We start from the raw sequence: 115,343 nt of genomic DNA, 5'->3' as shown, positions 1-115,343 counted from the left end.
GTATAGCAGTGTTCATGGAAGGTACAGGTTCCCTGGGCATTCAGCACGGTTTTTCCGGGCCAGTTGCCCGTATGCTGCTTCATTCCGGTCAGTGCGTTGAAAATTGTGCTTTTCCCTACATTTGGATTTCCTGCTAAAGCGATGATTTCAGGAGATTTATCTGCCATGGGAAGCCTCCTTTTTCAAAAGGATATGTCTGGCATCTTCCTCACGCAGAGCTATGACTGCCTCACGTATCCGGTATGCGGTAGGGTCGCCGAGGGGGCTGCGTTGGAGACAGGCTACTGTTGTCCCCGGAATGAATCCCATATCCTGAAGGCGTCTGCGCATTTCTCCCTGGGCCGTCAACTGAGCGATTATGGCAGAAAACCCGGGTTCCAGCCGGGGAAGCGAGAATGTATCCGTCATATGTTTCCTCCTTGTTTTGCCGGAGGACTCCAGACGGACTGCTGCTGGAGCAGGACGCAAAGCTGAAGCGGCAAAGGCCTCCGACGTATCATTCCAATTTAATATATGCAGAAGAAAAAAATGCGTGCTTCCTGCCGGGAAGGGGTTGGCAATTTACGAAATATAAGATAAAGTAATAGAGAGGATGCTTTTAGAAGAGAGGGAAAAGGTGTTGAAAACAGGAATCAAAGGTTTCCGGGAACTGATGGTAACCGGAGAAAATACGGCCTCGGCCCTTGGAAGCGGCCGGCTTTGTGTGCTTGCGACTCCGGCGCTTGCCGGACTGGTGGAGCGCACATGCTGGGAGAGTGTGGAACCGCTGCTCGAAGAGGGAGAGACTACTGTGGGGACAGCTTTGGCAATAAAACATCTTGCGCCTACCCCGGTGGGAATGAAGGTGTGGTGCGAAAGCCGGCTGGTACAGGCGGACGGAAGGCGCATGGTTTTTCAGGCGGAGGTTTTTGATGAAAGCGGAAAGATAGGCGAAGGCGAGCATGAAAGATTTCTCGTCCGGGCGGAACGTTTTCAGCAAAAAGCAGATGCCAAAGGAAACCTGCAACAGGGAAAGGAGCAAGAAATTAATGGGTAAGGAAAAGAAGAGAAAAAACATTGTGCTGCTGATGACGGATCAGCTGAGAGGGGATTGCATGGGCTGTGCGGGCCATCCGGATGTGAAAACGCCTTATCTGGACACGCTGGCTTCCAAAGGGATCCGTTTTCCCAATGCGTATTCCGCGTGTCCTTCCTGTGTGCCGGCCAGAGCCGCGCTGCATACGGGGCTGACTCAGGAATCCCACAGACGGGTGGGGTATTCGGACGGTATTCCGTGGAATTACCCGTCAACTATGGCGGGAGAACTGACAAAAGCAGGATATTATACCCAGTGTGTCGGGAAAATGCATGTGGATCCCCTGCGTAATTATCTGGGCTTCTGTAATGTGGAGCTGCATGACGGTTATCTTCATTATTATCGGGATCCTGATATCCCATACAGAGAGAATCAGAAACAGGCGGATGATTATTTTCATTGGCTGAAGCAGGAAAAAGGAATTGACTGTGATGTGACGGATACCGGGCTGGAGTGTAATTCATGGGTGGCAAGACCATGGATTTATGAGGAAAAATACCATCCCACCAACTGGGTGACGGATCGTTCCATTGATTTCCTGCGCAGAAGGGATCCGGACATGCCCTTTTTCCTTTTTGCCTCCTATCTTCGTCCGCATCCGCCGTTTGATGCGCCTCAGTGCTATTTTGACATGTACAGCGGAAAAGAACTGACGCCTCCCGCGATCGGTGACTGGTGCGATGACGAAGCGCTGCGGGAAAGAGGAAGGATTTTTGATTCGGATACCGGCCCGCTGGATCCGGAGCTTGTCCGGCAGATGCAGATCGGGTACTATGCCTGCGTGACTCATCTGGATCATCAGATCGGGCGTCTGCTGCAGGCGCTGATCGAAAATAAGCTGTATGAGGATACGATTATCCTCTTTGTATCCGATCATGGAGAGCTTCTGGGAGATCATCATCTGTTCAGGAAAAGCCGTGCATACCAGGGAAGCAGCAGGATTCCGTTCATCATTTCCGGCGGAGGAGCTGCTCAGGTAAGAGCAGGAAGAGTCAGCCGGGAACTGGTGGAACTCCGGGATGTCATGCCTACGGTTCTGGAAGCGGCGGGAGTCGCTGTCCCGGACAGCGTGGAAGGTATAAGCCTGTGGGATATGGTACAGACTGAAAACGGCTTTGTGGACAGGGAATATCTGCACGGAGAACATGCGCTGGGAGCGGCATCCAGCCATTGGATCGTCACCCGGCTGGAGAAATACATCTGGTATTCCCAGACAGGGGAAGAACAGTATTTCCGTATTGGTACGGATGAAAATGAGCTTCATAACCTGGTTCATGATGAACTTTATCAGGACAGGGTGGGTAAACTGCGCGAACTGCTGATCCATGAGCTGGAAGGAAGAGAAGAAGGCTTTGTGAAGGACGGCAGGCTTGTAACGGGCTGTGAACCCATTGTATGGCTGACGAAGGACGGAAGGTGACAGCTCAGACCTGTATGAGAACTGATACGAGGAAATTCCCGTTTCCCGAAAGTACAATGAATTGACAACCCTTTGAGAAAATGATACATTAAATTTCAGTGTATCAGCATTAAAATAAGAAAAATCTGAGAGGTACAAGAAAATTATGCATTGGTCTGACAGAATTGCGCAGGAAATTATCAGGCGCCGTCCTGATAAAGAGGAATATGTATGTGCAGCCGGCATCAGCCCTTCCGGCTCCATCCATATAGGAAATTTCAGAGATATCGCAACCAGCTATTTTGTGGTAAAGGCGTTGAGACGCCAGGGAAAGAAAGCCAGGCTTTTGTTTTCCTGGGATGAATTTGACAGACTCCGTAAAATCCCGGTGAATGTAGCCAAGCTTCCCCGTCCTGAAGGTGAGAAGTCCTGGGAAGAATATATCGGGTACCCTTATGTGGACGTGCCCAATCCCTTTGATGACGGCTGTCCCAATTATGCAAAGCATTTCGAAGTGGAATTTGAAGAAGCCATGGAGCGCTTCGGCATCCACATGGATTACCGTTATCAGGCGCAGATGAACCGTTCCGGGAAATATGCGGAATATGTGATTCAGGCGCTGAAGAAGCGGGGAGAAATTTTTGATATCCTGGACAGCTTCCGTACGCAGGCAGCCCAGGAAGGTGAGAAAGAGGCTTATTATCCGGTGAGCATTTACTGCCCTCACTGTAAAAGGGATACCACAAAGATCCTTTCCCTTTCCGAGGACTGCACCGTTGCGGAATATGAGTGCTCCTGCGGACATAAGGGAACCTTTGATTTTACCAAAGATTTTAACTGCAAGCTTGCCTGGAAAATCGACTGGCCCATGCGCTGGATGTATGAGGGCGTGGATTTTGAGCCGGGCGGAAAGGATCATGCAAGCCCGGGCGGCAGCTATGATACCAGCCGTGTGATTTCCCAGAAGATTTTCGGATATGAAGCCCCTCTTTTCCAGGGATATGAGTTCATCGGCATCAAGGGTGCCACCGGCAAGATGTCCGGCTCTTCAGGACTGAACCTGACACCGGATACTCTGCTGAAGCTTTATCAGCCGGAAATGATCCTGTGGCTGTACGCCAAGTCCGAGCCTACCAAGGCTTTTGATTTCTGTTTTGATGACGGAATCCTGCGCCAGTATTTTGAATTTGACAAGCAGTACAATGAATTTATGGACGGAAAGGCTGATGAATTCCTTACGAACGTAATGGCGAACTGCCTGCGGGAGGATGAGGAAGGAACGTCCGCTTATAAGAAGATAGAAACCGTACCTATGAGCCTTCTTGTGCAGCTGGGATCAGTTGTTGATTTTAATGTCCCCATGCTGGAGACGGTATTCGAAAAAATCGGGCAGCCGTTCACCTACGATCAGTTCAAGGACAGGCTGGAACGTGCGAAATACTGGCTGGAGCAGTGCTCACCAGAAAACGTGAACCGTCTGAGACCGTACAGGAACTGGGAGGTTTATGAAGCCCTTTCCGAAGAGGAAAAGAAGGAGATCGCTCTTCTTCATGATTATATCAAAAAGGGCGGTTATAGCCTGGATGAGCTCAACCAGGAACTGTATGCGATACCCAAGCAGGTGATGGGAGATTTGGAGGATGCGAAGGAACTGAAGAAGATTCAGGGCCAGTTCTTCAAGAATGTATACCGTCTCCTCATTGATAAGGAAAAGGGCCCCCGTCTGTATCTGTTCCTTTATGCAATCGAGCCTGATAAATATGTGAACCTGCTTGATTTCTCAACTCCTATGACTGAGGAAGAAAAGCAGCCTCAGGTGAAGGAAGAGACGGCGGAAGAAGAGTCCTCAAAGAAGCAGGTGGTTTTGGGAGATCCGGATCCGGTAGAACCTGTCCGCGATGAAATCACCATTGATGATTTCACTAAGATAGACATGCGCGTATGTAAGATCCTGAAGTGTGCAGAGATCAGAAAATCTCACAGCTGCTACAAGCTCACCCTGTTTGACGGGCTGAAGGAGCGTGTGATTGTATCCAGCATTAAGAGCTATTACACACCGGACGAAATGGTGGGAAAGAAGATTATTGTCATTGCCAATCTGAAACCGGCCAGGTTTGCCGGAGTGACCAGCGATGGTATGCTTTTGGCGGCTACTAATAATGCCTGCGGCTGCCAGGTAATCTTTGTGGATGATATGGTACCGGAAGGAACAAGAATCTGCTGATGCGGGAAGAAATAGTGGAAAGCTCCGGAAATATTGATTTCCGGGGCTTTCCGTCTTTATGGACGTTAATGGCAGAACAGAAAATGGAGGAACGTATATGAGATATCCGTTTTTTTTACAGGAACAGGGAACCATAGGCTTTGTCGCGCCGTCTTTTAGCTGTGCCGAACCGCCTTATAAAACGGCCTTTCTGCATGCTCAGGAAAAACTGGCAGAGTCAGGATATAAGCTGGAGCTGGGGCCGAACTGCTACGCCCGGGAGGGAATAGGAATCAGCAATACTCCTGAAAAGTGCGGGGAGGAACTGAATGACTTCCTGTGTTCGGATAAAAGTGATGTCCTGATTTCCTGCGGCGGAGGGGAACTGATGTGTGAAGTCCTGGATTATGTGGATTTTGACAGGATCAGGAAGGCAGAGCCTAAATGGTATATGGGATATTCCGATAATACCAACCTGGTTTTTCTTCTTACCACACTCTGTGATACGGCGGCAGTTTACGGACCCTGCGCCGGTTCCTTCGGTATGGAACCCTGGCATGAGTCCATTCAGGACGCTCTGGATCTGCTCCGGGGAAAGAAGCTTGTCATGAAGGGGTATGATACATGGGAGAAGGAGCCTTTAAAATCCGAAGAGAATCCGCTGGTTCCGTATCATCTGACGGAAAGACGTATCCTGCGCTGCTTCCCGGAAGGAGACAGCACTTTTTCAGGAAGACTGATAGGCGGATGTATGGACTGCCTTGTAAATCTTCTGGGAACCTGTTATGACAGGGTAGGGGACTTTACACGGAGATATGAAGAGGATGGCTTTATCTGGTTCCTGGAGGCCTGTGACCTGAATGTGTTTTCCATCCGCAGGGCAATTTGGCAGATGCAGCATGCGGGCTGGTTTTCCCATGTGAAGGGCTTTCTTATCGGCCGCCCTCTGGTATTCGGGCAGGAAATGATGGGACTGGATCAGTACCATGCGGTTTATGATTTGCTGAAGGAATACCAGGTCCCGGTTATCATGGATGTGGATTTGGGGCATCTGCCGCCGATGATGCCGCTGATTAACGGAAGTTTTGCGTCCGTAACCGTAAGGGGAAATGAACTGGAAGTGAAGATGGAATTGAAATAGGGAGCGGCGCCGGGGGTACGGCGGCGAGCCCTACGCCCAAAAACACCTTTGCAGAAGAATTCCGTGCAGCCCCCATAACCAAAGAACTCCCAAACACACATGAGGGCCGCATAACACTTAACCTAAAGAAACACTCCTGGAACGTACTCCGCTTCAAAGTAAACTAAACAAGAAAAAGCTGAGGCCCTTTCAACAAAAAGACCTCAGCTTTTTAACCTTTTTCGCCCAACACCTAAAATACAAAACACCTTACTACTTCATTAAAGGCGTTCCAAACCGAATCCTGCGATAAAATTTCTGAATAATAACCACAGGAAGACTGACAACCAAATACAAAGTAGAAAGAATTCCTGCAAGCCCTCCGATTACCATAATAATAAGCATTCCAATATTCATAATATCCATCCCTCTTTTAATTTAACATTTATTTTCAGACTCATTTTAGCAGTGAGCCATCAACCTGAAAAGGTTTTACAAAGATGCTTAACACAATCCTAGCATTGTATTAACATTTTCTTAGCAGGCATGTCGATAGTGTCCGGGGGCTTTCCGGGTCATCCGGTGGGTATCCCTCTCCTGGTCTTGCTTTGTGTGTACGTCGGCTATGCAAGGATTCCTGTAAGGGCCGTATAAATACGCCGGTCCTTAGGTTGCGTACTTTGCAACCTTAGTACTGCTGCGTAGTTATCCGAGCGAAAGCGTGCCCGCACAGGAACCTTGCGTAGCCGACGTACACACAAAGCAAGACCAGGAGAGGGATACCCACCGGATGACCCGGAAAGCCCCCGGACACTATCGACATGCCGTGGCCCGCTGTAAAGAAGCAGCGGGCCCGTGACTTTCCCGAAAAGCTGTGATATACTTATTAATAAAATAAATACCGTGAGTGAGAACGGAGGAAGTATGGAACGAGAAGAGGAAGAAAAGAAACATTTTGCAGTCCTTATCGACGCGGATAACATCAGTGAAAAATACGCGTCCAGTATATTTAATGAAATAGCGGATTATGGATATGCATCATATCGCCGTATTTACGGAAACTGGGCAAAGGGGAACGGCTGGAAGGAGGATACCCTCCTGGAGAACTCGATTAACCCAATCCAGCAGTTTAATTATACGATAGGAAAAAATGCTACGGATATGGCCATGGTCATTGATGCCATGGATATCCTTTATTCCGGTAAGGTAGACGGCTTTTGTCTGGTTACCAGTGACAGTGATTTTACCAAGCTGGCCATGCGCCTGAGAGAAGAGCAGAAATATGTGATCGGTATGGGGGAATCCAAGACCCCTCTGGCGCTGACCAAGGCCTGCAACAAGTTTATCCATCTGGATTTGATATCCGGAGAGGTGGAAGATAAGAGTACGGAGAGCGTAAAGGTAACAGGGACAGGCAGAAGACAGAAAACATCGACTGTAGAGGAAAAGCAGGACAGCACTGTTACACCTATCAGTGAAATAGAGGAATCGATTATTACTTTTGTACAAAACAATGAAAATAAAGGTAAGCCTACCTACCTGGGCGAGGTGGGGAGCAGACTTTGTGATAAGTTCATAGAATTCGATGCCAGGAATTATGGTTATACCAAGCTGGTAACCTTACTTAAGGACAAATGTCCCAAACTTGTTATCAAACAGGAGGGAACCTCCTACCAGATCGAATTAAAGGAGCAGACTGAGCCTGAAAATCTGGAAAAGGAAATCATCGCTTTCTTAAAACGGAACGGAGGAAAAGTGGACAATCTTTCCCTGGTTCTGGAGCAGCTTAAGAAAAAGCATCCTAATTTTAATCTCAACGATTATGGTTACAGCAGAATATCCAGTTTCCTGCGCAGCTTTGATAAAATTACGGTACATGGCAATGCGCTGATGCTGAAGGAAACGGTTCATAAAAAATGAAGCAAAGAAATTAATCTGCCGGATGTTATTTCAAAATTGAAGAAATCAATGTTCTATATAAAATCTGAATATACATTGAGTATATGTAAGATAAAAACAGGAAAAGAGTCGGGAAATATGAAATCCCAGGCTCTTTTCCTGTTTTTTTTAAGATGAATTTACTATTAGAAAAGATAGGTCAATACAGCATAGTTTCGTGTCAACTGGAAGGAGGTTTTTTCCCTGGATTAGTAGTAAAATATAATTATTCTTAAGAAAAAACCTGCAGGGTAACAAGGATAATATCAAAAGAGGAGGAATGGGGTATGAAGAAGATTTTTGCCATTTTAATGTCTATGATGCTGATTTTTACTTTTATCGGCTGTTCTGGAACAGAACAGAAGGAAGAAGGACAACAGGATATGAAAGTGACGGACTCTGTACAGGCAGAAAGTGAAGAAAAGAAAGATACTGTAGTCGAGAAAGAAGAACCAGTGACATTGAGTCTTACTTTTCATTATGAAGAATCTTATGTACAGCCTATTATTGAAGAATTTGAAAAGCTTCATCCCAATGTGACTGTAGAGTTCCAGTTGAATAAGGATGGAGACGAAGCCTTATTGACCAAAATTGTGGGAGGTGGTTCCACTGATGTAACTTTGATACCCAGCATTATGGCAGCGGAAGATATGCCGCAGTATTTTGTTGAATTAGGAGATCCGGAGGAATTGAGAAATAAATATTTTTATGGAGATTACATGCAGGTGGGTGGAAAAGTTTATGGATGCCCTATCGGAGTTGTTTATGAAGGGCTTATGTACAATCAGAATCTTCTGGATACCTATTATGAAGGTAAAGTACCAATGACATTAGACGAGCTGATGGAATGTTGCGGAATTATGCATGACAATGGAATTACAGGCTTCTGTACCAATGCAGGATCCACATGGCCGTGCAGATACTGGGATAATCTGGCGATTACCATGTCAGAAAATCCAGATTATGCTAATGAGATTGTTTCAGAAAAAGAACCATGGAAAGAGGGCACTTATTTAAGACAAACGGGAGAAATGTTAGCAGATATGTCCGAAAAGGGATGGTTGGAAAAAGATGTGGTAACCTCAAATCTTTTTGATTCCTCATTGGTGGATATGGCACAGGGAAATATTGCCTTTATGCTGACAGGATCTTGGGCGCTTCCGATGTTGAGGGATGCCGCAGTGGAATTGGGATATCCGAAGGAATCTATGGGATTTGCTCCATTCCCTTACAAAAATAATGTGAGTGCAGATAACCCGCTTTATATGAGGATTTCACAGGACCTGTTCATGGCAGTTAACAAAAACAGCCAAAACGTAGAATTGGCTAAAGAATTGTGTGCCTTTTTCTGTGAAAGGATTTCACTGGCAGTTGGTATGAATGAAATAATGATAGACGGTGGAAAAACCCAGGAAGAATTGAAAAATTTGGGTGATATGGATTATGTGAAGTTCTATACTTCTCCTGCTAAGGATACCAGGATTCAGGAAATGGGTGCAGCAGCAGGGCTGGACGTATATCAATATGATGGTTTTCTTCTGGATTATGTTATCCTGCCGCCAATGAACGGAAAAAAGGCAGAATTTGATAAGCTTAACGAGCTTTGGAAAAAGAATTTTGAATAATCTTCCGGTGTGACAAGCGCAGAAAAGGAATACGGAGAGGGGAAGAAGAGGATGGCAGCAAGTTACAGAGAGAAAAAGAAAGTACAGAATTTCCGTCGTAAGCGTAGGAGACAGGAATGTATTACCCTGATAATTTTTTTAAGCATACCTCTTCTTTTCCTGTTTTACTTCAGTGTATATCCAGTACTGTCTATGTTATATTACAGTTTTACAGACTGGAGGGGGACGTCAGGCAGTCAGCATTTTGTGGGCTGGGGAAATTATGTTCATGTTTTTACGAATGAGACTTACAGAAATGTATTCAAAACTGCGGGATATTATCTGGCTGCAGGAGTTCTGCAGCAGATAATATCTCTGGCACTTGCAGTACTTTTAAGCAAACCAATGAAAGGAAACAGTATCTTTAAAGGAATCATTTTCTTCCCATTTATTATGAACGGTGTCGCAGTAGCATTGACTTATCGTATTTTTTATCAACCGGATGGAGCATTCGACGTTCTGCTTAATGCATTAGGATCAGGAGGGCTGGTACGGATCTGGCTTAGTAATCCCGGAACCGTTAACTGGGCTCTGGGATATGTTTTTCTTTGGAAGAATGTGGGATACAGCTTTCTGATTTATCTGGGTACAATGCAGTCAATATCCAAGGAATATTATGATGCTGCCGCTATTGACGGAGCAGGAACCTGGCGTCAGTTTACAGCGATTACTTTTCCTAATATGAAAATGATTATTGGTCTGATGGCCACTTTTTCCATTGTAAACTCTATAGCAGTGTTTGATATTCCATATATCCTTACATCTGGTAAGAATGGAACAAATACTTTCTCAACCACAATGCTGGAAACTGCTTTTACATATAATAAATTTGGAGAAGCATGTGCTATGGCTATAGTGATGCTTCTGATAGCTGGTTTGGTAATGATTCTCCGTAATTGTGCTTTTAGGGAGGAAAAAGATGTTTACTGATGGCAAAAGAAAAAAAATAATATTTTCAATATTGAGGTATATACTGTTGCTTCTGATAGTATTCAGTATCTTATATCCAATATTAGGAGTATTTTTTGGCTCATTTAAAACAAAGATTGAATTTCTTAGTACAAACGGTATTACACCACCGAAGAATTGGACAAATATTGAAAATTATAAAGTGGCATTTTCTCAGGGACAAATTCTTACTGGCTTTAAAAACACTGTAGTAATAATTGTATTCGCCTGTGTTACATCTACACTATTTAATACTATGGTAGCATATTGTTTCTCAAGGTTTGAATTTAAAGGAAAAGCGATATTGGATAAGATCTATCTGCTGGCTTCATTTGTCCCCGGAACAATAGTTCATTTGATAATTTTTAAGGATTTTGTGAGAATTGGCCTTACAGATCATCTCAGCAGTATTGTAATACTTTATTCAGGGGTAGATATTGTAAGTTTGTATTTATATAAACAGTATTTGAGCCAGATACCTTTTTCTATTGATGAATCAGCTATGATGGAAGGAAGCTCTTTTATTGGTATATATTTTAAAATTTTACTTCCCATGCTGAAACCCGCGGTGGTGACCGCTTGTATTATCAAAACTACATATATCTATAATGATTTTTATACATCATATCTATATTTAAGTTCAACCCAAAAAGGAGTTATGTCAACAGTATTATATAGGTTTATCGGACCATACAGTGCACAGTGGAGTGTGATTGCGGCTGGAATTATCCTGGTAACGATGCCTGTATTTCTAACATTTATTTTTGCTCAGAAGTATATTTATAAAGGCTTTTCTGATGGCGCAGTAAAAGAATAATAGAACAAAAACAGGAAAGAGATTGGTCGGAAAATGGGAAAAAAGATAAATATCAAAGATTTGGGTGCGAGGGAAAATACACTCTGTACAAAAGAAATCCAAAAAGCTGTTGATCTTATAGATGAGGCTGGTGGAGGAACCGTAATCATTCCGTCAGGAGTATATTTATCCGGAACAATACATTTGAAAAATACTTCTCTATATTTGGAAAGAGGAGCTGTTCTGAAGGGATCTTCAAATATAAATGATTATTATGAAAATGGATTCCTTCACAATGAAATGAAAAAAACAATATCCCTGCTGTATGCTGAAAATCAGGAAAATATCAATATATATGGAGAAGGAAGTATCGATCTGAGTTCAGATGCTTTTTTTGATATGGCTAAAAGGGAAGTCCCTGATTACGGCAGGGAGTTCAGTGAAGAACAAATAGAGGAATGTACGGCTACATACCAATACAGAGTAACACAACCTTTGTTTTTTAATAAATGCCATCATCTGTGTCTTAAAGAAATTAAAATTCTGAATTCTCCCAGTTGGACTGTGTCTTTTAATGACTGTACAGATATTCGTGTGGAAGCTTTATACATAAATAACGATTTACGGATACCAAATGATGACGGACTTCATTTTTGTGGCTGCAAAGAAGTATTTATTCATGGCTGCAATATTTCCTGTGGTGATGATTGTATTGCGTTGACTTCCGTATTGGACTGGGAAAAACCCTGCGAAAATTTTGTAATATCTGACTGTATTCTACGTTCCTGTTCCAAAACAATTGTATTAGGATATATGCACGGAATAATCCGTAATGTGACAATCAGTAACTGTATTGTGAAGGATAGCAACAGGGGGTTCTGCATTATGTGCAGTAGCAGGACAGGGCTGGTGGAACATGTCCTGGTTGAAAATATGCGGCTTGAAACCAGGGTACGGGCAGGAAATTGGTGGGGGAATGGTGAACCTATTTGCATTTTTGCATTATATCATAATAATGATTCCTACTGCAATCCGGTTCCTGACAGAGATTTGTCTGTGAATATACGTGATATACAACTAAAGAATATCAGCTGTCTGGCAGAAAATGCAGTTGCGATAGTCGGAGAAGCAGGAAATGTAAAAGATATATCTATTGATGGTATTTATTATGAAAAAAGGAGGAGTAAGAACGTTTATCTAAAAGGTGAGAAAAAAATAGACGTGAGCCCGAGTGAAGCACAGATATGCCTCCCGGAGGGGGAAGAGCAATACTGGCTGCTTCTTCAGGAGTGTGAGAATATTAAGGTGAGTAATATACGAATAAAAAGTTTCGAAGGAAAGGAATTGAAAAGTGCGGTAATCAGGTGCAAACATGCGGAATTGTTTCCAAATTAATGCTGATTCCATAGAGTGAATATTTCTGTTAAAGTAAAAGATGTAAGAATGCTGCTTTACACGAGAAATGGTTAAAGGAGAGACTATGGAAATAATACAGTGGACATTGCCGGAATGCGAACAAGAGAGTGGTGCGGGGGATGCCTTTAACGCAAATGTAAGAGAAACCTCTCCTTTACATACACATGATTTTTATGAGATATTTTATGTGAATAAAGGGAAAGCTATTCATTGTGTCAATGGTGAGCGTATTGTGGTTTCCAGTGGTGCTTTTGTTTTCATTCGTCCATGGGATGTTCATAGTTATGATTCTTTAAATTATTCGGAATTCCAAATGACAAGCATAGGCTTCACCTGTGATGAAGCAGCAGAGGGATTTCGATGGAGTCAGTTTCCTCTATCAATGGTAAATGTTCCAAAACTTCCTCCGCATGTAATGCTGAATGGAGCTGAAAAAACGGAATTTGAGAATAAGCTTAAAGGAATTGAGAGTCATCCTCGTGGAATGGAACGGAAACGGTACTTCCATTCTGTTTTCCCGTTTTTTATTTATATACTCTGTAACAAAATCAGACAGACGGAAACAAAACAGCTTCAGGTTATGCCTCCATGGCTTTCTGAGTTAATAGAACAGATGAGTCAGACAGAAAATTTTGTGCAGGGTTTGCCCAGACTATTGGAGTGTTCCAGCTATTCCCATGAGTATATTATTCGTATATTTCGGAAATATCTGCATATGACACCAACAGAATTCATCAATTTGAGAAGGATTAATTATGCTATGGGACTGGTGGTTCAGAAAAAATATCATATAACTGATATCTGCTATATGTCGGGGTTTAATAATCTGAGCCATTTTTATGCTATATTTAAGAAACAGACTGGCTATACACCTAATGAATATTTAAAGGTATATGGGGATAATCTTGAGGAGGAAAGGTGAACTTTGGATAAGGAAATACTGCTGCAAAAGTGTCTGGAAAGGGCTGTAGAGGAAGAAGAAATTGCCGGTGGTTGTATTTTAGTAAACAGAGAAGGACAGGAGATATGTTATCTGGAAAGTGGATGGGCTAATAGAGAAGAAAGGCGCCCAATAAGCCGTAATACAATTTATCATCTTTTTTCAATGAGCAAGCCGATTACTGCTGCAGCTGTCATGATACTTTTGGAAGAGGGAGTCATTGATTTATATGAGCCGGTTTCCCGCTATGTTCCAAGCTTCGGCAGACAATCAGTTATGGAAGGGGACGAAATAGTACCAGTACAAAAACAGATGATTATAAAAGATCTTCTTTCTATGACATCAGGATTAACATATCCGGGCCAATTAAACCGTGCAGAGCTTGAGACAGGAAATGTTTATGCAAAACTTGAGGAAGAGATGAAATCCGGTGGAGTATTCACCACTAAGCGTTTTGCGGATGAAATAGGTGGCTGTGTTCTTGCTTTTCAGCCGGGAGAATCCTGGCAGTATGGAGTGTCTGCAGATATTCTGGGGGCAGTGGTAGAGGCCGCTTCCGGAATACGTTTTGGAGAATTTCTGGAAAAAAGATTATTTGGCCCATTAGGAATGGAAGATACGGGATTTTTCCTTCCGTATGAAAAAAGAGAGCGGCTTGCGACCGTATATGAATCGGTACAGGAACAGAAGCTGAAACCTTATGAGCAGGATCATTTAGGAATAAGGATATCGGCTTGTCCTAATCCATTTGAATCTGGCGGAGCGGGATTGCTATCTACCGCGGATGACTATTTCCGTTTTGCGGATATGCTATTGAATGGAGGAAAAAATGGGGATATTAGGATTTTGGAAGAAGAAACTGTTCGTTTTTTTACCGGATGCGGTCTCGATAGTAAAAGGCAGGAAAGCTTCAGCCAATGGTTTGGACTGGACGGACATACCTATGGAAATTTGATGCGTATACTGACGGACAGAAAGCTGGCAGGGATTCTGGGAAGTGCAGGAGAATATGGATGGGATGGCTGGCTTGGAACATATTTTGTTAATGATCCTGTCAGAAAGATTACTTTGATTTTTATGACACAGAAAAAGGATTTTGGCACCAGTAATTTAACTAGAAAAATAAAAAATATAGTATTCAGCTGAAGAATGAAAGTACATACTAAGTGGCCGAAGCAGTTCTGCTCCGGCTCTTTTCTTTTGCTATCTTGACACCGCAGTACACAGTCTGTAAAATGAATCTGTACGTTTGTAAAAAAAGAAATTCAATACTCCTGCGGGGGGCTGCGGCAGAATTGATACGTGAACAGTCGTCAGGGACAAGCTGATCCCGCCTGATCTATCTGGAGACGTTATGTTCGCGAGAATAAAGAGTAAACAGGAATGAATAATAATTGTGACATCATCACCAGAATCAACCAAAAGTATTCCGGGATGAGCAAAGGGCATAAAAAGATTGCTTCCTATATAATGGAGCATTATGACCAGGCGGCGTTTATGACGGCGGCAAGGCTGGGGGATGAGCTGCAGGTCAGTGAATCCACGGTGGTACGCTTTGCGGCAGGAATTGGCTATGAGGGATATCCAAGCATGCAGGCGGCGCTTGCCTCCTGGGTGAAGAGTAAGCTGAACACGGTCGGACAGGTAGGAGCCAGGTATGGCCGAAGCACTCAGTCGGAGGTGCTCAGCAGTGTGCTGCAGAGCGATATGGAGAATATCCGCTGTACCATGGAAGAATTGGACACCGCCGCTTTTCAGACCGCAGTTGATATTATACTTGAAGCCAGGAACATATATATAGTGGGAATACGAAGCTGTGCTCCGCTGGCGGAATTTTTAAGCTTTTACCTGAATATGATCCGGGGGAATATCGTGCAGCTGAAAACCACAAGCCTGAGTGAGGTTTTTGAGCAGATGCTGCGTATTGGGAAAGAAGATGCTATTATAGGAATCAGTTTTCCGCGCTATTCCATGCGCACGCTGAAGGCGATGGAATTTGCCAATGACAGAAATGCAAGAGTCATCACAATAACGGACAGTGTTCATTCCCCTATGAATCTTTATTCTTCCTGTAATCTTCTGGCCAGGAGCAACATGGTTTCCATTGTGGATTCCCTGGCGGCCCCGCTGAGCCTGATTAATGCCCTTGTGGTGGCGCTGTGCCTGAAAAGGCCGGATACGGTAAAGGAAAGCCTGGAATCATTGGAAGGTGCGTGGAATAATTATCAGGTTTATGTCAATGATGAAATTAATTTTATAGATGAAGATACCATTCTTACCATGCCTTCCATAGAAGGCAGCCGCCGTAAGCCGGATGCGTCCCTGACGGAGAAACAGAAGGGTTGAAGGAAATACTGATTCACCCTCCGGTAATAAATATATGATAAAAAAGCATGCGGCGGATGCCGCAGATGGGAGCAAATCATGAGCAGGGTTTTGGTAGTGGGCGGAGGAGCCGCGGGGATGATGGCGGCGCTGGCAGCAGCCGGAAAAGGCCACAGGGTCACCCTCTTTGAAAAAAATGAAAAGCTGGGTAAGAAAATTTATATTACAGGCAAGGGACGGTGCAATGTTACCAATGCCTGTGAACCACAGGAATTGTTTGACAATGTGGTCAGCAATTCCAAGTTTTTGTACAGCGCTTTCTATGGTTTTGATAATAATGCCGTGCAGCAGTTTTTTGAAACCCATGGCTGTCCCCTGAAAACGGAGAGAGGAAACCGCGTGTTTCCGGTATCGGATCATTCCTCTGATGTAATCCGGGCCCTGTCAGGAGCGCTGGAAAAAGCGGGCGTAGAGATACGTCTTTATACGCCGGTAAAAAAACTTCTCACAGAAAAAGCAGGAGAAGAAGGTTCCTTAAGGATAAAGGGAGTTAAGCTTTTGTCCGGAGAAGAGGTAAAAGGGGATGCGGTGGTTCTTGCCTGCGGCGGGCTGTCCTATCAGGCTACCGGCTCCACCGGAGACGGGTACCGCATGGTACAGGAGACCGGTCATACACTCGTATCCTGTAAACCATCCCTCGTCCCTTTTCACATAAAAGAAGAATGGTGCAGGCAGCTGCAGGGGCTTGCTTTGAAAAATGTAAACGCCTCTTTATATATAGAAGGAAAAGAAATTTATGAAGGCTTCGGGGAAATGCTTTTTACCCATTTTGGTGTGAGCGGCCCGCTGATTTTAAGTGCCAGCAGCTATTATCAGACGGCGGCGGAAAAGCTGAGAAGGAAGAAAGAAAAGCAGGCCGGAAAAACGGGGAAAACGGCGGAAAACATGGGGAGAGAAGCGCCTGCGCTCCTGAAGCTGGATTTAAAGCCTGCGCTTTCCGCAGAACAGCTGGATAAACGGATTCTCCGGGATTTTGAAGATAATAAGAATAAACAGTTTAAAAATGCAGTGGACGGTCTTTTCCCGGCCCGGCTTGTTCCGGTGATGATTCAGCTTTCAGGTATCAACCCGGAAAAGAAGGTTCATGAAATAACGAGAGAAGAAAGAAAATTTTTCATAGAATGCATCAAGGGACTTACCCTGACGGTGACGGGTACAAGGGGCTTTGAAGAAGCGATCATAACCCGGGGCGGCATTAAAGTGAAGGAAGTGAATCCTTCCACCATGGAATCAAAACTGGTGTCCGGCCTGTACCTGGCAGGGGAAATGCTGGATCTGGATGCGCTGACAGGAGGTTTTAACCTGCAGATTGCCTGGTCGACCGGGCATCTGGCGGGAGCGAGTATCCCCTGATAAATTGAAAGGAGCATCTGCCGTACTTAGGCAGAGTGCAGGAACAGGAGCGGAAATGAGTTATAATATTGCTATTGACGGACCGGCAGGAGCCGGAAAAAGTACGATTGCCAAACAGCTTGCGAAGAAGCTGGGATATGTTTATGTGGATACCGGAGCCATGTACCGGGCGATTGCTCTGTACCTGCTCCGTGAAAAGGTGAAGCCTGATGATACGGAGGCTGTCAGCAATACCTGTACAGGAGCGGAAGTCACCCTTATTTATCAGAACGGGGAACAGGCCGTACTTTTGAACGGGGAAAATGTGAACGGCTTTATCCGGACGGAGGAAGTGGGAAACATGGCTTCCAGGGCTTCTGCCGTTCCGGCGGTACGGGAAAGGCTGCTGCAGCTTCAGCGGGATCTGGCCTCCAGTGAAAATGTGATTATGGATGGCAGGGACATCGGTACCTGCGTGCTTCCCAATGCCGACGTGAAGATTTTTCTTACGGCGAACAGTGCAGTGAGGGCGAAGCGCAGATATGAGGAGCTTCTGGCTAAGGGAACGCCGGAAGCCTTTGAAAAAATTGAAAAGGATATTATCGAACGGGATGCCAGGGACAGAAACCGGGAAATTGCTCCCCTGCGCCAGGCTGAGGATGCATATCTGGTGGATACCTCCGATATGGATATCCCTCAGGTAGTGGATACCATTCTGGAAATCTGCCGGCAGAAAGGATGCAGATAATATGGAAGTGATTCTTGCGGAAAGCGCCGGCTTCTGCTTCGGCGTGAAGCGGGCTGTTGATAAGGTCTATGAACAGATTGCGTCGGGTAAGAAGATTTATACCTATGGTCCGATTATACACAATGAATTTGTCGTGCAGGATTTGGAAAAAAAGGGAGTGCAGGTGATTGAATCCGAGGAGGAGCTGGAGAAGCTCACAGAGGGTACTGTGGTTATCCGTTCTCATGGCGTTCCCAAATCTATCTGTGAAAAAATTGAAAAACAGGGACTGGAGTGTGTGGACGCCACCTGCCCTTTCGTGAAAAGAATTCATAAAATTGTAGAAAAAGAAAGTGCGGCCGGCTGTCGGATCGTGATTATCGGAAACGCGGGACACCCGGAAGTAGAGGGAATCCAGGGCTGGTCACTGACGCCTGCGGCTGTTGTGGAGTCGGAAAAAGAAGCCCGGGAATTCGTGGCGGAACCGGGAAAAAAGCTATGTATTGTGTCACAGACGACATTTAACTACAATAAATTTCAAGAATTAGTTGAAATTTTTCTAAAAAAAGGTTATGATATTAGTGTTGTGAATACTATCTGTAACGCAACTGAGGAGAGACAAACTGAGGCAAAGGATATTGCAGCGAAGGTCGATGCAATGATTGTTATCGGTGGGAAGCACAGTTCCAATACAAGAAAACTGTATGAAATATGCTGCAGGGAATGTGCTCACACCTGTTTGATACAGACACTGGATGACTTGCATTTAGAACTACCCAAAGCTGTCCGCCTGGTGGGTATTACAGCCGGAGCGTCTACCCCGAATAAATTAATCGAGGAGGTTCAAAATTATGTCAGAATTAACTTTTGAACAAATGTTGGAGGAATCATTAAAAACTATACACGCGGGAGAGGTAGTCGAAGGTACAGTTATCGATGTTAAGCCTGAAGAAGTGATCCTTAACATCGGATACAAGTCGGATGGTGTTCTTACAAGGAACGAATACACCAACGATCCCAGCGTGGACATGACAGCAGTCGTAAAGCCTGGTGACAAGATGGAAGTAAAGGTGCTGAAGGTTAATGACGGTGAAGGACAGGTTATCCTTTCCTACAAGCGTCTTGCTGCCGACAGAGGAAACAAGAGAATCGAAGAAGCTTATAATAACCACGAAGTGCTTACCGCAAAGGTTACCCAGGTACTGGACGGCGGTTTAAGCGTAGTAGTGGAGGAAGTTAGAATTTTCATCCCTGCAAGCCTTGTATCCGATACTTATGAAAAGGATCTGAATAAATATGCAGGACAGGATATTGAATTCGTAATCAGCGAGTACAATCCTAAGAGAAGAAGATATATCGGCGACCGCAAGCAGCTTATCGTTGCTAAGAAAGCTGAAATGCAGAAGGAACTTTTGGAAAGAATCCATGAAGGCGATGTTGTTGAAGGAACCGTTAAGAATGTAACGGATTTCGGCGCTTTTATCGATTTGGGCGGTGCAGACGGACTGCTTCATATTTCAGAGATGTCCTGGGGAAGAGTGGAGCATCCTAAGAAAGTATTCAAAGTTGGGGATCAGGTTACTGTTCAGATTAAAGAAATCAACGGCAACAAGATTGCACTCAGCATGAAATTTGATGATGCGAATCCCTGGAAGAATGCTGCTGAGAAATATGCGGTAGGAAATGTGGTAACCGGTAAAGTGGCAAGAATGACTGACTTCGGTGCTTTTGTAGAACTGGAGCCCGGAATCGATGCTCTTCTTCATGTATCCCAGATCGCAAAAGAACATGTGGACAAGCCTTCCGATGTTCTTAAGACAGGGGAAGAAATCAATGCCAAGGTTGTTGATTTCAATGAAGAAGACAAGAAAATCAGCCTGAGCATCAAAGCAATGCTTGCTCCCGAACCCAAGGAAGTAAAGGAAGAGGAGTTTGTACAGAAAGAATCTGATGAAGATGTGGTTTCTGTAGATATTGATGCCGTTATTGCTAAGCAGAACGCAGAAGAAGATTCTGCTGAATAATTAAGAAGTTTTGTGGGCGGCATAATTTGCTGTTTATGGGATGCGGTATATTCCGCATCCCTTTTTTCAGGCATCCTTTTGGGGATGAGGATAATATTTACCATTTGCGGTATTATAGAAAGAAAAGTCCGAAGCCGGCAGAGGGGGACGGCTGCGCGACAGAGACTGGTGTTCCATCCGGCAGCAATAGTGAGCGGATGGAACACAGGCTTCTTGACTAACAATTTCGGAGGAAGACGATGAAAAAGAAGGTTCTGTATGTTGCAGCAGTACTGGCAGCTTTGATTTTTATCTGGCTGGGAAAGGAAGACAGCAAGCCGCTCGTGCTCAAGGGCACGGATTTGAATCAGACGGCGGGAATCAGTGATTATACGGGTTTGATTGCCATAGATGAATCGGCGGCGTATTACGGCATGTTTGCCTATACGGATGATTATGTATTGAATAAGGGGACTTATACCATACGTCCTGAATATTCCAATACATCATCTGATAATATTATTGAAGTGTGGGACAACGGAACGAAGGTGGCCCAGTGGAGTCTGGAAAGTACGGATGGAGTGAAGACTGCCAAAGATTATACCTTTACTCTGGATAAGGATTCACAGCAGCTTCATATCCGCATTTACTATCAGGGAGTGGGAAGCCTGATACTGAACACCATGTCCCTGATTCCCCAGGGAGCTTTTTACCGGGATGCCCCGTACCTTATGGTTCTGGTAATCCTTTTGGTTGTGTCCGGGATATTCCTTGCGTCCTACGAAAAAAAGCATCCTTCCAGCCGGGAAAGAAAGGTTACCTTCCTGATTCTGGCAGGTCTTTGCCTGTATTCGTCCATGCCGCTGTTTATCCAGGCCTTTGCCCAGGCGGACGATGTATGCTATCATCTGCTTCGCATCGAAGGGCTGAAGGACGGTATGCTGGACGGGCAGTTCCCGGTGGTTATTTTCCCGGAAGCGCTGGCAGGGAACGGTTATCTGAACAGCATGTATCCGTATCTCTTCCTGTATATCCCGGCTTTCCTGCGGCTGCTGGGGGTATCTCTTGCCCTGTCCTATAAGACTCTTATTTTCCTGGCCAATATCGCTACGGTCGCGGTTATTTATAAGGTGCTGAAGTCCATGACTCCTTCCCGCTATGCATGCATTCTGGGAACGGCTTTGTATATTCTGCTGCCTTACCGTTTTACCAACATTTATGCGAGGGGCGCTTTGGGTGAAACATTGGCGCTGACCTTCCTGCCGCTCATAATCGGGGGCTTTTACCATGTGCTTATGGCGGATAAGAAAAAATGGCCCTGGCTTGTCATAGGCTTTACCGGGGTAATAGAGAGCCATGTGCTCAGTACGGCAACCATGGCTGTCATATTCAGTCTGTGCTGTCTTTTGTTTATCCGCGATCTCCTTCAGGATAAGAGATGGCTGGAGATGGTGAAGGCAGCGGCTCTGACCGTACTTTTGAACCTGTGGTTCCTGGTTCCCTTCCTCTATTTCTTCCTGAAGGAAAACCTGTATCAGAAAGCCCTGGACTGGAGCGGCTTTTCGGAATACTCCATCAACGCTTCCTTCCTGGCGGATACCTTCCATACCAACGATTACCGTTTCTTGTCTCTGGGACTTCCGGTTCTGGGCTGCGCCGGGATATGTGTCCTGAAGCTGGTATGTGAAAAGTCGGAAGAGAAGAATGGAAAAAGAGATAAATTCCTCACGTATCTTTTTGGAGGAGCCTGTGTGCTGACCTTTTTGGTGACAGGGTATTTTGGCAGCAAGACGCTGAAGGAGTTAATACCTGCCATTGAGCCGGTTCTGCGTACCATACAGTTTCCATGGAGACTGCTGGCGCCTGCCGGAATCCTGTTTATTTTTGCGGGGGTTATATGGCTGTCGGAATCCGAGGTATTAAAACCGTATCGGAATCTGGTATTTGCGTTCCTGGTGGGGGTAAATCTGCTGACCTGCCTGAATCAGCCTTATAATCAGAATAATTTTGCCTATAAGGATTATGATGATACCACAACCGTAGGGCATCAGGATAAAATAATCGGCATACCGAAATCCGACGCGACGGTTATTTATCCGTATGAATGGCGGATTGACGCGCTGATGGATGATAAGCTGACTTCCGATCTGCAGCTTTCCGATGCTGAAAAGGTCACAGTGGAAAATTATGAAAAGAAGGGAACGCACGGAACCCTTACCTACCGGACATCCGGGGAAGGGCAGTATGTGGACTTCCCTCTCCAGAAATATCTGGGTTATGCGGCGGAAGATGAAAACGGTGAAAAATTGGAAATATCCTACGGAAATAATTATCGTATACGCGTGATGCTTACCGGCGACGGGGAAAGCCATACCGTCAGTGTGAGATACCGTCAGCCAGTGATATTCCGCTTATCCCAGGCAGTATCCCTGCTTACTTTGCTGTTCTGTATCGCTCTTGCGGTAAGGAAAAAAGAACGCCTGGCCAGACGCTTCAGACGTGTCTGAAATGTTATCAGTGACCTGAAAAAACGGAATGCGTTAACGCATTCCGTTCAGAATATGATGAGCATATAAAGACAGCCTGCCGCTGTCATTGAGGAAAGCTTCTTCCAGAAGGAAAAAGCTTTCCTTTTCTTTTACCTCCCTGCGGAAAGCGGGAGTAAAAAGGTCGTCCTGGGAAGGAAGAAGATGCTGGGGAAGGAAATCCCCTTCCTTTTTCGTATAACAGGTGGCCGGTGTGGCGGGCACACGATGGGCCTTGTCCACGTAGACCGCAACGGATTTATGGATGGCCTTGTCTTCCTCCGGGAGATAAGCATAATTTTTATAATCCGGATAAAAGAACTTTAATTCTCCGGAATATACCGGAATTTTCAGGACGCCGGAGTCCTCCTTCGCGGAAAAAAAGCAGCCTCCTGCATGGAGTGCGAGCGGAACGGGAAGAAAAACCGGAAGCTGAAGATAAAGGAGCAGCTCCTTCTGCCGGTTTCCCTCATAATCCGTACCGATATCCAATTCCGCCCTGGCATTTTCCGGATGCATGGCAAATAAAGCGGGATAAGAGAGGATGGATACGACAGAGAGCATTCCTCTGAGATCATCCGCATTATGCAGCAGCAGAACCTCCAGCAGACGGTGATCCCGTTCCTGGCGGTAGACCTTATAAAGCTCAATGAGCTGGCCTCCGTTAAAGGGATCCTCGCGGTTGAGCCCCAGGAATTCTTCCAGGGTTTTCTGCTTGCAGTTGGAGAGCTTAAGCAGATTTTTAAAAGGTGAAATCTGCCGGTAGATATCCGTCTGTTCCATTTCTGCAAAGGATGCGGTTAAACCGTACTTTTTGCATTTGGCCTGAAGAAAAGGAATATCAAAGGTCGTCCCGTTAAAATGTACCAGTTTTTTATAGGGAACCGAAAATTGCAGGAAAGCGTCCAGAATGGCTTCCTCCTCAGCCGTATTTTCTGCAAACCATTGGTGCAGAGTCCACTTTTTGTCCTCAATTACAGCGGCTCCGATCAGATAAACGGAAGCGTTTTTGGGGGAAAGTCCTGTGGTTTCGATATCAAAAAACAGGATATTTCCATCTTTTCCCAGAAATTGCCGTATGGCATTTTCGTTTGTTGTATGTAGGGTCTGAATTCGTGTTTTCATACAATTAATATAGCATATTTTTTGATTTTTATGTAGTAATTTGATGAAAATTAAGGTATGATTATGTTATGCCTTGTTCCCGGGTTGACGGCGGAAATAACGCTATTTGGTTAACGGGCGGGAAAAACATATTACAGAAAAGAGGGATAGCTAAATGGCTAAGGCGAAGTTAACGTTTATGGGCGGCATCCATCCTTACGACGGTAAGGATCTTTCCAAGGATAAACCCATGAAAGCTGTTTTGCCAAAGGGGGATCTGGTGTTTCCGTTGTCCCAGCATATCGGTGCGCCTGCCAGGCCTGTTGTGGCAAAAGGAGACCGTGTTCTGGCCGGACAGAAAATCGGAGAAGCGGCCGGCTTTGTATCTGCGGCGGTTTTCAGCACCGTATCAGGTACGGTGAAGTCAATTGAACCCCGGCGTGTTGTTACCGGAGATAATGTGATGAGTATTGTGGTGGAAAACGATCGGCTGTACGAGGAAGTGGATTACGCTCCGGTCAGACCATTGGAAGAACTGACAAAGGAAGAGATTATCAATCTGGTGAAGGAAGCAGGCGTGGTAGGAATGGGCGGAGCAGGATTCCCCACACATGTAAAGCTTTCACCCAAGGAACCGGACAAAATAGAATACGTGATCGCCAACTGTGCCGAGTGTGAGCCTTATCTTACCTCGGATTACAGGCGTATGCTGGAGGAACCCGATAAGCTTATCGGAGGCCTTCAGGTAATTCTGAGCCTGTTCCCAAATGCAAAAGGAATTCTGGCGGTAGAGGACAATAAGCCGGACTGCATTAAGCTGTTGGAGGAAATGACTTCCGAAGAGCCGAGGATTACGGTTAAGAAGCTGAAAACCAAATATCCGCAGGGGTCTGAGCGTCAGCTTATTTTTGCGGTGACGGGACGCGCCATCAATTCTTCCATGCTGCCTGCGGATGTAGGCTGTATCGTGGACAACGTGGATACCGTAGTGGCTGTAAACCGCGCGGTGCGGGAAGGAAAGCCGCTTATGAACCGTATCGTTACGGTGACAGGGGATGCTATTGCCAATCCCCAGAATTTCATTGTGCGGATCGGAACCAATTATCATGAATTGATAGAAGAAGCGGGCGGTTTCTGCAAAGAGCCGGTTAAGATTGTATCGGGCGGCCCTATGATGGGATTCGGAATTTTTGATCTGGATGTGCCCACCACGAAAACGGCATCCGCGCTTCTCTGTCTGTCTAAGGATGAGGTGGGGGAGCCCTCCGCCTGCATCAACTGCGGCAGATGTGTGGAAGCCTGCCCCTCCAGGCTGGTTCCCACCCTGCTTTCCACCTATTCGGAGCACTACGATATGGAGGCCTTTGAAAAATATGACGGCATGGAATGCTGCGAGTGCGGATGCTGCAGTTATGTCTGCCCCGCAAAGAGACAGCTTACCCAGGCCATTAAGTCCATGCGTAAGATGGTCCTTGCGGAACGGAAAAAAGCAAGCGCCGCAAATCAGAAATAGGAGGAAAGAGCAATGAGCGACTTGATGAAGGTATCATCTAATCCGCATATCAGATCCAAGGATTCCACAAGCAGGATCATGCTGGCAGTTATCATTGCCCTGCTGCCCACCACAATCTTTGGCATCTATAATTTCGGAATCAGGGCACTGCTGATTGTTGCCATAACAATCGCATCCACAGTGCTTACAGAATTTGTATTTGAAAAAATAACCAAAAGGAAAAACACCATAGGAGACCTTTCCGCAGTGGTGACAGGCCTGCTGCTGGCGCTGAATCTGCCGGTAAGCGTGCCCTGGTGGATCGGGGCCGTCGGCGGCATATTCGCCATACTGGTTGTGAAGATGCTTTTCGGAGGACTGGGCCAGAACTTTATGAACCCCGCCCTGGGAGCCAGATGCTTCCTGCTGATCTCCTTTGCCCCCATCATGACTAACTTTACCTGTGACGCCTATACCGGCGCCACGCCTTTAGCCGCGGTAAAAGCAGGAGAGAACGTGAATGTGCTGGATATGGTAATAGGAAGAACGTCGGGTACTATCGGCGAGACTTCCATGCTGTGCATCGTTCTGGGTGCCTGTCTGTTAATCTGGCTGGAAATCATTGATCTGCGTATCCCTGCCACATACATCATATCCTTTGTGGTATTCATGGTTCTGTTCGGGGGTCATGGACTGGATCGGTACTATATTTCTTCCCAGCTTGCAGGGGGCGGCCTTATGCTGGGAGCCTTTTTCATGGCTACGGATTATGTGACCAGGCCGGTCACCAAAAAAGGGCAGTACATATATGGAATCTTCTTAGGTCTTCTGACCGGTATATTCAGGGTATGCAGTGCCAGCGCGGAAGGTGTATCCTATGCCATTATCCTGGGAAATCTTCTGGTTCCCCTTATTGAGAGGTTTACTCTTCCCAAAGCTTTTGGTAAAGGAGGAGAGAGGGCATGAAAAATATGTTGAAGGATGCAGGAATCTTATTCCTGATTACGTTGATTTCAGGCCTTCTTCTTGGCCTTGTTTATCAGGTGACAAAGGATCCTATAGCGATACAGGAGGAAAATGCCAGGCAGGCGGCCCGCAGTGAGGTATTTCAGGATGCGGATCATTTTGAGGACAGCGAAGGGTTTACGGAAGAAGCGGCCCAGGCAGTCCTGAATGACGGCGGCTTTGCCCAGCAGAGTATTAATGAATATGCCGCAGCCATGGATAAGGACGGCAGTATTCTGGGCTACGTGATTACGGTAACGACCCATGAGGGCTATGGCGGGGATATTAAATTCACTATCGGTGTGCGGGAGGACGGTACCCTGAACGGTATGTCCATTCTCTCTATTTCCGAGACTCCGGGGCTGGGAATGAAGGCGGAAGAAGTGCTGAAACCGCAGTTTGAAGGAAAAAAAGCCGACAGTTATGCCTATACCAAGGACGGAGCTTCTGCCGCTGATGAAATCGATGCTATTACCAGCGCCACCATTACAACCAATGCGGTCACTAACGGCGTAAATGCCGGACTGTATTATTTTCAGACAGAACTGAAAGGAGGCAGCGGCAATGAATAAACCAACCGAACGTCTCTATAACGGAATTATAAAAGAGAACCCCACCTTTGTGCTGACATTGGGTATGTGTCCCACACTGGCGGTTACCACATCAGCCATTAACGGTCTGGGTATGGGCCTTTCCACCATGGTGGTTCTGGCCCTGAGCAACCTGATGATATCAATGCTGCGCAAAATCATACCGGATAAGGTAAGAATACCTGCATTCATCGTTGTTGTAGCAAGCTTTGTGACAATCGTACAGCTTTTATTAAAGGCTTATGTGCCGTTTTTGGACAGCGCCCTCGGTATTTACATACCTCTGATCGTGGTAAACTGTATTATTTTAGGCCGTGCGGAAAGCTACGCATCCAAGAATCCGCCCATCCCGTCCCTGTTTGACGGTATCGGAATGGGGCTCGGTTTCTCGTTCGCGCTCACATGCATAGGCCTGGTACGTGAAATCCTGGGAGCCGGTGAATTTTTCGGCATTCCCATTCTGGGAGAAAAGGCGCCGGTTATATTCGGATCCCATATCCTGCAGAGTTATGTCCCTGTTACTATTTTTGTTCTTGCTCCCGGCGCATTCTTCGTCCTCGCGGCTCTTACAGCCATCCAGAACAAGGTGAAGATCAATGGGGAAAAGAAGGGCAGAGACATGTCCAAAATCCAGTCCGGCTGCAGCTATGACTGCATGTCCTGCAAGGAGTCCGGCTGTTCACACCGCTTTTATGATACTGCTGCGGGTGAAGAGAAGGATGCCCAGGCCGGAAAAAGTGAGGAGGGAAAATAAATGTTGGATCAAGTGCAGGATTTATTGCTTATATTAATTGGTTCTTCTCTGGTGAGTAATGTTGTATTAAGCCAGTTTCTCGGCCTTTGCCCGTTCCTGGGAGTATCCAAAAAGGTGGAGACCGCGGCGGGAATGGGAACGGCGGTTATTTTTGTCATCACGCTTTCCAGCGCTGTGGCCGGGGCGATATATAAATTTGCCCTTGTGCCCTTGAACATTACCTATCTGCAGACCATCGTCTTTATCCTGGTGATTGCGGCGCTGGTACAGTTTGTGGAAATGGTGCTGAAAAAATATATGGTTTCCCTTTATAATGCGCTTGGCGTCTACCTGCCCCTGATCACCACAAACTGTGCGGTCCTGGGTGTGGCGATTACCAATGTACAGAAGAAATACGGGATCCTGACCGGAACGGTCAATGGATTTGCAACAGCTCTCGGGTTCACGATAGCCATTATTATCCTGGCCGGAATCCGTGAAAAGATGGCATATAATGATGTGCCGGAATCCTTTAAGGGAATGCCCATCATCCTGATTACTGCGGGACTGATGGCGATCGCCTTCTGTGGTTTTTCCGGACTGTCACTGAAATAGGGGGTGGTGTCTGTGAGTATATCGGGAATTCTGATTGCTACGGCAATCGTTGGAGGTATCGGACTGTTTATCGGTCTTTTTCTGGGAGGCTCCGCGATCCTGTTCAAGGTGGAAGTGAATGAAAAGGAAGAAGCTATTCTTGCGCAGCTGCCCGGCAATAACTGCGGCGGCTGCGGTTATCCCGGCTGTGCGGGGCTGGCTGCAGCAATCGCTGCCGGAGAAGCGCCGGTGAATGCCTGCCCGGTAGGCGGCGCTGCCGTAGGGAAAAAGGTGGGAGCCATCATGGGGGTGGAAGCGGAAGAAGGAGAGCATATGGTCGCTTTTGTCCAGTGCCGCGGTACCCGTGATAAAATAAAAGTGGATTATGATTATGTGGGACTCCATGACTGCCGCATGCTGTCCTTTGTGCCGAACGGCGGGGCGAAATCCTGTAATTTCGGCTGCCTCGGCTATGGAAGCTGTGTGGAGGTCTGTCCCTTTGACGCCATACATATCTTTAACGGTGTGGCGCAGGTTGACCGGGAAGCATGTAAGGCCTGCGGAAAATGTATTTCCGTCTGTCCCAAGAATCTGATAACCCTCATCCCTTATTCCGCCAAATATGCGGCGGCATGCAATTCCGGAGATAAGGGTCCCATCACCATGAAAGACTGCCGGGCCGGCTGTATCGGCTGCGGCATCTGTACAAAGAACTGTCCGGAAGGTGCGATTAAGGTGGAAAACTTTAATGCTACCATCGATCAGAGCAAGTGTATCGGCTGCGGTATCTGTGCCGATAAATGCCCTAAGAATGTTATTGTGATGCTTTCCGGAAGGCCTGTATGTGCAGAAGGGACAGGAGAACATGAGGAGAAAGGTGAGGATTAAAAATGGAACAGGTGACACTTGGGAAAACAGGGATCTGTGTAAATAAAAACGGGTTCGGAGCCCTTCCCATTCAGCGGATCAGCGATGAAGAGGCGGTTCTTCTTCTTCGGAAGGCCTGTGATAATGGGATTACCTTTTTTGATACGGCCCGTGCCTATACGGACAGCGAACATAAGCTGGGGCTGGCATTTCACGACAGATGGGATGACACAATTTATGTTTCCTCCAAAACAGCTGCGGGCACACCCGAAGGATTTTGGAAGGATTTGGAGACCTCCCTTGCGCAGCTGCAGAGAGATTATCTTGATCTGTACCAGTTTCATAATCCGGCTTTCTGTCCGAAGCCGGGAGATGGAAGCGGTCTGTATGAATGCATGCTGGAGGCAAAGAAGCAGGGAAAGATAAGGCATATCGGGATAACCAACCACAGGCTGGCAGTGGCGGAGGAAGCGGTGGAAAGCGGCCTGTATGAAACGCTGCAGTTCCCCTTCAGTTACCTTTCTTCGGATAAAGATCTGGAACTGGTGGATAAATGTGAGAAAGCAAAAATGGGCTTTATAGCCATGAAAGCGCTGTCCGGCGGATTGATTAATAATTCTGCGGCGGCTTATGCCTATCTCTCCCAGTTCCCTCATGTGCTTCCTATTTGGGGTGTACAAAGGGAAAAGGAACTGGATGAGTTCATAAGATATGTACAGAATCCTCCTGTGCTGACACAGGAGCTGAAGAATGTGATCACGGATGACAGGCAGGAGCTGCAGGGTGAATTCTGCCGCGGCTGCGGATACTGTATGCCTTGTCCTGCAGGGATTGAAATTAACAACTGTGCCAGAATGTCACTGCTTATCCGCAGATCGCCGTCAGAAGCGCAGCTTACTTCAGAAATGCAGGAAAAAATGATGCAGATTGAAAAATGCCTTCATTGCGGCAAATGTAAAAGTAAATGCCCGTATAATCTGGATACGCCGGCACTGCTGGAGCGTAACCTGAAGGATTATAAGGAAATTCTGGCTGGAAAGGCCTATTAAAAAGGGGAATAAAAGCTGCCTACTCTGTTGCCGACAGGGTGGGCATTTTTTATCCCTTCCAAGTATTTCTTTTAAATTTATGGCAATAATAACCACAGTTAAGTAGTGAATAAAAGAAATCTGCCCAAAATGTATAAAATTTTCATGGGGCAGGCTGTCGGTTCAATGGAGGTAACTGACATGGATAAGGAAAAAGCACTGGAAATTATTTTAGCAAACGCATGCTGTACATTGGAGAATTGTTGTCATTTATGTCCGTATTATGCGGATCCGCCTTCGTTTGAGTGTGAAGAGATGAGCAGAGACGATATAATGGAAGCAGTAAAGACATTACAAAAATAACATTTATAAATAACTGATCACGCCGGCAGTCTGACTCCACGAATGCAGGAAAATACGAAATAAAAAAATGAAAAATTTATCAGGATGTTACAGCCGCTAAGAAAGCATTAAGCTTTCAGGTATCTGCTTGACCATGAAGGAAGCTTTTCCTATAATTGATTCACACTTCCGGATACTTTTCAGCATAATTTGCGGAAAAGATCATTACAATAGAAGTAGGGCAAAAGAATCATGCATGCAGAAGGAGAAGGCGGACATGGAGGAAGAATCCGATACAGGCCGGATAGTTAAACAAAAAGGAGACAGTGATGAAAAAATAAATATTCAGGAGGGGCATAACCTGCATGGAAGACAGAAGAGCAGGCTATGTTTTTTTATACCATTTTTCAGGAAGGGAATGAATTACATAAAGGGGCAGCCTCCGGGCCGGATTATAGCAATGGGATTTGCCTTTGTGATTCTGACAGGCTCTTTTCTGCTTATGCTCCCATGTTCGGTCAGGGAAGGCGCACAAGTATCCTTTATTGATGCCCTTTTTACCTCTGCCAGCGCAGTATGTGTAACCGGGCTTATTGCCATTGATACGGCAGAGCATTTTACTGTGTTTGGAAGAACTGTTGTGGCGCTGCTGATCCAGATCGGCGGATTGGGCGTGACATCTGTAAGCGTCGGCTTTATCCTGATTGCGGGGAAGAGGGTTGGACTGAAAGGGCGGAGACTCGTGCGGGAGGCCATGAATGTGAATACCTCCAAAGGAATGGTACGCCTTGTAAAAAACATCCTGCTTATGACATTATGCTTTGAATGTGTGGGAGCTGTTTTAAGTTTCCTTGTTTTCGTACGGGATTATCCTCCCCTGGAGGCATTGGGTATCAGCCTGTTTCATTCGGTGGCTGCGTTTAATAATTCCGGCTTCGATATCCTGGGCGGACTGACGAACCTGATACCATACCAGAACAATATTCTTTTAAACCTTACCACAGGCGGACTGATAATCTTCGGAGGTCTGGGATTCCTCGTTATCCTGGATATCTTAGGAAACCGTTCTTTCCGGAAACTCACGCTGCATTCCAAAATCGTTATTACCATGAGCCTGATTCTTCTGGCAGCAGGAACGCTGTCCCTGAAAGCAACGGAGAATATAACCTGGCTGGGAGCTTTTTTTCAGAGTGTTTCCGCAAGGACGGCCGGTTTTTCCACCTATCCCATTGGGAGCTTTACAGATGACGGCCTTTTTGTGCTGATTCTGCTGATGTTTGTGGGCGCGTCACCCGGATCCACAGGCGGAGGAATCAAAACCACCACACTTTTTGTGATGATACAGGCGGCCAGGGGAGCGGCGGCCAATCAATATGCTGGGGCCTTTAAGCGGAAAATACCGGATGATGTTATAAGAAAAGCCTTTATCATCACGTTTTTATCCGGCATGGTTGTCTGTGTGGGAACCTTTGTCATGTGCCTTCTGGAACCGGAATTCTCTTTTTTACAGCTTCTGTTTGAGGTGACTTCCGCATTCGGCACGGTAGGGCTGTCGACGGGAATTACGCCGGATTTAGGAATCCCGGGGAAAGCGCTGATCATAATGATTATGTTTATCGGCAGGCTGGGGCCGCTGACCATTGCTTCTTTGTGGGCCTTTAAGACCACGGCAAATGCCAGGTTCACAGAGGAAAATGTAACAATTGGCTAGGCTTGCGGCGTATGGCTGCGGAAACAATAGAGGAGAGCATAGTATGAAACTGACAGGAAAGAATAAGAGAACAGAAGAAACGGCATCCTATGGGGTTATAGGCCTGGGACGTTTCGGTTCGGCTCTGGCCCTGAGCCTGGCTGAGGCCGGAAAAGAAGTGATTGTGGTGGACAGCTGTGAAAGCAAGGTAAAGGAGCTGAGGCAATACACAGAGAACGCATATGTGGCGGATGAGCTGAGTATGGAAGTCCTGGAGGAAATCGGGATCCAGAACTGTGATACGGTGATTGTCGGCATTGGTGAAAAGATCGATACCTGCATCCTTACCACTCTCCATGTGGTGAATCTGGGAGTCCCCAGAGTGATCGCCAAGGCTATCAGCAGAGATCAGGGAGCGGTTCTGGAAAAAATAGGTGCGGAGGTTATCTATCCCGAGCGGGATATGGCCCTGCGCCTTGCAAAACGGCTGCTGACAGGCAGTATATTGGACAATATCTCCCTGAACAATGACGTGGAAATTGCAGAACTGCGGCTTCCGGATATTTATGTGGGAAGAAGTGTGCTGGAAATGGATTTGCGGAGAAAAGCCGGTTTGAATATTATCGCCCTGCAGCATAGCGGTAAAACGGAGATCGAAGTGGATCCGGAGTATGTTTTCAGAGAAGACGATATTCTTGTTGTGATAGGCAAGAAAGAGAATATCCGAAAATTTGAAAAGGATAAAGACGAATAAACAGGAATGAGACAGTAAAAAGCGAATGGAGGAATGTATGCAGGAAAAGAAAGACAGCAGTATCAGCGTTATTTTAAAGGGGATATGTGTGGGAGGAACCATGCTTGTACCTGGCTGCAGCGGCGGGAGCATGGCAATGATTCTGGGGGTATACGACAGACTGGTCTCATCAGTCAGCTCTTTTATGAAACACAAGAAGGAAAGCCTTTTCTTTCTGACCTTGTTCTGCCTGGGAGGCGGTCTGGGCATGATACTTTTTGCCAGACCCATGTTAAGCCTGATGGAACGGTTTGAAATGCCCATGCTTTACTTCTTTATTGGGGCGATCGCGGGAAGCGTTCCTATGATACTGAAAAAAGCAAGCTGGGAAAAGGGCGGTTTGGGAAAGCTGCTGTTCTTTCTGGCAGGCGCGGCTGCAGTAGGCCTGTTTGCCCTGCTTCCGCCGGATACGTTTCAGGCGGATATGAGCGCCGGGCTGACTTCCTACCTGCTGCTTATCCTGGCAGGTGTGATTGCCGCCATAGCCCTTGTGCTGCCCGGAATAAGCGTTTCTTATATGCTGCTTCTCATGGGAATGTATGATACGGTTATGAGGGCCATTACGGAAATGTACCTTCCTTATCTGATTCCCATAGGTCTTGGGCTTGCCCTGGGTGTGGTCGCCACCACCAAACTGCTGGAAAAAGCGATGGAAAAATTCCCGGGACCATCGTATCTGTGTATTCTGGGTTTTATGGCGGCTTCCATGGCCCAGGTATTTCCGGGCCTCCCGTCGGGGGGAGAGTGGCTGGTATGCCCGCTGATGCTGGCAGCCGGATTTTTACTTATCCGTTTTCTGGCGGAGGGGGAAATCAAGAGGTCGCTTCAAACAGTTTCCCGCTGAGGCCGCTGCTGGGATGGAGCTGATAATCCTCCGTAATAAAGACTGCTTCTATGTCAGGGAGGGATTCTATCAGCTTCATACCTTCTGTCAGACCCAGTACAAAGCAGGTGGTGCTCAGCGCATCCCCCTCCATGGAAGAACCGGAGAGGATGGTAACGCCGAGAAGCCCGTTCTCCACAGGATATCCGCTCGCCGGATCCAGGATATGATGATAAAGCCTGCCGTCCTGCCGGAAATAACGCTCATACACCCCGGAAGAGACCAGGGAGCTGTCTGAAAGGGAAAGAGTGGCAATTGCCTTTCCCTGCTCATCAAAAGGCTTCTGCATGCCTATGGTGAACGGACTGCCGTCCGGCTTGCTGCCAAGGACGACCACATTTCCGCCCAGATTGATCAGGGCGCTCTGCACACCGTTGGCCTTCAGGAGCTCCTTCAGCCTGTCGGCGATATATCCCTTTGCAATGAACCCTAAATCAATTTGTGACATGGGATCATCCAGAGTGACCGTAGAATTTTCAATATGGATATTCTTATAATTAATATGAGGAAGAACAGACTGGATATCGGCATCGGCAGGTATCCTTTTTTGTGCGCTCTCCGTTCCTGCCTGTCCGCTGAAATTCCACAGATCGTCGAGCAGAGCCACCGTGGGATCGATTTTGCCGCCGCTTAACCGGGCATAATTGCAGGCCTGTTCCAAAAGACGGGCAGTTTCTTCCGATACGGCAACCGGTTCCCCCGAACTGTGGTTGATGCGGTAGATATCGCTTCCCTCCACTGTCCGGCTCAGCATTTTTTCATAAGTGTCACATAAGGAAAAACAGTCCTCCAGATATGCGGCGTCCTTTGGATGATAAACAGTAATGGAAATAACAGTATTAAAATAAAAGCCGGTTTCGGTCTGCGGTTCTGTCCTCCGGGAACAGCCGGTTAAAAATATGTCTGAAAGCAGAAAAAGCAGAATCAGACAGAAAAGAACGGGTTTATGTCGGTATATGCGATGCTTCATGAAGAACCTCTTTTTCATGTGGAATAAATAAAGGATGTCCCGGAAATGGCGTATTTACGGGGATTTTTTATATGCAGCTTATTATAACACGTTTTCATAAGAGGGACAAATCCTTCGTTAACCTGAAAACTTGTCTGAAAACAGATATATTTTGCGCACCAACTGTATAAAATATGAATATACTATTGAATAAGTATTACAAAATGATTACGTTTTGTAACAGAAACAATAGAAAGGTATGGTGTATTCATTTATGCAGTATAAAAAATACGGATTGATTTTACTCTTTTCCAATTTGCTTGTTGTCATGGCATGGGTCTGCGTCAATGGAGTGCAGATTAATAAAATCGCTTCCCAGGAAGCCTTCAGAGCTTCTTTTATGGAGGATATTGCCGAATACCAGGAGACAAGCTTCCGTACTGTTGTACCGGCCGCCGCTTCCGACCAGCGTGTCCTTGAATGCGGAGTACTGGAAAAAAAGCCGGTATATGAATTAAATGACGCAGATTATAATACACTGTTGAAAATAGTAGAGGCAGAGGCCGGCGGCGAGGACGAGAATGGAAAGCTGCTGGTAGCCAATGTCGTATTAAACCGGGTGAACAGCAGTATCTTTCCCGACACAGTAACGGAGGTTGTCTACCAGCGGGAATTTGGCGTCTGCCAGTTTTCACCGGTCATCGATGGGAGAATAAACAGGGTTAAGGTAAGCGAAGAGACAAAAAAAGCTGTGGAGAGAGCCATATATGGAGAGGATATATCCCAGGGGGCATTATACTTTGTGGCGCGCAAGGCGGTGGCCGCGGATAAGATGCAGTGGTTCGACAGACATTTGACCCGTCTTTTCGCATATGGAGGACATGAATTTTTTGGTTAATAAAGAAAATACTTTCTTCTTTTAAAAATATTATCATATAAAATGCCGTTTAAGGTCAAAAATGTGCAGTTGAAGGACAAATGGATTTCTTTTCCAAAAAAACTGATATTATGATTACGGAAAGCAGATAGGAGGAAAGAGGAGTTGTTAAAAATAGCTTTGGTTGATGACAATACAGACTTTCTTTTGCTCCTGCGCAAAAAGGTACATGCGTTTTTTGATGGCAGAAATGTTTTGTGCGAGGTCAGACTTTTCCCTAACCCGGAGGTTTTTTATTTTGATCTGGAAGAAGGATTTCATTACGATATCTGTTTTCTGGACATAGAAATGCCTCAAATGAACGGCTTGGATCTTGCAAAAAAGATCCGGGCTACCGCGCAGGCAACCTATCTGGTTTTCACAACCTCATATCTTCAATATGCCGTAGAAGGATATGAGGTACAAGCTTTTTCCTATATCCCAAAGAATCTCCTGGAAGAGAAGCTTGACGCTGCTCTTCTGGGGATTTTTGGTGAAATGCAGGAGAAAACAGAAAAATATTATTTCGTGGAAACGAATTCCCGTTTTGAGAGAATCGAATATAAAGAAATTATTTACGTATATAAGAATAATAAGAATGCCGTCTTTGTATTAAAGGACAGAGAGGTGCCGGTACGCAAAACCCTTCAGGAGGTTTTTGTGCAGTTGGATTCTGAAGAGTTTATCTGTATTGAGAGAGGCTATATCGTAAATGTCCAGCATATCATAAAGATTGAAAGCAAGGAACTGACGCTCAGAAATGGGAAGAAGCTTCAAATCGGCAGAACACATATCAGGGAAGTAAAGGAAGCTATTCACAATTATTGGAGGGATAGAATGTGATCGGGCTAAGAATAGCACAGGGACTGCTTTGTGCTGTTGAGGTATGCGGACTGTATTTTCTGATTCAGCTTTTCTTTGAAAGAAGATGGGATAGCAGCTTCAGTAAGATTTTGTGGATGATATCCGGGGCTGTTTTATGCGGACTTATAATTTATCAAAAGGATCAGGTGTCGATGTATTCGAGATATTTTATGCTCGTATGCATTGTGCTTTCTGCGTTCCTTACAAAATTCTGTGTTGACATATCTTTGGCAAAAGCTGTTCTCATTTCAGCTTTGTATTTTGAGTCTATCTGTTTTTCTGATATTTTTCTGAGTTTTATCGGACAGGCCTTATACAGCCGTAACGATTTTTTCGAATATATACAATATGAGATAAGCATTAAGCGAATTCTTCTTATGGCGGTAAGCAGAATATTCCTTGGTGTGAGTGTTTATCTGCTTATGAAATACAGGCTGCTTGTCCAAAGAATTTTTTCCAAATATATACTGATTTTTGCCGGATATGCCGTATTGGAATACTTCGGCCTGTTTTTTTGCGATCAGGTTTTTATACCTGCCTTTGGTTTTCATGAAAAGATATATATTTATTTCGCCCTGTATCCCCTGATTATTACGTTAACTCTTATAGTTATAATTCTTTACATAATATTTATAGAGAGAAAGAACGAAATCCGGCTGGTAAACAGCCAGAATAAAATGCTGGAAAAAAATTATCATGAAATGATTATGCTGTATCACAATCGCGACAGGATCTTTCGGAATATGAAATCTGATTTGTCATCGCTTTCTACGCTGATTGCTGAGCAGGACTTAAATAAAATTGAAGAATATATAGATAAATTAAATGAACCTATTATGGAAATGGAACACAAGGACTTTACAGGCAATGCTATAGTAGACACCATATTAAATGATAAGGCTGAAAAGGCAAAGGCTTCTGATATCAGTTTAAATATTAAGACCAAAGAAATTAAAAAGAATAAAATACAGGATATAGACTGGTGCGCAATACTGGCAAACATATTGGATGGCGCAATCGAAGCCTGCTGCAGGGTAAAAGAAAAAAAGAGATTGATTGATCTTTGTATCATGCAGAATGACTGCACCACCTTTATAGAGCTTTCCTATACTTATGAGAATAAGAACAGTATCCGTAATGATAAATTACCGGGTAATAAAGGTATGGAAAGTGATTTGGATGATAATAAAATGAAAAGTGTCTGCAGGGCCGTGGAAAAATATGATGGAATCTTTGATTATGTCTGGAAGGATGGGATCTTTACGATTAATATGTCACTGTTTTATTAGTTATAATAACTGGACATATTTTAAATTTTAATTTAATGTAAAGACGGCGGTGTTTTTCTGCTGTCTCAGAAAAGGTGAAAGGCAAGATGCTCCGTTACACATCTTGTCTTTTTATATTATTTGAAAAGGAAAAGAAAGAATTTAATTTATATATTTTCTTATTGCTTTATTTATATTATAATAAAAAAGTGCCGTTTGAGGTCAAAAACGTGCAGTTGAAGGACAAATGGATAAAATTTCCTTTTTAGCTGATATGATTGGGACGAAAAGCAGATGGGAGGGAGTAAGTATTGCTTAAAATTGCTTTGGTCGACGACAATACCGACTTCCTTCTGCTCCTGCGTAAAAAAGTGCATACGTTCTTTGATGGCAGAAATGTTTTGTGCGAGGTCAGACTTTTCCCTAACCCGGAGGTTTTTTACTTTGATCTGGAAGAAGGATTTCATTACGATATCTGTTTTCTGGACATAGAAATGCCACAAATGAACGGACTGGATCTTGCAAAAAAGATCCGGGCATCTGCGCAGGCAACCTATCTGGTTTTCATTACTTCATATCTACAATATGCCGTGGAAGGATATGAAGTAAAAGCTTTTTCCTATATCCCAAAGAATCTCCTGGAAGAGAAGCTTGAGGCGACTCTTCTGGGGATTTTTGGTGAAATGCAGGAAAAGAATGAAAAATATTATTTTGTTGAAACTAATTCTCGCTTTGAGAGGATAGAATATAAAGAGATTATTTACGTTTATAAAAATAATAAGAACGCTGTCTTTGTACTTAAGGACAGGGAAGTCCCGGTACGAAAGACTTTGCAGGAGGTTTTCCTGCAGCTGGATTCGGAAGAGTTTATTTGTATTGAAAGAGGTTACATCGTAAATATCGAACATATTATTAAGCTTGAGAACAAAGAAATTACGCTCAGAAACGGAAAGAAGTTCCAGGTTGGCAGGACACATATCAGGGAAGTGAAGGAAACTATCCATGGTTATTGGAGGGATAGAATGTGAATTGGCTAAGAATAGCGCAAGGGGTGCTTTGTGCTGTTGAGGTATGTGGGCTGTATTATATATTTAATCTTTTCTACGAGCAAAAACGCAATAAATTATGGGAACGTATAGGTTTTATTATTACACTTATACTATTTTGTGGTTTGACGATTTTTCAAAGAGAAGTTGGCGGAATGTATTCCCGTTACTTTATGTTTTTGTGCATTTTCTTAGCAGTATGCATTGGTAAATTTTTTTATAATATTACATTTACAAGGTGTCTGTTGGTTTCGACATTATATTTTGAATCTATTTATTTTTCTGATATTTTTTTGGGTTATATTGGACAGGCTTTACTAGATTCAATAGATTTTGTAGACTATATCCAATTTCATATAAATTTAGAACGTATTATTATTTTAGGTATTACTAGATGTTTCCTATTGATAGTGTTATTCATTTTAAGAAAATATAAAATACATGTTAATAATCTATGTTTTAACTATAGAATGCTCTTAATAGGGTTTGCAGTTTTAGAATATTTAGGATTATTTAGTTGTGAAAAAGTATTTATTCCCGCATACAGGGAAGAAGGAAAGATATATGTTTACTTTGCTCTATTTCCTATAATTTTGGTATTAACATTTATTATTGTAATAGTCTATATAATGTATATAGAAAAGAAAAATGAAATGCAGTTAATGAATAGTCAAAATGAAATGTTAGAAAAAAATTATCATGAAATGTTATTATTATATCAGAAAAGAGATAGAATTTTTCATGATATGAAAAATCATTTATCAGTACTATCATTGTTAATAGCAGATAGAAATTTAGATAGGGCAGAAGAATATATTAAGAAAGTAAATGCACCTATTTTAGAATTGGAACATAAAAAATATACGGGTAACCGTATAGTGGATATTATCCTAAATGATAAGATAGAAAAAGCCCATAACAATAATATTAAATTTATTATCAATGCACATGATATAAAAGAAGGTATAATTCAGGATATAGATTGGTGTGCAATTCTGGCCAATGTATTGGATAATGCAATTGAAGCGTGTATAAAAGTACAGAATGATGAAAAATGGATAGAGATGTCCATTAGTCAAAATGATTGTTCTACTATTATTAATGTTACTAATATTTATAATGGTGAAATTAAAATTTCAAAAGATAAATTGGAAAGTACTAAAAAGAATAAAATACTTCATGGGATTGGGATGGAAAGTGTTAAAACTGCAGTAAATAAGTATAATGGCATATTTGAGTACAATTGGGAAGCGGATATATTTTATATTTATATATCACTATTTAATTAAAGGAGGATGAAACCAATGGGTAACGAAAGAGAACAGTTTATGGAAAATGCAGGAAATGTATTGTTTGAAGTGGAAGAATCAGGAAAAGAAATGATGAATTCTAATCAAATACCTGCAAATACAGAGTCCACTCCTTTTCTTTCAATTTTCTGCTGTTAAGGTTAAAAGGCAAGATGCTTAATTAGACATCTTGCCTTTTTTCTGTTTTATAGATAACTAAAATGAATATAGATAGTTAGGAAATACATGATATGATAGATGAAGGTAAAAAATTATTATTAGGATATACTGATATTGATATTTTAAGTAATAGAGAATTTTCAATTGTTCAAAAATATACTTTTGGTGCTTTCTATCTCCACTTCCTTGCAGAAACAAAGAAAAAATTCATTGAAGAACTGGGTTCAATCTATAATCCTGATATGTTCTGCAATGGTATTCCGGAACTCATTCTTTCACGTCTCCATGCGGTATGTGTAAGAGCTTTAATTGTAGAGATGAGCATGTATAAGGCGGCTGGACGGCTTAAAGGCAATAATAGCGGTGAAGAGTATGAATACTTTCAGAAACAGTTTCTTGTAAAACAGGAGATGAGAGAAGAACTTTTTCAGGTATATCCATTGTTGAAACAAAATATCACAAGGACTATTAGTCAATCTGCGAAATTTTTAAGTGATATGTGGAAGCGTCTGAATGCAGACAGAACGGAAATAGAGAAAAACATAATTGGAGGCGGACCTTTGGGAAACATAGTGTCTGTTTCCAGTGTGGGTTCTGATTTTCATTGTGAAGGTCAGTGTGTGTTAAAAATAGAAACAGATAAAGGGCAGAAATTTTTATATAAACCCCGGCCTGTTCAGACCGAAAAGGCTTTTCTTGTCTTGCTGAATCATCTATATAAAGGAATAGGTATGAATGAATATTCCTATGGATGTGTGCTGCGTGAGAATTATGGCTGGGTCGAATATGTAGAAGCGGAAAGCTGCATGGAACCGGAGCAGATTAATCGTTATTTCCAACGATTGGGTGTAAGTATATGCCTGAGTTATTTCCTGGGTACAGGAGATCTTCATTATGAAAATCTTATTGCGCATGGGGAATATCCGGTACCGGTAGATGTAGAGGTGTTTTGTACTCAGGCGGGAGGGAAAGATGGTACAAAGGAAGGGTATTCAGTCCTGTTCAGCGGAATCCTGCCTGATCCGTCAAGAAGCACAAAAGTAAATATACTGAATGGCGGGGAGGGGCAAAAAGCATCAATTAAAGTTGCACGAGTTATTAACGATAAGACTTCGGATATGAAAATAGCTTATGATTATCCGGAAATGCCTGTCGCTGATAATCAGGTAATGCTGAATGGCAGCAGGATATCTGCGGCTGCATATGAGACGGATATCAGTGATGGCTTTCGAAAAGCATACAATTTTATTATGGAAAATAAGAGTAATTTTACAGCTTTATTTGTAAAGGAAAGCCTGGAATGCAGGATCAGGGTACTTCTGGAAAATACACAGAGATATACTATGCTTTTGTCAGGCAGTGGTCATCCTATGGTATTACAAAGTGCCGAAAAAAGAAGGGAACTGCTTGAACATGTTTATGAAGACAAAAATGGACTCTCCCTAAAAGAAAAGCAGGCTGTGGAATATGGAATAAGAGATTTGGAAGAAGGTGATATTCCTTATTATTTTACAGAAATGAACAGTCATTCTCTTTTTACATCCCGCAAAGAAGAAATTGATGAATACTTTTCCCTATCACTTACAGATTGTTTCCGTTTTAGAATGGAAAAAGCGGGAAGATTGGATTGCAGCAGACAAGAGCAGATTATCCGTATGGTGATAGAATTATCCGGATACGGAAAAGAAGAGTTTGTAAATAGTCATTTTCCTGTAAAGAAGGTAGATAAAAAACAAGATCCCGAAAAACAAAAACAATTTTTTTTACACAAGGCAATGGAGATTGCGGCGCAGATAGAAAAGGAAGCATTATGGGATAAGGACAGGCAGACTGTCAGTTGGATAGAACCATTATTGGCAGGTGTGAAAGAGGAAAGAATTCATATAGTGGATGGAGACATGTATTTTTATAATGGAATGTCCGGTATTGCTGTTTTTCTTTATAGTATAAATCGTGTATCCGGAAAACTGAAGGCACTCTGCGATGCTGTAAAAAATACAATGTTCCAATATACTGATAGCTGTTTGAGGGACAGAAGAAGGCTATTGTCAGAAAATACGGGAATTTTTTGCGGAGAAGCTTCGTTGTGCTATTCCTATCAGCTTCTTTACCGAATGACAGAGGACGATATTTTTCTGGAATATGCCAGGAAGCATGCAGTACTGTTGATAGAATTGTTGGTTAAGGATACTGTTTTTGATTTGGTTTATGGTAACGCAGGGGCTATTCTGGTATTATGCGGGATGTATTCTTTCACTCAGGATATTCAGTATTTGAAAGAAGCGGAAAAGGCAGGGGATATTGTGGCGGCGCATGCTGTCAGTCAGGGTACAGGATTTGGATGGATAAATAAAGCTTCTCAGGCGGTATTGGCAGGTATGTCCCATGGAAACAGCGGAATGATTCCGGGTTTGATAAAGCTATCCTATTTATTAAACACTGACAAATATGATGACTTGATTATAGGCTGTTTGGAATATGAGGACAGCTTGTATAGTGAAGAGTATCATAACTGGGCTGATTTGCGGCAGGAAGGTGATGAAAGATATCAGGCCTGCGCCTGGTGCCATGGTTTTGGAGGCATTACGGCGTCAAGACTCGCATGTCTTCCATATGCAGGAGTGGAACTGGAACAGCGTCTTAAGCAGGATTTATCGCGGGCGGAGAGCTGTTTCCTTTCTTTGCAGATGAGAAAAGGTATGTGTCTTTGCCATGGGAATCTGGGAATGCTGCTCCTTTTGGATAAATTTATGGAATATAACAGCAGCAGTGGATTGAAATATATTAAGGATCTTCTTGTTATGGCAACTTTGGATGAATTGGAGCACAGTCATATCATGCCTCAGGAAAAATATGCAAAGGGAATGATGAATGGAATGGCCGGTATCGGATATGCCTGTCTGAAGCTGGCGGGAGTTGATTCTCTGCCGGATATTATGTTGTGTGATATATGAGTGAAGGATACCGAAAAACATGCTGCCGGAAAAAGTTAATAGTTGGGAAATTAGTGAAGGATAGCAGCAGGGAACAAGAAGTTTGCCAGCATTGTCCTTGCAGGAAAAACAAAAGTGTGTCAGAAACGGATTGCATCAAGAAAGAATGTATGCTATACTGATGAACTGACGGGTGAAAACAACGGATGCCGCGCTTTATGAGTCCTTTTCATGTCCCACGGAATCCGGCAAAGCCCGGTTTTGAAGTGTCCGGTTTACCGGATGGAAATCATAGGAGAAATTAAGCCTGCCAGGCAGGCGGTGAGGAGATTGTGAAATGGAGATCTTATACAGAAGTACCAGAAGTAATGCTGTAGCAAGCGCTTCCCAGGCGATTCTGAAAGGACTTTCCGAGGACGGAGGCCTTTTTGTACCGGAAAAAATCCCTGCGTTGGATAAAACGCTGCAGGAATTAAGTACCATGACCTATCAGGAAGTGGCCTATGAGGTTATGAAGCTGTTTCTGACCGATTTTACGGAGGAAGAGCTGAAGAACTGTATCGCCAATGCGTATGACAGCAAGTTTGATACGGAAGTGATCGCACCTCTGGCAGAAGCAGGAGGGGCTTATTATCTGGAACTTTTCCATGGAAAGACCATTGCCTTTAAAGATATGGCGCTGTCCATCCTGCCTCATCTTATGATTACATCGGCAAAGAAAAACCACGCGGATAAGGATATCGTTGTTTTGACAGCTACCTCCGGAGATACCGGAAAGGCGGCCCTGGCCGGTTTCGCAGATGTGCCGGGAACGAAGATCATTGTTTTTTACCCGAAGAACGGAGTGAGCCCGATTCAGGAAAAACAGATGGTCACCCAGAAAGGGGATAATACCCTTGTTGTAGGCATTCATGGCAATTTTGATGATGCCCAGACAGGCGTGAAAAAGCTTTTTTCCGATAAGGATCTGGAAAAGGAGATGGCAGATAAGGGATATCAGTTCTCTTCCGCCAATTCCATCAACATCGGACGTCTGGTACCTCAGATTGTTTATTATGTATACGCATATGCACAGCTGCTGGCAGAGGGCAAGATTGCGGCGGGCGAGAAGATTAATGCTGCGGTGCCCACTGGTAATTTCGGGAATATCCTTGCAGCCTTCTATGCGAAGAATATGGGTCTTCCCATTAATAAACTGATATGTGCATCCAATGAAAATAAGGTGCTTTATGATTTCTTTTCCACCGGAGAATATGATCGTAACCGTGACTTTGTTCTCACCAGCTCCCCTTCCATGGACATCCTGATTTCCAGTAATCTGGAGCGTCTTATCTATAGGATAGCAGGGGATGATCCGATGAAAACAGAAGCCCTCATGAAGGCTCTCAGCGGAGAAGGAAAATATGAGATCACTTCGGAGATGAAGGAAAAGCTGGATGATTTCTATGGCAATTTTGCGAAGGAAGAGGAAGCATTCAGTAAGATAAAAGCTTTGTACGAAGATACGGGATATGTGATTGATACTCATACGGCGGTTGCATCCGCTGTTTATGACAAATATAAGGCTTCTACGGGAGACAAAGACACACTGACGGTGATTGCATCCACAGCCAGTCCGTTTAAGTTTGCCAGAAGTGTTATGCAGGCGGTTGATCCTAAATACGGCGATGCGGCATGGGGAGATTTTGAATTGGTTGATGAGTTATCAAAGCTGGCTAACGTAGAAGTTCCTGAAGCGGTTGAAGAGATCAGGTCTGCTCCGGTAAGGCATACCGCGATTTGTGAGAAAGACGGGATGAAGGATGTGGTGAGGGATTTCCTGAAATTATAAGAAGGTAAAAGAAATGGCTGTCGGCGGCATATAGAATACTGCGGGCATTGTCCAGGATAAAAGAAGAGCCGGCGCATCAAAGCGCCGGCTTACTTTATGTATCAGGATACTGTATAAAATGAACGGAGAAAAAATCTCCGGATGCAGCAGCTGATTAAGTACGATCTGCAAGATTAACATATTCCTTTTCCTGGCATACGGTCTTATATGCAGGACGGATAATCTTTCCGTTGTTAGCCAGTTCTTCCATACGGTGAGCGCTCCAGCCGACCATTCTTGCGATGGCGAAAATAGGAGTGTACAGCTCGGTGGGAAGCCCCAGCATATTGTAAACAAAGCCTGAATAGAAGTCTACGTTTACACTTACGCCCTTGTACATCTGTCTTTCTCCGGAAATAACATAGGGAGCAAGCTTTTCAACAAGATTATAAAGTTCAAATTCCTTATGAAGTCCCTTTTCTTCGGAAAGCTTCTCCACGAAGCTTTTAAGGATAATCGCTCTTGGATCAGATTTGGAATAAACCGCATGGCCTACACCATAGATGAGACCGGCATGGTCAAAGGCGTCCTTGCTCAGCAGGCGTTCCAGATAACGGGATACCTCTTCTTCATCGGTCCAGTCCTTTACTTCTTTTTTCATGTCTTCAAACATCTGCATAACTTTAATGTTAGCGCCGCCGTGACGGGGACCCTTCAGGGAACCAATTGCAGCTGCCATTACGGAGTATGTATCTGTCAGTGAGGAGGTAACTACATGAGTGGTAAAGGAGGAGTTATTACCTCCGCCATGTTCCATATGAAGAATCATACAGATATCAAGAATTCTGGCTTCCAGCGGAGTATAGGAACTGTCAGGACGAAGAATGTGCAGAATGTTTTCCGCCATGGATCCTTCCGTCATAGGCTGATGGATAAAGAGGCTGTTGCCGTCATGATAATGGCTGTAAGCCTGGTAACCATAAATAGATAACATAGGGCATAAGCTGATGAGCTGCAGACACTGTCTCAGTACGTTGGGAAGAGAAACATCATCCGCTCTGTCGTCGTAGGAGTAAAGAGTGAGAATACTCCTTGCCAGGGTATTCATCATATCTTTGCTGGGCGCCTTCATGATAATATCTCTCACGAAGCTTGTGGGAAGGCTTCTGTAGTAAATAAGCAGCTTCTCAAATTCTGCCAGTTCCTGTTTATCCGGCAGCTTGTTGAAGAGCAGCAGGTATGTAACTTCCTCAAATCCGAACCGATGATCCTTGTGGAAACCTTCTACAAGGTCGTTAACTTCATAACCTCTGTAAAAAAGGTGACCATCACAGGGGACCGATTTACCATCCACCATTTTTGTCGCACGGACATCAGAAATGTTGGTGAGTCCGGCCAGTACGCCTTTTCCGTTCAGGTCGCGAAGCCCTCTTTTGACATCGTATTTTGTGAAAAGCTCGGAATCAATGACACCTGCTTCCCTGCTTAATTCAGCCAATCGTACGATTTCAGGAGTAACATCAGAATAGCTGTTGTGTTCTTCCATTCAATCAACCACCTTTCCTCATAAATTTATTATCCCTGCTTTCCTTTCCATCCGGTCTTTTTTGGTTTGACACGTTAAAAAAGGAAAGTAGATAATTTACATAATAACATGAATAACAATTCGAAACAAGAAAAAATGTATTTATTTAGAAACATTTAACATTTTGTTCACTATTCGGGATAGCTTTTTTGTGCGTATTGTATTACAATAATAGGCGGCTTACAGCATATTTTTTTGATGCTGTAAGCCGGAATGAAAAGGTCACATGTTCAGAATAAAAAAGTAAAGGAAGGTGTACGAAAATGGATAAAAAAGAAATATTAAGACATATTGACCACACCCTTTTAAAACCTTATGCTGTATGGGAGGACATCAGAATTCTCTGTGAGGAAGCTGTGGAGTATAAAACAGCGTCTGTATGCATCCCGCCCTGTTATGTGGAAAGGGTACATGATAAATTCGATACATTGAATATCTGTACGGTTGTGGGATTCCCGCTGGGTTACAGCGTAACCGCCGCAAAGCTGGCTGAAGTGGAAAAAGCCCTTAAGGACGGTGCGAATGAAATTGACATGGTGGTGAATATCAGTGATGTCAAGAATCATCAGTATGGTAAGGTAGAGGCGGAAATACGCGCGCTGAAGGAAGCCTGCGGCGGCCATGTGCTGAAGGTGATTATTGAGACCTGCTATCTTACGGGAGAAGAGAAAATTGCCATGTGCCAGGCAGTAACAAAGGCGGGAGCGGATTATATCAAGACTTCTACAGGCTTCGGTACCGGAGGAGCCACGCTGGAAGATGTGAGGCTTTTCCGCGAACATATCGGACCTTCGGTGAAAATCAAGGCAGCCGGAGGAGTGAAGAGCAGAGAGGATTTGGAAATGTTCCTGGAGGCAGGCTGCGACAGGATCGGCACTTCCTCCGCAGTAGGACTTCTGAAAGGGGAGGAAGCCGGAGATTATTAAGAGGGCTTTCTTCGGAAATAATAGTAAATGTAAAGGAGAAATATTATGAACCAGACAATCCGGAATCGTGTAGCCAAGCTCCGGGAAGCTATGGAACGGGCGGGGGTCGATTATTATATGGTGCCCACCGCGGATTTCCACAATTCTGAATATGTGGATACTTATTTTAAGGTGAGGGAATATCTTTCCGGTTTTACCGGATCCAACGGGACGCTTGTGGTAAGCCGTGATGAAGCGGGCCTTTGGACGGACGGTCGTTATTTTATCCAGGCGGAAAATGAACTGGAGGGAACGGGAATCACTCTTTTCAGGATGCTGGATGAAGGGGTTCCCACCATTAAGGAATATCTGAAGGATCATATGAAGGAAGGGCAGACATTAGGCTTTGACGGCAGGGTGGTTGATACGGCCTTTGGCTGCAGCCTTGAAAAAATCCTTGAGGAAAAGAAAATTACGTTTGCCTATGGAAAAGATCTGGCAGATGAGGTTTGGACGGACAGACCGTCGCTTCCCAGCCATCCGGTCATGGTGCTGGATGAGGCGATATGCGGAAAAAGCGCCGGAGAAAAGCTGGAAGATGTTCGGAAGGCCATGGAGAAGGAAGAGACCGATGCTTTCCTCCTCAGCAAGCTGGATGATTTGATGTGGCTGTTTAATATCCGGGGCGGCGATGTGGAATGCAATCCCGTTGCTCTTTCTTACGCTTATATTACCATGAAGGAATGCTTTTTCTTTATCCAGGATACGGAAATAACGGCGGAACTCAGGGCACATGCTGCGAAATATGGCATAACGCTCAAAGACTATGATAACATAGTTCCCTTCCTTCAGAGCAGGACGGAAAGAGAGAAAGTCCTCTATGACGGACGCAATACCAGCTACGCTCTTTATTGCACCCTTCGTGAAAAAGGGGAGTGTAAGGACGGTAAGAATCCCACGGAGCTGATGAAGGCCATTAAGAATGAGGTGGAACTCGCACATATGGAGGAGGTCTATCTGAAAGACAGTGCCGCGGTATGTAAGTTCATATACTGGCTTAAGAAAAACGTGGGAAAAATGAAAATAACAGAGGTGACGGCGGCACAGTATCTGGATCATCTGCGGAGTGAAATTGACGGTTATCTGGATCTTTCCTTCCCCACGATAAGCGGCTATAAGGAAAATGCGGCTATGATGCATTATGAGGCTGTGGAAGGCAGCTGCAAGGAGCTTTCTCCGGAAGGAATGCTGCTGGTGGATTCCGGCGGACAATATATGGGCGGAACCACAGATGTGACAAGAACCATCGTGCTTGGCCCTGTTTCCGCTGAGATAAAAGAACATTTCACTGCGGTAGCGGCAGGAATGCTGCAGCTGACGAACGCCAGATTCCTTTATGGCTGTACGGGGAGAAACCTGGATATTCTGGCCAGACAGCCCATGTGGGACAGGAATATCGATTATAAATGCGGGACGGGACACGGCGTAGGCTATATCCTGAATGTCCATGAAGGCCCCCAGGGAATCCGCTGGCGTTTTACGGAAGGTCAGACAGAAGCCGTTATTGAGGCGGGAATGGATGTGACGAATGAACCCGGAGTATATATAGAAGGAAGTCACGGTATCCGGACCGAAAATGTAATGGTGGCGCAAAATGGAGTAAAGAACGGTGACGGACAGTTCATGTATTTTGATACCCTGACCTATGTACCCATTGATTTGGACGGAATCGAGCCATCCCTTTTGGAGCCCGGACAGCTGAAGCTTTTGAATGATTATCACAAGGCTGTTTATGAAAAAATTTCGCCTTTGCTTAATGAAGAAGAAAGAGAATGGCTCAAAAAAGAAACACGGGAAATTTCTTAAAATTTATCGTCAGTTTTTCCGGCCTGTTGTACCTTACAACCGGGCCGGACATTCCTTTCCTTTTTTTACTGTTGTAATTTCATTATAATCAGGATATAATATAACTAACCTGAAATGTTCGATAACTCTTGTTGTTTTGAACCTACAGTTACTTTAAACGGGACTCCTACATTGCCGCGTGGATGTCAGGCCCTCATTGCGCAGGGGAAGGCAGAAGCGCCGGTTGCGGTAACCCACCTAGCAGTCAGCTAGGAGTCAAAAGACAAGAGCCGGCATTTTGGGGATACAAAAGATAAGAGCAGCCATTACAGGCTGCTTTTTTTCAAGTGTGCCGGCTTGTCCGCTGTGAGCTTAAATACATAGGGTTGTTTGCGGGGCGGCGTGCCTGAAAATTATCTGGAAATGGATGGGATTCAAAGATGTAAGGGGAGTATATGGAAAAAGGCGGAAGACAGGGAAGCAGTAGGAGAACTGGCCGGGAATCAAGGCTGTCAAATCAGAACACCCGTAATTCGGACGCGCCGGGACATAACAGATTCCTGGACGCGAAGAAGGAAGCGGACAAAAGAGAGGCGGAGCATGCGGCAAGAAGCCGTGCGGCGCGTATGAATGCCGGCAGAAAAGCGTTCCGTTCAACGGCTGTGAGAAGTTCCCATGGTTATGGAAAACGTTACGGCAGTTACAGGGCGGCCGCTCCGAAAAATACTTCCGGAGGCCGCTGGATGAAGTTGGCCGTTATTATTTTGGGAGTGGCGCTTCTGATTCTGCTGTTGGTACGTTCCCTTGTGGAAATGACAATCCCGCGTACGGAAGGAGAGTACCTTTCGCTGCAGGAAGCGGGGAATCTGACCTGGCTTCTGGCGGATACCGGGGGTGTATCGGACAGCAAAACGATAGCGGCTGTTTTTTCCGGTGATTCGGCAGCCCAAAGCGATGGTATGCTGACCTTTGCACAATGGAAAGACATTGCCGGTCTTTTTCCGGACTGCGCATATGAGCTTCCGGGCGGCTACCGGAATAAGGATAAAGTCCTTCAGGATGACTGGTATCCTTATTTCGACGCGGTGAGGGCCGTTTATGATAAAGACGGAAGGATTCAGGATATGGATCTGACGCCGATTGGTTTGGGCGGTTCGGTTTCCGACGCAGATGGAAACCGGCTGGAAGATAATGCTTTGATTTCGCTGGAAAGTGTATACACTTATATGAGTGACCGGATCCCGGAATGTCTCTGGCAGCCCATTGTTGCGGTGGAGCGGGAAGGCGTGCTGTATGCGCTGAGGGAGAAAACCGGGACACAGACGGAAATTTCGAATATATGGATCATGGAGGTGGAAACGGATTCCCTCCGCTGTTTTTGGAATGATTATGAAATCACCATTTCGGCGCCTGAAGAGAAAGCGGCCGCTCTGGGAGCAGCCAGGGAGCAGGTGGCTGATTTGAGCTTTGCGGACGGTTCGCTCGCAGGCGTAAAGGTGCATATGGATAAGGTGTCCGGCAAGCTCCTGAAAATTCGGGATAACGGGGCGGAAATTGAAGGCTGCGGCTTTTATCCTTTTTCGGATCAATTAAAAATATACCGTCTTTACGGCAAGCTGCAGAAATATTTTACAACCGATTTGTGTATCGGTTATGATTTTACGGATTTTGTCATTGAAGACGGAGAAATACAGGCCTGTCTTGTGGTAAAGGAAGAGGCGATGGAGAATATCCGCGTGCTGGTAAAGACCTCGGATTTCGGAAGCGCCTTCCACGATTCGCTGGAACTGAAGGCGGACTGTGATCTTTCGGTAATCACCGGGCCCTACGGTGAACAGCAGACATCAGTGGTTCCGGCGGGAGAGACACTGACCATCGCCAAAGACAGTGAGCTTTTTACGGCGGAGAGAATACGGATAGAGCCTGCGGTATTAACCGGGCATATCAGTCTTATGAATGTAAAAAGAAGCCAGGGAGTGCCTTCTTACAGGGGAAGCCTGGAACTGGAGAAGCAGCAGGACGGGATCGTGGTGATCAATGAGGTGCTGCTGGAGGAATATCTGTATGCGGTGGTGCCGAGTGAAATGCCATCCTCCTATCCGTTAGAGGCTCTGAAAGCCCAGGCGGTATGTGCCAGGACCTATGCTTATGCCAAAATGCTTCACGCGGGTCTGCCCGCTTACGGAGCCCATGTGGACGACAGCGCGGGATTCCAGGTTTATAATAATATTATGGAAAATGTGGAAACTACTAAAGCGGTGAAGGAAACCAAGGGAGAACTGCTGTATTACGGGGATCAGCTGGCGGAAGCCTATTATTATTCCACCTCCTGCGGCTATGGGACCAATACGGGGATCTGGCTGAATTCCGTGCCGGATAATTTCCCTTATCTGCAGGGAAAGGCGGTGAACGTGGCGGGTGTGACAGATGCCCAGGGAGATACGATTGACGATACCGTAAAGGAAGAGGATATCCAGACTGCGGATTCCATGACCGAGGAAGCGAATTTTGAAGCCTTTATCCGGGGAACCAGAGATTCCGATTTTGAGAGGGAAGAGGCATGGTACCGCTGGACCTACCAGGTGGATCAGCTGGATAATACCCTTATGTATGCCAATGTTGTCAAACGCTATGATGCCAGCCCGGGTTCTGTTTATGTACGGCAGGCGGACGGCAGCTTTGTGAATCAGGCGCCTGTGGATCCGGGAAGGATTACCGACATATATATCGCGGCCAGGAATGCCGGCGGTGTGGCGGAGGAGCTTGTAATTGAAGGGGAGAACGGTGCCCTCATGATCAAGTCGGAGCATAATATCCGTTATGTGCTCAGCAACGGAACCAGTAAGGTGATCCGGCAGGACGGAAGCGAGTATAATACGGCTGCTTTGCTGCCCAGCGCATTTATCGTACTGGAAACTGGAAAAGAGGACGGCTATGTGGTAGGATATAGTTTGATTGGCGGCGGATTTGGCCATGGGGTGGGCCTGAGCCAGAATGGCGCACGGAGCATGGCTGCGGACGGCTGCGACAGTGATTCTATTTTGGGATTCTTTTATGAAGGAAGCGGAGTTAAGGCGGTCTACTGACCGCCGTCTGCTGTGCGGGGAAAGAGCGTTTTTTCCGCAGAGCTTAAAATAAGCAAAGGAAAGGAAAAGCAGGTTAATGAGAATTTACAGAATTCTGAGAGGGTTTGGAAGACAGATGTCCCGTGCGAATGTAAATGCATATGCGGCAAGCACGGCCTTTTTCCTCTTTTTGTCCCTCATTCCCATGCTCATGCTGATATGTTCCATTTTACCGTATACGCCGATAAAGAAGTCGGATATTATAACGGCGGTAACGCTTCTGCCCCAGACCCTTTCTCCGCTTCTGACTTCACTGATACAAAGTATTTATGACAGTACCTTCGGCGTGATGAGTATCGCGGCTATTGTTACGGTCTGGTCGGCAGGAAAAGGTGTGCTGGCGCTGATGAGAGGATTAAACGCCATGAACGGCGTGGTAGAGGATAGGAATTACGTGCTGCAGAGAATTATCGCCTCTTTTTATCTGATCATCTTTCTGATAACGATTATATTTTTGCTGATAGTAATGGTATTCGGGAATTTATTCGCGGATACGATAGTGCGGCATGTCCCCCAGATGGAAGATCTGTTTGCCCTGCTGCTGCATTTCAGGGGGCTGTTTTCATGGTGTATGATGACGCTTATTTTTGCGGTGATGTATACCTACATCCCCAACTGTAAGCTGAAATTTTCCCACCAGATACCTGGCGCTGTGTTTTCCGCAACGACATGGAATATTTTTTCCTGGGGATTTTCCATGTATATCCAGCAGTTCAACGGGTTCGATATGTACGGAAGCCTGACGACCATCGTTATTGTAATGCTCTGGCTTTATTTCTGTTTTTATCTGTTCCTGATAGGGGCCCATATTAACAGATTCCTGACACCCTTCCGCAGAATCCTGGAGAAGGAGAGAAGATAAGGCAGAATAAAAAGAAAAGGCAGCCAGCCGCTGCGTGTTCTCGGGATTCATAAGTGTGAGACCGGACACCAGCGATACACGGCTGTTTCCATAAGAAACGGCCGGCTGCACTCCTCCCGGAACTGGCTGCACAATCTAATTATAACGGGATTGGGATGCTTTTGCAAGATTGTGTGCAGCGTCTATTGACAGAAATCGGGGATTGTGTTACATTAACGATAGTTTATAGTGAAATGAATCATTTTCTAAAAACTGTGATGGGAAGAAGTAAGGAAAAGAGGAACCTACAGAAAGCGGCCGGCAGATGAGAGGCGCAGGAGAGGCTTTCCCGAATACATCCCGGAGTTTCGCACCAAAATCATGTGAGAGTAGGCTGCGACGGAGAGCAACCGTTATTTTGCGAAGAGTATCACTGGGAGGGGAACGGACTGCAGGCCGTAACAGAACAGTCGTACTTGATGAGGCAGACGGCGCGAGCCGGCTGTGAACAAAGGTGGTAACACGGGTATCTGACACTCGTCCTTTTTTCCGGATTTTGACGGAAAGAAGGATTTTTTTTGTGTTAAGGTTTCCGTTTACGCCTGTACTGTGAGAAAGAGAAAAGGAGAAAAGAAAAATGCAGGTATTTGAAGAATTAAGAGCCCGCGGATTATTGGCGCAGCTCACGGATGAAGAAGAAATCAGGGAGCTGGTAAATGCGGGTAAGGCAACCTTTTATATTGGTTTTGATCCTACTGCAGACAGCCTTCATGTAGGACATTTTATGGCATTGTGCCTGATGAAGAGACTGCAGATGGCAGGCAACAAGCCCATTGCCCTTTTGGGCGGCGGAACGGGCATGATCGGGGATCCTTCCGGGAGAAGCGATATGCGTACCATGATGACAAGGGAAACCATCGACCACAATTGTGAATGCTTCCGGCGGCAGATGAGCAAGTTTATTGATTTCTCCGAAGGGAAAGCGATTCTGGCAAACAATGCCGACTGGCTGCTTGACCTGAATTACGTGGAACTTCTGCGTGATGTGGGAGCTTGCTTCTCCGTAAACCGCATGCTCACAGCGGAATGCTACAAGCAGCGTATGGAAAAGGGGCTGAGCTTCCTGGAATTCAACTACATGATCATGCAGAGCTACGATTTCCTCATGTTATACCAGAAATACGGCTGCAATATGCAGTTCGGAGGGGATGACCAGTGGAGCAACATGCTGGGAGGAACGGAGCTGATCCGCAGAAAGCTGGGCAAGGATGCTTATGCCATGACAATCACCCTGCTTCTGAATTCCGAAGGAAAGAAGATGGGCAAGACGCAGAGCGGCGCCGTATGGCTGGATCCCAACAAGACCTCGCCCTTTGAATTTTACCAGTACTGGAGAAATGTCTCCGATGCGGATGTGCTCAAATGTCTCCGTATGCTCACCTTCCTGCCGATTGAGCAGATCGATGAGATGGACAAATGGGAGGGCAGCCAGCTGAACCAGGCCAAGGAAATCCTTGCATTTGAACTGACCAAGCTGGTTCATGACGAGGAAGAAGCTTCCAAAGCGCAGGAAAGCGCAAGGGCTCTTTTCGGAGGCGGAAATGCGGCGGAAATGCCTACCGCAGAGCTGACGGCGGCGGATCTTACCGATGGAAATATCGATATTCTGGATCTGCTGGTTAAATCCGGGCTGGTGGCATCCCGTTCCGAAGGCCGCCGTGCTGTGGAACAGGGCGGTGTGACCATGGAAGGGGAAAAGGTTACGGACTTCCGCGCCGTATTTGCCGGTGAAGATTTCCATGGTGAAGGTAAGGTGCTTAAGCGCGGCAAGAAGAATTTCAAGCGTATTATTGTGAAATAAAGAAAGAATGACTGATGGAGGAAGCCTTTTCTCCCGCAGGCCGTAATTGGTATTTACGGTAGCGGGAGAGAGGGCTTTTTGTATTTCTGGGGATTAGCCGGACAGCATAGCGGCCTGAACGGAAGATATCATTCAATTGCATGAGGTTATATTCAAAAAACAAAGATGGAGGGGAAAAGAGGTTTCCGGTATAATGAATTATGGGGAAATACCAAGCGGGGAGTGGGAAAAATGGAAAAAAGAGATAAGAACATCAGTTATCTGCGATTTGTAATTACTTATAATATTGTGCTGCTGATTCCGCTGTTGATCGTCAGCTTCAGTGTGTTTTATATGGTGCACAGGCAGCATTACAGGAAAATCATGGACGAGACTGCGGTGTCGGCGGAACGGCAGGCGGATTATTTCAAACAGCAGATCGCTGTTATCTGCGCCTACAATGCGGACTGCCGCTACAGTAAGATCTACAGCCGTCAGTATTCCGCCAATCCCCCGGTATCCTATCTGGAAATTGCGGAGGATTTAAAAAAGAAGGAAAGTACCTTCCCCTTCGTGGACAGTATGTATTATTATTTCCCCGACGAGGAACGAAAAGTAGTTTCTTCGGGCGGAACCTTTACGGAGGATTTGTTCTTTTCCCGTATCTGCCGGATGGACAGAAATTTATTGGGTAAGATGGAGGATATAGGCCTGTATGCTGTGAGGGCAGAGCTTTATGAAGGAAGCAGCATGGGAATGGTGATCATCTGCCCGTTAAAAACCTGGATGGAGAAAGGAAAGTCGGATACGCAGTATCTTTTTTATGTGATCCGGGACAGCAAGCTGATGGAACAATTCGGCGGTTCCGGGATGCCCTATGAAGATATTACGATGGTTTCTTTTCAGGATCAGGTTCTTTTTTCTTCAAGAAAGGGGGATAATCGTGCCCTTCTGAATGGAAGCAGGGGCTGGGAGCAGCTTTTGGAGGAAAAGGATTACTACAGAAATATAACGGATATGGAATCCGGATTTTCTGCATTGACTTTTGTTTCCAAGGAGGAGGTTTCCAGGAGCGCTGTGAGTTATTTCAGGGGGTATGGCATCTGGATATTATGTTCCGTAGCGGTGGGAATCCTGCTGGCACTTTATTATTCCAGGAAAAAGTACCAGTCCTTCAGGAGCCTGCTGGATAATAATGAAATGCTGGAGGAAGAAAGAAACCTTCTGCGGGCGGAAAACTGTCTCTACGAGCTGCTTACCAAGGAAGTGAAGCCGGGGGATGAGCTTTGGGAACGCTGCCTGAAAAGCAGCATCCATATTAACAGAAGGCATCTGTTTTTTGCCGTTTTCCCCAAGATAGAGGAAAACAGGGAGCTTTATGAGATTTTTCACACCCAGATGAATGATTACAGCGCCTCCACCGCATATCGGATTGTGCTTTTTGAGGAAATGTATGTATATCTTGTCTGTTCCGATGAGTCTATGGGAGATATTTCACGCAGGCTGGAAAAAATTTCAGGAAGCGGAGTGAAGCTGGGAGTGGGCAGGATCACTTCGGATGTGGGAAAAATCCGCTTTTCTTATGAGGAAGCCCGAAGGGAGCTGCGCCGGGAACAGCATGAGGAGCAGCGTTTCCCGGGACAGGAGCTGAAGGCTCTTAAGGATGCGGCAGGTCTGGCTGACTCCGTACGTACGGTGATCCTCCTCACAGAACTGAAAGAAATTGTTTCTGAGGTTAAGGAAAGCATGGCCCTGTGCATCACATGGGAGGTAATGCACATATTAAACCGGGAGCCGGAAGAGTTTTTTGACGGAAGAGGGGACGGGGAATTAACCAAAGAAGAGCTGTCGGTATTTTTCGGAAGGATGATTGAGGAACAGGCGGCCTTTTCGCAGGACGAGGAAGGAAACGGAAACTACAGGAAAAAGAATATAGCGGATATCCTGGACTATATTAACGGACATTATCTGGATGATAACTTTACTGTGAAATATATGGCGGCCTGTTTTGATACCTCCGTATCCAATCTCAGCCATTTCTTTAAGAAAAACATGCAGGTGAGCATATCCCAGTATGTGGAGAAGATTAAACTGGAGCGTGCCAAAGAGCTTCTGGCCGACAGCGATAAGAAAATTTCAGAAATAGCCCAGCTGCTGCGTTACGGCAACAGTACGGTATTTATAGAAATGTTTAAAAAATATGAAGGAATAACGCCGGGAGGCTACCGGGAAAAGATATGGAAAAGCAGGATGTAAATATATCGTTTTGATGAATGGATACAGGAGAAGAAGATATTATGAAACGGCGCTGTATTTTTTTCATGAGAAGGGGATAAAGTTCAAAAGCATGAGATAGGCAGAAGGCGCAGACTGGGGTATGCTACAGACATCTTCCGAAGAGCCGCCGCACTGAGGGTGTTTGATATGGATTCGGAAAAGCAGCAGATGTCAGTATATTTATAGGAGGGATTGTTTTGAAAAGAAAAACAATGACAAAAACAGGAGCCATCTTAGTGAGCGCGGTGCTTCTGGGCAGTACCCTGGCAGGATGCGCAGGCAAGGCAGGAACATCCGGTGACGTACAGGGGGATCCGAAGCCTGAGACACAGGCGCAGGCCCAGGCGGAAGCCGGGGGAAACACGGACAGCAACTTTAATGCACAGGGACTTCCCATTATAAATGAAAAGGAAACCTTCACCATTGCGGTTCCGCAGAGAAGCACACTGAAGGCGGCTTCCCAAAAGGCCTGTGTCATTGCGGCAGAGGAAGCTACGAACGTACATATCGAATGGGTGGAAATCCCCCAGTCCGGCTGGCAGGAAAAAATCAATATCATGTTCAGCACGGACAGCCTTCCGGACGCGGTTCTGGGAGATGTGGATATAGCGAGGAATTACGAACAGCTGGCGCCGCTGGATGAATATCTGGAAAACTATGCCCCGGCGGTCACCGCATTTTTTGACAGCAGGGATGATTATCCGGCAAGTCTGATCGCACCGGACGGAAAGATCCACTGCCTTCCCATAGGAGATGAATCCACTCAGAATATCATCGATTCCCAGTTCTGGATCAATACGGACTGGCTGGAAAAGGTAGGGAAGGAAATGCCGCAGACTCCGGAGGAGTTTAAAGATGTGCTGATCGCTTTCCGGGATGAGGATCCCAATGGCAACGGCGTTAAGGATGAAATCCCGTTTACTTTTGCAAAGGCCTGGAGCTGGGGCACGGCAATGGAAAACCTGTTCGGCCCGTTCGGAGTTGTGGAGAACGAATACCACGTGTTTACCAAAGACGGAAAAGTAACCTTCAGTGCGGGGGAACAGGGATATTACGATGCCCTTGCCTGGATGCACGATTTGTATAAGGAAGGTCTGATTGATAAGGATGTTTTCACCATGAGCGATGAACAGTATTCTGCAAGGGGAGCATCCGGGGATATTATCGGTGTCATGGCAGGCTATTCCGGGGATGAGTGCAGCGTGGACAACGGTGCGCCGGGAGAAGGCCGTTACAAGGCGGTCCCTGTCCTGAAAGGAAAAGACGGAACGCAGATGGTAGGCATCAATAACGTGACAAAGACAGGCGGTTTTGCCATAAGCAGAAACTGTAAGAATCCGGAAGCGCTGGTACGTTGGTATGATTACATTAACTCTTCACTGGAAATGGCCCTTACCTGGGGAAGAGGAGCCGAAGGCGTATGGTGGGAAATCCTGGATGAAAACGGAAAAGAAGTTCCTGAATTCCTGACCATGACAGCCGAGGTTCTGGAAGCTAACGGCGGCTATAAATCGATTCCTGAATATCGGAATGCGGAAAGCTTTGCGGGTACAACTCCTTCCCTCTGGAGAAATGAATACGATCAGGCGCTGCAGTATGATGACAAATGGCCTCATGACTGGAAGCTGCAGGCGGTTAAGGAACAGATACCCTTTGGCGTTATCGGTCTGCCAGCAGGGACGGCAAGCCTGGAAAATGCGGAGAGAAGAGCGATTCTGATCGCCGATATCGATACCTATCTGCAGAAGTTCATTGCGGATTCGGTTATCAACGGCATTGATGATGAAAAGTGGGAAACCCATCTTAAAAATCTGGAAAATCTGAAGGCGGAGGAATATACCGCACTTTGTCAGGAATATGTGGATTCCTATTCCGGAAAGTAGACGGCAGGAAGAAAGCTGGTCGTCTGACAGATAGTTGCTGCACCGGAGGCCGGAGTGGTATGCCTGGGAGCATATTACCCGGCCTTTTGTAAGTTTTTCAATAGAGGAGGAGCATTATGACAGGCAGTAGGCCTCAAAGACAGTTCGGCGCCGGCAGGAAAAAGGGCGTCCGCAGAAGCAGTATGCGGCTGCTGAAAAAAAGCTGGGTGTGTTATTTATTTATCCTGCCCATGATTATATATATCGTTTTATTTAACTATCTTCCCATGTACGGGATCCAGCTTGCCTTTAAGGATTATAGGGCCCTGGATGGGATATGGGGAAGCCCCTGGGTAGGCTGGAAGCATTTCCAGACCTTTTTCGGTTCATACCAGTTCAAGGATCTTTTATGGAACACGCTGGCTCTGAGCATTTATTCTCTGGCGGCAGGATTCCCGCTTCCCATTCTGTTTGCGCTGTTCCTGAATTATGTGACCAATTCCAAAGGCAGGAAAGCCGCCCAGATGATCACCTATGCACCGCATTTTATCTCCACCGTTGTTTTCTGCGGTATGATTCTGATTTTCCTGGCGAGCGACGGAATCGTGAACCAGATTCTGGCCCTGCTGGGAATAGAACCGGTGGCCTTCCTTTCCAATCCGAAGAATTTCCGGCATATCTATGTATGGTCCGGCGTACTGCAGAGTATAGGCTGGGGCTCCATCATGTATATATCCGTGCTGGCCTCTGTCGGGCCTGAACTGCATGAAGCGGCAAGGGTGGACGGAGCCACGAAATTCCAGCGTATGCTTTATATCGATATTCCTTCCATCGTTCCCACCATGGTGATCATGCTTATCATGAGGGCAGGGGAAATCATGGATGTGGGGTTTGAGAAGGCCTTCCTTCTGCAGAACAGTGTTAACCTGGATTATTCGGAGATTATTTCCACCTATGTATACAAAATCGGTATCCAGAGCGGCCAGTTCAGTTATTCTGCAGCCATCGGGCTGTTCAATAATATAATAAACCTGATTCTTCTGCTGGCGGTAAACCGGATTGCCGGTAAAGCGTCGGATGTGAGTTTGTGGTAAGGGGGAAGAGAAATGCTTTTAAAATGGAAGAACAACAAGTCGGATTATATATTTACCTTTATCGTTTATGCCAGTGTAGTTCTCATTTCCCTGCTGATTCTGTACCCCTTGCTGTTTGTTGTGATCGCTTCTGTCAGTGATCCCGATCTGGTGGCATCGGGACAGGTGCTGTTCTGGCCGAAGGGGATTACGCTGGAGGGATACCGCTATATCTTCCGGGATCAGAGGATTTGGAGCGGTTATTATAATACTATTCGCTATACCTTTTTCGGCACGCTGATCGCACTGACCATCACTATCCCGGCGGGTTATGCCCTGTCCAGGACGGATATGGCGGGGCGCGGCTTTGTGATGAAGCTGCTGATTGTCACCAAATATTTTTCAGGCGGGCTGATCCCCACCTATCTGGTGGTAAAGGGGCTTCACCTTGTGAATACGCCATATGTGCTCATGATTCTCGGTTCCTTTTCCGTATTCAACCTGATTCTGTGCCGTACTTTTTTTATGAACACCATGCCTCTTGAACTGCAGGAAGCGGCGGAAATTGACGGCTGCAGTATTTTCCAGTATTTTATAAAAATCGTCCTGCCGCTGTCCAAGTCCATCATCGCAATTATGGTCCTTTACTATGCGGTAGGGCATTGGAATTCTTTCTTCAACGGCCTGATTTATGTGAGCGATGCCAAGCTATATCCTCTGCAGCTGATTCTGCGGGATATTCTTATAAGCGGGCAGTCGGTGGATCCGTCGGTGAGTGATCCGGAAGCCATAGAACTGATGAAACAGATCGCAAGGACCATCAAATATGGCGTAATTATTGTTTCTTCCCTGCCGGTACTTATTTTGTATCCTTTTGTGCAGAAGCATTTTGTAAAAGGGGTGATGATCGGTTCCCTGAAGGGATAAGGAGCGCGGGAAGAGGAAGAGACAAACCCGGATCCTGTATATCTGGGGTGAAGGCTTATTATACGAGGAGAGACAGCATGAAAAATGTTTTGATTATTATGGCCGACCAGCTCCGGAGGGATGTGCTGGGCTGTTACGGAGGAAAAGAGGTGGAAACGCCTTATATCGATTCGCTGGCGGAGGAAGGGATACTGCTGGAGAACTGCTATACACCCAGTGCGGTATGTACGCCTTCCAGAGGGTGCTTTATGACGGGAAGATATCCCCATAATAACGGGGCAATTTCCAATGGGTGCCCTGTGGGAGCAATGGAACATGGCTTTGCAGAGGCTTTCCGGGATGCCGGATATGTGACGGGTTATGCGGGGAAGTGGCATCTGGGGGATCACAGGGAGCTGGGGGACAGCCTGGAGGACTGCAGCCGTCTGGGGTTTGACCGCTGGGATCACCGGGTGGAATTCGGGCATTGCAAATCGGTGAAGGAAAAGGACGGGAAGCTTATTCTGTCCCATGAGGTGGGGAATGAGCAGTCCTATACCACAGACTGGCTGGCAGATGAAACGCTCCGTTTTATAAAGGAGCAGAAAGACGGCAGGCCGTTCCTGTTCATGGTAAGCATGCCGGATCCCCATCAGCCCTTCCGGGTGCGGAAGCCTTACGATACCATGTTTGATCCGCTGCAAATGGAAATCCCGGAAACCTTTTATGAAGAGGAGCTTCCGGACTGGGCGGAACAGGACGAATGGGGACGCCATCATTATTTCCCCACAGGGCTTTTTGAACGGGAGGATCATTTCCGACGGCTCAAGGCCCAGTATCTGGGCGCTGTGAAATGTATAGATGATAATGTGGGTAAGATACTGGATGGTCTGCGGGAAGCAAACCTGCTGGAAGAGACCGTTGTTATTTTTACCACGGATCATGGTGAATATCTGGGAGAACACGGGCTGATGGAAAAGAACAATCTGTATGAGAGTGTGTATCATATCCCCATGCTGATCCGTCTGCCGGGATGTGGTAAGAAAGGCTTCCGCAGTCCCGTCTGGCTGCGGATGACGGATTTTGCCCCGACGCTGGCGGGACTGCTAGGCATTCCCTATCGTTTTCCCTGTGACGGAGGCGACTTGTCGGAGGAGCTTATGGAAGGCAGAGAGGGATTGAAGGAAGTCTGTATTTTTCCAAGTGATGTTCCCAGAACCGGTATTATAACGGAGGATTATGAGCTGGCCTATGTGGGCAGAGGATATCGCGGCGGTATGTTTCACGACCATATCCTGTTTGACAGAAAACGAGATCCCATGCAGCGGGTGAATCTGTTCGGGAGGCCGGAATATGCCGGCATTACGGAGGTTCTGACGGAAAAAATCAGGGAATATCATAGAAGGTACCGCACGCCCGACAGCCTGCTCCCGGCGGAAGCCCGGAATTTACAGGAAGATTAGCTTTTTTTTGCATAAACAATCCCTTTCCCTGCATATATTGGTAACAGCTAGGCAAGCGGAAGGGGATTTTATATTATGGACACTTTGCATACACAAAATTTATACAAAGACATTCAGCTTCGTACCGGCGGAGAAATCTACATCGGCGTGGTAGGACCCGTGAGAACCGGGAAATCTACCTTCATCAAACGCTTTATGGATTTGCTGGTACTGCCTTACATCACCGATGAAGCGGAAAAAATACGTGCACAGGATGAGCTTCCCCAGAGCTCGGGCGGGAAGACAATTACCACAACGGAGCCCAAATTCATACCGAAGGAAGCGGCCCAGATCACGCTGAGCGGCGATGTAAACGTACAGGTGCGCCTGGTGGACTGTGTGGGCTTTATGGTGGACGGCGCGGCCGGACACATGGAGGACGAAGAAGAGCGTCTTGTGAAGACGCCATGGTTTGATTACGAGATCCCTTTTACCCAGGCTGCGGAAATCGGTACAAAGAAGGTTATCAATGACCATTCAACCATAGGTATCGTGGTGACCACGGACGGCAGCTTCGGTGAACTGAAGCGGGAAAATTACATAGCTCCGGAAGAGAAAACCATCCAGGAGCTGAAAAAGCTCCACAAGCCCTTTCTTGTATTGGTGAACTCGGAACGTCCCTATGGGGAAGAGGCCATCCATACGGCGGCCCAGATCCAGGAAAAATACAATGTAACGGCCATTCCTGTCAATTGTGAACAGCTGAAGCGGGATGATATCAATCAGATCATGGAGAAGGTGCTCTATGAATTCCCGGTGACCATGATAGAATTTTATATGCCCAAATGGGTGGAGATGCTTGCCAATACACATAAGCTGAAAGCGGATTTAATCGATAAGATCCGTACGCTGATGGACGGCATTGACACCGTGAAGGATGTTATTAATACGCAGGTATCGGTAGACAGCGATTACATCAAGCGCTGTATTGTCGAAAAGATCAATATGGCGGACGGCAGCATTCGTGTGGTTCTGGATGTGGACGATAAATATTACTACGAGATGCTCAGCGAGCTGATCGGGGAAAATGTGTCCAGTGAATACCAGCTCATTTCCGTACTGAAGGAAATGTCCAGGATGCGCAAGGAATATACCAAGGTGCTTCATGCCATGGAATCTGTGAGACTGAAGGGCTATGGTGTGGTTACTCCTGAGAGGGCGGAAATCAAGCTGGATAAACCGGAGGTCATCAAACACGGCAACAAATTCGGCGTGAAGATCAAGGCGGAGAGCCCGTCCATCCACATGATAAAGGCCAATGTAATTACGGAGATCGCGCCTATCGTGGGAACACAGGAGCAGGCGGAGGATTTGATCAGCTACATTGCGGATGCGGAAAAGGATTCCGACGGCATCTGGGAAACCAATATCTTCGGGAAAACGGTGGAGCAGCTGGTTAATGACGGAATTACCGGCAAGATTTCCATGATCGGTGATGAAAGCCAGGTGAAGCTTCAGGAGACTATGCAGAAGATCGTGAACGACAGCAATGGCGGAATGGTATGTATTATTATTTGATAGTTCAAGAAAACCGGAAGGCCGATGCCTTCCGGTTTTTTGCAGGAAGTCTTCTTTTTTATCTAGTTTATCTAGGAATCCGGCTGTGATTCTGCTATACTGATTTCAGAAACGGGTTTACATGGAAAATACTGTTTTTAATTCAATTAAAGGAGGCTCATATATGAATCCTGTATATGATAAACTGTTAAAATGTTACGAAAGTGTAAAGCAGAAAATCGATTTCCGACCGGAAGTAGCCATTGTACTTGGCTCAGGGCTGGGCGATTATGCCAATGATATCCGCGTGGAGGCGGAACTGGATTACCATGATATTGAAGGGTTCCCTGTATCCACCGTGCCGGGACATGCCGGAAAGTTTATTTTCGGTTATGTGGGAGAGGTGCCTGTGGTGTGCATGAAGGGAAGAGTGCATTACTATGAAGGGTATCCCATTTCCGATGTTGTCCTGCCTACCCGCCTGATGAAGTTGATGGGAGCAAAAGTGCTGTTCTTAACCAACGCTTCCGGCGGTATCAATCCGTCCTTTACGGCCGGAGATTTCATGATGCTTACCGACCATGTTTCCCTTTGGGCGCCCAATCCGCTTATCGGCGCCAATATAGACGAGTTGGGCGTGCGGTTCCCGGATATGACGCATGTATATGATGAAGATCTGCAGGAGCTCATCCGTGAAGCCGCAAAGGAACAGGGAATTAACCTGAAGGAAGGAATTTATGCACAGCTTACGGGGCCTTCTTTTGAATCTCCTGCGGAAATCAGGCTGCTGCATAAGCTGGATGTGGACGCGGTGGGAATGTCCACGGTAGTGGAAGCCATTGCCGCCAATCATATGGGAATGAAGATATGCTGTATTTCCTGTGTATGCAATCTGGCAGCAGGGATGACAGATAATCCGCTCACCCATGAAGAGGTACAGGAGGCGGCCAATGCGGCGGCACCCTTATTCAAGGCGCTGGTGACAGAATCTGTGAAAAAATTCGGAGCTGCGCTGAAGGAATAATGGAGCCGGGGAAGGAACCGTACCGGGAGGAGGGAGAGAATATGACGGATTACAGAACCTTGATCAGCGAGGCGATGAAGGCCAGGGAGAATGCGTATGCGCCTTATTCCGGCTTTTATGTGGGAGCGGCGCTTCTTGCCGCTTTTGAAAAGGATGGGAAGCCGCTTATATTCACAGGCTGTAATGTGGAGAATGCCGCTTTTACTCCGACCAACTGTGCGGAGAGAACCGCTTTTTTTAAGGGTATCAGCGAAGGGGTGCGTGCCTTTCGGGCGATAGCCATTGTGGGAGGAAAACAGGGGGCCGTTACGGATTACACTGCGCCCTGCGGAGTGTGCAGGCAGGTGATGATGGAATTCTGCAATCCGGATACCTTTGAAGTGATTGCGGCGGTTTCGGAGGATGACTATAAGGTTTTCAAGCTGAAGGAGCTTATGCCGGAGGGGTTTGGGCCGGATAATCTGTAGGAAGGACCGGCAGACTCCGGATGAAATGCGAAATTGATGTTGGATGGAAAAGGAGACTTACTGAATTATGAAAATACGCTTATACAATGCCCGGATTATGACGATGGCTGAAGACTGCAGGCTGTTGGAAGGAGAAATCTGGGTGGAGGATGACAAAATCCTTTATATCGGGGACGGTACGGATTTGGATGAATTCTGCAGGAGGACAGGCTGTATCGGCCTGATGGCCGACGAGGAAATCGACTGTGAAGGGAATGTGCTGATGCCGGGCTTCAAGGATGCCCATACCCATTCCGCCATGGTGGCCATGCGTTCCTTTGCCGATGATATGCCGCTTCAGGAATGGCTGAATACCAAGATTTTTCCTCTGGAAGCCAAGATGACGGAGCAGGACAATTACGACCTGACCCAGTTGGCCATCCTGGAATATCTCACCACCGGAGTGACCGCTGTGTTCGACATGTATTTATCTCCCAAAGATATCGCACAGGCCTGCGTGGATATGGGAATGCGCTGTGTGCTGGTGAGCGGTCTGAATAAGTTCGGGCCTGCCCTTGAGGTGATGGAAGAGCGGTACAATACCCTGAACGGCATGCATCCGCTGATTTCCTATATGCTGGGTGTCCATGCGGAATATACCTGTTCCAAAGAATTATTGGAGCAGGTGTCCGAAATGGTCCATAAATACAAAGCGCCGCTTTTTTCTCATATATCTGAGACAAAAACAGAAACGGATGAATGTCTGGAGCGTTACGGGATGACCCCGCCTCAATTCCTGGATTCCCTGGGGCTGTTCGATTACGGCGGAGGCGGTTATCATTGTGTTTACTTTACAGAGGAAGATATGGATCTCTTTGCACGGAAAGGGCTTCATATAATCACCAATCCCGGATCCAACACAAAGCTTGCAAGCGGGGTTGCACCGATTACCCGTTTCCTGGAAAAAGGCATTAATGTGGGTATCGGAACCGACGGCGCTTCCAGCAATAACTGCCTGGATATGTTCCGTGAGATGTTCCTGACAACAGGGCTTGCCAAGCTTCGGGAAAAGGACGCCTCTGCGGTGGATGCTGAAGAGGTGCTTAAGATGGCTACGGTGAATGGGGCAAGAGCCATGGGGCTTCATGACTGTGATATTCTTGCGGAAGGCAAGAAGGCGGATATCATCATGATCGATCTGCATCAGCCCAATATGCAGCCTCTGAATAACATCCAGAAAAATATCGTTTACAGCGGCAGCAAGCAGAATGTGAAAATGACTATGGTAAACGGAAAAGTCCTTTATTATGACGGAAAATTCCTCTGCTGTGATGATGTGGAAGCTCTTTACGCGAAGGCGAATGAAATTATCAATCGTATCAGTGCCCAGTAAGGAGAACCGGATGAAATACAGGATAATGGTTATTGAGGATGATCCTGTTATCAGAGAGGAGTTATGCATCCTTTTAAAGGGGAACGGCTATGAGGTGGGGGCTGTGACTGATTTTACGGATACTCTGGAGCAGATCAGGGAATGGCAGCCGCATCTGCTGCTGCTGGACATCAATCTGCCGGGAGAGGACGGTTTCAGAATCTGTTCCGGCATCCGGACCTTTTCTGCCGCACCGATCATTTTTGTTACCAGCAGGAATACGGATATGGATGAATTGAACAGCATCATGCTGGGCGGCGATGCCTTTATTACCAAGCCCTATAATGTGGCGATTCTTCTGGCAAGGATCGCTTCCCTTTTGAAAAGAGCCTGTCCTTCGGGAGAGGCGGAGGTTTTGGAGCACCGGGGGCTGTGTCTCTATCCGGAAAGCGGCAGGATGGCTTTTGAAGGTAAACAGGCGGAGCTGACGAAAAATGAGATGAAGATACTTATTTTTCTGTTCCGGCATGCAGGCAGTATCTGCCCGCGGGCCGATATCGTGGAATATTTATGGGATAACCGGCTTTACGTGGATGATAATGCGCTGAGTGTGAATATTTCAAGAATACGGGAAAAACTCGCGGAGCTGGGGCTGGCGGATTTTATTCGTACAAAGCACCGCCAGGGGTATCTGATATGAGAGGGACGGATTATTTCAAAGACCGGCTTCCTCTTCTTATGCTTCAGGCGTTTGCCATGATCCTGCTGGCTCTGTTTCTTTTGGCGGTGGGGAATGAAGGAAGTACGATAGGTATTATTCTGGTCTGCTGGCTGCTTTTATTAACCGGCTGGCTGTTTGTGGATTTCCGTCTCAGAAAAAAGAAGCTGGATCAGCTGCTGGCCCTGGTGGAAGGGCTGGAGGAGAAGTATCTGATAGCGGAGGTGGCGGGAAAACCTCACCGGGCCGATGACCGTGTGTATTACCGGCTTTTGTCCATGGCGGGAAAATCCATGCTGGAGCAGGTATCCGCCGTGAAAAGGGAGCGAAGGGAATACAGGGAATATATTGAACAGTGGATCCATGAAATAAAGACGCCTCTGACCGCCCTGAAGCTTCTGTGTGATAATAATAAATCGGAGATCACCCGTACCATGCTGCTTGAACTGGAGCGTCTGAATCATTTCGCGGGGCAGGCACTTTATTATGCCCGCAGTGAAACCGTGGAGAAGGATTATCTGATAAAAGAAACCCTTCTGTCGGATATCGTCCACCAGGCGGTGTCGGACAACAAACAGCTTCTTTTGAGCAATGGGGTGCAGATTCATCTGGAAGACTGTGAGCATACTGTTTTTACGGATGAAAAATGGGTGACCTTTATTCTTAACCAGCTGATTGGAAATGCCGTCCGTTACCGGCGGGAAAATCCTGTGCTTATTTTCCGGGCTTTCTGCACAGATGACGGCATTTCCCTCAGCATAGAGGATAACGGAATCGGAATCCCGGCCGATGAGCTTCCCCGGATTTTTGAGAAAGGGTTTACCGGGACTAACGGACGTCTGGGAAAGTCATCTACGGGGCTGGGGCTTTATTTGTGCAGGAGGCTGTGCGGCAAACTGGGGATCGGGATTTCTGCCGCGTCAGGTGTGGAAGGTACGACAATAACTCTTTCCTTTATCTGCAATCATTTTTGCCGGATGCCGGAATAAAATAGAGTTTAAATGACGGGAGAAGCGCAGTGATTCTGCGCTTCTTACATTTTTGTAAGAACTCGGAAAGAAAAACAGATACAAACCGGTCCGGGCAGCTGTTAGAATAGGGATGCTTCATAAAACATGACGAAATAGCCGCCCGGCGGCAGAAGAGAGGCTGTATGGAGGATATTTTAAGGATCAGCAATATAGAGAAATACTATGGCAACGGAGGCAATCTGACAAAGGCGCTTTCCGATGTGAGCTTTCAGGTCCATGAAGGGGAGTTCATAGGCATTATGGGAGCTTCCGGTTCGGGGAAAACCACGCTGCTCAACTGCATTTCCACCATTGATACGGTGAGTGCGGGACACATTTTTCTGGATGGGACAGACGTGACAGAAATCAGGGAAAAGGATATAGCCCGCTTCAGAAGAGAAAACCTGGGGTTCATTTTTCAGGAATTTAATCTGCTGGATACGCTGACCATCAGGGAAAATATATCTCTTGCACTTACCATTAACCGGGTTCCTGCCGGGAAGATCATGGAACGGGTGGAGGATATGGCGGATAAGCTGGGCATCCGGGATATTCTTGACAAATTCCCCTATCAGGTATCAGGGGGACAGAAGCAGCGCTGCGCCTGTGCCAGAGCCATGATTAACCGGCCCAGGCTCATCCTGGCGGATGAACCAACGGGCGCTCTGGACAGCCATTCCTCCCAGATGCTGCTGGATACCATCCGCAATATGAATGAGAGCCTTTCGGCGACCATACTGATGGTGACCCATGACGCGTTTACCGCCTCCTATGCCGGAAGGATTCTTTTCCTGAAGGATGGGCAGATATTTACCGAAATACTGCGGGGAAATGACAGCCGCCGCCGTTTCTTCGGCAAAATCCTGGATGTCATGACCATGCTGGGAGGTGATTTGGCTGATGTACGTTAAGCTTATCTGGCGGAACGCCAGACGTTCCATAGGGGATTATCTGATTTATATTGTGACGCTGACTTTGTGTGTGGCCATGTTTTATGCCTTCCTGTCGATTACAAGCAGCTATTACAGGCCGGATATCGGCGCCCAGTTTGATCTGAGCATTCTGGGTGAAAACATGAAAAATGCTATTTGTGTGATTACCCTGCTTCTGCTTTTTCTGATCAAGTATGTCAACAATTTCATGATTTACAGGAAGCAGAAGGAATTTGCCGTACAGACAATAATGGGGATGGAGCAAAAGCTTATCGCCAGGATGTTTTTCTTTGAAACCCTCATTATGGGAGGTGTGGCCCTGCTGACAGGCTGTCTTCTGGGAGGGCTGCTTGCACAGCTGATAACGGCGATGCAGCTGGCTTCCTTGGGTTATCCCTATCGGATTACCTGGACGCTGTATCCGGATACCCTGCTTCTGACGGCGCTTTTTTTTCTGGTAAGCTTTGTGGTGATCGGTCTTTTTAATATAAGAGCCATCCGCAGAATTAAGGTGATCGATATGCTGCAGGCGGATAAGGTGAATGAGTCACTTAAGAAAAGCAGATGGATGCATGGGGTTATTCTTGTTTTCTCACTTTTTCTGGTTGCGGTTTTGGCGACCGGAATCAGCAAAAGATATTATTATTTTGATCCGAGGATGCCCCTGCCGGTGCATGTGATGTTTGCGGCAAATATTGCGGCGCCGGCTCTTACGCTTTTGCTTCCGGTTTTCTTCCTTTTCAGCCGTCTGAAACATAAAAAGCGGAATCTTGCAGCACTGACAGGCAGTATGCTGGCGGCCGATTTGCTGCTTATTGTGAGCGCAGCCAGTGTGCCTGTCCTCCAGCAGAAATATTTTCTGGCGCTCGGGGGTGGGAGTGTGAACCTTTATGCCATGTTTATCCTCGGGGAAATCGTGTTTGCAGTCTGTGCCTTCATGTATCTGACGGGAAGCTTTGTGACAGCCATAAAAGAAAAAAACAGCAAATGGGCGTATCGGGAAGAAAACCTGTTTTTCCTGGGACAGATACTGACTAAGCTGAAAACCACTACCAAAACCATGACGCTTATCTGCCTGACATTAATGGTATCCATCGGCCTTTTTTTATCCATTCCCGCCCTTGCAGGCTGGGCATCAGGATATCTGGAGGAGAGGGCGGTTTTTGATATACGGATAGCTTCTCTTTATAATCAGACCGAAAGTATAGAGGAACTGCCCGATACGGGATACGAATTTGTGACGGATTTCCTGAAAAAGGAGGGCATTGCTGTCGAGGATGACTGTACGATGACTCTTTATCTGCCGCGGAAGGAATTGTTTTACAGCCGTATGAAAAGTGATTTTCCGATGCTTGCCATATCCCTTTCCGATTATAATCATCTGCGCCGGATGGTCGGACTTGATCCCATCAGCCTGGAGGAGGGGACCTTTACCACGCAGTGGCGTTCCACGGTGTCGGAAGAGGATATGGAAACCTTCCTTGATGACAATCCGGTTGCGGAAACGGATGCCGGCTTGCTGAATCAGGCAGCTGGCAGGGCTTATCAGGCAGGAATAAGCGAAAATGTCTATAACCTGTATACGGATGTGGTTTACGTATTCCCTGACAGTATATGCGGGAAGCTGCTGGGGGCGGAGAGACACAGATATATCAATACCGCCGAACCCATGCCCTACGAAACCTGCACCAGGCTGGAAGACCTGTTTGAGAAGATGCTGCCAACGGATATGCAGGGGGACGGAGTTAATTATCTGATACGGACCCGTTCCACGGAGGTGAGTGATACCACATCGGGTATTTTTATTATTAAAACAGCCATGACATATGCGGCAGTAGTCCTTTTTATTATATGTTTTACCATACTGGCACTGCAGCAGCTCCTGGACAGCTCTCTTTATTCCGGCCGCTTTGGGGTATTGAAGAAGCTTGGGGTGGAGGATAAGCATATCGAACGCCTGATCTTTAGGCAGCTGGCATTCTGGTTCGGGCTTCCTGTTGGGGCGGCGGCGCTGGGCGCGGCTATATTCGCGGTATATTTTTTCCGTACGATTTCCGTTCAGATCGCCGCTTATGTGGGAACCGGAAAGCTGATGGTGCAGGTGGGGGCGGTGGTGCTGATACTGGCTGTCCTGCTGGCCTGCTACTTTACCAGTACCTGGATTTTATTCCGGAAGCAGATATTTGAATGAAAGCCCCGGCCGGAGGTGAGAAGCCTCCGGCCGGTATTTTTGCAGCAACTTGCATAAAATGGCAAATTCCGACAATTTTATAATAGACATTCTGTATCTTTCAGTATACAATTAATAACGTATTCTTTCTTAAAATACATAATTTTAACACAATCTTAGGAGGTAGGAGATGTTAGAAAAGTTTTTCAAGCTGAAGGAAAACAGAACCGATGTTAAGACGGAGATCATGGCAGGTATTACCACGTTCATGACGATGGCTTACATCCTTGCGGTAAACCCCAGCATCCTTTCCGCGGCGGGAATGGATGCCAATGCGGTGCTGATTGCGACAGCGCTCGCCGCTTTTGTGGGTACGGCAATGATGGCTTTGTTTGCAAACTATCCGTTTGCACTGGCTCCCGGTATGGGGCTGAATGCCTATTTTGCTTATACCGTAGTCCTGAACATGGGATATTCCTGGCAGATTGCTTTGATGGCCGTATTTGTGGAAGGTCTTGTTTTCATCGTCCTTTCACTGACGAATGTCAGAGAAGCTATTTTCAATGCCATTCCCATGACTCTGAAATCTGCAGTCAGCGTAGGTATTGGTCTGTTCATCGCCTTTATCGGCCTGCAGAATGCCAAAATCGTTGTAAACAGTGATGCCACTCTGCTCACATATCAGACATTTAAGGGAGATACTTTCCATTCCATTGGCATCGGTGCTATCCTGGCGCTGATCGGTGTCCTTGTAACGGCTATCCTTCTTGTAAGGAAGATAAAGGGAGGAATCCTGTTAGGCATTATCATCACATGGGTGCTTGGCATCATCTGTGAGCTGACAGGCATTTATGTTCCAAATCCGGATGCAGGGATGTATTCCGTAATCCCTTCCGCAATTGTAAGTTTTGATTTCAGCTCCTTCGGACATACCTTCGGACAGGTATTCAAAGCTGATTTCAGCAATATCAGAATTCTGGATTTCATCGTAGTAATGTTTGCGTTCCTGTTTGTAGACCTGTTTGATACTCTGGGCACCCTGATTGGCGTGGCTTCCAAGGCGGACATGCTGGATAAGGACGGCAAGCTTCCCAGAATCAAAGGCGCTCTGATGGCGGATGCCGTTGCAACGAGCGTAGGCGCCGTATTCGGAACCTCCACCACCACAACCTATGTGGAAAGTGCATCCGGTGTAACCGAAGGAGGACGTACAGGCCTTACGGCAATTACCACAGGCATTCTGTTCCTGCTTGCACTGATTTTCTCACCTCTCTTTTTGACCATCCCTTCCTTTGCGACGGCTCCGGCGCTGATCATTGTAGGCTTCTACATGATGGGTGCGGTGGTTAAGATTAATTTCGATGATATGGCGGAAGCAATTCCTGCATTCCTCTGCATCATTGCAATGCCTCTTGCATACAGCATTTCCGAAGGTATCGCCATCGGCGTTATTTCCTGGACACTGCTGAATCTGCTGACAGGTAAGGCAAGAGACAAAAAGATCAGCATACTGATGTATGTTCTTACGGTGCTGTTCATTTTGAAGTATATTTTCCTGTAATTCGAAAAAGAAGGACATTTATAAAGAAAAACATTTATATGGAAGGATCCCTGCGGCAATATGGCGGGGATCCTTTTTCGATCGGTTATCATGCCTGTTCTGAACGCTATACAGGGAACGGATCCAGGGAAAAGGGCTTGCCGGAGGCAGCCGGAATTTCGAATTATAAAAACATAAATTTTTATAAATTTTCCGGGAAGGATAAACAGGAAGAAAAATGTGTGGTACAATATCCCGGAAACCATTTGAACAGGCAAGGGAGTGGCGGTATGCATAATCAACTGACCGAAAATGACATAAAACGAATGAAGGAAGAGATAGAGCACCGGAAGCTGGTGGTACGTAAGGAAGCGCTGGAGGCGGTGAAGGAAGCCCGGGCCCAGGGGGATCTGAGTGAAAATTTCGAGTACTATGCGGCAAAAAGAGAAAAAAACAGGAACGAAAGCAGAATCCGGTTTCTGGAAAGAATGATAAAGACTGCGGAAATCATCCCGGAGGATTCCAAAGAGGATGAGGTGGGTGTAAACAATACGGTGGAGCTGCTTTTTGAAGAAGACCAGACGGTGGAAAAGATAAAAATCGTCACCACTATGCGGGGAAATTCGCTGGAAGGGCTTGTCAGTACGGAATCACCCATCGGCAAGGCGCTTCTGGGACATAAGACAGGAGATCGGGTTTATGTGGAAGTAAACGGCAGCTACGGTTATTATGTGGTGATCCGTTCCATTGAAAAAACAGTGGATGACGGTTCGGATAAAATCAGGAGCTTTTAAGGGACATGCGGCTATAAAACGGAAGGACGGAATTATGAAAATTACGTATATTGCGCACAGCGGTTTTTCAGTGGAGCTTGAAAAGCAGGTGCTGCTGTTTGATTATTTTACAGGGGAACTGCCTGTCTGGGATAAACAGAAAATCATTTTGGTATTTGCATCCCACCGGCATCAGGATCATTTTAATAGGAAGATTTTCAGCCTGCGGGAACAATATCCTCATATTCATTTTTTCTTCGGAAATGATATTAAGCTGAGCCGGGCCCAGATGGTTCATAAGAAAGCGGATCCGGAAGCACTTGAAGATGTAACATCCATGAAGGCCCGCGAGAGTCTGGTATACGGGGATGGCGACGGCGCTGTGAGAATCCGTACGCTGAAGTCTACGGATGAAGGAGTCGCCTTCCTTGTGGAGGCGGAAGGAAAATCGATATATCATGCGGGTGATCTGAACTGGTGGTATTGGGAGGGCGAGCCTCTGTCCTGGAACCGGAACATGGAGGTGAATTACAAAAGGGAGATTGACAGCATTGAGGGCTCTTTTTTCGATGCGGCCTTTGTACCTCTTGATCCCAGGCTGGAGGCAGCCTTCGGTTATGGAATGGATTATTTTCTTCAGAAAACGGATGCGGCCCATATTTTCCCCATGCATATGTGGGAGGAATACGGATACATTGCCAAATACAGAGAAACGGAAACAGGCCGGCCATACGCGGATCGGATTATGGAGATAAAAGAACGCGGAGACGTGTTTGAAATTTAGGCAGCAGGAAGGAGAGAAAGCATGGAATGGCTGACAGTAGTGGCAATCGTAATCGGAGTGGTTCTTGCCATATTTCTCAAGGGGGCGTTTGATGAGAAAAGTAGAAAGAAACGGCTGAAATGGCTGATACATGACAGATATGGGAAGACACCGGACAGAGATTATGGGGATGAGGAGCTTTCCAGTATTCCGGGTTATTTTTCTGCGCACCAGAAAAAAGGACAGATTGACGACATTACCTGGAATGATTTGGGAATGGATCAGCTGTATTTCCGGATGAACCATACCTATTCCTCAGCAGGGCAGGAGTATTTGTATTATATGCTGCGGACACCTGAAATGAGGGAGGGAGAAATGGAAACAGAGATGCTGTCATCCAAAGGAAATGGGACGGGCAGTTCCGGGAAAACGGGCGGACGGATATCCATGGAAGAGAAGATTGCATATTTTTCCGAAAACGAAAAAGAGAGGGAGGAGCTGCAGTACGCTTTCATGCAGCTTGGAAGGAGCGGTAAGTATTCCGTTTATGATTATCTGGAATATCTGGATAAGCTGGGTGAATCCAGCAGTTTAACCGCTATCGTAATCGATCTGCTTTTTATCCCGGCGATTTTGACTATGATCGCTTCCCCGCCTTTTGGCATGCTGTTTTTGTTCACGCTGATTTCCATTAATATCTATAGCTATATGAAAAAGAAGCAGGAGATTGAACCGTATCTTACCAGCTTCGCCTATGTACGCCGGATCCTTGATTTCTCCAAACAGCTTGTATCTATGGATATTCCTGTGCTGAAGGAGGAATGGAAACGCCTGAAGGAGCTGGAAGGAAGGTTTGGCAAATTCCGCTACAGCGCCATGCTGGGGATGCGCGGAAGCAGTATGGCAGGGGATCCTCTTTCCATTTTACTGGATTACGTCAATATGCTTCTGCACCTGGATATCATATGCTTTAATTCCATGCTCCGTGAGGTGAAAAAGCATATGAACGATATCGACAGGATGATTACCATAACGGGAAGAGCGGAATGTTATATAGCGATATCATCCTATCGGGCCAGCCTGCACCAGGGGTGGTGTGTTCCCTGCTTCGAAACGAACGGCAGGATGGGAGCCTGTGGTCATCTGGAATTAAAGGGCTTATATCATCCTTTGCTGGAGGACGCAGTTAAAAATGACATCTGTGTGGAGCAGGGCGTTCTGCTTACCGGTTCCAATGCCTCCGGTAAATCCACTTTCCTGAAGGCCGTGGCAGTCAATGCGCTGCTGGCCCAGACAATCAATACCTGCGCCGCCGATTTCTATCAGGGGGATCGGTATCAGATCATGACCTCAATGGCTCTGCGGGACGATCTGGAAGGCGGCGAGAGCTATTATATTGTGGAAATCAAATCTCTGAAACGTATCCTTGATGTCGCGAGGCAGCATGAAGAGGATCCCGGAACAAACCCGGTTCTCTGTTTTGTGGATGAGGTGCTGCGGGGAACCAATACGGTGGAACGTATTGCCGCTTCCACAAAGATACTCCAGAGCCTTCACAGGCCGGGAGTCCTCTGCTTTGCGGCGACTCATGATATCGAGTTGACGGAACTGCTGGCAGAATGCTATGATAATTATCATTTTGAAGAAGAAATTGAGGAAGGTGATATCCTTTTCAATTATGTTCTCCGAACCGGCAAAGCGGTGAGCCGCAATGCCATCCGCCTGCTGGGGATTATCGGATATGAAGAGGCAATTATTGAAGAGGCGGAAGGCCTGGCTTCTCATTTTCTGAATACAGGAAGCTGGACATAAAGAGGGAGAGTCTATGGATGTAAAGATTTTTACGGACGGTGCTGCGCGGGGAAATCCGGAAGGGCCCGGCGGATACGGCGCCATATTGCAGTATGTGGATCAGAAGGGAATGCTTCATGAAAAGGAGCTTTCCGGAGGATATGTGAAAACGACGAATAACCGAATGGAACTGATGGCGGTTATTGCAGGGCTGGAAGCGCTGAACCGCCCCTGCCGGGTAGAGGTGATTTCGGATTCCAAATATGTGACGGATGCTTTTAACAAGCATTGGATAGACGGCTGGCTGAAGAAAAACTGGAAGGGAGCCTCCGGGCCGGTTAAAAATGTGGATCTGTGGAAGCGCCTTCTGAAGGCGGCGGAACAGCATAAAATCACATTTACCTGGGTCAAGGGGCATGACGGGCATCCGGAAAATGAACGCTGCGACGTGCTCGCAACCTCTGCGGCGGACGGGGACGGGCTGCTGGTGGATCCCGGGGTGATGTAAATACAGCATGAAAATGAAGCATTGGATACTTGACGCGTCCGCCGGTTCAATGGTATGATGGACAAGGTAAACGGTCGGGTATACGGTGTGGAAATCTGCAGGACAGTAGGTCAGACAAGGGGTTGGAAATATGGCTAATTTTACATTGTTTTTTAATTCATTTTTATCTTATTTGCTTCTTTTTATCTTGATTGTTATTTTAGGGGTAATAGCCTGCTTTATCGGTATCAATCTGCGTAAGAAGAAGGATGCCAAGGATGCGTCGGTTCAGGAGAGTACCGGGAACGGGCAGTCCTGACGGAAGAAAAGAGTTAACGTTTTTATTAACCAAAAGAGTGGGGGATCCCGCTCTTTTTTGTGAGTGGTGCGGGGTTAAATATGCCAAAATCATCTAATCAGAAGCTGAAACTGCTATACCTGCTCAGAATATTGCAGAAGGAGACCGATGAGGAGCATTACCTCAATTCCCAGCAGCTGATCGAACGCCTGGAAAAATATGACATCAGTGCGGAAAGAAAAAGCATTTATGATGATATTGCGCGTCTGACAGATTTCGGCTACGACATTATACATGTTAAAACGAAAGGCGGAAGCGGTTATTATATGGGAAGCCGGGAGTTCGAACTGGCGGAACTGAAGCTCCTGGTGGATGTTGTCCAGGCCTCCCGTTTCATCACTCTGCGCAAATCCAGGGAACTGATAAATAAGCTGGAACAGTTTGTCAGCGGCAAAGAGGCACAGCAGCTGCAGCGTCAGGTTTATGTGGCGGGCCGGGTAAAGACCGATAATGAAAGCATTTATTATAATGTGGATTTTATCCATCGGGCGATACAGGAAAACAGGCAGATCTCGTTTCAGTATATGGAGTGGACGCTGGATAAGAAGCTTGTTCCGAGAAAGGGAGGGGCAAGATATGTGATCAGCCCGTGGGCGCTGTCCTGGAATGATGAGAATTATTATCTGATCGGCTATGACAAAGAAGCGGATCTGATGAAGCATTACCGGGTGGATAAAATGGGGTCCATCGGGCTTACCCGGGAAGAAAGACAGGGAAGCAGCGTTTTTGAAAATTTTGATATTGCCGTTTATACGAATAAAACCTTCGGGATGTACGGGGGCAGGGAGGAAATCGTATCCCTGGTTTTTGCCGATCAATTGATTGGGGTGGTACTGGATCGGTTCGGCAGGGAAACCGATATAAGAAGGCTGCAGGAAGGCACCTTCCGTGTACGTGTGAAGGTGGCGGTCAGCGGCCAGTTTTTTGGATGGCTTGCCGGGCTTGGAACGCAGGTACGGCTTGCAGGACCGGAAAACGTAGTGGAAGAATACAGAAATTATCTGAAAAAAATATACGATCGATATGAGGAAGGCTGTTCGGGGCAATGATGTGCCGGCGGCAGAATGGAGGAAATCATGGAGCTTCGTTTTGCATCCAGAATGAAGGATTACGAAGAAGGCATTTTCCAGGTGCTGAATGAAAAAAAGGAAGAACTGGTGCGGGAGGGGAGAAAGGTGTACAACCTTTCAGTAGGAACGCCGGATTTTCAGCCGCAGCAGGCGATAATGGATGCGGTGGCGGAGGCTGCGCGTAAGCCGGAAAATTATAAATATGCGCTGCAGGATCTTCCGGAGCTGACAGAGGCTGTTATCAGCCGTTATAAAAAAAGGTATGGGGTGGAGCTGGAACCGGATGAAATCATGTCTGTATATGGTTCCCAGGAAGGTATCGCCCACATTGGACTGTCGCTGTGTGACAGGGAGGATATCGTTCTCGTGCCGGATCCCGGTTATCCTATTTTTGCGATAGGCCCTTCTCTGGCAGGCGCCAGGCTGATGACCTATGATCTGACAGAGGAAAACCATTATCTGCCGGATCTGGAGGCCCTGGGCGGGCTGGCGGATAAGGCCAAGTTCATGATCGTATCATATCCCATGAATCCCATCTGTAAATGTGCGCCCCACAGCTTTTATGAAGAACTGATTCCCTGGGCCAAAAAGCATGAGCTGATCATCATTCATGACAATGCTTATTCGGATATTATTTATGACGGAAGAAAAGGGATTTCCATTCTTTCCATTCCGGGTGCCAAAGAGGTGTGCGTGGAATTTTATTCCCTCTCCAAATCCTTTAATTATACGGGAGCGCGGATGGGCTTCCTGACCGGCAACAGGGAACTGGTGCAGAACTTTAAGAAGCTTCGTTCCCAGATAGATTACGGAACCTTCCTTCCCGTGCAGTATGGTGCGATTGCAGCCCTGACCGGGCCGGATGAACCGGTTCTGAAGCAGTGTGAGGAATACAGGAAACGCAGGGATGCGCTCTGCGGTGGATTCCGTTCCATCGGCTGGAATGTTCCGGACAGCGAAGGGACCATGTTTGCCTGGGCGCCCATTCCAGAGGGCTTTGAAGATGATACGGCATTCGTCATGGAGCTTATGGAAAAGACAGGCGTTTTATGTACCCCCGGCAGCAGCTTCGGAGAGCTGGGAAAAGGGCATGTACGCTTTGCCCTGACGCTTCCTGTGGAGACGATTACAGAAGCGGTGGAGGCCGTGAAGGAAAGTGGAATTTTGGCAAAATAACGAAAAAACAGAAAAGCCCTGCCAGGTGTTGACAGAGAGGTTTTATTCTATTATACTTGTATCTGCATACAAGATATAGTATGCGGACTGCTGTGAATGACAGGATGTAGTATCGTTCTGCCGAAAAAATCAACCGGTTATTCTGTTTCCCACAAGGAAGGCAGGAACGGATGAAAATAGAAAAAGCGACGCATAACGTATGACCGGTTGCGGGAAATGTGCCGGGCGCCCCATAAAGGAGGCGCTTGCTGAAGCAGTTTCCTGCAGGCCGGATTTTTTACCCGTATTTGCGCTGCTGCTGCAGTTGGATGAGATGTCGGAAAGCATGAAAATGCCGGTCCGGCGGACAGGCTTATGTGCCGCAAGGGCATGGACAGGAGAGAAGGCTGGTTGAAATTTTCAGCCTTTGAATTTTCGTCTGCGGGAAAGCCGCAGGCAGGAGGGTTAGAATATGGAAGCGATGGTACAGGGAATGAAAGAAAATGAGAGTCAGGATTACGGCAGTGAATATCAGACCAGGCTGGACGTGAAGGTAGTCAAGAAGGACGGGACAAGAGAATCCTTTAATGTGCAGAAGGTTGTCAATGCGGTAGGAAAGAGCGCTTACCGTGCCCTTACCAAATTTACGGATGAAGAGAAAAGAAAAATATGCTGCTATGTGATTGAAAAGGTGGATGAGCTGGAGTGCAGCGAAATTCCCATTCCGGTCATGCATAATATCGTGGAGAGCGCATTGGAGGAGGTAAAGCCCATCGTAGCGAAAAGCTATCGGGATTACCGCAATTACAAACAGGACTTTGTCCGCATGCTGGATGATGTTTACAAGAAAAGCCAGTCCATCATGTATATCGGGGATAAGGAGAACGCCAATACCGATTCTGCGCTGGTTTCCACAAAGAGAAGCCTGATTTTCAATCAGCTGAACAAGGAGCTGTACCAGAAGTTTTTCATGACTACGGAAGAGATTCAGGCCTGCAGGGACGGCTATATCTATGTCCATGACATGTCGGCCAGAAGAGACACCATGAACTGCTGTCTGTTCGATGTGCAGAATGTGCTTTCCGGCGGTTTTGAAATGGGAAATATATGGTATAACGAGCCAAAGACCCTGGATGTGGCCTTTGATGTTATCGGGGATATCGTGCTCAGCGCCGCCAGCCAGCAGTACGGCGGATTTACCGTGCCCAGCGTGGATTTGATCCTTGAGCCTTATGCACGCAAATCCTATGAACGGGATCTGAAGAAATATATAGATTTGGGAGTCCCTCAGGATAAAGCGGAAGAGGTGGCCTATAAGGATGTGGTAAAGGAAATGGAACAGGGCTTCCAGGGCTGGGAGTATAAGTTCAACACGGTGGCGAGCAGCCGCGGGGACTATCCTTTTATCACGGTAACGGCAGGAACCGGCACAGGACGTTTTGCCAAGCTGGCAACCATGTCCATGCTGAATGTGCGCCGGGAAGGCCAGGGAAAGGAAGGCTTCAGGAAGCCGGTTCTGTTCCCCAAGATCGTATTCCTTTATGACGAGAATCTTCATAGCCCCGGAAAGCCTCTTGAGGATGTGTTTGAAGTGGGTGTGAAATGCTCCGCCAAGACCATGTATCCGGACTGGCTGAGCCTGACCGGCGAGGGCTATGTGGCGAGCATGTATAAAAAATACGGAAAAATCGTTTCTCCCATGGGCTGCCGCGCTTTCCTGTCTCCCTGGTATGAAAGGGGCGGGATGCATCCTGCGGATGACAAGGATGTTCCTGTATTTGTGGGACGTTTCAATATTGGCGCCGTGTCCCTCCATCTGCCTATGATTCTTGCCAAAGCAAGACAGGAGAGCCGGGATTTCTACGAGGTATTGGATTATTACCTGAACCTTATCAGACAGCTCCATATCCGTACCTATGCGTATCTGGGAGAAATGCGCGCCTCCACCAACCCTCTTGCGTACTGTGAAGGCGGCTTCCTGGGCGGAAATCTGAAGCTTTCCGATAAGATCAAGCCCCTCCTGAAATCGGCAACCGCATCCTTCGGCATTACGGCCCTGAATGAAATGCAGATGCTTTATAACGGCAAATCCCTGGTGGAGGATGGCCAGTTTGCATTGGAAGTCATGGAGCATATTAACAGCAAGATCAATGAATACAAGGAAGAAGACGGCAATCTTTACGCTATTTACGGAACGCCTGCTGAAAATCTGTGCGGCCTGCAGGTTAAGCAGTTCCGCAATAAATACGGGATTATAGAAGGCGTATCCGACAGGGAATATGTGAGCAACAGCTTTCACTGTCATGTGACGGAGGAGATTACTCCCATTGAAAAGCAGGACAAGGAAGGCCGTTTCTGGAACCTCTGCAACGGCGGGAAAATCCAGTATGTGAAATATCCGATCGATTATAACATGGAAGCTGTAAAGACCCTTATCCGCAGGGCTATGGAAAAAGGCTTTTATGAAGGCGTAAATCTTTCCCTGGCTTACTGTGACGACTGCGGACACCAGGAGCTGGAAATGGATGTATGCCCCAAATGCGGAAGCCATAACCTTACCAAAATTGACAGGATGAATGGTTATCTGTCCTATTCCAGAGTCCATGGGGACACCAGGCTGAACGATGCCAAAATGGCCGAAATCGCGGAAAGGAAATCGATGTAACATGCGCTACCACAATATTACCAAGGATGATATGCTCAATGGAGACGGCCTCAGGGTGGTTCTCTGGGTGTCGGGCTGCGAGCATTGCTGCAGGGAATGCCAGAATCCCATAACCTGGGATCCGGAAGGAGGCCTGCCCTTTGACGAGGCGGCCAGACAGGAAATTTTCCAGCAGCTGGATAAGCCGTATATTTCCGGAATCACCTTTTCCGGAGGGGATCCCCTCCATCCGGCCAATAAGGGTGATGTGCGCAAGCTGATGAAGGAAATCAGGGAAAAATATCCGGACAAAACCATTTGGCTGTATACAGGCGATGTATGGGAACATTTATATAAGGATTCCATTCTGCAGTATGTGGATGTACTGGTGGATGGAGAGTTTGAGATAGAAAAGAAGGATGTCAAGCTGATGTGGAAGGGAAGCTCCAACCAGAGGGTTATTGACGTACAGGCCTCCCTGAAACAGGAAAATCCGGCCCGGCCAGTTCTTCACTGCCCGGATTATGCTTCTGCCGAAGACGCATGGCAGGATACATCGGACGGACAGAATGAAAGGAGAACAGGATGCGGAGAATAGCCAGATTCATGAAAGTGAGCAGAGAACAGTTCCTCTCTGATTTTAAGGATTCCTTCCCCGAATACGAAGAGGAACAGATTGTAAAAATTTATGAGGAATTGAAGCTGCCTGCCAGAGCGACCAGCGGCAGTGCGGGGTATGATTTTTTCACCCCGGTTGCGCTGGAACTGAAACCGGGGGAAACCATTAAGATTCCCACGGGAATCCGGGCTTCCATGCAGCCAGAATGGGTGCTTCATTTATATCCCCGGAGCGGGCTTGGTTTTAAATTCAGGCTTCAGCTGAACAATACGGTGGGCATTATTGACAGCGATTATTTCAACAGCGATAATGAAGGCCATATCTTTGCGAAGATAACCAATGATTCCAATGAGGGCAAGGTTCTGAAGCTGCAGGCCGGGGAAGGCTTTATGCAGGGGATTTTCCTGGAATATGGAATTACGGAGGACGACGATGCCGACGGCGTAAGAAACGGCGGCTTCGGAAGCACAACACAGAACGTATAAACAGGCTCCTTTCCGGACAAACTATATCTATATGTCCGGAAAGGAGTTTTGTATATGGCAAGTGAAGCGACAGATTCCAAGGAAAAAATGGCGACAAGCCTGGAAGCCAATATGCTCTACATGAACAAGGTCATAAAGGCGGATAAAAATTTCGATGTGATATACCGGGTCATACAGGTCGGTGGAAAAAATGCCTGTATTTACCTGATTGACGGTTTCTGTAAGGATGAAATGATGCAGAAGCTGCTGCAGCATTTCATGGATATTACAGAGGATAACATGCCCAAGGACGCCCATGAAATGTCGAAGGGCTTTGTGCCTTACGTGGAAGTGGATCTTAAGGATACATGGGAAGAAATTCTTTACAGCCTGATGTCCGGCGTATTTCTTCTTTTTGTGGACGGCTTTGACAAATGTATCCTGATAGATTCCAGGACCTATCCTGCCAGAGGGGTGGAGGAACCGGAAAAAGACAAGGTACTCAGGGGATCCAAGGATGGCTTTGTGGAAACCATCGTCTTTAATACGGCGCTCATCCGAAGAAGAATCCGTTCCACAGATCTGGTGATGGAAATGATGCATGCCGGAAAAAGCTCCAAAACAGATATTGTTCTCTGTTATATGGATAACCGGGTGGATCACGCCTTTCTGGAAAAAATCAGGGACAAGATAAAAAATATCCAGGTGGATGCCCTGACAATGAACCAGGAAAGTCTGGCGGAATGCCTTTATGACAGGAGATGGTATAACCCCTTCCCCAAATTTAAGTTTACAGAGCGTCCGGATACGGCATCTGCGCAGGTTCTGGAAGGCAACATTGTTATTCTTGTTGATAATTCTCCTTCCGTATTAATTATGCCGACTTCCATATTTGATGTGGTGGAGGAGGCGGATGATTATTATTTCCCTCCCATTACCGGTACGTATCTGAGATTTTCCCGTTTTATTATCGCCCTGCTTACTTATCTGATGACGCCGACCTTCCTTCTTCTGATGGAGTACCCTCATTTGATACCGAAAGGCTTTGAATTCATCATGGTGAGGGATACGGTGAATGTTCCCCTCATATGGCAGTTCCTCATATTGGAGCTGGCTATCGACGGCCTCCGTCTGGCGGCGGTGAATACGCCGAATATGCTGAGTACGCCTCTGAGTGTCATGGCAGCGCTGGTGCTGGGTGAATTTTCCGTCAACAGCGGCTGGTTCAATTCGGAGGTCATGCTGTATATGGCTTTTGTTGCGATCGCCAATTATACACAGTCGAGCTATGAATTGGGCTATGCCCTGAAATTCATGCGCATTATAAACCTGATACTCACGGCGGTTTTCGGAGTGTGGGGATATGGTGCAGGAATCCTGCTCACCGTCATTTTCATGGTGACAAACCGTACTGTTTCTGATCAGAGCTATATTTACCCTGTAGTTCCGTTCAATGCCAAACAGCTTGCAAAGCGGCTGTTCCGCCTGCGGCTCCCCGGAGCGCTGGATCCGGTGGATAAAAAGGGGAATAAGTAAAACAGCATAAGCCATACACGGAAAAACAGATATTTTCATGCGCCGGCAGCCCGCGAGGGGAAAGGCCCCGCAGGAAAGTATCTGTTTTTTTATTGTGCGCAGGGCACACCCATGCTAAAATAAGAAAGAAAAAAATCGGAACGGCGAGGAGGAAGAGAATGGCTGAATTTAAAATCATAACAGACAGTACGGCTGATCTGCCTGGAGAATACATAGAGCAGAATCATCTGGGAATGATGGTTCTGCCTTATATTGTGAACGAAGAACCCTATGGTATTGACAAAGAAATGGATGTTAAGGAATTCTACCAGCAGATGCGTGGAGGGATGATGCCTACCACATCCCAGGTGAACCCGGAAACGGCAAAGGAATATCTGGAAAAATATCTGGAAGAATGCAGCGAGCTTCTGGTACTCAGCTTTTCTTCAGGACTGAGCGGAACCTGCGGGAATGTATTTACAGCAGCCGCGGAAATTATGGAAGAAAGAAAAGACTGCAGGATTATTGTTGTGGATACCCTTTGCGCCTCCCTGGGAGAGGGGCTTTTGGTCCACAAAGCGGTGGAGATGAAGAAGGCAGGGAAGAGCCTGGATGAAACCGCGGAATGGGTGGAAAAGCATAAGCTGAACATGGTGCATGTTTTTACGGTAGATGACCTTTTTAACCTGCACAGAGGAGGACGGGTGAGCAGGGCAACTGCTATTGTGGGCACGCTGGCGTCTATTAAGCCCCTGCTTCATGTGGATGATGAGGGACATCTGGTTGCTGTGGGAAAGGTCCGCGGCAGGAAGAAATCCCTGAACAGTCTGGTGGATATGATGGAAAAGCAGATAGGGAGCTTCCGGGATAAAAATGACTGCTTTTTCATCAGCCATGGTGATGCACTGGAAGATGCGGAATATGTCCGCGATCTGGTGAAAGAAAAATTCGGTATCAGTGACTGTATGATAAATACAATAGGCCCTACCATCGGAGCCCATTCCGGTCCGGGAACAGTCGCTTTATTTTTCTTTGGGGATAACAGATAAAAAGGCCGGTATGCCGGAGGCTGATAAGCAAAGACAGGGCCCGGGCCGTAGGACCCGGGCTGATTTAAGAAAATTAATTTTTGCACTTATCGAATTCAGGATTGAAGGCATAGAAATTTTTGCTGTCAAGTTTATCCTGGACGATACGGAGCGCTTCTCCGAAACGCTGGAAGTGAACGATTTCACGTTCCCGAAGGAAACGGATGGGAGCGGCAACATCAGGATCCTTTATGGTCCTTAAAATGTTGTCGTAGGTAGTGCGGGCCTTTTGCTCTGCAGCCATATCCTCAGTCAGATCGGTGATGATATCACCCTTGGACTGGAATTCACAGGAATTGAAGGGGATTCCGCCGGCAGCCTGAGGCCAGAGGGCGGTAGTATGGTCAATATAATAAGGGCCGAAGCCGGAGTTTTCAATTTCTTCCATGGACAGATTTTTGGTCAGCTGGTAAACGATAGCACCGATCATTTCAAAATGCGCCAGTTCTTCGGTCCCTATGTCTGTGAGCAGACCCGAAACTTCTCTGTACGGCATGGTATAACGCTGGGAGAGATAGCGCATGGAAGCGCCTAATTCTCCGTCCGGTCCGCCGTACTGGGAGATAATGAACTGTGCCAGCTTTGCATTGGGTTCCGTGATTTTAATCGGGAACTGCAGTCTTTTTTCATAATTCCACATTTACGCTTCACACCCCTTCCCATGGAAGAGGCGCCAGGCCCCAATTCCATTCTCTGTTATTAGGATCCACAGTTGCCAGGTTCAGCGGAAAATACTTGTCGGCAAATTCCGCGGACATTTTATTCAGCATCCGGTTGTAATAGTTGAAATAATTCAGCGCTTCTCTGTCAAAGGGATGGGTATCCAGATATTCGGTGAGCTCTACCACTACAAAGCTTACTATGCTGATGTTGTGCAGGCTGTGTTCCTGTTCCGGGTTCGCGCAGGGAGGGCAATTCTGACAACTCATTTTACACATCTCCTTCCTGTAAAGGGTTTGATCAATTCAGGAAAGATAGTACCGCATTTAAAAGCCTCGTCCAGATCCTCACAGATGTTGGTCATATGCTGCCAGGGGACATAAGCCATGGCTATGGGAAACTGTTCAAGGCGTTCGTCATAGTTATAATCCTGCATAAAACTCCTCTCATATACTACATTAATATTTAATAATATAATATGTGGAGGGTTTGTTTTTTGCTACTTAATAACGCCCGCTTTCATGCTGTTCATTCAGCCAGCGGATCAAATCAGGCATGGAGTCAGGCGTATTCGGGAATTCTCTGGTGATTTTCTGATCCTCCGGTGTTTTTACAAAACAGAATTTATCCGGATATACGGTGGCCGAAAGCTGATCCCCTTTTTTCTCAAGATAGTAGCGCATTCCCTGATAGCTTCCTGTCTGCGCCTCCTTCTGAATAAAGTTAAAAGATATTTCTTCTTTTTTTATCATAATAATCTCATCCCTTTCTTTTCTCCAGGTTAAAAACAGTATAGCATTTCTTTTCCCGAAAGAAAATCTCTTTCCCAGCAAAGGAAGGTTGACATTTTCAAACTGGTAGAATATAATCCTAATTGAGAATGATTATCAAATAACTGCAGAGGAAGGACGAAGCTGTCATGACACTCTATGAAGGGCGGGTAGGAGGCCAGTACCTTGTGGAAGATATTAAGATAGAATCTGAAATATCAAGAAGACTGCAGGCACTGGGCTTGATCGAAGGAACGAGACTGAAAATGCTGAACCGCAAAGGGAATGGTTCGCTGATTATTTACGTGAGAGGAACACGGCTGGCCCTGGGAAGACATATCACCTCCGGTATTGATGTGAAGGAGGCGGAAGAGATTGAGGAAGGATAACCATGTGCATGTGGCGTTTGTGGGCAATCCCAACTGCGGAAAGACCACGTTGTTTAATGCGATTACGGGTTCGAAGCTGAAGGTGGCTAACTGGCCGGGAGTCACCGTGGAAAAATACGAAGGGAATCTGCAATATGAAGGTTATGAGCTGAAGCTGGTGGATACACCCGGCATTTATTCCCTGACTTCCTATACAATTGAGGAAAAGGTGACGCGCAGATGTGTGCTGGATGATGATATCGAAGTCATTGTCAATGTGGTTGACGCTTCCTGCCTGGAACGGAACCTGTATCTGACATTGCAGCTGCTGGAGCTTGGAAAGCCGGTGATTCTGGCTTTAAACATGATGGATATCGTGAAGGAACGGGGGATGGAAATCGATCTGCACCGTCTGCCCGAAATGCTGGGGGATATCCCGGTAGTGCCTGTTTCCGCGGCAAGGAGGACGGGCCTTGATATTCTCATGCATGCGGTTGTGCACCATTACGAGGAAGGCCCGAAAAAGGATATCCTGGATTATGGAGAAGAGGTGGAGGAGAAGCTTTCGGAACTGGAAGAACGCATGCAGTCCTGTTATCCCAATCATTCGTCCATCCGCTGGCACGCGATAAAGCTTTTGGAGGATGATGAGGAAGTGAAGAAGGATCATCCACTGGAAGTGGATGCCCTTGCAGAACACAGCTATGAAAAGGTAATTGCCCGGAAAAAATACGAGTATATTGAGAAAATAATGGAAGAGGTGCTTTTTTATAAGGACAGGAAAGCGGCAAGCACGGATCGGATTGATAAGATCATGACGCATCCGGTCTGGGGTGTCCCGGTTTTTCTGTGTATCATGGCGCTAGTATTTTTCCTGACATTTTTTGTGGGGGATTTTCTGAAGGGCGGACTGGAATACGCGCTTGCCGTTTTTTCGGATTTTGTGAGGACAGGTCTGGAAGGGCTTCACGTGACCGGATGGATGATTTCCCTTGTGGTGGATGGGGTAATTGCCGGTGTGGGAGGTATCCTGACCTTTATCCCCAACATATTCATCCTGTTTCTGGCGCTTGCCATTCTGGAGGACAGCGGTTACATGGCCAGGGTGGCCTATGTTATGGACGGGATTATGGGAAAGGTGGGGCTGTCCGGCAGGGCATTTCTTCCCATGGTGCTGGGCTTCGGCTGTACGGTTCCGGCGATCATGGCGACAAGGGCGCTGGAAACGGAGCATGACAGAAGAAGGACAATGATAGTAACGCCTTTTATGTCCTGTTCGGCGAGACTGCCTGTTTATGTCCTGTTTTCAGGGATGTTTTTTCCCCGATGTGCCATGCTTGTTGCCTTTTCCATGTATGTCATCGGTATGGCAGCGGGTATTCTGGTGGCCTTTGTCCAGCACAAGCTGGAAAAGGGAAGAGTCAATCAGTCGCTGATGATAGAGCTTCCGGAATATAAAAGGCCTAATGCAAGGACAATCCGTACCTATGTGTGGAATAAGCTGAAGGATTATCTGACGAAGGCGGGCACTACCATATTTATTGCATCCATTATTATATGGTTCATCCTGAATTTCGGGGTTCATGGCATGGTGACGGATCCTTCGGAAAGCTTTGGCGCCGCTCTGGGCCGGTTCCTGGTGCCGGTATTAAAGCCTGCCGGACTGGGACTGTGGCAGATTGCGGTCGCCCTGATATCCGGAATATCGGCGAAAGAAGTGGTGGTTTCCTCCTTTTCCGTGTTATTCGGAGTTTCCAATATTAATTCGGCTGCGGGTATGGCCGCCGTCATTGACAATATCCGGCGGTTTGATCCAACCTTCGGCGGGTTAAATGCTTTCTGCCTGATGCTTTTCTGCCTGCTTTACGTCCCCTGTGCGGCAACCCTGGCAACCATTAAAAAGGAAAGCGGTTCCTGGAAATTTACTTCGGCGGTCATGGTTTTCCAAATCGGGCTGGCATGGCTGGTGAGTGTGCTGGTATTTCAGATCGGCAGTATTTTTCTCTGATATAATCTTGATTTAACGGTCAATTTGTGTAAAAATAGGAAAAGATGGAAAAGCTAAAACATGGCAGCTGTATAGCGGGTGCCATGTTTTGCGGTTGAAGAAAAAAGCCGCATTGATTATAAATACAGGAATGGAGGACGCAGGTGAGAGGAATTGACACTCAGGTAAGGCAAATCCGCAGGCGTGTTTTTAAGGAAATAGCCAATCTGGCATATACTTCGGAAAATCTGAAGGATGATGTGGAAGCCCTGCCTTATAAAATAGTAGGAGCGGAAGCCCCGGCTTACAGGGACAGTATTTACAGAGAGAGGGCGGTGGTAACGGAACGCATCCGTATGGCCATGGGACTTTCCCTCCGGCCGGAGAATGTGCCGGTCCATCTGACCCAGGGGCTGGACGAGAGTAATATCGATCAGAAATATTATGAACCGCCGCTGGTACAGGTGATCCCGTCTGCATGCAATGCCTGTCCGGTGAACCGCTACGTGGTTACGGACAAATGCAGGGGCTGTATGGCTCATCCCTGCCAGGAGGTATGCCCCAAGGAAGCGGTCTCTATGGTGAACGGGAAGTCCCATATTGATCCGGAAAAATGTATCCGGTGCGGTAAATGCAAGGCTATCTGCCCTTACGACGCGATCAGCCATCAGGTGCGCCCCTGTGCCCTGGCCTGCGGTGTGGGTGCGATTGAGAGTGATGAACAGGGCCGTGCGGTCATAAATGAAGAAAAGTGCGTTTCCTGCGGACAGTGTATGGTAAACTGCCCGTTCGGAGCCATAGCGGATAAATCCCAGATCTTCCAGCTCATCCGGGCTATCCAGTCCGGAAGGAAAATCATCGCCCAGGTAGCGCCTGCCTTTGTGGGGCAGTTCGGGCCGGGGGTGACGCCGGATATGATTAAGACAGCATTAAAGCAGCTGGGCTTTGCGGATGTATATGAGACCGCCATCGGAGCGGATATCGGAGCCGCTGCGGAAGCGGAGCATTATGTCCATGCGGTGGCGACAGGGGAGCTTCCCTTTCTGCTCACGTCCTGCTGTCCGTCCTGGTCCATGCTGGCAAAGAAGTTCTTTCCTGAAACCATTGACAATATTTCCAATGCCCTTACCCCCATGGTGGCTACCGCGCGCAAGATCAAAGCGGAGCATCCGGACGCTTCCGTGGTGTTCATAGGGCCCTGTGCATCCAAGAAGCTGGAGGCATCCAGAAAGAGTGTGCGCTCGGATGTGGATTTTGTCATCACCTTTGAAGAACTGGCGGGCATGTTTGATGCCAGGGGGATTGAACTGAAAGGGATTCAGGCGGAAGATAAGCTGGAGGATGCCACAGGGGCGGGCCGCGGCTACGGCGTGGCAGGAGGCGTTGCCAGTGCCATTGAAGCCTGTATCCGGGAATATTATCCGGATGTGGATGTGAATATAGAACATGCGGAAAGCCTGGCCGAATGCCGGAAAATGCTGATGCTGGCGAAGGCAGGGAAGAAAAACGGCTGTCTGATAGAGGGTATGGCGTGTCCGGGAGGCTGTATTGCAGGCGCAGGAACCAATATTGCAATTCCCCAGGCAATGAAAGAAGTAAATGCCTTCAAGACAGCGGCGGAGAAGAAAATACCTGATATTTCCGCGGCGGAAGAAGAAAAAGCACTAATGAAAAAATGAGTAAAAAATGTAATTGTCCAGAAGCCCCTCCCCGCCAGAGGAGAACGCGTCTCCGGATGCGGCCGCCCTTTGCCCTGCCGCATCCCCGGCCATACAGAGGTCCTTAGAGGGGACGCTTCCGCTCGGATAACCACGCAGCGGTACTAAGGCTGCAAAGGACACAGCCTAAGGATCGGCGTGTTTATAACGCCCCTTACAGGATCCTCTGTATGGCCGGGGATGCGGCAGGGCAAAGGGCGGCCGCATCCGGAGACGCGTTCTCCTCTGGCGGGGAGGGGCTTCTGGACAATTAAAATAATAAGGAAAGCGAAGGATAAGACAAGTGACTAAAATAAGAACCCGTTTTGCACCAAGCCCCACAGGACGTATGCATGTGGGAAATCTGCGTACTGCTTTATACGCCTATTTGATTGCCAAGCATGAAGGCGGAGATTTCATTCTTCGGATTGAGGACACGGATCAGGAACGTTTCGTGGAGGGGGCCGTGGAGATCATTTACAGGACACTGGAAAAAACAGGCCTTAAGCATGATGAAGGCCCGGATAAGGACGGCGGTGTCGGCCCTTACGTCCAGAGTGAGCGCCAGGCGCAGGGAATTTATCTCGAATATGCCAGGAAGCTGGTGGAAAAAGGAGAGGCTTATTACTGCTTCTGTGATAAAGAGAGATTGGCTACTCTGACCCGGACGGTGGCAGGGAAAGAGATCAATATATATGATAAGCATTGTCTCAGCCTGACCCGTGAGGAAGTGGAAGAAAAGCTGGCGGCGGGTGTGCCCTATGTTATCCGCCAGAATAACCCCACCGAGGGAACCACAACCTTCCATGATGAAATTTACGGGGACATCACCGTGGACAATGCGGAGCTGGATGACATGATCCTCATCAAATCCGACGGATATCCCACCTATAATTTTGCCAACGTTGTGGATGATCATCTTATGGGCATCACCCACGTGGTGAGAGGAAACGAGTACCTTTCCTCCTCTCCCAAATATAACAGGCTTTATGAAGCGTTTGGGTGGGAGGTGCCTGTATATGTGCACTGTCCGCTGATTACGGATGAGGAGCATCATAAGCTTTCCAAACGCTGCGGCCATTCCTCCTATGAGGATTTGGTGGAACAGGGCTTTCTGACGGAGGCGATTGTGAATTTTGTAGCGCTTCTTGGCTGGAGCCCGGAAAATAATGAAGAGATCTTTTCTCTGGAGGAGCTTACCCGGGAATTCGATTATCGTCATATGTCCAAGTCTCCCGCAGTTTTTGACTATACAAAGCTGAAATGGATGAATGGGGAATACATTAAGGCCATGGATTTTGACAGGTTTTACGGGATGGCCGAGCCTTACCTGAAAAAAGCGCTTCCCGGAAATCTGGATCACAAGGCCATTGCGGAAATGGTGAAGACCAGAATTGAAGTATTTCCGGACATTGAGGAGCTGGTGGATTTCTTCGCGAAGCTGCCGGAATATGATGTGGCAATGTATACCCATAAGAAGATGAAGACCAACAGTGAAAGCTCTCTGGAGGTGCTGACTGAGCTGCTTCCTCTTCTGGAGGCCCAGGAGGATTACAGCAATGATGCGCTGTATCAGACACTGGTGTCTTATGTGGAGAAAAAGGGATGTAAAAACGGTTACGTAATGTGGCCGGTCCGTACTGCGGTTTCCGGAAAGCAGATGACGCCCGCAGGAGCTACGGAAATTATGTCTGTTCTGGGTAAAGAGGAATCTCTTGCGCGCATCCGCGTGGCAATTGAGATGCTGAAAAGTGCCTGTGCATAACCTTACGGAAAGTAATGGAGCCAATCGCGGCCAATGGGAAGCGATCCGGCACGGAAGCGGGCCCCTGCTTGTTCTTGCAGGGCCCGGTTCCGGAAAAACCTTCGTCATTATCCGGAGAATTCTGCATCTCGTGGAAAACAGGGGAGTGGATCCATCCTCCATCCTTGTAATAACCTTTACCAAAGCCGCGGCAAAGGAGATGAAGGAACGTTTTTCTGCAAATACGGATGGGAAGCATTATCCCGTAAATTTCGGGACCTTCCATGCCGTCTATTATCACATTCTTAAAACCTCTTATCATTACCATTCCGGTAATATTATTTCCGATTATGAAAAGAAAGAAATCCTGAAAACCATATTATCCTGTCCCTCCTGTACTTATCCGCCGGCAGGCCTTGTTTCCGCGAAAATCTCAACTTCCATGGATATATCCATGGATCCCCTGGCGGCAGATGAAAATATAGATAACCTGCTGGCTGAAATCAGCCGGTTTAAAAATAATGGGTGCCGTCAGGAAAACACAGGAGAGCTGCAGCAGGAAGGGTTTCCCGCAATTTTCAATGCCTACGAGGAAGAACTGAAGCGGAGAGGAAAGCTGGATTTCGATGATATGGTGCTCAAGTGCCATAAGCTTCTCACCGACAGGCCTGATATCTGCAAAAGCTGGCAGGAAAAGTTTAAGTATATCCTGGTGGATGAATTTCAGGATATCAACCCTGTCCAATACGATGTGCTGCGTCTTCTGGCCCTGCCGGAAAACAACCTGTTTATCGTGGGAGACGACGATCAGTCCATCTATGCCTTCCGGGGAGCCAGGCCGGAAATTATGCTGGGGTTTCTGAAGGACTACCCGGATGCGGGTAAGGTACAGCTGGAAATGAACTATCGCAGCACGCCTGAAATTATCAGAAGCGCGGGACGGCTCATTTCCGCCAATAAGAACCGGTATGCCAAAAAGGCTGTGGCTGCGGTCCGGGAAGGGCAGCCGGTTATCTTCCGGGGCTTTGTTACAAGGGAAGAAGAAAATGAAGAGATAGCGAAAGAAATAGCGGAGAGAATGGCTATGACCGGGGAAAAGCCGGGGGAAACGGCCATCATTTACCGGACGAATCAGGATGCCGGCGCGATGGCCGCCAAACTGGCCGAAAAAGGGATTCCATTCCGGATGAGAGAAAAAATCAAAAATCCTTACAGGCAGAAGATACCCCAGGATATTCTGGCTTATCTGGAATTTGCCATGGGAGGGCAGTACAGAAAGGACTTTTACAGGATTATGAATAAGCCCCTGCGTTATATCAGCCGGAAGGCCGCTGTGAGGGAGAGGGTGGATTTTGGTGAACTTCTTTTCTTTTATCGGGAAAAGCCCTATATGAAAGATATCCTGCGGCGGTTCCAGCTGGATACGGAGAGCATAAAGAAAATGGATCTGTACGCGGCGGTCAATTATATACGAAAAGGAATGGGCTATGATGAATTCCTGAGAAAACAGGAAGCGGAAGAGGGAAAGGAACGGGGCACGCTCCTGAAGGAAGCGGAATGGATGCAGCAGCAGATGAAAAAATTCTGCTGTCCGGAGGAGCTTAAAGACCATATCCTTGCCTGTGAAAGAGAGCTGGAGAAGGCGGAAAAGAATAAGGAGGATGGGGACGGGGTATATATTCTCACCATGCATGCCTCCAAAGGACTGGAATTTAATACCGTTTATATTCCCGACTGCAATGAAGGGATAATCCCCCATAAAAAAAGCATGAAGGGAGAGGCGGTGGAAGAGGAAAGGCGTATGCTTTATGTTGCCATGACCCGGGCACGCCGCAGGCTTACCATATCCTATGTGGCCGGAACAAAAGAAGAACCGGGATTTCTCTCCCGGTTCCTTACTGAGCTTGGCAGATAAATGCCGGCCTATTCATTTTCAGGCTCAATCAATTCATCAAACTCACAACTGTCCAGATATTCGTCGAATGCATCAGCAACCATTTCATACTCATCGTCATCCTCAATGAAACGCAGTTCAGGTTCTGCATTGGGATCATCTTCCTTTTCAGAATAACCGTAGAACCAAACTTCTCCGTCTTCATTCTGACCGTTTTCATTCAGCGGAAGCAGTACGATATAGCTTTTCTCTGCTACATCAAGAATTGTGATGACCGCACAGTTTACGAGAGTGCCGTCTTCGAGCTCAAGCTCTACGCTCATCTCTTCTTCAGGTTCACCTGAAGGCCTATTAAGGTTATCCTCGCTCATGAAAAATCCTCCATTATAAATTATCAGCAGCATATTCATTCTAACCGATGTTTGTCCCGGATGCAAGGGTATGGATAAAAAACATCTCCGCCGCCCCTGCCCTGCCTCCATCCGTCCTGCCGCCCCTGATGTCCTCCCTGTGCGGCCGCCGCCCTGCAAGGTTCCTTACAGGGGACGCTTTCGCTTGGATAATCACGCAGCGGTACTAAGGCTGCAAAAGACGCAGCCTAAGGACCGGCGTGTTTATAACACCCCTTACAGGAATCCTTGCAGGGCGGCGGCCGCACAGGGAGGACATCAGGGGCGGCAGGGCGGATGGAGGCAGGGCAGGGGCGGCGGAGATGTTTTTTATCCATACCCTGGATGCAAGATAAACTGGTAAGAGAAGGTAAGGTGTGGTATAATGTACGCAATGAGCAGGTCGGTATTTCCGTGTTCAGACGGCGGTCTGCCGCCTGAGTCTGCAGAATAGAAACAGGAGATAATCCATATATGACACCGAGACACAATTTCAAAATTCTCCCTGGGACACCGTACCCTATGGGTGTATCCCTCACCTCTGATGGTAAAGTAAATTTTGCCGCCGCGCTTCACACCAAAGAAGAATGCGGTGTGCTTTTATATCTGCATACGGCAGGTAAGCCGCTGCATCTTCCTTTTACGGATAAGAACCGTGTGGGTAATATTTACTGCATGCAGCTGGAAGGGCTTGCCGATGTACAATTCCAGTATAATTTCTATGCCGGAGAGGATATTATTACAGATCCCTATGCCGGGGTGATATACGGAAATGAACGCTGGGGCAGGCAGGCGGAGCCTAGGCTTCGCGGCGGTATGTGCAGGCATTGTTATGACTGGGAGAATGACGCTCCTCTGATGACTCCTTTGTCGGATACCGTTCTGTACCTGATTCATCCCAGAGGCTTTACATGCCATTCTTCTTCCGGTGTGCAGCACAGAGGGACCTATGCGGGAATTACGGAAAAGCTCCCGTATCTGAAGGAGCTGGGGATTACCGCAGTGGAGCTGATGCCCTCCTATGAGTTCCTGGAGCTGGAAAAGCAGGAGCGCCGGGAAAGAAGCATGGATGAGGCCAGGAATCACTATATGGATCTGCCTGAAGAGAAGGACAAGCCTCCCCGGATTAATTACTGGGGTTATAAAAGAGGCTATTACTTTGCTCCGAAGATGTCATATTCCGCTTCGGACTGTCCGGCGGAAGAATTTAAGGACATGGTAAAGAATGCCCATCAAAATGGCATAGAGGTCATCATGCAGTTTTATTTTCCAGCGGATGTGAAGCGGGCCTATATACTGGAAGTGATTAAATACTGGGTTTTTACCTTCCATGTGGATGGATTCCACCTACTCGGAATGCATATGCCGACGGCTCTGCTCGCTACGGAGCCCATGCTTGGGAACACCAAGCTTTTTTATGAGGATATTCCCTGCGGGGAAATCTATGATAACAATGATATACCCGTATATAAAAACCTGGCGGTATATAACGATGATTTTATGTACGCTGCCCGGCATTTCCTGAAAAGCGACGAGGGTTCCCTTCAGCCCATGCTTGATTTATGGAAGAAAAATCCCAAACAGACGGGCGTTATCAATTATATTACGAACTATTCCGGCTTTACGCTGGCCGATCTGGTGTCTTTTGACAGAAAGCATAATGAAGCCAACGGCGAGGAAAACCGTGACGGGGAAACCTATAATGTCAGCTGGAACTGCGGAGCGGAGGGAAAGACAAGAAAGAAATCCATTCTGGAGCTGCGTCTGAAGCAAATGAAAAATGCCATGCTGCTTCTGCTTACGGCACAGGGAACGCCTATGATAGTCAGCGGCGATGAATTCGGGTTCAGCCATGGGGGAAATAACAATCCCTATTGCCAGGATAACGCGGTGAGCTGGCTGAATTGGAAGCTTATGGAAACGAACCGGGAGTTCTTCTCCTTTGTGAAAGAGGCGGTCGCTTTCCGGAAAAAACATCCTGTGCTCCATCGCCCGGATGAACTGACCATGATGGATTATATTGCCTGCGGTTATCCGGATCTGTCCCTGCACGGAGAGGAAGCCTGGAAGCTGAATGCGGATGGCCTGAGCCGTCAGGCGGGTCTGATGTACTGCGGCTGTTATGCTAAAGTGGATAAAAAGAACAATGACAATTTCATTTATATTGCATATAATATGCATTGGGAAGAACACGATTTTGCTCTGCCCGCCCTTCCTCCCGACCTGAAATGGGCCAAGGTCCTGGATACTGTTTCAGACAGACAGGAAGAGGGAGAGAACGGAAGGACAGCCGCCGTAGCAGGGCGTTCCATACAGATATTTGAAAGCAGAGAAAAAACGGGCAAAGAAAAACAGAAGGCAGGACAGAAAAAGAAGTGACAACAGGAAAGAAGGCATGGAAGCATTTTAAGACAATTACTTACCATAAATATCTGGTTATGAAGGGCTGCTTTGCAGTCGGCCTGTATAAACAGGGACTCACCCATGACCTGTCAAAGTATTCTCCAACGGAATTCCTGGTAGGAGCCAGATATTTTCAGGGAGACAGAAGCCCTAACAATGCGGAGCGTGAAGAAAAAGGGTATTCCAGCGCCTGGCTTCATCATAAAGGAAGAAACAGGCATCATTATGAATACTGGGTCGATTACAGCATAAAGGAAGTGCCCGGGGGGATAGCCCCCATTGAGATGCCGGTTAAGTATGTGGCGGAAATGCTGATGGACCGTATTGCCGCCTCCAAAGTATATAAAGGGAAAATATATACGGATGCGGATCCTCTTTTATATTTTCAGTCGGCCAGGGAAATCCCCATTATGCATGAAAATACAAGAAAGCTTCTTCTGCGTCTGCTGACCATGCTGGCGGAACAGGGAGAAAAAAAGACGTTCGCCTATGTGAAGGGAACGCTTTTAAAAAAGAAACAGAAATAAAGTTGAAGAAAACAGTGGAACCAATACCTCTCCTTTAACATATAGTACTGTAAAGGAGATGAGAATATGAACTGTTTATACTTATTATTACTTTTATGCTGCTGCGGCCAATCAGGTAATTCCGGCTGCCAGAACAACAATTGCGGATGCGGCGGAAGACATCAGCACGGATGCCAGAATAACAATTCCTGCGGCTGCCAGAACAATAATTCCTTCGGCGGCCAGGGCAACAGCTGCGGCTGTGCTGCTCCCTGTGCGGAAAGTACGGTAAGACCTTCCTGTCCCTGTGCTGATGTAAGGCCGGAACCCATTCCCAGGCCGGAGCCCAGACCGAGGACGGAACCCATGCCCAGACCTTATCCCACTTTTTCCGATGGGAAGACCTGCGGCTGTGAAGAATAGCAATAAGGCATTTTCTCCGAAATGCCGGAATATGTGAAGGTAAAGCCCGGCAGGACGGTCCTGCCGGGCTTTTGCAGTGCGCCCGGCGGCGCACGTTTCTAACCGGTGCAAGTCCGGAATCCGCCCGGTAGTGGGAAGGATATAGCCGAAAGCAAGGGTGTCCATCGCGAGGTGGAATCTGAAGGAAGCTGGATGTGGGGAACATACTAACCCATGGGCAAATCTCTGGTCTGACGAACAGAAATCACATCAGGCTATGCATGGGGGTAAGACTGCTGCACAAGTTGAAGCCCGATAACTACACGGAACCATGCATGGTAAATGTGGCAGATGGATGGAGAGAAAGAGACGTGTGGTACCCGGGGAGGTCTGTATGAAATGCTCCGAAAGGAGTAACCACCGCACAAGGAAACGAGGCGGTGCTGAACATGCAGAAGTCAGCAGAGGTCATATTAGCCGAGAGGTGAAGGACCGAATCAATAGGAGTTTTGAGTATAACCGAGAAAGAAGAGAATGACCAATGAATGCAGAAAACATGATAAATAATGGCTGTTCGCAAAGAGATAGTGCGGAACATGAAGGGTATGCGAAAGCGCATCGGTCATTTCATTCGATATGGAAAGAAAGAAACAGTGCACAGCCAGAACTCTTGGAAAAGATACTGTATAAAGGAAATTTAAACAGAGCTTATAAAAGGGTAAAGGCAAACAAGGGTGCTCCAGGAATCGACGGAACCACAGTGGAGGAAATAGGTGCATACCTAAAGGAAAATCAACAGACTATTATTGCAAGAATCTATAAAGGGAAATATACCCCCGACGCAGTAAGACGGGTTGAAATTCCAAAACCGGACGGTGGAATGCGAAAGCTTGGTATTCCAACAGTCAAAGACCGTATATTCCAACAAGCCATAACACAAGAGCTTATGCCTATCTATGAGCCGTTGTTTTCCGACAATAGCTATGGTTATCGTCCAGGTCGGAGCGCAAAAGACGCCATAAAACGGATAAAGGAGTACGCAGAACAAGGATATATCCATGCGGTTGCTTTAGACATATCCAAGTACTTCGATACGCTGAACCATGAAAAGTTACTGAATCTTCTGCGAAAAGAAGTAAAAGACGAAAGAGTGATACAGTGGATTAAGAGATATCTGAAAAGTGGAGTCATGGAAAATGGAGTAGTCATGGAAACAGAAGAAGGTTCGCCACAGGGTGGGAATATTTCTCCATTACTGGCGAATATCTATCTGAATGAGTTTGACCAGGAGTATGAGAAACGTGGTGTGAAGTTCGTCCGGTATGCGGATGATATCGTCCTGCTGGCAAAGAGCGACAGAGGCGCTAAGCGATTACTTGAAACAAGTACGAAATATCTTGAAGGGACACTGAAATTGAAAGTGAATCAAGAGAAAAGCCGAGAGGTCAGTGTATTTGCAATTCGAAATTTTAAGTTTCTTGGCTTTACATTGGGAAAGAACAGAAAGGGTATTTATATCCGAGTTCATGGAAAGTCATGGAAGAAGATGAAGTCAAAGCTGAAAGAACTTAGTTCCCGAAGGTCTGTTCAGAGCATTCGTCCCTCATTGGAAAAGATAAGAGTCTTCATGCGAGGCTGGCTGAATTATTATGGGATTGCAGATATGAAGAAGCGGATAGATGATTTAAACTCATGGCTATATCACAGAATTCGTATGTGTATATGGAAGCAGTGGAAGAAACCAAAGACCAAGAAGAGAAATCTAATGAAACTTGGAATACCCGGATATTTTGCACATCAGGCGGCAAACAGCCGAAAGAAACACTGGTATGTATCGGGAATGGGTGCGGTCAACAGAGCGTTAACAAAAGAAAGACTGATAAACAGCGGCTTCTATGATTTAGCCACAGCCTATCAGTCCGTGCACGTCAACTATTGAAAGCGCCGTGTACCGAACGGTACGCACGGTGCTGTGAGAGGACGGCGGTTAGTCACCGCCTCCTACTCGATTTTCAGAGCAGAGCCTGCCTCATATCTTCAGGCATGGGAGAGGTAAAAAGCATGGGCTTTCCCGTGATGGGATGGGAAAATTCCAGACGGCAGGAATGCAGCGCCTGGCGATGTATGAGGGTCATATCCGGATTGTATAAAAAATCACCGATTATCGGATGGCCCAGATACTGCATGTGTACACGGATTTGATGTGTGCGGCCTGTTTCCAGATGGAGGGAAAGCAGGGAGCAGCCATTTGTTTCCTTCAGGACACGATAATGAGTAACGGAAGGCTCTCCGTTTTGAAAATCCACCATCCTCATGATGGCAGAGTCGGGCTTCCTTCCCAGAGGTGCGTTTACCGTGCCGGAGGGAGGAAGCCCGGTTCCGCTCACGATAGCAAGATATTCCCTCTTTATTTCACGTCGGGAAGCCATGACGGAAAGGATGCTGCTGCTTACCATATGCTTGGCGATGATTGTCAGACCCGTGGTATCTCTGTCAAGCCGGTTGACGCATCGGAATATGAAAGGCACGCTCTGGGATGAAAAATACCATGCCAGACCGTTTGCCAGGGAATTTTCATAATTGTTCATGGAAGGGTGGACAGGCATATCCGCCGCTTTATCAAGAACCATAAGATCCTCATCCTCATAAACAATATGAAGAGGGAGAGGAACAGGAGGGATTTTTTCAGACACCTTTTCTTCCCATATATTCACTGTGAGGATATCCCCTTCCTTCAAGTGGTGAATTACATAGGCCGGCATATTGTTTATCAGGATTCCCTGTTCGTATTTTTTCAGCTGTACCAGATTCTGGCCGGAGTAATGTTTCCTTTTCAGGAATTGTTTTACAGTAAGGCCGTCTTCTAGGATGCCGATTTTATATTGGATTGTTCTTTTCATTTTTTTCATTTCCTTTATTCCCGCAGACAGCGAAGCAAACGGGTACGCCGTCTGTCTGCCTGGTGACTGCCGCACATTTTATACCGGGCGGCAGGATTCCTTTCATTATATAATATTCCGGATGATTCCGCACCCTGAAAAAATCCGGAAGTGTAACGGTTTGGCCCCGTTTTGCCGTCCGGGTTTTGCTCGCTGCCGGAAAGCCTTCCGGTTACGCTGTTTCTGCATTTTAATCCGGGGCGATAGGCATAATTGCATAAAACACAAATTTTTCACATTTTAAACAAAAATTAGAAACATTTTCCCGTTAAAATGCAAATATGCTTAACGCGTAAATAATTAACAAGTATATAATTAGCATGTTAACAGATACGCTTCGAGGACGGATGATTGAGGAGGAGACGGATGAAGAGGAAGGATGGGCCAAAAGGACTGGACAGGAGAAAGAAAATTGCTTTAGGGGTGATTCCCATAATGGCACTGGCATTGATGGGCGGTGTTATTTTTTTGACAGTGCAGAAGGGCGGAGCGGATCAGACGGGACAGATGGGAGGGCCGGGAAGGGCAGATGGTTTCGGAGAAAACGTGATAACAGCCAGCGGCAGTACATCCGTGGGAATGCAGGAAGAAACCTTTGATCTGGATTACATAGAAACTGAATTGAAAATAGAAGAGGTGTATCTGTCTTCAGGGGACGAGGTGGAAGAAGGAACTCCCATTCTGAAGCTTACGGACGAAAGCGTGGAGGCGGCCCGCAGGGAATTGGAGCAGAAGTCTGTTCAGGCGTCTCTGGATTACAGACAGCAGCTTCTGGACAGTGAAGAAGAAAAGATAACCGCAAAGCAGACCTATGATACAAGCATGACAAAGGGGACGTATGCTTCCTATACTTATGAGGAATCCCTGAAAGAGTACGCGGATAAGATCAGTGATTTGCAGGAACAGGTGGAAGAAGCGCAGGAGCTGGTAAATGAATATACGGATTCCGTGGAAAATGATTATTACTATTCTTATTATGAAGTGGCTGAAAAAAAAGAAGAATTTGAAAAAAGCTTTGCTGCCCTGATGCAGCTCTATGAAGATTGGGATATTCCAGGTCTGGAGGATCACTACAGAACAACGGCGGGCAGCAGTTCCTCTGCTTCAGGACAGTCAGTTTCCTCCGGTCAGTCCGGATCCTCCGGCCAGCAGGCAGCGGGCGGAGGCCAGGCCGGAAGCGGGGCCGGCCTCACCTCGGAAAACAATTACACGAAGCTCACAGTTTATAACCTGCTGGATGAAGAAGTACAGGAAAATGAAAAAATATACGATCAGGCGGCAGAAGATTATGAAGCGGCAAAGAAAAAAGCGGAAAGCTCACTGGCCCAGGCACAGAGCAATCTTAAGCTGCTGAATACCCAGCTGGAAGAAGCACAGATTGCCTATGATAAACAGCAGGTAAGCAGTCAGAGTGATTATGATGCGGCAGCAGCAGAGAGCAGTTCTGCACAAGAAGTTTATGAAGCGGAACTCAGCAGGATTGAGGAAGAAACAAGTGTGGCCCTTAATGAGAAGGAAGAGGCCCGGGAGAATCTTCAGGAATTTGAGGATACGATAGGAGACGGCTGCCTGTATACCCAAAGTGCCGGAACCGTAATGATGGTAGGGGTAAGGGCGGAATCCGCAATTTCAGGAAACAGTATGGTACTGGCTTACAGCAATCCGGAAACGGTGACGGTGACAGCGTCGGTGGACCAGTCGGATATCGCGTCCGTTTCCATAGGAGAAAGTGTGACGGTGGAAATTTCTGATCATGGAACCTTCCGGGGAACCGTAAGCAAGATCAATCCGGTATCTCAGTCCAACAGCAAATCCAGTATTTATTATTCGGTTACCATAGAGCTGGCCGGAGATATCAGCGGACTGTCCCAGAATCTGTCGGCTGCCGTATATTTCGGAATCCCGGAGTCGGAAGAGGAGGCTGTAAATGAAACAGAAACACAGGAATAAAAAATTTGTCATTAAGCTGATTCTTGCAGGTACGGCATTTCTCGCGCTGGCTGCCGTATGTGTCTATACGGTTTTCATACGGCCAAGGCTCACCGGGGACACTGTAATATATAAGGAAAGCAAGGTACAATATGGTGATTTGGTTCAGGGTATTAATGAAAGCGGAAGCATAGCCCTTCAGGAGAGCCATATTAATTATGAACTGGATATCAATTATTCAGAAGATGATGAGGATGAGGACGAGGAGGAAGAGGCCAGCCGCTATCTGCAGATAGAAGAGGTTTATGCCGTACAGGGCCAGCGTATGCAGGAAGGGGATCCGCTGTTTAAGCTTTCCCAGGACAGTATTGCAGCAGTCCGGCGCAAGCTGCAGAAGGCAAAGTCAGAGGCACAGCTGGAGCTTGCTGAAGCGGTGAGTGAATATAATACCCAGGCAGGAAGTGCCAAAAGTACCTACAGCGCTTCCAAAGCGGAAGCGGATACGGCTTCCCGTACCTATGACACCTCCATGAACCGCCTGCAGCAGGAGATTGAACTGCTTTACGGGGATATCCAGGTACTGGAGGCGGAAATAAATGACTATAACGAAAAGCTGACGGATGAGGATACCCTGGAGGAATACAGTGACTTAAAATATGCCTATGAGACAGCACAAAAAAAGCTGGATGATACGGATATCTCCAGTGTGGCGGCCTATACGGCAAATTACTCCAGTCTCCAGAGTGCGAAGACCGCATTTGAGAATCTGGACAATACCCTGCAGGGCTACCGTGACAGCATAGAAGAAAACCAGGAACAGATTCTGGAGAAGCTGGATGAAATAAACAATTCCCAGACCAGCCTTCCCCAGGATGAAATGTCCGCGCAGCAGTCCTATGACAGCGCCGTGCTGGGAGGGAAGCTGGCAGGTGATATTTACGGTTATACACTTGACGCTCTTCAGGATACTGTGGATGAAGCCCGGACCGCTGTGAACGAAGCACAGGAGCTGCTGGAAGATTTTGAAGCCTTTGTGGGAACCGACGGGATTGTCTATGCGGACGGAACCGGGCTTGTTACGGAAATTGCCTATGAAGCAGGGGATAAGCTGATGAATACAGGCGTTATGCTTTCCTATGTGACCCGGGATGCATATACCATAACTATTGATGTGTCGGAAGAAGATATTTCCTATATTAAGGTGGGGGATAGCGTGGATATTGAATGCAATGCCTATCCCGATGAGATATATGAAGGGACGGTAAGCGCAATTACTACATCTGCCGACAGCAGCTATTCCACGACGGTCAATTATCCTGTTACCGTGCGGATAGAAGGCGATACCGGCAGGCTGTATGGAGGAATGACCGCGGATATTACCTTTGTGACCGACAGTATAGAGGATGTACTCTACGTTTCCGCAAAAGCGATAGTGACAGGAGAAGATGGCTGTACAGGTGTCTATGTAAAAAATACGGAAGGGGAAATGGAATGGAAAGCGGTGGAAACCGGATTTTCCAATGGCTCTGAAATAGAGATAACAAGCGGGCTTTCCGAGGGAGATACGGTTTATATTGCCAGTACGGTCAGCGCAGGACAAAGTGAGGAAAGCCTGAGGCAGTCAGGAGCCTCCCTGACACAAGAACCTGCCGGGGATATGACAGGAGGAGAAGAAAACGGACAGCAGGGATTCCCGGATTTCATGCAGGCGCCCGGAGAAAATCCTCAGGGAAATTCCGGCCAGGCCGGCGGCACCGGTTTCGGCGGCCCGGGAATGCCATAAGGAGGGAGAACAGACGTGGATAAAAAGAAAAGGATATGGATTGGAACAGGCGTCTGCCTGGTGCTGGCTGTTGGCTGTGGAATCGGCTTCCTGGCTGCATATGGAAACAGCGATGAAGTTACCTACCGGGAAGTGCAGGCGGAGTATGGAGAACTGACCGTGGGTCTGGAAGAAAGCGGCAATGTGACGGTAGGGACAACGGAGCAGACATTTGATTTGGATCTGAGCGCCTACACAGGAGGAAGCACGGACAGCTTTTCCTGGGGACAGGGCGGAGGCATTTTTCAGGGGATGGGAGGTACCGGCAGTTCCGGTTCTTCCTCCTCTTCTTCCAGAAACCTGGTGATAGAAGAAGTTCTGATAAGCGAGGGACAGGAAATAACGGAGGGAGAACCTATTTACAGACTTACCGAAGAGAGTATCAATACGATCCGGGAGGAACTGAGCAGTGATGTTTCCGATGCCGAGGTTACTCTTGCAAAGACGAAAACACAGAAACAGATGACGGATCTGACAGCAAAACAGGACTATGAAACAAATGTGGCCTATGGAACGCTTGCAGATGCGGAATATCAGAATGCAGTCACCAAACTCACAGATACGGCGGCGGAAATCGAGGAACAGATTGCCGATATCAATGAAGAACTGGCGGAACTGAATACGCAGCTGGCCGAAAGTCAGGCAGAACTGGAGACAGAAAAGAAGGTCCTGGAAAACGGGGAATTTGTGGTGAGCACTACGGATATTGTTTCCGACGCCTACGGATGGATTACTGCGGAGAATGCAAGGGAAGAGGCTGACGCTGTAGTGGAATCCCTGGAGGATACCATAGAAGAAACCACGGATTCCATCCTCGAAAAACAGAAGGAGCTGGCAGAGCTTGAGGACAGCCTGACAGGAGCCGAACGGGATTTGGAATTGGGAAAAATTGATGCCCAGGCCCAGCTGGATAAGAGAAACCTGAAATACCGGACAGCATCGGAGGCCTATAATGTGAGTGTGGAGCTGAGTGATTTCGAAGCCGATACGGCTCAGGCAGATTACGATGATGCCAGGGGCAAGCTGGATGAATTTGACGCTTATCTGACTGATAATGTCATCACAGCCGGCTACAGCGGCGTTGTGACAGAGGTTTCCCTGGAGGCAGGGGATACGGTGAACTCAGGGAATACGCTGCTTATACTGAATGATTATGATGAGGTTACGGTAACTGTTTCCGTGGAGGAATCCGACCTTGCCAATATCAGGGAAGGGGATTCTGTGAATGTTTCCGTCGCCTCTTATCCGGACGATGATTTCACCGGTGTTGTGGAGGATATCGGAGAGTCCACATATAACAGTTCCACAGGAACAACCTATGTGGAGATCAGCGTGAAGCTGGGAGGGGAAACCTCTAAGCTTTATGAAGGAATGACGGCACAGATAACGTTTATAACGAAAGAAACGGAAACGGTGACCTATGTGTCCAACAGGGCAATAATCAGGGAAAATGGGAAGTCCTATGTAAAGAAAAAAGAAGCGGACGGCAGTATTAGCAAACAAGAGGTAACCACAGGCTTCTCCGATGGTGTTAACGTGGAAATCAAAGAAGGGCTTTCAGAAGGCGACACGGTCCTGATAGAAAGTAAGGTGAGCGATTCATGAAAGTGACAGAGATACTGCGGCTTGTCTGGCTGAATTTATCAGCCAACAAATCAAAGGTCATTCTTACCTCAACGGGGATTATCGTAGGGGCGGCCACTATTATGCTGGTAATCGCTATCGGTACGGGCGGAAAAGAGGAGGTTGCGGAGCAGTTTAAAAATCTGAATGCCGGGGCCATTGATATATCCTATGAATATCAGGGAAACAGCGGCAGGCCCGGAGGCGGATCAGGAATGCCCGGAGGAGGCGGCGGAATGCCGGGAGGTGCTTTTGGAGGAAGCGGAGGCTTCAGCTTCGGAGGAGGAATGTTCATGATGGATCAGAGCCAGAGCAATTCGGAACGGATCACCCTTTCGGAATCCGATATGGAGGATCTGGAAACCTTCGTCCCCGGAATCGCCCGTACGACCATGAGCTTTTCCACTACCTCCGCAGTGGATGGAGGAGAGCTGGAAAGCAGTACCTCTTATACCATTGCGGGTGTCCTGAGCAATTATGCCGGAATCAGCAATCTGGAAATGGCATTGGGGGATTTTCTGACGGATGAGAATAATACCTATAAGGAGAAAGTCTGTGTTCTGGGCTCCAATGTGGCGAAGACAGTTTTCGGAAGTGTATATGATGCCTATGACGGTACGGTTTATATTGATAACCGGCCCTATCAGGTCAGCGGAATCATCAGTGAAATGGGAACCGTAGCCTCCGGAATCAGCCCTGATGACGCCATATATATCCCGTATAATACCGGAGTGAAATATTTATCCAGCACTGGTGTCAGCCCCACAATAACGGTTATTGCAGAAAATGTGAATGAGGTGGAAACTATAATTGCCAATATAGAGCAGGTTCTGGCGGAAAGCTATCCCAATGCGGAGTTTACCATCTCTGACGCGGGAAGCAAGATGGAAGCCGCATCCAAATCCAACGATACGCTCACCATGCTGCTTATCTGCATGGCGGTAATCGTATTCATTGTAGGCGGGCTTGGCATTATGAATGTCCTGTTTGTTTCCGTAAAGGAAAGAACCAATGAAATCGGTATTCTGAAGGCGATCGGCTGCTGCAAAAGGGATATCCTGGCGGAATTTTTAATGGAGGCCAGCTGTATCAGCCTCGTGGGTGCCATTCTGGGAGTTATGCTTGCGCTGGGTATCACGCCGGCCCTGGAATATTTCGGAGTGAGAGTGGAGCTTTCTGTATCAGGAGCGGTACTGTCCCTTATCTTTGGTGTGCTGACCGGTACGATTTTTGGGTTCTATCCGGCGTACCAGGCATCCAGCCTGATTCCGGTCGCGGCGCTTAACCATGAATAAAGGAGAGAATCCGATGGAACAGAATAGTAAGAAAAAGAAGAAAAAAGGGAAGAAAAAAATAGTGACAGGCATGGTATGCTTCTGTCTTCTTACGGCAGCAGGAGGAATCCTTTTCTGGCAGAAACAGGAGGCGGATGCTTCGGAGAGCGTGATTGAAATTACTGCGGGACAGCAGGAGGAGATTATATATGCTCAGATTGACAGTATTGTGGGCAATGATCTGGAGCTTTCCCTGGCAGAAAAAGAGAAGGTATCCGCCGGAGGGGACGGGAAAGGAATGCCGGCTCCGGAGGAGGAAGAATCGGCGGAAAGCAGCGTTCAGATTGATCAGACCGGGTTTCCCGGTCAGGCAGGGCAGAACAATCAGGGTGGACCGGGAGGCTTTGCGCCGGCTGAACAGGGCGGCTTTCCGGGCAGTACCCAAGCTGCAGGCAGCACAGGACGCCAGGGAGGCGGCATGGATTCTTCGGCCTATACCCTCACGGGAGAGACAAAGAGCCTTGAGGTGCCGGTAGGCACGGAGGTGATTACCAAGCTGGGAGTGGTGACTACATTTTCACGGCTGTCCTCCGGAAATATCATTGCTGTTTTGCTGGAAGAAGGAACCGATAATATTCTGAAAATTTGGATTGTATCATAGAGACATGCGTAAATACTCCGTATATGTTCGGAGATACATGGCAGGGAGCCGATATGGAAAACGACAACGAAATCATGATTGTAATGAAGAATATCAACAAAGGCTATATGCTGGGAGAAGAAAAGGTCCCGGTGCTGAAGGATGTATGCTTTCAGGTGAAAAAAGGGGAATTCGTGGCAATTTTGGGGCCTTCCGGTTCAGGGAAAACAACGCTGATGAATATCATAGGCTGTATGGATATCGCGGATTCCGGCGAATATTTCCTGGACGGCAATGCGATTCATGAAATGGAAGAGAGTGAACTCAATGACGTAAGAAATAAAGAGATCGGGTTTATCTTCCAGAATTATCAGCTGATATCCACCTATAATATTCTTCAGAATATTATCATGCCGCTGGTGGTGAGAGGCATGTCCTCCGGTGAAGCGGAAGAAAAATGTATGGATACTATCCGGCTTCTGGGGCTGGATCACAGACTCCGCCATAAGCCCTCCGAGCTTTCGGGAGGGCAGAAACAGAGGGTTTCGATCGCGAGGGCGCTGGTGGGGGAGCCTGCCATTCTGCTGGCGGATGAACCTACGGGAGCTTTGGACAGAGCGAGCGGGCAGGAGGTGCTGAAGCTGTTCGGAAAGCTGAATTCCATGGGGCATACGATTGTCATGATCACCCATGATCTGAATGTGGCAAAGTCGGCAGGACGGATCGTACATATCATAGACGGAGAACTGAGCGAGGATGAAAATTAATTCCTCTGCTCCGGATATCGTTTACTTCACCGGGATTATCCTTTATAATTAGGACAAGAGGAGGACTTGGCCTATGAATAAAAAGATATTTCTGACATGTCTGGCAGCAGGTATTCTTGTTTTTCTGCTGCCCGCCCGGGAGGTAAAAGCAGCGGAGAACCAGACGACGGAAGATTATTATTACCAGCTGCTTATAAATGGTGAGTATCCTTATAATACGGCGGCGAATGCCGGAACCGGCGTACCTGTGCCGGCGGGAGGATGGGAGCAGATGGTGGCGATGGCAAACCAGCAGCTGACTCAGGCAGTGGCCCGCCAACAGTCTCTTGAGGCAGCCAGACAGAACCTGGATGTACAGCTTCAGGCGGCGTCACAGGCAGTGGTTCAGGCCCAGGCTGCGCTGACAGCGGCCCAGCAGGCTTATGCGGCGGCCCTTCAGGCGGCGGCCTACAGCCAGCAGGCGGCTCTCTTGAATCAGCAGGCAGCGCTCAGCAATCAGGGGACAGCAGGCGTACCGCTGACGGCTCCGGCTTTGACAGCGGATACAATTCTGCAGGTCCAGAATCTGCTCAATTTTTATGGCAGCAGCTGCAGTCCTACCGGGGTATATGATGCCCAGACGCAGGCGGCCCTGTTTCAGTTCCAGACAAAATACGGGCTTGCGGCGGACGGAACGATCAACGCCCAGGTTCTTCAGCTGTTCGGATTAGGATAATCCTTCCCGGACAGAAAAGAGTAAAAGTTCAAAAAAAGCGGAAGCCTCCGGATGAAACCGGGAGAGCTTCCGCTTTATCGTTCTGTATGCAATATCAGCTGGATTTTACTTCTTTCCATAACTCGTTGTAGAGGGAATCCGCATCATCACCCAAATAGGTGAAGGTTTCCAGATTATTGTATTCGTCCAGGTTAGGGAACGCAATTTTGGAATTCCGGATATCTTCGTCCTCTATCAAATCCCTTGCGGCATCATTGGGAGTGGAATAGGTGATATACTCAAAATTCTTCAGGGCGATTTCAGGACGGCACATAAAATCAATGAATTTTTCTGCATTTTCCATATTAGGCGCATTTTTGGTGATTACCCAGGAATCGATCCAGACATTGGTTCCTTCCTTGGGAACGACATATTCCAGATCCGGGTTTTCACGCTGGGTATAAATGGCCTCTCCGGAATAAATGACGCCGATAGCCGCTTCATTGCCGATCATTTTATCTCTGACCTGATCGATGACATAGGCCTGTACAAGAGGCTTCTGTGCGATGAGGGAATCCCTGGCCGCGTTCAGTTCATCGGGATTGGTGGAATTCATGGAGTATCCGTTCAGTTTTAAGGCAACCATAAATGCGTCACGTACGGAATCCTGCATCAGTATATTATCCTGATATTTTTCATTCCAGAGAATGGACCAGCTGTCCACGGGATCGTCAACCATAGTCTTATTGTACAGAATTCCAACGGTTCCCCAGCAGTAAGGTACGGAATATTTGTTCTCCGGATCGAACTGCTTTGACTGTTCCCAGTACTGTTCGCCGATATTTTTTTTCGCATTGGGAATGTTGTCGTAGTTCAGTTCTGCCAGCAGATCATTTTCAATCATTTTCTGGATCATATAATCGGAAGGGCAGACAACATCATATTTGGAAGCCCCGGCTTCGATTTTGGGATACATGATTTCGTTGGTTTCAAATTCATCATAAATAACCTTGATGCCGGTTTCCTCTTCGAACATGGAGATAGTCTCCGGATCGATATATTCTCCCCAGTTATAAACGACAACCTCTCCGTTGGAAGCGGCGGAGGCGGATCCGCAGGCTGTAAGGGGAAGAACAGCCAGGGACAGCGCAAGCAGCAGTGAAAGACATTTTTTCATTTGGTTTCCTCCTCATAGTAGTTGGTGCCGGCCTATTCTTTGTCCTGTTTGACCGGAGCTTTATTTACGAGTAAAAGCAGAATGAGTACAGTGACAAAAATAATTGTGGAAAGGGCATACATTTCCGGTTTTATCCCTTTTTTGACCTCGGTATATATCTTGGTAGATAAGGTATCGATACCGGGGCCCTTCGTAAAGTGGGTGATGATAAAATCATCCAGGGACATGGTGAAGGCCATGAGGAATCCGGAGAGGATGCCAGGCAGCAGATCTGGGAAAACAACCTTGAAGAAGGCTTTAATCCGGGATGCGCCCAAATCCATGGCGGCTTCAAAGGTACTGGGATTGAGCTGTTTCATACGGGGCATGATGCTTAAAATGACATAAGGAATATTAAAGGTGATATGGGACAGCAGGATCGTGCCGAACCCAAACCGTACTCCCAGGCTGATAAACAGCAGCATCAGCGAAATACCGGTTACAATTTCCGCATTCAGCATGGGGATATTGGTAATTCCCATCATGATGGCCCGGTTCCTTTTTTTCATTCCATTGATGGCGATACAGGCGATAGTTCCTATCACAGTGGCTATGGCCGATGATAAAAAAGCGATGAGCAGCGTGTTGTAAAGAGCTTCCAGAATGATGCTGTTTTGGAAAAGCTCGGAGTACCATTTCAGCGTGAAGCCTCCCCACTTGGCCCGGGTACGGCTGGCATTGAAGGACAGGACCATCAATGTGACGATGGGAGCGTAAAGGAAGACAAAAATAAGGCCGATATATATTTTCTGTAAAAGGGTTTGTCTTGTTTTCATAAGGTCTGGCCCTCCCCTTCTTTATCAAAGACAGAGGTGATAATCATATTAAGGATAATGAATATCATTAATACGATGGAAAGACCGCTGCCCAGGTGCCAGTTGCTTGCCTGTGTGAATTCCTGCTCAATGACATTGCCGATGAGGAGGATCTTGCTGCCTCCCAGCAGGTTGCTGATGACGAAGGTTGTCAGAGCAGGGACAAAAACCATGGTAATGCCGCTGATTACGCCGGGAAGGCTTAAAGGAAAGGTGACGCGCAGGAAGGTCTGCAGGCCGTTGGCGCCTAAATCCCTTGCCGCATTTACCACGTTCGGATCAATTTTTACCAGGACATTATAAATCGGAAGCACCATGAAGGGCAGAAAATTATATACCATGCCCAGTACGATGGCTGCCGGGGTATTGATAATATTCAGCGAAGGCAGATGCAGAAAGGCGAGAATGGAGTTAATCACTCCCGTTTTTTCCAGCAGCGTCTGCCATGCAAGGGTTCTGAGAAGAAAATTCATCCACATGGGAAGAATAAATATCAGAACAATAAAGCTGTGCTGGTTCACATTCATATTGGCCAGAATCATGGCAAGAGGATAGGCCAGCAGAAAGCAAATCAATGTACTGATAAGCGACAGGGCGATGGAAAGCCATAAAGCTTTGGAATGCTCCGCGCTGGAGATTGCCGCAACATTGGCCAGGGTGAATGCGCCGGTTTTATCCGTGAGTCCATAGTAAAAAACCATGCACAGCGGGATAATGATAAAAGCGACAGACCAGAATATGTAGGGCCCTGACAGCAAATGCCTGTATTTTTTATTATTCATCAATGGCTGTGGCCTCCTCATCCTCAGATTCCGGCTTGTGCATGATCTGGATATTGAACGGATCCACCTTAATGCCTACCGGAGTGCCTACAGGATACATGCCGGTGGAGTGTACCAGCCATTCGAAACCATTGGCGGTAACCTCCATTTCATAATGGACGCCCTTGAAGATCAGGTGGGTAACCACTCCGCGGATAAGGCCGTCTTCCGGGGACACAAGCTCCACATCCTCAGGACGGATAACCGCATCGACAGGCTTGTTGGTTCCAAAGCCCGTGTCCACACAGGGGAAAGTTGCATCCAGTATCTTCACCAGCTTATCCTGGATCATCACTGCATCAAAAATATTGCTGTCACCGATAAAATCTGCCACGAAAGCATTTTCCGGCTCATTGTAAATGTCTTCCGGCGTGCCGATCTGCTGGATATATCCCTGGTTCATGACGACGATGGTGTCCGACATGGTGAGGGCTTCTTCCTGATCGTGGGTCACATAGATAAAAGTGATTCCCAACTCGTTCTTCAGGCGGATAAGCTCGTACTGCATATCCTGCCGCAGCTTCAGATCCAGAGCGCCCAGAGGCTCATCCAGGAGAAGGACCTTGGGTTCATTGACAATGGCCCTTGCGATGGCGACACGCTGCTGCTGTCCGCCGCTCAGGGAATCAGGCATGCGCTTTTCATAGCCGTCCAGGTTTACCAGCTTCAGGGCATATTTAATTTTATCGTTGATATAGGACTTGCTTTTTCCCTTTATTTTCAGGCCGAAGGCGATATTCTCCGCAATGTCCATATGGGTAAAAAGGGCATATTTCTGAAAAACAGTATTCAGCTGCCGTTTATTCGGGGGAAGATTGGTAATATCCTTCCCATCAAACAGAACCTGCCCCTTATCCGGTGTCTCAAAGCCTCCGATAATCCGCAGAGTCGTGGTTTTTCCGCATCCGCTCGGGCCCAGCAGAGTCAAAAACTCATTTTCCCGGATATAAAGATTCATATCGTCCAGAATAAGGGAAGAACCAAAAGATTTTGAAATATGCTGTAAATCAATCAGCCTGTTGCTCATATGCTTGCTCCGTTTCTCCGCTCTGCGGTAGGTGAATAGTGGAAGGCAGGCGAACCTGTCTTAAAAACTGGGCGGGCTGCTTACCCAGATAAGGGAAGCGCCGGTTTTTTCGTTAGCGGTGAGGTAATGGGTGGAATTCGGGGTAAAATAAAAGGATTCCCCCTTTTTGGCGCGTATGGCCCGTTTCCCTATGTGGATGGTTACGCTTCCGCTCAATATATAACCGAATTCCTCTCCTTCATGAGGATTGTCCGGATAGGTGGAACCTCCCGGTTCCAGGGTGAGCCGGATGGGCTCCATAATGTTTTTCTGGGCATTGGGGATGATCCATTCCGTTCTGTTCCTGCAGGCTTCATCCGTCTTTTCAAAATAATCGGAAGATGAGAAGACGATCTGTTCCTCTGTTTTCTCACTGAAAAATTCATTGAGATCCGTGCCCAGCACCTGGAGGATATCTACCAGGGTGGCGATGGAAGGAGAGGTGAGATCCCTTTCCAGCTGGGAAATAAAGCCTTTGGAAAGCTCTGCCCTGTCGGCAAGCTCTTCCTGGGTCAGCCCCTTCTGGACTCGGAGCTCCTTTAATTTGTTTCCTATATTCATATGGTAACCGGCCTTTCCTGAAAAGAACATATAATAAACTTAAAGTTTACTGACACTAAACAAGACGCTGATACCCATTATACTGAAATCCTGTTAAATGTCAATGCTGTAAGGATAAATTCCAGGTAAATTTTTACGGTGGGTCCCGTAGAATGTTCCCGCGGAGCCGTGTGCCCTGAGAGAGTGCCCGCCCTGCGCCCCGTTCTCTCTGCAGGAGCCGCCGCCTTGCAAGGTTCCTGTGCAGGCACGCTCTCGCTCGGATAAATTCGCAGCGGTACTAAGGCTGCAAAGGACGCAGCCTAAGGACCGGCG

97 protein-coding genes, 1 other RNA gene, 2 pseudogenes and 1 other annotated feature (1 of these 101 only partly in view) are annotated in these 115,343 nt (G+C 46.9%); of the genes and pseudogenes, 84 read left to right on the top strand and 16 right to left on the bottom strand.

What is annotated here, in order from left to right; all coding sequences use genetic code 11:
* Both feoB (BLA28_RS16985) and BLA28_RS16980 read right to left on the bottom strand, forming a co-directional pair.
* Positions 1-167, bottom strand: the 5' portion of a protein-coding gene (feoB, locus tag BLA28_RS16985) for a ferrous iron transport protein B (RefSeq protein WP_069158263.1). It extends 1,978 nt beyond the left edge of the window; the window shows 167 of its 2,145 coding nt (coding positions 1-167); it begins with the start codon at positions 165-167; its stop codon lies beyond the left edge, outside the window.
* Positions 157-408 carry a FeoA family protein gene (locus tag BLA28_RS16980; protein WP_009252241.1) on the bottom strand — a complete coding sequence of 84 codons (252 nt, stop codon included), beginning with the start codon at positions 406-408 and terminating at the stop codon, positions 157-159. The genes feoB (BLA28_RS16985) and BLA28_RS16980 overlap by 11 nt, the downstream gene beginning before the upstream one ends.
* A 208-nt stretch (positions 409-616) precedes the next feature.
* On the opposite strand from BLA28_RS16980, the gene BLA28_RS16970 reads away from it, so the two are divergent.
* The 4 genes from BLA28_RS16970 (at position 617) to BLA28_RS16955 (ending at position 5,818) form a co-directional block, all read left to right on the top strand.
* Positions 617-1,036, top strand: coding sequence for a thioesterase family protein (locus tag BLA28_RS16970; RefSeq protein WP_025484326.1), 420 nt, complete (start codon positions 617-619; stop codon positions 1,034-1,036).
* Positions 1,029-2,495, top strand: coding sequence for an arylsulfatase (locus BLA28_RS16965; RefSeq protein WP_069158262.1), 1,467 nt, complete (start codon positions 1,029-1,031; stop codon positions 2,493-2,495). Before BLA28_RS16970 ends, BLA28_RS16965 begins: the two co-directional genes overlap by 8 nt.
* Before the next feature lie 145 nt (positions 2,496-2,640).
* Positions 2,641-4,698 (top strand): lysine--tRNA ligase, encoded by a 2,058-nt coding sequence (gene lysS / locus BLA28_RS16960; RefSeq protein WP_069158261.1) that lies wholly within the window; start codon positions 2,641-2,643, stop codon positions 4,696-4,698.
* 97 nt (positions 4,699-4,795) lie between these two features.
* Positions 4,796-5,818, top strand: a complete 1,023-nt coding sequence (locus BLA28_RS16955; protein ID WP_069158260.1) for a S66 family peptidase — start codon at positions 4,796-4,798, stop codon at positions 5,816-5,818.
* A 252-nt stretch (positions 5,819-6,070) separates the two neighbouring features.
* Here BLA28_RS16955 and BLA28_RS33820 read toward each other — a convergent pair whose 3' ends face one another.
* Entirely contained in the window at positions 6,071-6,214 is a 144-nt protein-coding gene (locus tag BLA28_RS33820; RefSeq protein WP_169897261.1) for a hypothetical protein, read from the bottom strand.
* 507 nt (positions 6,215-6,721) lie between these two features.
* Here BLA28_RS33820 and BLA28_RS16950 point away from each other — a divergent pair.
* From BLA28_RS16950 to BLA28_RS16885, 13 genes are all read left to right on the top strand, one after another.
* The gene (locus BLA28_RS16950; RefSeq protein ID WP_009252248.1) at positions 6,722-7,717 is read left to right on the top strand and encodes an NYN domain-containing protein; all 996 of its coding nucleotides are present in this window, start codon (positions 6,722-6,724) and stop codon (positions 7,715-7,717) included.
* 305 nt (positions 7,718-8,022) lie between these two features.
* Positions 8,023-9,360 carry an ABC transporter substrate-binding protein gene (locus BLA28_RS16945; RefSeq protein ID WP_069158259.1) on the top strand — a complete coding sequence of 446 codons (1,338 nt, stop codon included), beginning with the start codon at positions 8,023-8,025 and terminating at the stop codon, positions 9,358-9,360.
* Between the two features lie 51 nt (positions 9,361-9,411).
* On the top strand, positions 9,412-10,329 hold the full coding sequence (locus tag BLA28_RS16940; RefSeq protein WP_069158258.1) for a carbohydrate ABC transporter permease: 918 nt from the start codon (positions 9,412-9,414) through the stop codon (positions 10,327-10,329).
* Positions 10,319-11,164: a carbohydrate ABC transporter permease gene (locus tag BLA28_RS16935; RefSeq protein ID WP_069158257.1), complete on the top strand. Its 846-nt coding sequence runs from the start codon at positions 10,319-10,321 to the stop codon at positions 11,162-11,164. The genes BLA28_RS16940 and BLA28_RS16935 overlap by 11 nt, the downstream gene beginning before the upstream one ends.
* A 33-nt stretch (positions 11,165-11,197) precedes the next feature.
* Positions 11,198-12,538 carry a glycoside hydrolase family 28 protein gene (locus BLA28_RS16930; RefSeq protein ID WP_016359773.1) on the top strand — a complete coding sequence of 447 codons (1,341 nt, stop codon included), beginning with the start codon at positions 11,198-11,200 and terminating at the stop codon, positions 12,536-12,538.
* A gap of 85 nt (positions 12,539-12,623) precedes the next feature.
* A complete protein-coding gene (locus BLA28_RS33815) occupies positions 12,624-13,481 on the top strand; it encodes a helix-turn-helix domain-containing protein (protein ID WP_069158256.1) in 858 nt (285 codons plus the stop codon).
* A 3-nt stretch (positions 13,482-13,484) separates the two neighbouring features.
* Positions 13,485-14,645: a serine hydrolase domain-containing protein gene (locus BLA28_RS16920; RefSeq protein WP_016359772.1), complete on the top strand. Its 1,161-nt coding sequence runs from the start codon at positions 13,485-13,487 to the stop codon at positions 14,643-14,645.
* A gap of 237 nt (positions 14,646-14,882) precedes the next feature.
* The gene (locus BLA28_RS16915) at positions 14,883-15,845 is read left to right on the top strand and encodes a MurR/RpiR family transcriptional regulator (RefSeq protein ID WP_069158255.1); all 963 of its coding nucleotides are present in this window, start codon (positions 14,883-14,885) and stop codon (positions 15,843-15,845) included.
* A gap of 78 nt (positions 15,846-15,923) precedes the next feature.
* The gene (locus BLA28_RS16910; protein ID WP_069158254.1) at positions 15,924-17,237 is read left to right on the top strand and encodes a BaiN/RdsA family NAD(P)/FAD-dependent oxidoreductase; all 1,314 of its coding nucleotides are present in this window, start codon (positions 15,924-15,926) and stop codon (positions 17,235-17,237) included.
* A 55-nt stretch (positions 17,238-17,292) separates the two neighbouring features.
* Positions 17,293-17,964, top strand: a complete 672-nt coding sequence (gene cmk, locus BLA28_RS16905) for a (d)CMP kinase (RefSeq protein WP_069158253.1) — start codon at positions 17,293-17,295, stop codon at positions 17,962-17,964.
* Position 17,965: 1 nt separating this feature from the next.
* Positions 17,966-18,814: a 4-hydroxy-3-methylbut-2-enyl diphosphate reductase gene (ispH, locus tag BLA28_RS16900; protein WP_069154207.1), complete on the top strand. Its 849-nt coding sequence runs from the start codon at positions 17,966-17,968 to the stop codon at positions 18,812-18,814.
* Positions 18,795-19,967 (top strand): 30S ribosomal protein S1, encoded by a 1,173-nt coding sequence (gene rpsA / locus BLA28_RS16895; protein ID WP_009252262.1) that lies wholly within the window; start codon positions 18,795-18,797, stop codon positions 19,965-19,967. The genes ispH and rpsA overlap by 20 nt, the downstream gene beginning before the upstream one ends.
* Positions 19,968-20,206: 239 nt before the next feature.
* Positions 20,207-22,453, top strand: a complete 2,247-nt coding sequence (locus BLA28_RS16885; RefSeq protein ID WP_069158252.1) for a hypothetical protein — start codon at positions 20,207-20,209, stop codon at positions 22,451-22,453.
* Between the two features lie 33 nt (positions 22,454-22,486).
* Here BLA28_RS16885 and BLA28_RS16880 read toward each other — a convergent pair whose 3' ends face one another.
* Entirely contained in the window at positions 22,487-23,596 is a 1,110-nt protein-coding gene (locus BLA28_RS16880; protein WP_071699262.1) for a ribonuclease H-like domain-containing protein, read from the bottom strand.
* A 154-nt stretch (positions 23,597-23,750) separates the two neighbouring features.
* Here BLA28_RS16880 and rsxC point away from each other — a divergent pair, with 154 nt between their 5' ends.
* The 11 genes from rsxC (at position 23,751) to BLA28_RS16825 (ending at position 33,553) form a co-directional block, all read left to right on the top strand.
* On the top strand, positions 23,751-25,088 hold the full coding sequence (gene rsxC, locus BLA28_RS16875) for an electron transport complex subunit RsxC (protein WP_069158250.1): 1,338 nt from the start codon (positions 23,751-23,753) through the stop codon (positions 25,086-25,088).
* Between the two features lie 12 nt (positions 25,089-25,100).
* Positions 25,101-26,033: an RnfABCDGE type electron transport complex subunit D gene (locus BLA28_RS16870; protein ID WP_044967095.1), complete on the top strand. Its 933-nt coding sequence runs from the start codon at positions 25,101-25,103 to the stop codon at positions 26,031-26,033.
* Positions 26,030-26,644 carry an RnfABCDGE type electron transport complex subunit G gene (locus tag BLA28_RS16865; protein ID WP_069158249.1) on the top strand — a complete coding sequence of 205 codons (615 nt, stop codon included), beginning with the start codon at positions 26,030-26,032 and terminating at the stop codon, positions 26,642-26,644. Before BLA28_RS16870 ends, BLA28_RS16865 begins: the two co-directional genes overlap by 4 nt.
* Positions 26,637-27,416 (top strand): electron transport complex subunit RsxE, encoded by a 780-nt coding sequence (gene rsxE, locus BLA28_RS16860; RefSeq protein WP_069158248.1) that lies wholly within the window; start codon positions 26,637-26,639, stop codon positions 27,414-27,416. The genes BLA28_RS16865 and rsxE overlap by 8 nt, the downstream gene beginning before the upstream one ends.
* A 12-nt stretch (positions 27,417-27,428) precedes the next feature.
* Positions 27,429-28,010 carry an electron transport complex subunit RsxA gene (gene rsxA / locus BLA28_RS16855; protein ID WP_025484309.1) on the top strand — a complete coding sequence of 194 codons (582 nt, stop codon included), beginning with the start codon at positions 27,429-27,431 and terminating at the stop codon, positions 28,008-28,010.
* A 12-nt stretch (positions 28,011-28,022) separates the two neighbouring features.
* The gene (locus BLA28_RS16850; RefSeq protein WP_069158247.1) at positions 28,023-28,877 is read left to right on the top strand and encodes an RnfABCDGE type electron transport complex subunit B; all 855 of its coding nucleotides are present in this window, start codon (positions 28,023-28,025) and stop codon (positions 28,875-28,877) included.
* A gap of 2 nt (positions 28,878-28,879) precedes the next feature.
* A complete protein-coding gene (locus BLA28_RS16845) occupies positions 28,880-29,905 on the top strand; it encodes an aldo/keto reductase (RefSeq protein WP_069158246.1) in 1,026 nt (341 codons plus the stop codon).
* A gap of 180 nt (positions 29,906-30,085) precedes the next feature.
* Positions 30,086-30,247 carry a hypothetical protein gene (locus BLA28_RS33810; RefSeq protein ID WP_009252272.1) on the top strand — a complete coding sequence of 54 codons (162 nt, stop codon included), beginning with the start codon at positions 30,086-30,088 and terminating at the stop codon, positions 30,245-30,247.
* A gap of 397 nt (positions 30,248-30,644) precedes the next feature.
* Positions 30,645-31,937: a TrkH family potassium uptake protein gene (locus BLA28_RS16835; RefSeq protein ID WP_069158645.1), complete on the top strand. Its 1,293-nt coding sequence runs from the start codon at positions 30,645-30,647 to the stop codon at positions 31,935-31,937.
* A gap of 43 nt (positions 31,938-31,980) precedes the next feature.
* Positions 31,981-32,670: a potassium channel family protein gene (locus BLA28_RS16830; protein ID WP_009252275.1), complete on the top strand. Its 690-nt coding sequence runs from the start codon at positions 31,981-31,983 to the stop codon at positions 32,668-32,670.
* A 37-nt stretch (positions 32,671-32,707) separates the two neighbouring features.
* Positions 32,708-33,553: a DUF368 domain-containing protein gene (locus BLA28_RS16825; RefSeq protein WP_069158644.1), complete on the top strand. Its 846-nt coding sequence runs from the start codon at positions 32,708-32,710 to the stop codon at positions 33,551-33,553.
* On the opposite strand, the gene BLA28_RS16820 is transcribed toward BLA28_RS16825, so the two are convergent.
* The gene (locus BLA28_RS16820) at positions 33,522-34,562 is read right to left on the bottom strand and encodes an FAD:protein FMN transferase (protein WP_069158245.1); all 1,041 of its coding nucleotides are present in this window, start codon (positions 34,560-34,562) and stop codon (positions 33,522-33,524) included. The genes BLA28_RS16825 and BLA28_RS16820 overlap by 32 nt on opposite strands.
* 253 nt (positions 34,563-34,815) lie before the next feature.
* On the opposite strand from BLA28_RS16820, the gene BLA28_RS16815 reads away from it, so the two are divergent.
* The 8 genes from BLA28_RS16815 to thrC all read left to right on the top strand — a co-directional run bounded on the left by BLA28_RS16815 (position 34,816) and on the right by thrC (position 44,868).
* Positions 34,816-35,439, top strand: a complete 624-nt coding sequence (locus BLA28_RS16815; RefSeq protein WP_009252278.1) for a cell wall hydrolase — start codon at positions 34,816-34,818, stop codon at positions 35,437-35,439.
* Between the two features lie 144 nt (positions 35,440-35,583).
* Positions 35,584-36,300, top strand: a complete 717-nt coding sequence (locus tag BLA28_RS16810; RefSeq protein WP_050018629.1) for a LytR/AlgR family response regulator transcription factor — start codon at positions 35,584-35,586, stop codon at positions 36,298-36,300.
* Positions 36,297-37,610 carry a GHKL domain-containing protein gene (locus BLA28_RS16805; protein ID WP_069158244.1) on the top strand — a complete coding sequence of 438 codons (1,314 nt, stop codon included), beginning with the start codon at positions 36,297-36,299 and terminating at the stop codon, positions 37,608-37,610. Before BLA28_RS16810 ends, BLA28_RS16805 begins: the two co-directional genes overlap by 4 nt.
* A gap of 290 nt (positions 37,611-37,900) precedes the next feature.
* Complete coding sequence (locus BLA28_RS16800) at positions 37,901-38,617, top strand: LytR/AlgR family response regulator transcription factor (protein WP_009252281.1); 717 nt, start codon at positions 37,901-37,903, stop codon at positions 38,615-38,617.
* Entirely contained in the window at positions 38,614-39,924 is a 1,311-nt protein-coding gene (locus tag BLA28_RS16795) for a sensor histidine kinase (protein WP_069158243.1), read from the top strand. The genes BLA28_RS16800 and BLA28_RS16795 overlap by 4 nt, the downstream gene beginning before the upstream one ends.
* A gap of 15 nt (positions 39,925-39,939) precedes the next feature.
* A complete protein-coding gene (locus BLA28_RS33805) occupies positions 39,940-40,083 on the top strand; it encodes a hypothetical protein (RefSeq protein ID WP_009252284.1) in 144 nt (47 codons plus the stop codon).
* A 92-nt stretch (positions 40,084-40,175) separates the two neighbouring features.
* Positions 40,176-43,058 carry a type 2 lanthipeptide synthetase LanM gene (lanM, locus tag BLA28_RS16790; RefSeq protein WP_069158242.1) on the top strand — a complete coding sequence of 961 codons (2,883 nt, stop codon included), beginning with the start codon at positions 40,176-40,178 and terminating at the stop codon, positions 43,056-43,058.
* A gap of 316 nt (positions 43,059-43,374) precedes the next feature.
* Positions 43,375-44,868 carry a threonine synthase gene (gene thrC, locus BLA28_RS16785; RefSeq protein WP_069158241.1) on the top strand — a complete coding sequence of 498 codons (1,494 nt, stop codon included), beginning with the start codon at positions 43,375-43,377 and terminating at the stop codon, positions 44,866-44,868.
* A gap of 154 nt (positions 44,869-45,022) precedes the next feature.
* Here the strand turns inward: thrC and BLA28_RS16780 are convergent, their stop codons facing one another.
* On the bottom strand, positions 45,023-46,393 hold the full coding sequence (locus BLA28_RS16780) for a citrate/2-methylcitrate synthase (protein ID WP_044967111.1): 1,371 nt from the start codon (positions 46,391-46,393) through the stop codon (positions 45,023-45,025).
* 302 nt (positions 46,394-46,695) lie between these two features.
* On the opposite strand from BLA28_RS16780, the gene deoC reads away from it, so the two are divergent.
* The 32 genes and pseudogenes from deoC (at position 46,696) to BLA28_RS16620 (ending at position 86,005) form a co-directional block, all read left to right on the top strand.
* The gene (gene deoC / locus BLA28_RS16775; protein WP_044967150.1) at positions 46,696-47,358 is read left to right on the top strand and encodes a deoxyribose-phosphate aldolase; all 663 of its coding nucleotides are present in this window, start codon (positions 46,696-46,698) and stop codon (positions 47,356-47,358) included.
* A gap of 45 nt (positions 47,359-47,403) precedes the next feature.
* The gene (locus BLA28_RS16770) at positions 47,404-49,203 is read left to right on the top strand and encodes an aminopeptidase P family protein (protein WP_069158240.1); all 1,800 of its coding nucleotides are present in this window, start codon (positions 47,404-47,406) and stop codon (positions 49,201-49,203) included.
* Positions 49,204-49,306: 103 nt separating this feature from the next.
* Positions 49,307-49,491, top strand: a non-coding RNA gene (ssrS, locus tag BLA28_RS16765) — 6S RNA.
* A 146-nt stretch (positions 49,492-49,637) separates the two neighbouring features.
* Complete coding sequence (locus BLA28_RS16760; protein ID WP_069158239.1) at positions 49,638-52,268, top strand: SpoIID/LytB domain-containing protein; 2,631 nt, start codon at positions 49,638-49,640, stop codon at positions 52,266-52,268.
* Positions 52,269-52,344: 76 nt separating this feature from the next.
* The gene (locus BLA28_RS16755) at positions 52,345-53,169 is read left to right on the top strand and encodes a YihY/virulence factor BrkB family protein (protein ID WP_009252291.1); all 825 of its coding nucleotides are present in this window, start codon (positions 52,345-52,347) and stop codon (positions 53,167-53,169) included.
* Between the two features lie 245 nt (positions 53,170-53,414).
* Positions 53,415-53,696 (top strand) — a binding site (T-box leader).
* 89 nt (positions 53,697-53,785) lie between these two features.
* Entirely contained in the window at positions 53,786-55,009 is a 1,224-nt protein-coding gene (gene tyrS / locus BLA28_RS16750; protein WP_009252292.1) for a tyrosine--tRNA ligase, read from the top strand.
* A gap of 231 nt (positions 55,010-55,240) precedes the next feature.
* The gene (locus BLA28_RS16745; RefSeq protein ID WP_169897260.1) at positions 55,241-57,244 is read left to right on the top strand and encodes a helix-turn-helix domain-containing protein; all 2,004 of its coding nucleotides are present in this window, start codon (positions 55,241-55,243) and stop codon (positions 57,242-57,244) included.
* Between the two features lie 218 nt (positions 57,245-57,462).
* A complete protein-coding gene (locus BLA28_RS16740) occupies positions 57,463-59,148 on the top strand; it encodes an extracellular solute-binding protein (RefSeq protein WP_242880624.1) in 1,686 nt (561 codons plus the stop codon).
* A 116-nt stretch (positions 59,149-59,264) separates the two neighbouring features.
* Positions 59,265-60,221 (top strand): ABC transporter permease, encoded by a 957-nt coding sequence (locus BLA28_RS16735; RefSeq protein ID WP_069158237.1) that lies wholly within the window; start codon positions 59,265-59,267, stop codon positions 60,219-60,221.
* A 12-nt stretch (positions 60,222-60,233) separates the two neighbouring features.
* Complete coding sequence (locus BLA28_RS16730; protein ID WP_009252297.1) at positions 60,234-61,127, top strand: carbohydrate ABC transporter permease; 894 nt, start codon at positions 60,234-60,236, stop codon at positions 61,125-61,127.
* Positions 61,128-61,204: 77 nt separating this feature from the next.
* Entirely contained in the window at positions 61,205-62,569 is a 1,365-nt protein-coding gene (locus BLA28_RS16725; protein WP_069158236.1) for a sulfatase-like hydrolase/transferase, read from the top strand.
* A gap of 84 nt (positions 62,570-62,653) precedes the next feature.
* A complete protein-coding gene (gene spoIVA / locus BLA28_RS16720) occupies positions 62,654-64,126 on the top strand; it encodes a stage IV sporulation protein A (protein WP_025484290.1) in 1,473 nt (490 codons plus the stop codon).
* A gap of 163 nt (positions 64,127-64,289) precedes the next feature.
* Complete coding sequence (locus BLA28_RS16715; RefSeq protein WP_069158235.1) at positions 64,290-65,129, top strand: purine-nucleoside phosphorylase; 840 nt, start codon at positions 64,290-64,292, stop codon at positions 65,127-65,129.
* A 41-nt stretch (positions 65,130-65,170) separates the two neighbouring features.
* On the top strand, positions 65,171-65,596 hold the full coding sequence (locus tag BLA28_RS16710) for a cytidine deaminase (RefSeq protein ID WP_069158642.1): 426 nt from the start codon (positions 65,171-65,173) through the stop codon (positions 65,594-65,596).
* Positions 65,597-65,663: 67 nt separating this feature from the next.
* Entirely contained in the window at positions 65,664-66,968 is a 1,305-nt protein-coding gene (locus BLA28_RS16705; RefSeq protein ID WP_069158234.1) for an amidohydrolase family protein, read from the top strand.
* A 10-nt stretch (positions 66,969-66,978) separates the two neighbouring features.
* Entirely contained in the window at positions 66,979-67,647 is a 669-nt protein-coding gene (locus tag BLA28_RS16700) for a response regulator transcription factor (RefSeq protein WP_069158233.1), read from the top strand.
* Complete coding sequence (locus tag BLA28_RS16695; protein WP_069158232.1) at positions 67,644-68,654, top strand: sensor histidine kinase; 1,011 nt, start codon at positions 67,644-67,646, stop codon at positions 68,652-68,654. The genes BLA28_RS16700 and BLA28_RS16695 overlap by 4 nt, the downstream gene beginning before the upstream one ends.
* 164 nt (positions 68,655-68,818) lie before the next feature.
* Positions 68,819-69,586 (top strand): ABC transporter ATP-binding protein, encoded by a 768-nt coding sequence (locus BLA28_RS16690; RefSeq protein ID WP_069158231.1) that lies wholly within the window; start codon positions 68,819-68,821, stop codon positions 69,584-69,586.
* Entirely contained in the window at positions 69,576-71,798 is a 2,223-nt protein-coding gene (locus BLA28_RS16685) for an FtsX-like permease family protein (protein ID WP_069158230.1), read from the top strand. Before BLA28_RS16690 ends, BLA28_RS16685 begins: the two co-directional genes overlap by 11 nt.
* Positions 71,799-71,967: 169 nt before the next feature.
* On the top strand, positions 71,968-73,338 hold the full coding sequence (locus tag BLA28_RS16680) for an NCS2 family permease (RefSeq protein WP_009252308.1): 1,371 nt from the start codon (positions 71,968-71,970) through the stop codon (positions 73,336-73,338).
* Positions 73,339-73,607: 269 nt separating this feature from the next.
* On the top strand, positions 73,608-74,111 hold the full coding sequence (locus tag BLA28_RS16675; RefSeq protein ID WP_044967134.1) for a GreA/GreB family elongation factor: 504 nt from the start codon (positions 73,608-73,610) through the stop codon (positions 74,109-74,111).
* Positions 74,112-74,145: 34 nt separating this feature from the next.
* Complete coding sequence (locus tag BLA28_RS16670; protein WP_069158229.1) at positions 74,146-74,874, top strand: MBL fold metallo-hydrolase; 729 nt, start codon at positions 74,146-74,148, stop codon at positions 74,872-74,874.
* Positions 74,875-74,895: 21 nt separating this feature from the next.
* Entirely contained in the window at positions 74,896-76,665 is a 1,770-nt protein-coding gene (locus BLA28_RS16665) for a MutS-related protein (RefSeq protein WP_069158228.1), read from the top strand.
* Positions 76,666-76,678: 13 nt separating this feature from the next.
* Positions 76,679-77,152 (top strand): ribonuclease HI, encoded by a 474-nt coding sequence (gene rnhA, locus BLA28_RS16660; protein ID WP_009252312.1) that lies wholly within the window; start codon positions 76,679-76,681, stop codon positions 77,150-77,152.
* A gap of 130 nt (positions 77,153-77,282) precedes the next feature.
* Complete coding sequence (locus BLA28_RS33800) at positions 77,283-77,450, top strand: hypothetical protein (protein ID WP_169897259.1); 168 nt, start codon at positions 77,283-77,285, stop codon at positions 77,448-77,450.
* An 80-nt stretch (positions 77,451-77,530) separates the two neighbouring features.
* Positions 77,531-78,538 carry a helix-turn-helix transcriptional regulator gene (locus BLA28_RS16655; RefSeq protein ID WP_069158227.1) on the top strand — a complete coding sequence of 336 codons (1,008 nt, stop codon included), beginning with the start codon at positions 77,531-77,533 and terminating at the stop codon, positions 78,536-78,538.
* A 27-nt stretch (positions 78,539-78,565) separates the two neighbouring features.
* On the top strand, positions 78,566-79,735 hold the full coding sequence (locus BLA28_RS16650; RefSeq protein ID WP_071699274.1) for a pyridoxal phosphate-dependent aminotransferase: 1,170 nt from the start codon (positions 78,566-78,568) through the stop codon (positions 79,733-79,735).
* Between the two features lie 472 nt (positions 79,736-80,207).
* A complete protein-coding gene (nrdD, locus tag BLA28_RS16640; RefSeq protein WP_069158640.1) occupies positions 80,208-82,379 on the top strand; it encodes an anaerobic ribonucleoside-triphosphate reductase in 2,172 nt (723 codons plus the stop codon).
* Between the two features lies 1 nt (position 82,380).
* Positions 82,381-82,848 (top strand): annotated as a pseudogene (gene nrdG / locus BLA28_RS16635) (anaerobic ribonucleoside-triphosphate reductase activating protein); the annotation flags it as partial.
* A gap of 95 nt (positions 82,849-82,943) precedes the next feature.
* Positions 82,944-83,462 (top strand): dCTP deaminase/dUTPase family protein, encoded by a 519-nt coding sequence (locus BLA28_RS16630; RefSeq protein WP_069158225.1) that lies wholly within the window; start codon positions 82,944-82,946, stop codon positions 83,460-83,462.
* Between the two features lie 54 nt (positions 83,463-83,516).
* Complete coding sequence (locus BLA28_RS16625) at positions 83,517-84,977, top strand: spore germination protein (RefSeq protein WP_069154178.1); 1,461 nt, start codon at positions 83,517-83,519, stop codon at positions 84,975-84,977.
* Positions 84,978-85,135: 158 nt separating this feature from the next.
* Positions 85,136-86,005: a DegV family protein gene (locus BLA28_RS16620; protein ID WP_069158224.1), complete on the top strand. Its 870-nt coding sequence runs from the start codon at positions 85,136-85,138 to the stop codon at positions 86,003-86,005.
* A gap of 73 nt (positions 86,006-86,078) precedes the next feature.
* Here the strand turns inward: BLA28_RS16620 and BLA28_RS16615 are convergent, their stop codons facing one another.
* The 4 genes from BLA28_RS16615 to BLA28_RS16600 form a co-directional block, all read right to left on the bottom strand.
* A complete protein-coding gene (locus BLA28_RS16615) occupies positions 86,079-86,684 on the bottom strand; it encodes a manganese catalase family protein (RefSeq protein ID WP_009252325.1) in 606 nt (201 codons plus the stop codon).
* 7 nt (positions 86,685-86,691) lie between these two features.
* On the bottom strand, positions 86,692-86,973 hold the full coding sequence (locus tag BLA28_RS16610; protein WP_009252326.1) for a spore coat protein CotJB: 282 nt from the start codon (positions 86,971-86,973) through the stop codon (positions 86,692-86,694).
* Positions 86,970-87,140 carry a spore coat associated protein CotJA gene (locus tag BLA28_RS16605; protein WP_009252327.1) on the bottom strand — a complete coding sequence of 57 codons (171 nt, stop codon included), beginning with the start codon at positions 87,138-87,140 and terminating at the stop codon, positions 86,970-86,972. The genes BLA28_RS16610 and BLA28_RS16605 overlap by 4 nt, the downstream gene beginning before the upstream one ends.
* A 67-nt stretch (positions 87,141-87,207) precedes the next feature.
* The gene (locus BLA28_RS16600) at positions 87,208-87,456 is read right to left on the bottom strand and encodes a hypothetical protein (protein WP_009252328.1); all 249 of its coding nucleotides are present in this window, start codon (positions 87,454-87,456) and stop codon (positions 87,208-87,210) included.
* A gap of 167 nt (positions 87,457-87,623) precedes the next feature.
* Here BLA28_RS16600 and BLA28_RS16595 point away from each other — a divergent pair, with 167 nt between their 5' ends.
* The 5 genes from BLA28_RS16595 (at position 87,624) to BLA28_RS16575 (ending at position 95,185) form a co-directional block, all read left to right on the top strand.
* Positions 87,624-87,863: a FeoA family protein gene (locus BLA28_RS16595; RefSeq protein WP_009252329.1), complete on the top strand. Its 240-nt coding sequence runs from the start codon at positions 87,624-87,626 to the stop codon at positions 87,861-87,863.
* Positions 87,850-89,850, top strand: a complete 2,001-nt coding sequence (gene feoB, locus BLA28_RS16590; protein WP_044972652.1) for a ferrous iron transport protein B — start codon at positions 87,850-87,852, stop codon at positions 89,848-89,850. Before BLA28_RS16595 ends, feoB (BLA28_RS16590) begins: the two co-directional genes overlap by 14 nt.
* 143 nt (positions 89,851-89,993) lie before the next feature.
* Entirely contained in the window at positions 89,994-91,508 is a 1,515-nt protein-coding gene (locus BLA28_RS16585; protein ID WP_009252331.1) for a 4Fe-4S dicluster domain-containing protein, read from the top strand.
* A 322-nt stretch (positions 91,509-91,830) separates the two neighbouring features.
* Positions 91,831-93,291: a glutamate--tRNA ligase gene (gene gltX, locus BLA28_RS16580; protein ID WP_069158223.1), complete on the top strand. Its 1,461-nt coding sequence runs from the start codon at positions 91,831-91,833 to the stop codon at positions 93,289-93,291.
* Positions 93,278-95,185, top strand: a complete 1,908-nt coding sequence (locus BLA28_RS16575) for an ATP-dependent helicase (RefSeq protein ID WP_081330094.1) — start codon at positions 93,278-93,280, stop codon at positions 95,183-95,185. The genes gltX and BLA28_RS16575 overlap by 14 nt, the downstream gene beginning before the upstream one ends.
* Positions 95,186-95,193: 8 nt before the next feature.
* Here the strand turns inward: BLA28_RS16575 and BLA28_RS16570 are convergent, their stop codons facing one another.
* The gene (locus BLA28_RS16570; protein ID WP_330385397.1) at positions 95,194-95,487 is read right to left on the bottom strand and encodes a DUF1292 domain-containing protein; all 294 of its coding nucleotides are present in this window, start codon (positions 95,485-95,487) and stop codon (positions 95,194-95,196) included.
* 540 nt (positions 95,488-96,027) lie between these two features.
* On the opposite strand from BLA28_RS16570, the gene BLA28_RS16565 reads away from it, so the two are divergent.
* The 4 genes from BLA28_RS16565 to ltrA all read left to right on the top strand — a co-directional run bounded on the left by BLA28_RS16565 (position 96,028) and on the right by ltrA (position 100,803).
* Positions 96,028-97,932 carry an alpha-amylase family glycosyl hydrolase gene (locus BLA28_RS16565; protein WP_069158222.1) on the top strand — a complete coding sequence of 635 codons (1,905 nt, stop codon included), beginning with the start codon at positions 96,028-96,030 and terminating at the stop codon, positions 97,930-97,932.
* On the top strand, positions 97,929-98,483 hold the full coding sequence (locus BLA28_RS16560) for a DUF5662 family protein (protein ID WP_009252336.1): 555 nt from the start codon (positions 97,929-97,931) through the stop codon (positions 98,481-98,483). Before BLA28_RS16565 ends, BLA28_RS16560 begins: the two co-directional genes overlap by 4 nt.
* Positions 98,484-98,549: 66 nt before the next feature.
* Positions 98,550-98,885 (top strand): hypothetical protein, encoded by a 336-nt coding sequence (locus BLA28_RS16555; RefSeq protein ID WP_050018981.1) that lies wholly within the window; start codon positions 98,550-98,552, stop codon positions 98,883-98,885.
* A gap of 535 nt (positions 98,886-99,420) precedes the next feature.
* Positions 99,421-100,803, top strand: a complete 1,383-nt coding sequence (gene ltrA, locus BLA28_RS16540; protein ID WP_143131506.1) for a group II intron reverse transcriptase/maturase — start codon at positions 99,421-99,423, stop codon at positions 100,801-100,803.
* Positions 100,804-100,876: 73 nt separating this feature from the next.
* Here the strand turns inward: ltrA and BLA28_RS16535 are convergent, their stop codons facing one another.
* Positions 100,877-101,764: an RluA family pseudouridine synthase gene (locus BLA28_RS16535; protein WP_069158221.1), complete on the bottom strand. Its 888-nt coding sequence runs from the start codon at positions 101,762-101,764 to the stop codon at positions 100,877-100,879.
* Positions 101,765-102,169: 405 nt separating this feature from the next.
* Here BLA28_RS16535 and BLA28_RS16530 point away from each other — a divergent pair, with 405 nt between their 5' ends.
* From BLA28_RS16530 to BLA28_RS16500, 7 genes are all read left to right on the top strand, one after another.
* Complete coding sequence (locus BLA28_RS16530; RefSeq protein ID WP_069158220.1) at positions 102,170-103,753, top strand: HlyD family efflux transporter periplasmic adaptor subunit; 1,584 nt, start codon at positions 102,170-102,172, stop codon at positions 103,751-103,753.
* Positions 103,731-105,515, top strand: coding sequence for an efflux RND transporter periplasmic adaptor subunit (locus tag BLA28_RS16525; RefSeq protein ID WP_069158219.1), 1,785 nt, complete (start codon positions 103,731-103,733; stop codon positions 105,513-105,515). The genes BLA28_RS16530 and BLA28_RS16525 overlap by 23 nt, the downstream gene beginning before the upstream one ends.
* A gap of 15 nt (positions 105,516-105,530) precedes the next feature.
* Positions 105,531-107,159 (top strand): efflux RND transporter periplasmic adaptor subunit, encoded by a 1,629-nt coding sequence (locus tag BLA28_RS16520; RefSeq protein WP_069158218.1) that lies wholly within the window; start codon positions 105,531-105,533, stop codon positions 107,157-107,159.
* Positions 107,156-108,472, top strand: a complete 1,317-nt coding sequence (locus BLA28_RS16515) for an ABC transporter permease (protein WP_069158217.1) — start codon at positions 107,156-107,158, stop codon at positions 108,470-108,472. Before BLA28_RS16520 ends, BLA28_RS16515 begins: the two co-directional genes overlap by 4 nt.
* A gap of 13 nt (positions 108,473-108,485) precedes the next feature.
* Entirely contained in the window at positions 108,486-109,112 is a 627-nt protein-coding gene (locus BLA28_RS16510) for a hypothetical protein (RefSeq protein WP_069158216.1), read from the top strand.
* A gap of 53 nt (positions 109,113-109,165) precedes the next feature.
* Positions 109,166-109,858 (top strand): ABC transporter ATP-binding protein, encoded by a 693-nt coding sequence (locus BLA28_RS16505; RefSeq protein WP_009252345.1) that lies wholly within the window; start codon positions 109,166-109,168, stop codon positions 109,856-109,858.
* A gap of 73 nt (positions 109,859-109,931) precedes the next feature.
* The gene (locus BLA28_RS16500; protein ID WP_069158214.1) at positions 109,932-110,573 is read left to right on the top strand and encodes a peptidoglycan-binding domain-containing protein; all 642 of its coding nucleotides are present in this window, start codon (positions 109,932-109,934) and stop codon (positions 110,571-110,573) included.
* Positions 110,574-110,667: 94 nt separating this feature from the next.
* On the opposite strand, the pseudogene BLA28_RS34695 reads toward BLA28_RS16500, so the two are convergent.
* The 4 genes and pseudogenes from BLA28_RS34695 to BLA28_RS16475 form a co-directional block, all read right to left on the bottom strand.
* Positions 110,668-112,544 (bottom strand): annotated as a pseudogene (locus BLA28_RS34695) (extracellular solute-binding protein).
* The gene (locus tag BLA28_RS16485) at positions 112,541-113,365 is read right to left on the bottom strand and encodes an ABC transporter permease (RefSeq protein WP_176726834.1); all 825 of its coding nucleotides are present in this window, start codon (positions 113,363-113,365) and stop codon (positions 112,541-112,543) included. Before BLA28_RS16485 ends, BLA28_RS34695 begins: the two are co-directional and overlap by 4 nt.
* Positions 113,358-114,431 (bottom strand): ABC transporter ATP-binding protein, encoded by a 1,074-nt coding sequence (locus BLA28_RS16480; RefSeq protein WP_069158212.1) that lies wholly within the window; start codon positions 114,429-114,431, stop codon positions 113,358-113,360. The genes BLA28_RS16485 and BLA28_RS16480 overlap by 8 nt, the downstream gene beginning before the upstream one ends.
* A 60-nt stretch (positions 114,432-114,491) precedes the next feature.
* Complete coding sequence (locus BLA28_RS16475; RefSeq protein WP_009252351.1) at positions 114,492-115,031, bottom strand: helix-turn-helix domain-containing protein; 540 nt, start codon at positions 115,029-115,031, stop codon at positions 114,492-114,494.
* Between the last annotated feature and the right edge of the window lie 312 nt (positions 115,032-115,343).

The organism is Eisenbergiella tayi (assembly GCF_001881565.1).
GTDB lineage: Bacteria > Bacillota > Clostridia > Lachnospirales > Lachnospiraceae > Eisenbergiella > Eisenbergiella tayi.
Note: the sequence above shows the minus strand (reverse complement) of the source record. Positions and strands in the feature narration are given on the sequence as shown.

Coding starts and splice junctions, on each gene's coding strand:
- BLA28_RS16980 (WP_009252241.1), bottom strand. CDS start 408: ATGACGGATACATTCTCGCTTCCCCGGCTGGAACCCGGGTTTTCTGCC.
- BLA28_RS16965 (WP_069158262.1), top strand. CDS start 1,029: ATGGGTAAGGAAAAGAAGAGAAAAAACATTGTGCTGCTGATGACGGAT.
- lysS (WP_069158261.1), top strand. CDS start 2,641: ATGCATTGGTCTGACAGAATTGCGCAGGAAATTATCAGGCGCCGTCCT.
- BLA28_RS16955 (WP_069158260.1), top strand. CDS start 4,796: ATGAGATATCCGTTTTTTTTACAGGAACAGGGAACCATAGGCTTTGTC.
- BLA28_RS33820 (WP_169897261.1), bottom strand. CDS start 6,214: ATGAATATTGGAATGCTTATTATTATGGTAATCGGAGGGCTTGCAGGA.
- BLA28_RS16950 (WP_009252248.1), top strand. CDS start 6,722: ATGGAACGAGAAGAGGAAGAAAAGAAACATTTTGCAGTCCTTATCGAC.
- BLA28_RS16945 (WP_069158259.1), top strand. CDS start 8,023: ATGAAGAAGATTTTTGCCATTTTAATGTCTATGATGCTGATTTTTACT.
- BLA28_RS16940 (WP_069158258.1), top strand. CDS start 9,412: ATGGCAGCAAGTTACAGAGAGAAAAAGAAAGTACAGAATTTCCGTCGT.
- BLA28_RS16935 (WP_069158257.1), top strand. CDS start 10,319: ATGTTTACTGATGGCAAAAGAAAAAAAATAATATTTTCAATATTGAGG.
- BLA28_RS16930 (WP_016359773.1), top strand. CDS start 11,198: ATGGGAAAAAAGATAAATATCAAAGATTTGGGTGCGAGGGAAAATACA.
- BLA28_RS33815 (WP_069158256.1), top strand. CDS start 12,624: ATGGAAATAATACAGTGGACATTGCCGGAATGCGAACAAGAGAGTGGT.
- BLA28_RS16915 (WP_069158255.1), top strand. CDS start 14,883: ATGAATAATAATTGTGACATCATCACCAGAATCAACCAAAAGTATTCC.
- BLA28_RS16910 (WP_069158254.1), top strand. CDS start 15,924: ATGAGCAGGGTTTTGGTAGTGGGCGGAGGAGCCGCGGGGATGATGGCG.
- cmk (WP_069158253.1), top strand. CDS start 17,293: ATGAGTTATAATATTGCTATTGACGGACCGGCAGGAGCCGGAAAAAGT.
- ispH (WP_069154207.1), top strand. CDS start 17,966: ATGGAAGTGATTCTTGCGGAAAGCGCCGGCTTCTGCTTCGGCGTGAAG.
- rpsA (WP_009252262.1), top strand. CDS start 18,795: ATGTCAGAATTAACTTTTGAACAAATGTTGGAGGAATCATTAAAAACT.
- BLA28_RS16885 (WP_069158252.1), top strand. CDS start 20,207: ATGAAAAAGAAGGTTCTGTATGTTGCAGCAGTACTGGCAGCTTTGATT.
- BLA28_RS16880 (WP_071699262.1), bottom strand. CDS start 23,596: ATGAAAACACGAATTCAGACCCTACATACAACAAACGAAAATGCCATA.
- rsxC (WP_069158250.1), top strand. CDS start 23,751: ATGGCTAAGGCGAAGTTAACGTTTATGGGCGGCATCCATCCTTACGAC.
- BLA28_RS16870 (WP_044967095.1), top strand. CDS start 25,101: ATGAGCGACTTGATGAAGGTATCATCTAATCCGCATATCAGATCCAAG.
- BLA28_RS16865 (WP_069158249.1), top strand. CDS start 26,030: ATGAAAAATATGTTGAAGGATGCAGGAATCTTATTCCTGATTACGTTG.
- rsxE (WP_069158248.1), top strand. CDS start 26,637: ATGAATAAACCAACCGAACGTCTCTATAACGGAATTATAAAAGAGAAC.
- BLA28_RS16845 (WP_069158246.1), top strand. CDS start 28,880: ATGGAACAGGTGACACTTGGGAAAACAGGGATCTGTGTAAATAAAAAC.
- BLA28_RS33810 (WP_009252272.1), top strand. CDS start 30,086: ATGGATAAGGAAAAAGCACTGGAAATTATTTTAGCAAACGCATGCTGT.
- BLA28_RS16835 (WP_069158645.1), top strand. CDS start 30,645: ATGAATTACATAAAGGGGCAGCCTCCGGGCCGGATTATAGCAATGGGA.
- BLA28_RS16830 (WP_009252275.1), top strand. CDS start 31,981: ATGAAACTGACAGGAAAGAATAAGAGAACAGAAGAAACGGCATCCTAT.
- BLA28_RS16825 (WP_069158644.1), top strand. CDS start 32,708: ATGCAGGAAAAGAAAGACAGCAGTATCAGCGTTATTTTAAAGGGGATA.
- BLA28_RS16820 (WP_069158245.1), bottom strand. CDS start 34,562: ATGAAGCATCGCATATACCGACATAAACCCGTTCTTTTCTGTCTGATT.
- BLA28_RS16815 (WP_009252278.1), top strand. CDS start 34,816: ATGCAGTATAAAAAATACGGATTGATTTTACTCTTTTCCAATTTGCTT.
- BLA28_RS33805 (WP_009252284.1), top strand. CDS start 39,940: ATGGGTAACGAAAGAGAACAGTTTATGGAAAATGCAGGAAATGTATTG.
- lanM (WP_069158242.1), top strand. CDS start 40,176: ATGATAGATGAAGGTAAAAAATTATTATTAGGATATACTGATATTGAT.
- thrC (WP_069158241.1), top strand. CDS start 43,375: ATGGAGATCTTATACAGAAGTACCAGAAGTAATGCTGTAGCAAGCGCT.
- BLA28_RS16780 (WP_044967111.1), bottom strand. CDS start 46,393: ATGGAAGAACACAACAGCTATTCTGATGTTACTCCTGAAATCGTACGA.
- deoC (WP_044967150.1), top strand. CDS start 46,696: ATGGATAAAAAAGAAATATTAAGACATATTGACCACACCCTTTTAAAA.
- BLA28_RS16770 (WP_069158240.1), top strand. CDS start 47,404: ATGAACCAGACAATCCGGAATCGTGTAGCCAAGCTCCGGGAAGCTATG.
- BLA28_RS16760 (WP_069158239.1), top strand. CDS start 49,638: ATGGAAAAAGGCGGAAGACAGGGAAGCAGTAGGAGAACTGGCCGGGAA.
- BLA28_RS16755 (WP_009252291.1), top strand. CDS start 52,345: ATGAGAATTTACAGAATTCTGAGAGGGTTTGGAAGACAGATGTCCCGT.
- tyrS (WP_009252292.1), top strand. CDS start 53,786: ATGCAGGTATTTGAAGAATTAAGAGCCCGCGGATTATTGGCGCAGCTC.
- BLA28_RS16745 (WP_169897260.1), top strand. CDS start 55,241: ATGGAAAAAAGAGATAAGAACATCAGTTATCTGCGATTTGTAATTACT.
- BLA28_RS16735 (WP_069158237.1), top strand. CDS start 59,265: ATGACAGGCAGTAGGCCTCAAAGACAGTTCGGCGCCGGCAGGAAAAAG.
- BLA28_RS16730 (WP_009252297.1), top strand. CDS start 60,234: ATGCTTTTAAAATGGAAGAACAACAAGTCGGATTATATATTTACCTTT.
- BLA28_RS16725 (WP_069158236.1), top strand. CDS start 61,205: ATGAAAAATGTTTTGATTATTATGGCCGACCAGCTCCGGAGGGATGTG.
- BLA28_RS16715 (WP_069158235.1), top strand. CDS start 64,290: ATGAATCCTGTATATGATAAACTGTTAAAATGTTACGAAAGTGTAAAG.
- BLA28_RS16710 (WP_069158642.1), top strand. CDS start 65,171: ATGACGGATTACAGAACCTTGATCAGCGAGGCGATGAAGGCCAGGGAG.
- BLA28_RS16705 (WP_069158234.1), top strand. CDS start 65,664: ATGAAAATACGCTTATACAATGCCCGGATTATGACGATGGCTGAAGAC.
- BLA28_RS16700 (WP_069158233.1), top strand. CDS start 66,979: ATGAAATACAGGATAATGGTTATTGAGGATGATCCTGTTATCAGAGAG.
- BLA28_RS16695 (WP_069158232.1), top strand. CDS start 67,644: ATGAGAGGGACGGATTATTTCAAAGACCGGCTTCCTCTTCTTATGCTT.
- BLA28_RS16690 (WP_069158231.1), top strand. CDS start 68,819: ATGGAGGATATTTTAAGGATCAGCAATATAGAGAAATACTATGGCAAC.
- BLA28_RS16685 (WP_069158230.1), top strand. CDS start 69,576: ATGTACGTTAAGCTTATCTGGCGGAACGCCAGACGTTCCATAGGGGAT.
- BLA28_RS16680 (WP_009252308.1), top strand. CDS start 71,968: ATGTTAGAAAAGTTTTTCAAGCTGAAGGAAAACAGAACCGATGTTAAG.
- BLA28_RS16675 (WP_044967134.1), top strand. CDS start 73,608: ATGCATAATCAACTGACCGAAAATGACATAAAACGAATGAAGGAAGAG.
- BLA28_RS16670 (WP_069158229.1), top strand. CDS start 74,146: ATGAAAATTACGTATATTGCGCACAGCGGTTTTTCAGTGGAGCTTGAA.
- BLA28_RS16665 (WP_069158228.1), top strand. CDS start 74,896: ATGGAATGGCTGACAGTAGTGGCAATCGTAATCGGAGTGGTTCTTGCC.
- rnhA (WP_009252312.1), top strand. CDS start 76,679: ATGGATGTAAAGATTTTTACGGACGGTGCTGCGCGGGGAAATCCGGAA.
- BLA28_RS33800 (WP_169897259.1), top strand. CDS start 77,283: ATGGCTAATTTTACATTGTTTTTTAATTCATTTTTATCTTATTTGCTT.
- BLA28_RS16655 (WP_069158227.1), top strand. CDS start 77,531: ATGCCAAAATCATCTAATCAGAAGCTGAAACTGCTATACCTGCTCAGA.
- BLA28_RS16650 (WP_071699274.1), top strand. CDS start 78,566: ATGGAGCTTCGTTTTGCATCCAGAATGAAGGATTACGAAGAAGGCATT.
- nrdD (WP_069158640.1), top strand. CDS start 80,208: ATGAAAGAAAATGAGAGTCAGGATTACGGCAGTGAATATCAGACCAGG.
- BLA28_RS16630 (WP_069158225.1), top strand. CDS start 82,944: ATGCGGAGAATAGCCAGATTCATGAAAGTGAGCAGAGAACAGTTCCTC.
- BLA28_RS16625 (WP_069154178.1), top strand. CDS start 83,517: ATGGCAAGTGAAGCGACAGATTCCAAGGAAAAAATGGCGACAAGCCTG.
- BLA28_RS16620 (WP_069158224.1), top strand. CDS start 85,136: ATGGCTGAATTTAAAATCATAACAGACAGTACGGCTGATCTGCCTGGA.
- BLA28_RS16615 (WP_009252325.1), bottom strand. CDS start 86,684: ATGTGGAATTATGAAAAAAGACTGCAGTTCCCGATTAAAATCACGGAA.
- BLA28_RS16610 (WP_009252326.1), bottom strand. CDS start 86,973: ATGAGTTGTCAGAATTGCCCTCCCTGCGCGAACCCGGAACAGGAACAC.
- BLA28_RS16605 (WP_009252327.1), bottom strand. CDS start 87,140: ATGCAGGATTATAACTATGACGAACGCCTTGAACAGTTTCCCATAGCC.
- BLA28_RS16600 (WP_009252328.1), bottom strand. CDS start 87,456: ATGATAAAAAAAGAAGAAATATCTTTTAACTTTATTCAGAAGGAGGCG.
- BLA28_RS16595 (WP_009252329.1), top strand. CDS start 87,624: ATGACACTCTATGAAGGGCGGGTAGGAGGCCAGTACCTTGTGGAAGAT.
- BLA28_RS16570 (WP_330385397.1), bottom strand. CDS start 95,487: ATGAGCGTAGAGCTTGAGCTCGAAGACGGCACTCTCGTAAACTGTGCG.
- BLA28_RS16565 (WP_069158222.1), top strand. CDS start 96,028: ATGACACCGAGACACAATTTCAAAATTCTCCCTGGGACACCGTACCCT.
- BLA28_RS16555 (WP_050018981.1), top strand. CDS start 98,550: ATGAACTGTTTATACTTATTATTACTTTTATGCTGCTGCGGCCAATCA.
- ltrA (WP_143131506.1), top strand. CDS start 99,421: ATGATAAATAATGGCTGTTCGCAAAGAGATAGTGCGGAACATGAAGGG.
- BLA28_RS16535 (WP_069158221.1), bottom strand. CDS start 101,764: ATGAAAAGAACAATCCAATATAAAATCGGCATCCTAGAAGACGGCCTT.
- BLA28_RS16530 (WP_069158220.1), top strand. CDS start 102,170: ATGAAGAGGAAGGATGGGCCAAAAGGACTGGACAGGAGAAAGAAAATT.
- BLA28_RS16525 (WP_069158219.1), top strand. CDS start 103,731: ATGAAACAGAAACACAGGAATAAAAAATTTGTCATTAAGCTGATTCTT.
- BLA28_RS16515 (WP_069158217.1), top strand. CDS start 107,156: ATGAAAGTGACAGAGATACTGCGGCTTGTCTGGCTGAATTTATCAGCC.
- BLA28_RS16510 (WP_069158216.1), top strand. CDS start 108,486: ATGGAACAGAATAGTAAGAAAAAGAAGAAAAAAGGGAAGAAAAAAATA.
- BLA28_RS16505 (WP_009252345.1), top strand. CDS start 109,166: ATGGAAAACGACAACGAAATCATGATTGTAATGAAGAATATCAACAAA.
- BLA28_RS16500 (WP_069158214.1), top strand. CDS start 109,932: ATGAATAAAAAGATATTTCTGACATGTCTGGCAGCAGGTATTCTTGTT.
- BLA28_RS16485 (WP_176726834.1), bottom strand. CDS start 113,365: ATGAATAATAAAAAATACAGGCATTTGCTGTCAGGGCCCTACATATTC.
- BLA28_RS16480 (WP_069158212.1), bottom strand. CDS start 114,431: ATGAGCAACAGGCTGATTGATTTACAGCATATTTCAAAATCTTTTGGT.
- BLA28_RS16475 (WP_009252351.1), bottom strand. CDS start 115,031: ATGAATATAGGAAACAAATTAAAGGAGCTCCGAGTCCAGAAGGGGCTG.